85 protein-coding genes are annotated in these 85,974 nt (G+C 69.5%); 33 read left to right on the top strand and 52 right to left on the bottom strand.

Going from position 1 to position 85,974, the window contains the following annotated elements; translation table 11 throughout:
- On the bottom strand, positions 1-401 hold a 401-nt coding region (locus tag AC3WLN_RS05950), incomplete at its 3' end, for a helix-turn-helix domain-containing protein (protein ID WP_492480132.1).
- 468 nt (positions 402-869) lie between these two features.
- Here AC3WLN_RS05950 and hmuQ point away from each other — a divergent pair.
- On the top strand, positions 870-1,205 hold the full coding sequence (gene hmuQ, locus AC3WLN_RS05945; protein ID WP_463780746.1) for a heme-degrading protein HmuQ: 336 nt from the start codon (positions 870-872) through the stop codon (positions 1,203-1,205).
- 451 nt (positions 1,206-1,656) lie between these two features.
- Positions 1,657-3,159, top strand: a complete 1,503-nt coding sequence (locus tag AC3WLN_RS05940; protein ID WP_492480131.1) for an exopolysaccharide biosynthesis polyprenyl glycosylphosphotransferase — start codon at positions 1,657-1,659, stop codon at positions 3,157-3,159.
- A 25-nt stretch (positions 3,160-3,184) separates the two neighbouring features.
- Here the strand turns inward: AC3WLN_RS05940 and AC3WLN_RS05935 are convergent, their stop codons facing one another.
- Complete coding sequence (locus AC3WLN_RS05935) at positions 3,185-3,673, bottom strand: Fur family transcriptional regulator (RefSeq protein ID WP_492480141.1); 489 nt, start codon at positions 3,671-3,673, stop codon at positions 3,185-3,187.
- A gap of 116 nt (positions 3,674-3,789) precedes the next feature.
- Between AC3WLN_RS05935 and AC3WLN_RS05930 the strand changes: the two genes are divergently transcribed.
- Genes AC3WLN_RS05930 through AC3WLN_RS05920 form a run of 3 tightly spaced genes read left to right on the top strand, consistent with a single transcriptional unit; the run spans position 3,790 to position 5,659 of the window.
- Positions 3,790-3,921, top strand: a complete 132-nt coding sequence (locus AC3WLN_RS05930; RefSeq protein ID WP_492480130.1) for a hypothetical protein — start codon at positions 3,790-3,792, stop codon at positions 3,919-3,921.
- Complete coding sequence (locus AC3WLN_RS05925; protein ID WP_492480129.1) at positions 3,918-4,796, top strand: metal ABC transporter ATP-binding protein; 879 nt, start codon at positions 3,918-3,920, stop codon at positions 4,794-4,796. The genes AC3WLN_RS05930 and AC3WLN_RS05925 overlap by 4 nt, the downstream gene beginning before the upstream one ends.
- A 38-nt stretch (positions 4,797-4,834) precedes the next feature.
- Positions 4,835-5,659: a metal ABC transporter permease gene (locus AC3WLN_RS05920; protein ID WP_492480140.1), complete on the top strand. Its 825-nt coding sequence runs from the start codon at positions 4,835-4,837 to the stop codon at positions 5,657-5,659.
- A gap of 46 nt (positions 5,660-5,705) precedes the next feature.
- Here the strand turns inward: AC3WLN_RS05920 and AC3WLN_RS05915 are convergent, their stop codons facing one another.
- Positions 5,706-6,308, bottom strand: a complete 603-nt coding sequence (locus tag AC3WLN_RS05915) for an exopolysaccharide biosynthesis protein (protein WP_463771313.1) — start codon at positions 6,306-6,308, stop codon at positions 5,706-5,708.
- Positions 6,309-6,645: 337 nt separating this feature from the next.
- Between AC3WLN_RS05915 and bcsS the strand changes: the two genes are divergently transcribed.
- The gene (bcsS, locus tag AC3WLN_RS05910) at positions 6,646-7,365 is read left to right on the top strand and encodes a cellulose biosynthesis protein BcsS (RefSeq protein ID WP_492480128.1); all 720 of its coding nucleotides are present in this window, start codon (positions 6,646-6,648) and stop codon (positions 7,363-7,365) included.
- On the opposite strand, the gene AC3WLN_RS05905 is transcribed toward bcsS, so the two are convergent.
- A complete protein-coding gene (locus AC3WLN_RS05905) occupies positions 7,343-9,100 on the bottom strand; it encodes a cryptochrome/photolyase family protein (RefSeq protein ID WP_492480139.1) in 1,758 nt (585 codons plus the stop codon). The genes bcsS and AC3WLN_RS05905 overlap by 23 nt on opposite strands.
- A 204-nt stretch (positions 9,101-9,304) precedes the next feature.
- Here AC3WLN_RS05905 and AC3WLN_RS05900 point away from each other — a divergent pair, with 204 nt between their 5' ends.
- Both AC3WLN_RS05900 and AC3WLN_RS05895 read left to right on the top strand, forming a co-directional pair.
- A complete protein-coding gene (locus AC3WLN_RS05900; protein ID WP_492480127.1) occupies positions 9,305-10,171 on the top strand; it encodes a formyltransferase family protein in 867 nt (288 codons plus the stop codon).
- A 50-nt stretch (positions 10,172-10,221) separates the two neighbouring features.
- Positions 10,222-10,395 (top strand): DUF2256 domain-containing protein, encoded by a 174-nt coding sequence (locus AC3WLN_RS05895; protein ID WP_492480126.1) that lies wholly within the window; start codon positions 10,222-10,224, stop codon positions 10,393-10,395.
- 6 nt (positions 10,396-10,401) lie between these two features.
- On the opposite strand, the gene AC3WLN_RS05890 is transcribed toward AC3WLN_RS05895, so the two are convergent.
- From AC3WLN_RS05890 to AC3WLN_RS05875, 4 genes are read right to left on the bottom strand one after another with little or no spacing between them, the layout of a single operon-like run.
- Positions 10,402-10,989 (bottom strand): nucleotidyltransferase family protein, encoded by a 588-nt coding sequence (locus tag AC3WLN_RS05890; protein WP_492480125.1) that lies wholly within the window; start codon positions 10,987-10,989, stop codon positions 10,402-10,404.
- Between the two features lie 5 nt (positions 10,990-10,994).
- Entirely contained in the window at positions 10,995-12,020 is a 1,026-nt protein-coding gene (locus AC3WLN_RS05885; RefSeq protein ID WP_492480124.1) for a molybdopterin-binding protein, read from the bottom strand.
- Entirely contained in the window at positions 12,017-12,718 is a 702-nt protein-coding gene (locus AC3WLN_RS05880; RefSeq protein WP_492480123.1) for an XdhC family protein, read from the bottom strand. The genes AC3WLN_RS05885 and AC3WLN_RS05880 overlap by 4 nt, the downstream gene beginning before the upstream one ends.
- Positions 12,719-12,727: 9 nt before the next feature.
- Positions 12,728-13,051, bottom strand: a complete 324-nt coding sequence (locus tag AC3WLN_RS05875) for an XdhC family protein (RefSeq protein ID WP_492480122.1) — start codon at positions 13,049-13,051, stop codon at positions 12,728-12,730.
- 207 nt (positions 13,052-13,258) lie between these two features.
- On the opposite strand from AC3WLN_RS05875, the gene AC3WLN_RS05870 reads away from it, so the two are divergent.
- Both AC3WLN_RS05870 and infA read left to right on the top strand, forming a co-directional pair.
- Positions 13,259-14,431 carry a branched-chain amino acid ABC transporter substrate-binding protein gene (locus tag AC3WLN_RS05870; RefSeq protein ID WP_492480121.1) on the top strand — a complete coding sequence of 391 codons (1,173 nt, stop codon included), beginning with the start codon at positions 13,259-13,261 and terminating at the stop codon, positions 14,429-14,431.
- Positions 14,432-14,737: 306 nt separating this feature from the next.
- The gene (infA, locus tag AC3WLN_RS05865) at positions 14,738-15,010 is read left to right on the top strand and encodes a translation initiation factor IF-1 (protein WP_055947419.1); all 273 of its coding nucleotides are present in this window, start codon (positions 14,738-14,740) and stop codon (positions 15,008-15,010) included.
- Between the two features lie 131 nt (positions 15,011-15,141).
- On the opposite strand, the gene AC3WLN_RS05860 is transcribed toward infA, so the two are convergent.
- The 3 genes from AC3WLN_RS05860 to recO form a co-directional block, all read right to left on the bottom strand.
- Positions 15,142-15,378, bottom strand: coding sequence for a hypothetical protein (locus tag AC3WLN_RS05860; protein WP_492480120.1), 237 nt, complete (start codon positions 15,376-15,378; stop codon positions 15,142-15,144).
- Between the two features lie 149 nt (positions 15,379-15,527).
- Entirely contained in the window at positions 15,528-17,777 is a 2,250-nt protein-coding gene (parC, locus tag AC3WLN_RS05855; protein ID WP_492480119.1) for a DNA topoisomerase IV subunit A, read from the bottom strand.
- A gap of 53 nt (positions 17,778-17,830) precedes the next feature.
- On the bottom strand, positions 17,831-18,571 hold the full coding sequence (gene recO / locus AC3WLN_RS05850) for a DNA repair protein RecO (RefSeq protein WP_492480118.1): 741 nt from the start codon (positions 18,569-18,571) through the stop codon (positions 17,831-17,833).
- Between the two features lie 128 nt (positions 18,572-18,699).
- On the opposite strand from recO, the gene AC3WLN_RS05845 reads away from it, so the two are divergent.
- The 3 genes from AC3WLN_RS05845 (at position 18,700) to AC3WLN_RS05835 (ending at position 22,159) form a co-directional block, all read left to right on the top strand.
- Positions 18,700-19,110: a hypothetical protein gene (locus tag AC3WLN_RS05845; RefSeq protein ID WP_492480117.1), complete on the top strand. Its 411-nt coding sequence runs from the start codon at positions 18,700-18,702 to the stop codon at positions 19,108-19,110.
- A gap of 74 nt (positions 19,111-19,184) precedes the next feature.
- A complete protein-coding gene (locus AC3WLN_RS05840) occupies positions 19,185-19,898 on the top strand; it encodes a gamma-glutamylcyclotransferase (protein ID WP_492480116.1) in 714 nt (237 codons plus the stop codon).
- 263 nt (positions 19,899-20,161) lie between these two features.
- Positions 20,162-22,159 carry a methyl-accepting chemotaxis protein gene (locus AC3WLN_RS05835; RefSeq protein WP_492480115.1) on the top strand — a complete coding sequence of 666 codons (1,998 nt, stop codon included), beginning with the start codon at positions 20,162-20,164 and terminating at the stop codon, positions 22,157-22,159.
- 74 nt (positions 22,160-22,233) lie between these two features.
- Here AC3WLN_RS05835 and dnaE read toward each other — a convergent pair whose 3' ends face one another.
- The 24 genes from dnaE to AC3WLN_RS05715 all read right to left on the bottom strand — a co-directional run bounded on the left by dnaE (position 22,234) and on the right by AC3WLN_RS05715 (position 49,673).
- Positions 22,234-25,731 (bottom strand): DNA polymerase III subunit alpha, encoded by a 3,498-nt coding sequence (gene dnaE / locus AC3WLN_RS05830; protein WP_492480138.1) that lies wholly within the window; start codon positions 25,729-25,731, stop codon positions 22,234-22,236.
- 324 nt (positions 25,732-26,055) lie between these two features.
- On the bottom strand, positions 26,056-26,328 hold the full coding sequence (locus AC3WLN_RS05825) for a Txe/YoeB family addiction module toxin (protein WP_492480114.1): 273 nt from the start codon (positions 26,326-26,328) through the stop codon (positions 26,056-26,058).
- The gene (locus tag AC3WLN_RS05820; RefSeq protein WP_492480113.1) at positions 26,325-26,579 is read right to left on the bottom strand and encodes a type II toxin-antitoxin system Phd/YefM family antitoxin; all 255 of its coding nucleotides are present in this window, start codon (positions 26,577-26,579) and stop codon (positions 26,325-26,327) included. Before AC3WLN_RS05820 ends, AC3WLN_RS05825 begins: the two co-directional genes overlap by 4 nt.
- 71 nt (positions 26,580-26,650) lie before the next feature.
- Positions 26,651-27,376: an ABC transporter ATP-binding protein gene (locus AC3WLN_RS05815; protein WP_492480112.1), complete on the bottom strand. Its 726-nt coding sequence runs from the start codon at positions 27,374-27,376 to the stop codon at positions 26,651-26,653.
- Between the two features lie 13 nt (positions 27,377-27,389).
- Positions 27,390-28,694: a lipoprotein-releasing ABC transporter permease subunit gene (locus AC3WLN_RS05810; protein ID WP_492480111.1), complete on the bottom strand. Its 1,305-nt coding sequence runs from the start codon at positions 28,692-28,694 to the stop codon at positions 27,390-27,392.
- 8 nt (positions 28,695-28,702) lie between these two features.
- On the bottom strand, positions 28,703-30,028 hold the full coding sequence (gene proS, locus AC3WLN_RS05805) for a proline--tRNA ligase (protein WP_492480110.1): 1,326 nt from the start codon (positions 30,026-30,028) through the stop codon (positions 28,703-28,705).
- A 717-nt stretch (positions 30,029-30,745) separates the two neighbouring features.
- Positions 30,746-31,081 carry a DUF1467 family protein gene (locus AC3WLN_RS05800; RefSeq protein ID WP_181259620.1) on the bottom strand — a complete coding sequence of 112 codons (336 nt, stop codon included), beginning with the start codon at positions 31,079-31,081 and terminating at the stop codon, positions 30,746-30,748.
- 5 nt (positions 31,082-31,086) lie between these two features.
- Positions 31,087-31,491, bottom strand: a complete 405-nt coding sequence (mce, locus tag AC3WLN_RS05795) for a methylmalonyl-CoA epimerase (protein ID WP_018042032.1) — start codon at positions 31,489-31,491, stop codon at positions 31,087-31,089.
- 298 nt (positions 31,492-31,789) lie between these two features.
- On the bottom strand, positions 31,790-33,463 hold the full coding sequence (locus AC3WLN_RS05790; RefSeq protein ID WP_492480109.1) for a ribonuclease J: 1,674 nt from the start codon (positions 33,461-33,463) through the stop codon (positions 31,790-31,792).
- A gap of 14 nt (positions 33,464-33,477) precedes the next feature.
- Positions 33,478-34,257: a biotin--[acetyl-CoA-carboxylase] ligase gene (locus tag AC3WLN_RS05785; RefSeq protein ID WP_492480108.1), complete on the bottom strand. Its 780-nt coding sequence runs from the start codon at positions 34,255-34,257 to the stop codon at positions 33,478-33,480.
- 4 nt (positions 34,258-34,261) lie between these two features.
- Complete coding sequence (nuoN, locus tag AC3WLN_RS05780; protein WP_492480107.1) at positions 34,262-35,704, bottom strand: NADH-quinone oxidoreductase subunit NuoN; 1,443 nt, start codon at positions 35,702-35,704, stop codon at positions 34,262-34,264.
- Between the two features lie 12 nt (positions 35,705-35,716).
- Positions 35,717-37,240: an NADH-quinone oxidoreductase subunit M gene (locus AC3WLN_RS05775; RefSeq protein WP_492480106.1), complete on the bottom strand. Its 1,524-nt coding sequence runs from the start codon at positions 37,238-37,240 to the stop codon at positions 35,717-35,719.
- Positions 37,241-37,271: 31 nt separating this feature from the next.
- Complete coding sequence (gene nuoL, locus AC3WLN_RS05770; protein ID WP_492480105.1) at positions 37,272-39,368, bottom strand: NADH-quinone oxidoreductase subunit L; 2,097 nt, start codon at positions 39,366-39,368, stop codon at positions 37,272-37,274.
- Between the two features lie 149 nt (positions 39,369-39,517).
- Positions 39,518-39,823 (bottom strand): NADH-quinone oxidoreductase subunit NuoK, encoded by a 306-nt coding sequence (nuoK, locus tag AC3WLN_RS05765; RefSeq protein ID WP_463773071.1) that lies wholly within the window; start codon positions 39,821-39,823, stop codon positions 39,518-39,520.
- A 61-nt stretch (positions 39,824-39,884) separates the two neighbouring features.
- On the bottom strand, positions 39,885-40,505 hold the full coding sequence (locus AC3WLN_RS05760; RefSeq protein WP_492480104.1) for an NADH-quinone oxidoreductase subunit J: 621 nt from the start codon (positions 40,503-40,505) through the stop codon (positions 39,885-39,887).
- Positions 40,506-40,688: 183 nt separating this feature from the next.
- The gene (gene nuoI, locus AC3WLN_RS05755) at positions 40,689-41,177 is read right to left on the bottom strand and encodes an NADH-quinone oxidoreductase subunit NuoI (protein ID WP_055947361.1); all 489 of its coding nucleotides are present in this window, start codon (positions 41,175-41,177) and stop codon (positions 40,689-40,691) included.
- Between the two features lie 24 nt (positions 41,178-41,201).
- Positions 41,202-42,224, bottom strand: a complete 1,023-nt coding sequence (nuoH, locus tag AC3WLN_RS05750) for an NADH-quinone oxidoreductase subunit NuoH (protein ID WP_463773066.1) — start codon at positions 42,222-42,224, stop codon at positions 41,202-41,204.
- Between the two features lie 12 nt (positions 42,225-42,236).
- Positions 42,237-44,318, bottom strand: coding sequence for an NADH-quinone oxidoreductase subunit NuoG (gene nuoG / locus AC3WLN_RS05745; RefSeq protein ID WP_492480103.1), 2,082 nt, complete (start codon positions 44,316-44,318; stop codon positions 42,237-42,239).
- A gap of 45 nt (positions 44,319-44,363) precedes the next feature.
- Positions 44,364-45,665 (bottom strand): NADH-quinone oxidoreductase subunit NuoF, encoded by a 1,302-nt coding sequence (gene nuoF / locus AC3WLN_RS05740; RefSeq protein ID WP_463773060.1) that lies wholly within the window; start codon positions 45,663-45,665, stop codon positions 44,364-44,366.
- A 1-nt stretch (position 45,666) separates the two neighbouring features.
- Entirely contained in the window at positions 45,667-46,770 is a 1,104-nt protein-coding gene (gene nuoE / locus AC3WLN_RS05735; protein ID WP_492480102.1) for an NADH-quinone oxidoreductase subunit NuoE, read from the bottom strand.
- Between the two features lie 19 nt (positions 46,771-46,789).
- A complete protein-coding gene (locus tag AC3WLN_RS05730) occupies positions 46,790-47,980 on the bottom strand; it encodes an NADH-quinone oxidoreductase subunit D (protein ID WP_492480101.1) in 1,191 nt (396 codons plus the stop codon).
- A gap of 16 nt (positions 47,981-47,996) precedes the next feature.
- A complete protein-coding gene (locus AC3WLN_RS05725; RefSeq protein WP_463773054.1) occupies positions 47,997-48,644 on the bottom strand; it encodes an NADH-quinone oxidoreductase subunit C in 648 nt (215 codons plus the stop codon).
- Between the two features lie 15 nt (positions 48,645-48,659).
- Positions 48,660-49,247, bottom strand: a complete 588-nt coding sequence (locus AC3WLN_RS05720; protein ID WP_492480100.1) for a NuoB/complex I 20 kDa subunit family protein — start codon at positions 49,245-49,247, stop codon at positions 48,660-48,662.
- A gap of 60 nt (positions 49,248-49,307) precedes the next feature.
- Complete coding sequence (locus AC3WLN_RS05715) at positions 49,308-49,673, bottom strand: NADH-quinone oxidoreductase subunit A (protein ID WP_056465990.1); 366 nt, start codon at positions 49,671-49,673, stop codon at positions 49,308-49,310.
- Positions 49,674-50,098: 425 nt separating this feature from the next.
- Between AC3WLN_RS05715 and AC3WLN_RS05710 the strand changes: the two genes are divergently transcribed.
- Together AC3WLN_RS05710 and AC3WLN_RS05705 are read left to right on the top strand one after the other, a co-directional pair.
- On the top strand, positions 50,099-51,232 hold the full coding sequence (locus AC3WLN_RS05710; protein ID WP_463773048.1) for a glycosyltransferase family 4 protein: 1,134 nt from the start codon (positions 50,099-50,101) through the stop codon (positions 51,230-51,232).
- Positions 51,233-51,391: 159 nt separating this feature from the next.
- Positions 51,392-53,722, top strand: coding sequence for an amylo-alpha-1,6-glucosidase (locus AC3WLN_RS05705; RefSeq protein ID WP_492480099.1), 2,331 nt, complete (start codon positions 51,392-51,394; stop codon positions 53,720-53,722).
- A gap of 162 nt (positions 53,723-53,884) precedes the next feature.
- On the opposite strand, the gene infC is transcribed toward AC3WLN_RS05705, so the two are convergent.
- Complete coding sequence (infC, locus tag AC3WLN_RS05700) at positions 53,885-54,406, bottom strand: translation initiation factor IF-3 (RefSeq protein ID WP_238280755.1); 522 nt, start codon at positions 54,404-54,406, stop codon at positions 53,885-53,887.
- A 186-nt stretch (positions 54,407-54,592) separates the two neighbouring features.
- On the bottom strand, positions 54,593-55,825 hold the full coding sequence (locus AC3WLN_RS05695) for a glycosyltransferase family 4 protein (RefSeq protein ID WP_492480137.1): 1,233 nt from the start codon (positions 55,823-55,825) through the stop codon (positions 54,593-54,595).
- A 183-nt stretch (positions 55,826-56,008) separates the two neighbouring features.
- On the opposite strand from AC3WLN_RS05695, the gene AC3WLN_RS05690 reads away from it, so the two are divergent.
- Positions 56,009-56,800: an alpha/beta hydrolase gene (locus tag AC3WLN_RS05690; protein ID WP_492480098.1), complete on the top strand. Its 792-nt coding sequence runs from the start codon at positions 56,009-56,011 to the stop codon at positions 56,798-56,800.
- On the opposite strand, the gene AC3WLN_RS05685 is transcribed toward AC3WLN_RS05690, so the two are convergent.
- A complete protein-coding gene (locus AC3WLN_RS05685; protein ID WP_055947330.1) occupies positions 56,787-57,071 on the bottom strand; it encodes a BQ00720 family protein in 285 nt (94 codons plus the stop codon). The two genes, AC3WLN_RS05690 and AC3WLN_RS05685, sit on opposite strands and share 14 nt — an antisense overlap.
- Positions 57,072-57,146: 75 nt before the next feature.
- Positions 57,147-57,584, bottom strand: coding sequence for an Hsp20 family protein (locus AC3WLN_RS05680; protein WP_056214570.1), 438 nt, complete (start codon positions 57,582-57,584; stop codon positions 57,147-57,149).
- Positions 57,585-58,154: 570 nt separating this feature from the next.
- Between AC3WLN_RS05680 and AC3WLN_RS05675 the strand changes: the two genes are divergently transcribed.
- From AC3WLN_RS05675 to AC3WLN_RS05645, 7 genes are all read left to right on the top strand, one after another.
- Positions 58,155-58,556 (top strand): Tat pathway signal protein, encoded by a 402-nt coding sequence (locus tag AC3WLN_RS05675; protein WP_492480136.1) that lies wholly within the window; start codon positions 58,155-58,157, stop codon positions 58,554-58,556.
- 67 nt (positions 58,557-58,623) lie between these two features.
- Positions 58,624-59,316, top strand: a complete 693-nt coding sequence (locus AC3WLN_RS05670; RefSeq protein WP_492480097.1) for a MotA/TolQ/ExbB proton channel family protein — start codon at positions 58,624-58,626, stop codon at positions 59,314-59,316.
- Between the two features lie 117 nt (positions 59,317-59,433).
- A complete protein-coding gene (gene tolR, locus AC3WLN_RS05665) occupies positions 59,434-59,916 on the top strand; it encodes a protein TolR (RefSeq protein WP_492480096.1) in 483 nt (160 codons plus the stop codon).
- Between the two features lie 3 nt (positions 59,917-59,919).
- Positions 59,920-61,020 carry a TonB family protein gene (locus AC3WLN_RS05660; RefSeq protein ID WP_492480095.1) on the top strand — a complete coding sequence of 367 codons (1,101 nt, stop codon included), beginning with the start codon at positions 59,920-59,922 and terminating at the stop codon, positions 61,018-61,020.
- Positions 61,021-61,041: 21 nt separating this feature from the next.
- Positions 61,042-61,572, top strand: coding sequence for a metallophosphoesterase family protein (locus AC3WLN_RS05655; RefSeq protein ID WP_492480094.1), 531 nt, complete (start codon positions 61,042-61,044; stop codon positions 61,570-61,572).
- Positions 61,573-61,728: 156 nt separating this feature from the next.
- Positions 61,729-62,040, top strand: coding sequence for a hypothetical protein (locus tag AC3WLN_RS05650; RefSeq protein ID WP_492480093.1), 312 nt, complete (start codon positions 61,729-61,731; stop codon positions 62,038-62,040).
- Between the two features lie 89 nt (positions 62,041-62,129).
- Entirely contained in the window at positions 62,130-62,270 is a 141-nt protein-coding gene (locus AC3WLN_RS05645; RefSeq protein ID WP_492480092.1) for a hypothetical protein, read from the top strand.
- 19 nt (positions 62,271-62,289) lie between these two features.
- On the opposite strand, the gene AC3WLN_RS05640 is transcribed toward AC3WLN_RS05645, so the two are convergent.
- Positions 62,290-62,535, bottom strand: a complete 246-nt coding sequence (locus tag AC3WLN_RS05640) for a hypothetical protein (RefSeq protein WP_492480091.1) — start codon at positions 62,533-62,535, stop codon at positions 62,290-62,292.
- 173 nt (positions 62,536-62,708) lie between these two features.
- Between AC3WLN_RS05640 and flaF the strand changes: the two genes are divergently transcribed.
- A complete protein-coding gene (flaF, locus tag AC3WLN_RS05635) occupies positions 62,709-63,068 on the top strand; it encodes a flagellar biosynthesis regulator FlaF (protein WP_055947312.1) in 360 nt (119 codons plus the stop codon).
- 82 nt (positions 63,069-63,150) lie between these two features.
- Here flaF and AC3WLN_RS05630 read toward each other — a convergent pair whose 3' ends face one another.
- On the bottom strand, positions 63,151-63,558 hold the full coding sequence (locus tag AC3WLN_RS05630; RefSeq protein ID WP_492480090.1) for a flagellar biosynthesis repressor FlbT: 408 nt from the start codon (positions 63,556-63,558) through the stop codon (positions 63,151-63,153).
- Positions 63,559-63,801: 243 nt separating this feature from the next.
- Between AC3WLN_RS05630 and AC3WLN_RS05625 the strand changes: the two genes are divergently transcribed.
- Complete coding sequence (locus AC3WLN_RS05625) at positions 63,802-65,904, top strand: flagellin N-terminal helical domain-containing protein (protein ID WP_492480089.1); 2,103 nt, start codon at positions 63,802-63,804, stop codon at positions 65,902-65,904.
- A 71-nt stretch (positions 65,905-65,975) separates the two neighbouring features.
- Here AC3WLN_RS05625 and AC3WLN_RS05620 read toward each other — a convergent pair whose 3' ends face one another.
- From AC3WLN_RS05620 to AC3WLN_RS05600, 5 genes are all read right to left on the bottom strand, one after another.
- Positions 65,976-66,371 (bottom strand): hypothetical protein, encoded by a 396-nt coding sequence (locus tag AC3WLN_RS05620; protein WP_492480088.1) that lies wholly within the window; start codon positions 66,369-66,371, stop codon positions 65,976-65,978.
- Positions 66,372-66,519: 148 nt separating this feature from the next.
- Positions 66,520-67,632: a molybdenum ABC transporter ATP-binding protein gene (gene modC, locus AC3WLN_RS05615; protein WP_492480087.1), complete on the bottom strand. Its 1,113-nt coding sequence runs from the start codon at positions 67,630-67,632 to the stop codon at positions 66,520-66,522.
- A gap of 4 nt (positions 67,633-67,636) precedes the next feature.
- Positions 67,637-68,350, bottom strand: coding sequence for a molybdate ABC transporter permease subunit (modB, locus tag AC3WLN_RS05610; protein WP_492480086.1), 714 nt, complete (start codon positions 68,348-68,350; stop codon positions 67,637-67,639).
- Between the two features lie 10 nt (positions 68,351-68,360).
- Positions 68,361-69,152, bottom strand: coding sequence for a molybdate ABC transporter substrate-binding protein (gene modA, locus AC3WLN_RS05605; RefSeq protein WP_492480085.1), 792 nt, complete (start codon positions 69,150-69,152; stop codon positions 68,361-68,363).
- Between the two features lie 70 nt (positions 69,153-69,222).
- Positions 69,223-69,426 (bottom strand): hypothetical protein, encoded by a 204-nt coding sequence (locus tag AC3WLN_RS05600; protein ID WP_492480084.1) that lies wholly within the window; start codon positions 69,424-69,426, stop codon positions 69,223-69,225.
- Positions 69,427-69,557: 131 nt separating this feature from the next.
- On the opposite strand from AC3WLN_RS05600, the gene AC3WLN_RS05595 reads away from it, so the two are divergent.
- The 6 genes from AC3WLN_RS05595 to AC3WLN_RS05570 all read left to right on the top strand — a co-directional run bounded on the left by AC3WLN_RS05595 (position 69,558) and on the right by AC3WLN_RS05570 (position 77,767).
- A complete protein-coding gene (locus AC3WLN_RS05595) occupies positions 69,558-70,496 on the top strand; it encodes a 50S ribosomal protein L11 methyltransferase (protein WP_492480083.1) in 939 nt (312 codons plus the stop codon).
- Positions 70,497-70,519: 23 nt separating this feature from the next.
- Complete coding sequence (locus AC3WLN_RS05590; RefSeq protein WP_492480135.1) at positions 70,520-72,346, top strand: aminopeptidase P family protein; 1,827 nt, start codon at positions 70,520-70,522, stop codon at positions 72,344-72,346.
- A gap of 167 nt (positions 72,347-72,513) precedes the next feature.
- Positions 72,514-74,685 (top strand): protein-disulfide reductase DsbD family protein, encoded by a 2,172-nt coding sequence (locus AC3WLN_RS05585; protein ID WP_492480134.1) that lies wholly within the window; start codon positions 72,514-72,516, stop codon positions 74,683-74,685.
- Positions 74,686-74,688: 3 nt separating this feature from the next.
- Positions 74,689-75,306, top strand: a complete 618-nt coding sequence (locus AC3WLN_RS05580) for a redoxin domain-containing protein (protein WP_492480082.1) — start codon at positions 74,689-74,691, stop codon at positions 75,304-75,306.
- A gap of 44 nt (positions 75,307-75,350) precedes the next feature.
- Positions 75,351-76,583 carry an MFS transporter gene (locus tag AC3WLN_RS05575; protein WP_492480081.1) on the top strand — a complete coding sequence of 411 codons (1,233 nt, stop codon included), beginning with the start codon at positions 75,351-75,353 and terminating at the stop codon, positions 76,581-76,583.
- 122 nt (positions 76,584-76,705) lie between these two features.
- Complete coding sequence (locus tag AC3WLN_RS05570) at positions 76,706-77,767, top strand: GSU2403 family nucleotidyltransferase fold protein (protein WP_492480080.1); 1,062 nt, start codon at positions 76,706-76,708, stop codon at positions 77,765-77,767.
- Positions 77,768-77,776: 9 nt separating this feature from the next.
- Here AC3WLN_RS05570 and tolB read toward each other — a convergent pair whose 3' ends face one another.
- The 4 genes from tolB to tolQ all read right to left on the bottom strand — a co-directional run bounded on the left by tolB (position 77,777) and on the right by tolQ (position 81,873).
- A complete protein-coding gene (gene tolB, locus AC3WLN_RS05565; RefSeq protein ID WP_492480079.1) occupies positions 77,777-79,111 on the bottom strand; it encodes a Tol-Pal system beta propeller repeat protein TolB in 1,335 nt (444 codons plus the stop codon).
- Positions 79,112-79,254: 143 nt separating this feature from the next.
- On the bottom strand, positions 79,255-80,670 hold the full coding sequence (gene tolA / locus AC3WLN_RS05560; protein WP_492480078.1) for a cell envelope integrity protein TolA: 1,416 nt from the start codon (positions 80,668-80,670) through the stop codon (positions 79,255-79,257).
- A 12-nt stretch (positions 80,671-80,682) separates the two neighbouring features.
- On the bottom strand, positions 80,683-81,129 hold the full coding sequence (locus tag AC3WLN_RS05555) for an ExbD/TolR family protein (RefSeq protein ID WP_492480077.1): 447 nt from the start codon (positions 81,127-81,129) through the stop codon (positions 80,683-80,685).
- Between the two features lie 27 nt (positions 81,130-81,156).
- Positions 81,157-81,873: a protein TolQ gene (tolQ, locus tag AC3WLN_RS05550; protein ID WP_056465906.1), complete on the bottom strand. Its 717-nt coding sequence runs from the start codon at positions 81,871-81,873 to the stop codon at positions 81,157-81,159.
- Between the two features lie 448 nt (positions 81,874-82,321).
- Between tolQ and AC3WLN_RS05545 the strand changes: the two genes are divergently transcribed.
- A complete protein-coding gene (locus tag AC3WLN_RS05545) occupies positions 82,322-83,575 on the top strand; it encodes a methyl-accepting chemotaxis protein (protein WP_492480076.1) in 1,254 nt (417 codons plus the stop codon).
- Positions 83,576-83,630: 55 nt separating this feature from the next.
- Here the strand turns inward: AC3WLN_RS05545 and ybgC are convergent, their stop codons facing one another.
- Positions 83,631-84,077, bottom strand: a complete 447-nt coding sequence (gene ybgC, locus AC3WLN_RS05540) for a tol-pal system-associated acyl-CoA thioesterase (protein ID WP_492480075.1) — start codon at positions 84,075-84,077, stop codon at positions 83,631-83,633.
- Positions 84,078-84,114: 37 nt separating this feature from the next.
- Positions 84,115-85,122: a Holliday junction branch migration DNA helicase RuvB gene (gene ruvB, locus AC3WLN_RS05535; protein ID WP_492480133.1), complete on the bottom strand. Its 1,008-nt coding sequence runs from the start codon at positions 85,120-85,122 to the stop codon at positions 84,115-84,117.
- Positions 85,123-85,398: 276 nt separating this feature from the next.
- Here ruvB and AC3WLN_RS05530 point away from each other — a divergent pair, with 276 nt between their 5' ends.
- Positions 85,399-85,953, top strand: a complete 555-nt coding sequence (locus AC3WLN_RS05530) for a Uma2 family endonuclease (protein WP_492480074.1) — start codon at positions 85,399-85,401, stop codon at positions 85,951-85,953.
- Positions 85,954-85,974 lie beyond the last annotated feature (21 nt).

Below are 85,974 nucleotides of genomic sequence, written 5' to 3'. Positions count from 1 at the left end.
GGAGCGGCGGCGGCGGGCTCGGGCGCCTGCTTGCCCATCTTCGCGGCCGTCCGCACGATGGCGAGCACGTCGCGTCGCAGCTGATCGTCCTCGATCAGCGCATAGGCGCGCAGGAGTTCGATCGCCCCCTGCGCACTGAGGAAGCCGAACACGTCGGACTGCGTGCCGCCGACCTCGTCCTCCTCGAAGAAGGCCGAGACCGGCACCTCCAGGAGGCGGGCGATTTCGCGCAGGCGCCCGGCGCCGACGCGGTTCTGACCCTTCTCGTATTTCTGGACCTGCTGGAAGGTCACGCCGACGGCGGTCCCGAGCGCGGTCTGGCTCAGGCCGCGCGCCTTGCGCAGGGCGGTGATCCTCAATCCGACGAGGCGATCGACGTCGGTAGTCTGCTTCGGCATCATCTCTCGTTTCAGTCCCTAAAGAATTTTCTCAGCCCTCGCCCGGACCAGCCCCGAGGCGATGAGGTTCGAACGCTTTCGTACGCAGGCGTACAGGATTCCTTAAGTTCATTTCCTACGAAACCAGGGCAGTCGACCGTCGATAGAACCAGACGGGAGAGACTATCCTTGTCTGCAGTCAAATGCCACTGGATGTTTACTCCGCGTCAGCATCGGACGTGACCGTTCTGAGAGCTTGACCACAAAGCCGGCATAAATTGCAAGCCTAACGTTGTAACCGTCCCTCGCCAGTTTTCGCTGCGCCGCACGGGGCGGAGCCTGCGGACGGCGCGCGGAGCGGACGCGTTCCGGGCCACACCGCATCGGACGAAGCGCGACGCATGCGCCGGGGCAATGGCTTTCGTGCAGCGCCGCCCCAGGTCTAGACTGTCGGACCGGATTGTTCGCGACGCCGAAAAACCCAGGTGGATCATGTATATCGCTATGAATCGCTTCAAAGTGGTCAAAGACGCCACGGAAGATTTCGAGCAAGTCTGGCTCGGACGCGACAGTCATCTCGGCGAGATGCCGGGCTTCGTCGAGTTCCATCTGCTGCGCGGTCCCGAAGCCGAGGATCACGTCCTCTACGCCTCGCACACGATCTGGTCGTCGAAGGCCGATTTCGAGGCCTGGACCCGTTCTGAGCAGTTTCGAAAGGCCCATGGCCGGGTGCCGTCGACCAAGCCCCTCTATCTGGGCCATCCGCAATTCGAGGGATTCGAGACGATTCAGACCGTCGCGCGGGCTGATTCGGAAACGGCCGCCTGATTCGCGGCCCGGCCCGGCGCCGGGCGGCGATTCGAAACGACCCGCCCGGCGCACCGCGCCGGGCCGGGCCGTGGCCTGCGGGTTCGGTCGCATCGGGCACGTGACAGTCCTGGCGCAGTCGCGCGTGAAATTTCCTGCGCAACCCTCTTTGCCGGATCGACGTTGTGAGGCCGTATGCGAGATCAGGCGGTTGCGTGACCGTCGATCCGTGCGCGCAATCCATGCGTGACGCCGAAGCGGACATCTCTGGCCGCGCGAAGCCTTGTCGAAACCGCGGCTCCGTCGCGGCTCGCGAACCCGTACGCGAAACGAGGACTGAGTCCGGGCCGGTCGAACGGTCCGAGGCCTTCAGGCCCGTGTCTTGCACGGCTATTCTCGGTCACCATGACTGATTCGGGATTCGGCTCAATCCTGCACAGTCATCGCATCAGGACGGGACACGGCGCTCCAGATGTTTCATGATCGGATCCCAGCCGCCCTCGAGAAATTCCCGGTCCTCCGTCCGCGCCGCGACGTCTGGGCGGCCCTTCTCCCCCGCCGCAGCCGCGCCGCCTTCCGCCTCGGCCTGTCGGCCGCGACCGCCGTCGCGGATGTCCTCGTCATCTTCTGCATCGCGGCCGGGATCGATCTCGCCTATCACGCCGCCTTCGACGCCACCGAGCCGGTGGTGGTCCACAGCGGCAGCTTCGAACTCGCCGCCCTGGTGGCGATCTTCGTCCTGCTGACGAATCTCGTCCGCGAGGATTACGACATCGAGACGCTGCTCGCGCGGCGTCCCCACCTGCGGCGCGCGGCCATGGTCTGGACCGGCGCCTGGGCCGTCGTCCTGCTGATCGGCTTCGCCACGAAGACGACCCACGAGTATTCGCGCCTCGTCTCGGTGGGGTTCTTCCTGGCGGGCCTGCCCGCGATCCTGCTGACCCGGGGGGTGATGCTGCGCCTGGTGCGCAGCGCGGCGACCTCCACCTCCGGCCAGACCAACCGGGTCCATCTCGTCGGCTACGAGGAGGACATCGCCCGCTTCTACGGCCACAACGACCCCGAGGCCCTCGGCCTGCGCGTCATCGGCACCAGCTATCTGCGCCCGCTCGACCCCGCGGGCGACGCCGAAGCCCGCCGCGCCCAGATGTCGGAGGATCTCGATCTCGCGGTCTCCGTGGTGCGCTTCCTGCGCCCGGACGACGTGTTCATCCTGGTACCGTGGTCGGAGGCCTCCGACATCGAGCGCTGCATCGACGCCTTCCTGCGGGTGCCGGCGGCCCTGCACCTGCGCCCGGGCTCGGTGATGGACCGCTTCCCCGATCTCACCCTCGCCCGGGTCGGCCGACTCTCGGGCATCAATATCGGGCGCCGGCCGCTCCAGGCGGGCGAGCGCTTCCTGAAGCGCAGCCTCGATCTCGCCCTCGCCCTGACGGCCCTGGTGCTGCTCGGGCCGCTCTTCCTCGTGGTCGCAGCCCTGATCAAGATCGACAGCCCGGGCCCGGTGTTCTTCCGCCAGAAGCGCTACGGCTTCAACCAGCAGCCCTTCGGCGTCTTCAAGTTCCGCAGCATGAGGGCCGAGCCGGAGACGGTCTTCCGGCAGGCCACCCGCAACGACAGCCGCATCACGCGGATCGGCCGGGTACTGCGCCGTTCGAACATCGACGAACTGCCCCAGCTCATCAACGTCCTGCTGGGCGAGATGTCCCTCGTCGGGCCGCGCCCCCACGCCCTGGCGCATGACCGCAGCTTCGAGAACCGCATCGCCCTCTACGCCCGCCGCCACAACGTGATGCCGGGCATCACCGGCTGGGCGCAGGTGAACGGCCTGCGCGGCGAGACCCTCACCGACCTCGACATGGAGCGGCGGGTCCAGCACGACCTGCACTACATCGACAACTGGTCGATCTGGCTCGACCTGCGGATCCTGTTCATGACCGTGTTCTCGCCGCGCGCCTACAGGAACGCCGGCTGAGCCGGAGGCGCGCCCGGCCTGGACGCTAGTCCGCGGCGGACCGGCCGAGGCAGGCGCCGCACTCGCCCTCGACCTCGAGGATGCGGCTCGTGGGCTTGAAGCCGGCCTTGGCCAGGGTGCGTCCGAGCTGGTCTTCCACCTCCGGCGAGGTGGTCTCGTCGATCGAGCCGCAATTGCGGCAGATCAGGAAGACGAGGCCGGCGCCGTCGGTGTGCGCGTGACCGCAGGACACGAAGGCGTTGCGGCTCGCGATCCGATGGACGAGCCCATGCTCGGTGAGGAAGTCGAGGGCGCGGTAGACCGAGACCGCCGCGACGCGGCGTCCCGGTTCGCTCAGGGCCTCGGCGATGTCGTAGGCGCCCATCGGCCGCGTCTGCCCGGCCACCGCCGCCAGCACGTCGCGGCGCAGGCGTGTGAACTGCAGGTCGCGTTCGCGGCACAGGCGTTCCGCCCGGGCGATCGCTTCCGGCGCCCCGCCGCAACCGTGGTCATGCGCCGCCGCATGGTCGTGCATGGTCTGCCCCATGAGCCCGGGATGTTGGATCGAGCCGGCCCGTTGAACTGCCCGAGTGTTACAGTGTATCACCGCCAACATAAGCCGGCGCTCCCGTTCGGGCAAATGATCCATCCGTGACCCGAAACCCGCGTCCCCCCGTTTTCCTCCGCCGCTCGCTGTTCCAGGCCGGCGCGTCCCTGCGCTTCGCGGTGGCGTCGGCGCTGACCCTGCTGCTCTGGGTCGCGATCCTGTGGGCCTCCCGATGAGCTGCGACCTGCCCGGCGCCATCGCGCTCCAGGGGCTGACCCTCGGCTACGACCGCCATCCGGCCGTCCATCACCTCGACGGGATCATCGCCCCCGGCGCCCTCCTGGCCCTGGTCGGGCCGAACGGCGCCGGCAAGTCGACCCTCCTGAAGGGCATCGTCGGCGAGATCCCGTGCCTCGAGGGCCGGATCGCGCGGCCCGGGCTCGACGACGCCATCGCCTACCTGCCCCAGGCGGCGGAGATCGACCGCAGCTTTCCCCTCAGCGTCCTCGACCTCGTGGCGATGGGCCTGTGGCGCCGCCTCGGTCCCTGGCGGAGCGCGCGCCGCCACCGAGCGACCTTGCTGGAAGCCTTGGCCGCCGTCGGCCTCGCCGGGTTCGAGACGCGCCTGATCGGCACCCTGTCGGGCGGCCAGTTCCAGCGCGCCCTGTTCGCCCGCCTGATCGTGCAGGATGCCCGCGTGCTGCTCCTGGACGAGCCGTTCACCGGCGTCGACGGGCGCACCACCGCCGACCTCCTAGCTCTGGTCGGCGCCTGGCATGGGCAGGGACGCACCATCGTGGCCGCCCTGCACGATCTCGGACAGGTCCGGAGCCACTTCCCGCACACCCTCCTCCTGGCACGGGAGGCGGTGGCCTGGGGACCGACCGAGCGGGTGCTCACGCCGCGAAACCTCGCCCGCGCCCAGAGCCTGTCGGAGGCCTGGGACGAGGATGCGGCGGTCTGCGGCCGCCACGCGGAGACCGGGCCGTCCCACGGCCATGATCACGAGCACGGCCACGAGCACGGCCATGGTCATGGTCATGCGCACCCGCATGAGCCCGCGCATCCCCGCGATCACGGGCCTACGCATGACCGGGGGCACGCCGCGTGATCGATCTCCTCTTCGGCCCCTTCGTCGAGTTCGGCTTCATGCGCCGGGCGCTGGTGGGCTGCCTCGCCCTGTCGCTCTCGGCCCCGCCCGTGGGCGTGTTCCTGATGCTGCGGCGCATGAGCCTGATGAGTGACGCCATGAGCCACGCGATCCTGCCCGGGGCGGCCGTCGGCTTCCTGGTGGCGGGGCTGTCGCTGCCGGCCATGACGCTGGGCGGCCTTGCGGCCGGTCTCGCGGTGGCGCTGATGGCAGGGCTCGTCACCCGCTCCACCGTGATCAAGGAGGATGCGAGCCTTGCGGCCTTCTACCTGATCTCGCTCGCCGGCGGCGTCCTCCTGGTGTCCCTGCGCGGATCGCAGATCGACCTGCTGCACATCCTGTTCGGCAGCGTGCTCGCCCTCGACGATCCGGCCCTCTGGCTGCTCGGGGGCATCGCCACCGTGACCCTGTTCGGCCTGGCGGCGATCTACCGGCCCCTGGTGATGGAATGCGTCGACCCGCTGTTCCTGCGCACGGTCAGCCGCGCCGGCGGCCCGGTGCACTACGCCTTCCTCGGCCTCGTGGTGATGAACCTGGTCGGCGGGTTCCAGGCCCTGGGCACCCTGCTGGCGGTGGGGCTGATGCTGCTCCCGGCCATCGCGGCGCGCTTCTGGGCGGCGGACCTGTCGGGCATGATCCCGGTCTCGGTGCTGATCGCGATGCTGTCGAGCGTGGTCGGCCTCAGCGTGTCCTACCAGGCCGATCTGCCGACCGGACCCGCGATCGTGCTCGCGGCCGGATGCTTCTACCTCGTCTCGATGCTGGTGGGACGCCGGGGCGGGCTGGTCTACCGGCTCGTCCGGGCCCGCCACCTGGAAGCGTGATCGACGGGAGGCCGAAGCCTCGAATCAGAGGCTCGGAGCAGGCGCCTCACAGATTGAACAGGCTCATCAGGCCCGAGATGATGGCATAGACGAAGCCGGCATTGAGCAGGACGCCCACCGTCCCGATCGCGAGGCCGCCCAGCACCACGACGCCGTCGCGCTCGACGAGGCCGAGGCCGACGAGGCAGATGGCGAGGCCGAGGGGAATCTGCCCGACGATCGGCGCGGCCACGATCAGGGCCAGCGACAGGGTGAGCAGGATGAGGCCGACGCCGCGCATGCCGAGGGCGGTCTCGAACAGGCTCATGCGCGGGCGCGACCAATGCTCGAGGCGGCGCAGGAGCGGGACGGCCCGGTTCGCCGCCCGCTCGACGTCGCTGCGAGCGACGGACCGGCGCAGCAGCGCCCGCGGCAGCCAGGGCGAGGCCATACCGGCGGTGATCTGGATCGCCACCAGCAACAGCAGCAGCCCGCAGACCAGCGGGATCGGCGGCGGCATCGGCAGGCAGTTGGGCAACCCGAGGATCACGATGAGAAGCGCGAAGGCGCGGTCCTTCAGGACGGCGACGATGTCACCGACGGTCAGCCGTTCCCCTTCCTGCTCGGCGAGCACGGTGAGAACCTCGGAAGTTCTGGCAGCAGGTGACAAGAAAGCTCGGCCATTGGCGACGGTCCTGGGCCGGGCTGTAGCCGAGATGGGGGCCCAGGCCAAGCGGCGCATCCGCACGCCCGGACGGCGTCGAATCACACGGGCAGTGCGGACAGCATCCTCGACGCGAAGAACGTCGACTGATACCGCGTCAATCTAGAGATGCCATTCGACGGAATAGTTTCGTTGAGGTCGTCCAAGCTTAGGAATATCGAGACATCCGAACGATGATGAACACCTAAACTTGTATCGTGGTCGGCTTCTACGCACCAAAGATTGATTTCTGCCCGCGCCGCCGGAAGACTGGGGCTCCGATCGGCGTCGAGGCAAGGAGCCCATGCTATCGAGGGCCGGGAGCGATCGCAGCGGATTTCGAAGATCGGCGAGCCTCGCCCGTGCGGCGGCCTGGTCCACGGCGCTCTTCGCGGCACCCGCATCGGCATCCTCGCCCGCCTCGCTCCTCCTGTTCGGAAGCCTGGAGGCCAGCCCCTCCGTCTTCGTGACCACCGGCGCCAAGGTGGCGCTGGACCGGATCGACCGGGAAGGATTCGTCGCTCTCGCGAGCCTCGGGGGTCAGCGGCGCCGGGAGGGACCGGTCATCCGTGACTCCGCGGTCGCCGCGGTCGTGCTCGGCTATCAATGGTTTCGCGACTGGGGCGTCGTCGCGGCCCATGCGGGTCCCGAAGTCTCGATGGAGGTGGTGTCGGGCTGCGGCTGCGTGCAGGCCCTGCCGCCCCGCTTCGGCCTGCGCCTGCACGGGGAGGTCTGGGCCCGGCCCACCGACGACACCCTCCTCACCGCGACGCTGGTCACCGGCACGCTCCGCATGAGCGCCTGGGGCCGCCTCGCCTGGGGCTACCGGGCCGCGGGGGCCTATCTCGGACCCGAGGCCGCCCTCTATCTGGACGAGACCGGGTACCGGAAGTGGAACTTCGGGCTGCACGCGACCGATTTCGCCCTCGGCCGGTTCGGGCTGCGGCTCTCGGCCGGGCTGCAGCTCGTCGGCGACGGGGAGCCCGGCCCCTATCTCGGCCTCACCGTCTGGACGCCCTGGTAGGCTTTTCCCTCGGGGCCTTGTCCTCGACGACCCTGTCCTCGACGACCTTGTCCTTGGAGCGCCTACCCTTGGCGCGCCTGTCCGCGGCGACCTCGTCCTCGGCGATCTTGTCCTCTGCGACCTCGCGCCGCCGGGCCGGACGGCGGCTCTCGCCCGCGGCGGGCGACGTCAGGTCCAGGCTGCCCTGTTCGACCCCGGGGATGGCGGGCGCGGCGTCGAGCCCATCGAGGAAGCGGGCCGCGTCGTCGACGATGGCGGCCCGCTTGGCCGGGTCCATGCGCGCCAGGGTCCGGTACGGCATGGCGAGGCGCGGATTGTCCGCCAGGCGCTCCGCGTGCCGGATGAGGAAGTCCCAGTAGAGGTAGTTGAAGGGGCAGGCCGTGGCGCCGGTCTTCTTCGCCACGTCGTAGCTGCAGCCACGGCAGTAATCCGACATCCGGTTGATGTAGGCGCCCGAGGCCGCGTAGGGCTTCGAGCCCATCACGCCGCCATCGGCCCAGAGCACCATACCGTGGACGTTGGGCAGTTCGACCCACTCGTAGGCGTCGGCATAGACGACGAGGTACCATTCCTCCACCTGCGCCGGGGCGAGGCCCGCGAGCAGCGCGAAGTTGCCTGTCACCATCAGGCGCTGGATGTGGTGGGCGTAGGCGTGGGTCCGGGTCGCGCCGATGCACTGCGCCAGGCAGTTCATCTGGGTCTCGCCGGACCAGTAGAACCAGGGCAGGTCGCGCCCGGCCTCGAGGGCGTTCGAGGCCGCGTAGTCCGGCATCCGCGCCCAGTACAGCCCGCGCACGTATTCCCGCCAGCCGAGGACCTGGCGGATGAAGCCCTCGGCGCAGTGGAGCGGGGCGTCGCCGGCGCGGTAGGCCCGCTCCGCCGCCCGGCAGACCTCCTCCGGCGTCAGGAGCCCGGCGTTCAGGGCCGGCCCGATCAGGGCGTGGTACAGGAACGGCGCATCCGTGCGCATCGCGTCCTGGTAGTCGCCGAAGGTCGGCAGGCCGACGGCGAGGAAGTGCTTGAAGGCGGCGACGGCCTCGGTCCGCGTCACCGGCCAGGCGAAGGCCGCGGTCTCGCCGAAATGGTCGCCGAACGCGGCCTCCACCAGGGCGATGACCTCCCGGGTCACGGCATCGGGCGGAAAGCCGATGCGCTCGGGCACGACGTGGCCCTTCGGCAGGCCCCTGCGGTTCTCGGCGTCGAAGTTCCAGCGGCCGCCGACCGGCTCGCCCCCCTCCATCAGCAGACCGGTGCGACGGCGCATGCCGCGGTAGAAGGTCTCCATGCGCAGGCTGCGGCGGTCGCCGGCCCAGGCGGCGAACTCCGCCCGCGGGCAGAGGAAACGGTTGTCGTCGCGGATCTCCACGGGCGGCCCGAGATCGTCGCGCCAGCCCTGCATCATCTCCCAGACCCGCCACTCGCCGGGCTCGGTGACCACGACCCGCTCGACCGCGTGGCGCGCGACCGCGCGTTCCAGCTCGCCGGTGAAGCTGCCTGTGTTGCCCGGGGCATCGAGGCGGACGTAGTCGACCGTGATGCCCTCCGCCTCCAGCTCGGCCGCGAAGTGGCGCATCGCCGAGAACAGGAACGCGATCTTCTGCTTGTGGTGGCGGACATAGGTCGCCTCCGCCCGGACCTCGACCATCAGCACCACGTCGTGCTCGGGATCGAGATCGGTCAGGGTGGCGATGCGGCGGGTGAGCTGGTCGCCGAGGAGGAAGCGGAGCGTGCGGATGGGACTCAGCCCCCGGCCCGCAGGCGTGCGCCGGCCGGTTTCCGGCCCGGCAGTCCGCCTTCCGTTCCCCCGGCGCCTGTGTCCCGCCTCATGCGTGCTCCCAATTCGCTCCCAATCGGATAGGTATGGCGAAAGCGGGAGACGGGGAGCCGTCGTCGCGCGGGATCGACCGATCCGTGACGTCGCAGGACCGTCGGGAGCCTCATGAAGTTCGCTTTTGCCGGCATCGATTTCCTCGGCGGCGTGTTCGAGGCCCTGCTCGGAGCGGGCTGGACGCCGATCAAGCTGTTCACCCGGCCCTGCGACGGGCTCTACGACCACAACGAGGCGGTGGTGGCCCAGGCCCGCCGCCACCGCGTGCCCATGCAGATCTCGCGGATGCGGCCGGAGGACCTCGCCGGGCTGGCGGAGGCGCACGGCCGGGACTGGGCCCTGGTGGTGGCCGGCTATCCCTGGCTGATCCGGGGCTGGCGGGGCCAAGCCGCCTACGGGCTCAACTTCCACCCCTCCCCGCTGCCCCTCGGCCGCGGCCCCTACCCGCTCTTCAAGGCGATCAGCGACGCGCAGCCGGACTGGGGCGTCACCGCGCACGTCCTCGCCGAGGACGGCTTCGACACCGGCGACATCCTGGCCCAGGAGCGCTTCCCGCTCTCGCCCCTGGAATCGCACGAGACCCTGCTCGCCAAGTGCCAGATGGCGGCGCGCCGCATCGCCGCCGGCCCCATCGCCCGGGACCTGCCCGGCCTCTGGCGGACGCCGACGCCCCAGGGCACCGGCTCCTACTGGCCGCGGGTGACGGATGCGGACCGCACCCTCGACTTCCGCTCCGAGGTCGAGGCGATCCTGCGCCGGGTCCGCGCCTTCGGCACGATCGAGACGATCGCCCGGGTCGGCGAATCCCGGGTCTATGTGGCGGCGGCCGAGGGCTGGCGCGAGGCGCATCGCCACACGCCCGGGACGGTGGTGCAGCGCTACCGCCGCCACGTCGTCATCGCCGCCCGCGACGGCTACATCCAGCTCAACCGGTGGAGCCCCGTCCCGGCCAGCGAGGCCGGTCAACTCGGGCGGTAGGCCGCCCTATATCAGGGCGATCTCGTCACCCGAGCGATCGAGCAGATCCCATGGCGCGGATGCGCAAGAAGGCCGATCTCCCCACCAAGATCTGCGTCCAGTGCGGCAAGCCGTTCGCGTGGCGCAAGAAGTGGGAGCGGGTCTGGGACGAGGTCCGCTACTGCTCGGACCGCTGCCGGGCGGAGGCCAAGCGGGCTCCGGCACGGGCGGCGGGGCAGGAATGAGCCGCCTCAGGCCAGGGCGGCGAGGCCGTCCGGCGTGTCGACGTCCTGGGTGACGCCGGCGTCCATCGCGCAGTCCAGCACGTCGTCGCGTCCGGCGAGCAGGCGTCCCGCCCCCTGGTCGCCGGAGAGGCCGGCAAGCGCCGGTCCCAAGCGCCGCAGGTTCAGCAGGACCGGGTTGCCGCGCATGCCCGCATGGACCGGCACCACGGCGGAGGGGGAAGGGTCCGCCGCACGGAAGGCGTCGGCCAGGGCCGTCAGGTGGCGGGCGCTCACCCGGGGCATGTCGCCGAGGAGCACGATCGCACCGCCGATGCCCCTCGGCAGGGCCGCGAGCCCGGCCTGGAGCGAGGTGGCGAGGCCGTCGGCATAGGCCGGGTTCACGACCCGGACGAGGTCGAGCCCGTCGAGGGCGGCGCCGACCCGGTCGGCATGGGCGCCGAGCACCGCCACCACCGGGCCGAGCCCGGAGCCGACGGCGGCCTCCGCCGCGTGGCGCACCAGGGGCCGCCCGGCCAGGGCCTGCAGCAGCTTCGGCTCCGCGCCGAAGCGGGTCCCGCGCCCCGCCGCGAGCAGGATGAGTCCGAGTTCGGGCATCGGCCTCAGGCCTCCTCCTCGGCGGGGTCGCCGCCGGAGCGGGGCTGGGGCCGCGACACGATCTCCATCAGGAGGCCGCCGACGCCGAGGGCGACGATGTCGGCCCGGGTCACGGCGAGCCCGGCGAGCAGCCGGTGCAGCACCCAGTCGAAGCCGTTCTCCTTGGGCGAGCGCGCGCAGCCCGGTGCGCCGATGACCGGCACCGCGGCGACCCGTCCGACGAGGAGGAGGTTGCCCGGGTCCACCGGCATGCCGAGATGCTCCACGTGCCCGTCCGCCGCCTCGATCGCGGCGGGAATCACGTCGCGCCGGTCGGCGATGGCCGAGGCGCCGAACACCACCACCAGCTCGGCGCGATCCTCCGCGACCGCCGCCCGGATCGCATCGGCCACGGCCTCGCGCCGGTGGGGCACCCGGGCGTCGGTGACGAGTTCGGCGCCCGTGGGGGCGAGGCGGTGGCGCAGGTTGGCCAGCGTCTTGTCGATGGTCGCGGGCTTGAGGCCGGGCAGCAGGGTCGAGACGACGGCGACCCGGGTCAGGCGATAGGGCGCGACGGCGAGCGCCCCGGCGGGCGCGGCGCCGCAGGCCCGGTCGAGGGCAGTGCCCGGGACCGCGTAGGGGATGATCTTCACCGTGGCGACCATCTCGCCGGCCACCACCGGCTTGTAGGGCGCGAGCGTCGCCACCGTGATCGACTCGTCGATGCCGTTGACGGCGTCGACGGCGGCCCGGTCGATCTGCAGCAGCCCGGCGGTCGCCGCATGCAGGTTGCAGCGGCCGGTGAAGGGCGGCTCGCGGCGCAGGTGCGGGCCGGCGAGATGCGCGGCGAGGCGTTCGGCCGCCGCGTCCTCGGCCACGTCGCCCGGCTCCAGGGCGACGGCCACGAGTTCGGACAGCCCGGCGGCGGCGAGGCGCGCGGCGTCCTTGGCCGGGATCACCCGGCCCTTGCGCAGGGTCACGTCGTGGGACCGCACCGTATGGGCGGCGATGAGCCCGGCGGCCTCGCGCGTCGGGACGGCGCCGAACTTCACGCGCCGGCTCCGGCACGGGGGGTGCGCTGCGCGGCGACGATCTGCGCCAGGATCGAGACCGCGATCTCGGCCGGGCTGACGGCCTGGATGGGAAGGCCGATCGGCGCCGCGATCCGGCCGATCTCGGCCTCCGAGAACCCGGCCTGGGCGAGGCGGGCGACGCGGGCCGCGTGGGTTTTGCGCGAGCCGAGGGCCCCGACATAGAAGCACCCGGCCCGGAGCGCGGCCGCCAGGGCCGGATCGTCGATCTTCGGGTCGTGGGTCAGGGCCGCCACGGCGCAGTAGCGGTCGAGCGGCGGGACCGGCCCGGCCAGCGCGTCGTCCGGCCATTCGGCCACGAGGTCGATGCCGGGAAAGCGCTCCGGCGTCGCGAAGGCGGTGCGCGGATCGATGACGGTGACGGCGAGGTCGAGGGCCAGGGCCATCGGGCACAGGGCCTGGCTGATGTGCACGGCGCCGATCACCACCAGACGCACCGGCGGCGCCTGCACGGTGAGGAAGACCGAGCGGCCCTCGGCCTCCGCGAGGCCGCTCTTGCCGGAGGCGAGGTGGCGGGCGAGGAGGTCGGCGAGGGGGTCGCCGGCGATCTCGGCCTCGCGCACCACCCGCTGGGCACCGCCGTCGAGGTCGGTGACCAGGATGGCGGCACGGCGCGCGGCGCGCTCGGCGTTGAGGATCGCGAGGGTTTCGAGCTGCATACCGGCGCCTCAGGCCACGGGCTCGACGAAGACGCGGATGCGCCCGCCGCAGGACAGGCCGACCCGCCAGGCGGTCTCGTCGGCCACGCCGAATTCGATCACTCGCGCGCGCCCGTCGGCAATCGCCTCCAGGCCCTCGGTGATCACCGCGCCCTCGACGCAGCCGCCCGAGACCGAGCCGAGGAAGTTGCCCTCGCCGTCCACGACGAGATGGCTGCCCACCGGCCGCGGCGCCGAGCCCCAGGTCTCGATGACGGTGGCGAGGGCCACCGCGCGGCCCGCCCGGCGCCAGGCCTCAGCAGCCCCGAGGATGTCGTTGTCGGTGGAGAGCATGGCCCTGACGAACTCCGGCGCGGGATCGAACCCGCGAATGGGGAACCCGAGAGCACGAGGTAAGGTCCCGGGCGGCCGTGGCAATGCGATCCGGCGGACGCCGATGCCGGGCCGTGACGTGCCGCACCGACCGGCGTGACTTTCCGCACCGACCGGGTCGCCCTATCGTGCGGCCTCGCTCACCCGCCCCGATGGATTCGCGCCTCGATGCCCAGCCTCCGCGCCGCCGCCTGCGCCCTCACCTTCGCCGGCCTGCTGGCCGGGCCGGCGTCCGGCCGCGCCGAGGCGCAGGTCCGGATCGGGCTGTCGGCGCCGCTGACCGGCCCGGACGCCGCCTTCGGGCAGGGCCTGCGCCTCGGGGCCGAGCAGGCGGTGGCCGACCTCAACCGGGCCGGCGGCGTCAACGGGCAGCGCCTCGTCCTGGTGGTCGCGGACGATGCGGGCGAGGGCAAGCAGGGCCTCGCCGTCGCCCGGCGGTTCGCCGCCGAGCGTATCGGCCTCGTGGTCGGTCCCTTCCATGCCGGCGTCGCGGGGCTGGCGCTGCCGGTCTACGAGGAGGCCGGCATCGTCGCCGTGACGCCGGGCAGCGGCTATCCCGGGCTGACGGCCCGGGGCTGGTGGAACGTGTTCCGCACCGTGCCGAACGAGGCCGAGCAGGGAACACTCGCCGGGGCCTACCTCCTCGGCCGTCACGGCGGCCAGCGCGTCGGCCTCGTGCACGACAAGAGTCCGTTCGGCCGCGGGCTCGCGGAGGGCGTGAGCCGCACCCTGAAGGCCGCGGGCCAGCCGGAGGCGGCCTTCGAGACCCTGACCCGCGGCGAGCGCGACCTCTCCGGACTGGTCGCGCGCCTGAAGCGGGCCCGCGTCGAGGTCGTGTATTTCGGCGGCCTCGCGGCGGATGCGGCCGTGCTCCTGCGCGGCCTGCGCGAGGCCGGGCTGAACGCGCCCCTGGTGGGCAGCGACGGCCTCCTCGATCCGGCCTTTCCGCAGGCGGCCGGCGCCGCGGCCGAGGGCACGGTGATGACCCTGACCCCCGATCCGCCCCGGCTGCCCGAGGCCAAGGGGCCAGAGACGAAGGGTCCGGAGGCGAAAACCGCGAGGCTGCCGCGCAGCCCGGAGGCGAACGCGGTGGCCGCCCAGGCCTATGCAGCCGTCGAAGTCCTGCGCCAGGGCATCCTGGGGGCCGGCGCGGCGGATGGTCGGGCGGTCGCCGCCTACCTGCACCAGGGCCGCGCCCTGCGGACGGTTCTCGGCGAGCTCGCCTACGATGCCCGGGGCGACCTCAGGCCCGATCCCCGACGGCCGGGCACCATCCTGCAGGCCTGGAGGCGGACCCCGGACGGACGGATCGACTATGCCGGCAACGACGTCACGCCCTGAAGGCGGCCCTCGGGCGCCGTCGCGCGGCAGGGTGGGACGCGCCGCGCGACGACGTCGCGGGCCGAACGGTGTGCATCGCGCGCCGAATCTTGATCTTTCCGAATCTTCGTGCGGCCTGTGCCCGGCTCATCACCGGTCTGCATCGGGAAAAGCTTGCTTCCGGCCGGTCCGGACATTATGTCGGGGCAACGCTCGCCGGTGTTGCGCATCCGATGGGATCGGACCCGCCGCCCGCCGCGTTTTGCCGAACGGCTTCGTTTTGTGTCCCGGGTCGCCCCTTTCAGGCCGTCCGGCTGGAGAGTGTGGATGGCGAAAGAAGAGTTGATGCAGTTCGACGGTCTCGTGATCGAGATCCTGCCGGACGCGCGCTACCGCGTGCAGCTCGATCAGGGCCACGAGATCGTGGCCTACACGGCCGGCAAGATGAAGAAGAACCGCATCAAGACTCTGGCCGGCGACCGCGTCACCGTCGAGATGTCCCCCTACGACCTGGAGAAGGGCCGCCTCGTGTTCCGACACAAGGACGAGCGTTCCGCCGGCCCGCGCCCGCCGATGCGCGGCCAGTTCCGCCGCCGCTGAGCCTTCTGCGCCGGGAAGTCCGCATCCTGATCCATGCCTCCCTTGACTGAGAGGCATGGGCACGAAGAGGGTCGCGCCCGAGCGTGGCCCGGCCAAAACCATCCGACCATTCGCGTGCAGGTGATCCCGCGTCACCCACCGATGATCTTGATGAACGCCGCCCCCGCCCCGAAGAGGGCTGCACCGGCTGCCATACCGGATAGGGCGACCTGCCAGGGTGCGAGCATCCGGTCGCGCTCGAGCTTCATGGCCTCAGCCATCAGCTTCCGCTGCTCGGCGACGAATTTTTCGCTTTCCTCGCGCGCACGACGGATGCGGCCGATCTGCTCCTCGAGGTCGGGCGTCAGCGGTATTGCACCCTCGGCCATCGGAGTCGTCTCTCGTCGCGCTGAATCACGCCCCTGAGATATTGCAACCCTGGCGGCAGGGATCAAGCGGCAAGGATCGAGCGGCAAGGATCGAGCGGACTGCGCGGCCTTCGCCCTCCGCTCGACCCGGCCCTACTTCCCGCACTACCCTACTTCCCGAACCGCTCGAATTTCGGGAAGCTCCGGGTCATCAGCGTGCCCGCGTCCGAACGATGGCCCATCCACTTCTCCAGGATGCTCGCCTGGGCGAGCCGCGCCTCGCCGCCGGCCTCGCGCCAGGGCAGGCCCTCGGCCAGGGTGAAGACGTGGGCGTCGGTGAGCGTGGTCTGGCGGCAGCGCTGCAGGCGCACGCCCTTGCCGCGCACCATCTCGGGCAGCTCGCTCAAGGGGAAGACCAGCATCAGCCGGTCGGCGCTGCACACCGCGATGTGGTCGCCGGCCGCCGGGACCAGCACGGCGGCCGTCGCCGGCGCGTCGAGGCCCATGATCCCCTTGCCCTTGCGGGTGTTGGCGACCAGCGCGTCGGCGGGCGCCAGGAAGCCGCGCCCGTCGGTGGCCGCGACCAGGACCTTCGCGCCGGGCTGGTAGGGGATGGCCGCGACGATCTCGGTGCCGTCGTCGAAATCCACCATCAGGCGGATCGGGTCGCCGAAGCCGCGCCCGCCCGGCAGCTTGGCGGCCTCCAGGGTGAACACCTTGCCGTTCGAGGCCAGCACCAGGAGCTTGGCCGTGGTCTCGCTCGGGAAGGCGAGCTTGAGGCCGTCGTCGCCCTTGAAGGCCACGCCCGACAGGTCGGCGACGTGGCCCTTGAGCGCCCGGATCCAGCCCTTGTTCGAGACGATCACGGTGATGGGCTCGCGCTCCACCATGGCGGCGGCGAAGTCGATGCCGGCGGTGTCGGGCGGGTTCTCCAGGGTGGTGCGCCGGGCGCCGATCTTGGTCTCGGGTCCGAAGGTCTTCTTCACCGCGCGGATCTGCTTGGTGATGTCGGCCCATTGCAGTTTGTCGGAGCCGAGCAGGCCCTCGATGCCGTCCTTCTCCAGCGTCAGCGCGTCGAGCTCGCGCTTCATCTCCATCTCCTCGAGCTTGCGCAAGGAGCGCAGGCGCGTGTCGAGGATGGCGTTGGCCTGGATCTCGGTGAGCTCGAAGCGCTTCATCAGGGCGGGCTTCGGCTCGTCCTCCTCGCGGATGATGCGGATCACCTCGTCGAGGTCGAGATAGACGATGAGCAGGCCGCCGAGGATCTCCAGGCGGCGGTCGATCTGGGCGAGGCGGTGGCGCGAGCGGCGCTGGAGCACGACGCGGCGGTGGTCGAGCCACTCGCGCAGCGCCTCGGCGAGGCCAATGACGCGGGGCACGAGCCCGCCCACCAGCACGTTCATGTTGAGCGAGATGCGCGATTCGAGCTCGGTCAGCCGGAACAGCGATTCCATCAGGATGACGGGGTCGACGTTGCGGGCCCGCGGCTCCAGCACGATGCGCACGTCCTCGGCCGATTCGTCGCGCACGTCGGCCAGCAGCGGCAGCTTGCGCTCCTGCAGGAGCTCGGCGAGCTTCTCGATCAGGCGGGCCTTCTGCACGCCGTAGGGGATTTCCGTGACCACGATGGTCCAGGTCCCGCGCCCGAGATCCTCCTTGGCCCAGCGGGCGCGCACGCGGAAGCCGCCGCGCCCGGTGCGGTAGGCCTCGGTGATCGAGTCGGCGCTGTCGATCAGGATGCCGCCGGTGGGGAAGTCCGGCCCCTTCACGAAGGTGAGGAGCTGGGCGGAGGTCGCCTCCGGGTGGGTGATGAGGTAGAGCGCCGCGTCGCAGAGCTCGGCCGCGTTGTGGGGCGGGATCGAGGTCGCCATGCCGACCGCGATGCCCTGCGAGCCGTTGGCGAGCAGGTTCGGGAAGGCGGCGGGGAGCACCACCGGCTCCTCCTCCTGCCCGTCGTAGTTCGGGCGGAAATCCACCGCATCGTCGTCGAGGCCTTCGAGGAGGAGGCGCGCCACCTCCGTCATCCGGGCCTCGGTGTAGCGCTGGGCGGCGGCGTTATCGCCGTCGATGTTGCCGAAATTGCCCTGCCCGTCGACGAGCGGATAGCGCTGCGCGAAGTCCTGCGCCATGCGCACCAGGGCGTCGTAGGCCGCCGTGTCGCCGTGCGGGTGATACTTGCCGATGACGTCGCCGACGATGCGGGCGCATTTCTTGAAGGCCGAGGTCGGGTCGAGCTTCAGGAGCCGCATGGCGAACAGGATGCGGCGATGGACGGGCTTGAGCCCGTCGCGGGCGTCGGGAAGCGCCCGGTGCATGATCGTCGAGAGCGCATAGGCGAGGTAGCGGTCCTCCAGCGCGGTCTTCAGTTCGACGGTCTCGATGCCATCGGGACCCGATGGCGGCTCGAAGGGCTGGCCCATCACGAACTCCCGGGCCGCAGGGGACCCAAATCAGAACAAAACACGAACGGAATTTAGGCGTTCCGCGTGCCCAATGCAACGAAGCGCGCGCGCTCCTCGGGCACGGGGATCGCGCGCGGCCCCCAGATGTGCTGGTCGAGGAAATACCCCGTCAAGGTAAACCCCTCGGTAACGTCCCGGGCGTCCGGCGTCATCGGCAGAGCAGCGTCGGGCAGGCGTTCGCGCAGGAAGTCCGGCAGCGCCAGCAGCCGATCGCGAAACGGCTCGCCGGCCGAGGCGCTCACCGCCCGCCCGCTGCGGGGCGAGACGTAGATCAGGGCGTCGTTGCCCCCCGTGGCGGCGCAGGCCGCCAGATCGAGCCCGAAGCCGAGTTCGGCCAGGATGGCGAGTTCGAAGCGCACCATCAGGGGCGGGGCGATGTCCGGGTCGTGCAGGTGGGCGACGAGCAGCCCGGCCGCCGCGAACAGCTCGGGATGGGGATCGCGCTCGGGCAGCAGGCGCAGCAGGCCGGCGAGGTGGCTCATGCCGTAGAGGGCGAGCCCGGAGCCCATCAGCCGGGCGGCCACGGATTCGACGGGCTCGACCGCGAAGGCGCCCAGGCTCTCGTCGAGGCGCGCCCGCCAGGTGGCCTGGACCCGGTTGCCGGCCTGCAGCACCGGCTGCATCCGGCGCGAGCGGCCGCCATGCACGAGCCCGAGATGGCGGCCGTGGTGCCGGGTCATGAGTTCGAGGATGACGCTGGTCTCGCCCTGTCGGCGCAGGCCGAGCACCAGGGCCTCGTCGGTCCATTGCATGCCTTGTCTTAGGGCGATGCCCGTCCCTTGCAAATGCCGCCGCACGAGACAGGTTGCATCACCAAATCGACTCTCGCCTCACGAGAATCATGATAGGCCCGATCCGATCCGAATCGAGGCCATCCGCCATGCTCCACCCCTGTCGCCCGCTGCGCCGCGGCGTCCTTCTCGCGAGCCTTGCGGCCCTCGCCGGCTGCGGCACCCGCGCGTCGATCCCGACGCCGTCCGCCACCGCGCCCATGCACGAGCGCCTCGCCGCCCTTGCGCTGAGCCGGCCGGAATTCGGAGCGCTCTCGCTGATCCCGGTCCGGTTCGTCCAGAGTCGGGTCTCCGGGCCCTTCCTCGACGAGGGACGCACCCTCTACTGCGTGTCGAGCCGGATGCGGGGGCGCACCTTCGGCAAGGCGGAGCGGGCCAAGATCGTCATCCAGGAGAAGGCCGGGGTCCTGAGCGTCATCGACGAGGACAAGGAGGCCTGCGACTACCACCGCACCGAGCCGCTGCCCGAACTCGAGACGATGGCCGGCGCCAAGCCCTGACGGCCAGGCCGTTTCGGGTTTCGTCTCAGAGGGCGACGCTTGCACCCCGGCCGCCGGGATGGTTCGCTGGAGCCATGCCGGACCAGCCCCTCGACCTGACCCTCGACCTGATCGCCCGCGCCCATCCGACACCGGTGGCGGACGACGCCACCGCCCTGGCCCTGATGACCGATGCCGAGCTGGCGCCGGGCCTCGCGGCCGCCTTCGCCGCCCGGCCGCTGCCGGCGGAGGGACTCTGGGTGTTCGGCTACGGCTCGCTGATCTGGCGGCCGGAATTCGCCTATTCGGAGCGCCGGGTCGGCACGGTCCACGGCTACCACCGGCGCTTCTGCCTCCTGCAGCGACGCTTCCGCGGCAGCGCCGACAATCCCGGCCTGGTCCTGGCCCTCGACGCCGGCGGGTCCTGCGAGGGCGTCGCCTTCCGGCTCACCGGTGACGAGGCCGCCGAGACCCTGCTGCCGGTCTGGCGCCGCGAGATGCGGGGCAACGGGTATATCGGGCGCTGGGTGACGGTGGAGACGGCGGGGGGTCCGATCCAGGCGCTCACCTTCGTGGTGAACGCGGACAGCGACCGCTACACCGGCCCGATCTCGGACGCCGCGATCGCCGACCGGATCGCCGCCGGGGCCGGACATCTCGGCCCCAGCGCCGAATACCTGTTCCGCACCGTGTCCGCCTGCCTCGCGGACGGCATTCGCTGCCCGCACCTGATGACCCTGCAGGCGATGGTGGCGCAGCGGCTGCGGGCGCGGGTCGCCGCCGGAATCCCGGTTCCGCCCGGCGCCTGAGGTCACGGTCCGGCCAACCGAGGGATCGGGCCGGCCCGGCGCCCGTCGCGGGCCCATCGCCCGAGCCTTGCCGAAGAGACGACAACCTGTGGCTCCCGTACCGGACGAAATCCAATCCCGTCTCCAACAGAGGCGAAGAGTGCGTTGAACGAAAACAGCTCAAAGCACGCCTGTGACAGCGGCTCAACTCGGGTTTAATGTTTATTTATAGCCCACTGCATACAGCTAGGAGGCACAGCTTTCCCCTCGATCGGACCACGTCGATGAAATTCGGTATTCGCGCGCGCCTCTATGCCGGCTTCGGCAGTCTGATCGTCATCACCGCCGGAATCGGGGCCACCGCACAGTATCAACTTGGGTCTGTCGCCAGCGACTACGCTCGGCTTGCCCGCCTCGAGGAGGGCGCCCGGAACGTCTTCTCGGTGAACGGTCTCGGCGAACGCCTGTTCGGCCAAGCCCTGGACTATCAGGCGAACCAGAAGCCCGAGCAGGTCGACCAGATGGAGCAGACGCGCCAGGGCATCGCGACCCTGCTCCAGCGCCAGGTCGACATCGCCGTCTCCGAGGAGCGCCGGACGATGTACGTCGCCATGCGCGACGACTCCGCCGTGCTGAAGGAGGACATCCAGCGCCTCGGCCAGGCCGGTGCGACGCTGGCGGAGAGCAAGGGCAAGCTGTTCCGCACCGGCGACGAGCTGACCCGTGTGACCGGCGCCCTGACGACCGACATCCGCCAGAACGGATCGGCGGCCCAGGTCGGCCAGGCCGCGCAGGTCGAGAGCGCGGTGCTGCTGATGCGTGTGGCGAACTGGCGGTTCCTCGCCACCCGCGATCCCCAGGGTCCGGCGACCTTCGCCACCTACAGCCAGAAGGCCGAGGCCGCCTTGAAGACCCTGCGGGACCTCGATACCGGCGCCGAATTCACGCGGCCGATCAAGGAGCTGCAGGAGACGGTCGGCGCCTATATCGGCGCCTTCCATGCCGCCGCCGCCGCCCTCGACGGCACCCGGGTCGCCTATGACGACAGGCTCAAGCCGCACGTGACGGCCCTGATGCAGGCGGGCCTGACGATGCGCACGAAGATCGAGGCGGCGGTCGCCGAGATCAGCGCCGCCACCGAGGCCACCGTCGGCCGCGCCCGCACCCTGCTGATGGCCTTCGTCGCCCTGGCGCTGGCCCTCGGCGGCGCCCTCGCCTTCCTGATCGCGCGCAGCATCATCGGCCCGGTCACCGGCATGACGGGCGCGATGAGCCGCCTGGCCGCCGGCGAGACGGCGGTCACGGTGCCGTCGCAGGATGCGGTGGACGAGATGGGCGAGATGGCCAAGGCCGTCGACGTGTTCCGCCAGAACGCGATCGCGCGCCTCGAACTGGAGGCGCAGCAGGTCGCGGCGCAGTCGGCGCGCCAGCGCCGGGCCGACCGGGTCGACGGGCTCGTGCAGAGTTTCGAGCAGTCCATCTCCGGCGCGATCGGCATCGTCACCTCCGCGGCGACCGAACTCGACGCGACCGCGCGCTCGATGAGCCAGGTGGCCGAGAGCACCAACGGCCGGGCGGTCGCCTCCAGCGCCGCCGCCGAGGAGACCTCCGCGAACGTGCAGACCGTGGCGGCCGCCGCCGAGGAGATGGTCGCCTCCCTGCACGAGATCGAGCGCCAGGTTCAGCAATCCAACGCCGCCGCCGGGGCCGCCGCCCGCGAGGCGCAGGCGACGGACGTCGCCATGGGCAGCCTGATGCAGGCCGCCGACCGCATCGGCGAGGCCGTGACGATGATCTCCAGCATCGCCGGGCAGACCAACCTGCTGGCCTTGAACGCCACCATCGAGGCGGCCCGCGCGGGCGAAGCCGGACGCGGCTTCGCGGTGGTCGCCGCCGAGGTCAAGGAACTCGCCGGCCAGACGGCCCGCGCCACCGACCAGATCGGCGGCCAGATCACGGCGATCCAGCAGGCCACGGCCCAGGCCGTCGCGGCGATCCGGCAGATCGGCCAGACCATCGTCTCGGTGAACGCGATCACGGAGAGCATCGCCGCGACAGTGGTGGAGCAGACCGCGGCGACCGGCGAGATCTCGCGCAACGCCGCCGAGGCCGCGCGCGGGACGCAGGACGTCTCGATGAACGTCGCCGGGGTCCTGGCTTCCACGAGCGAGACCGGCTCGGCGGCCCATCAGGTGCTGATGGCGGCGGGCGAACTCTCGGTCCAGTCGGTCAACGTGCGCCAGGAGGTCGAAGGCTTCCTCGCCGCCATCCGCGCCGCGTGAGACGGGGCCTCGGTCGGGCCCTATCAGGCTCGGCCGAGGCTTAAAGCGCCCATCCCGGAAGCCCGGCCGGCGCCTCAGTTCACCTCGACCTGCACCACCCCCGGCACGGCCCGGAGCGCCCCGGCGATCTGGGGCGTCGCCTGGTATTTGCCCGGCAGCTTGACCTCGACCTCGCGGGCGCCGTCGAGGAGGAGGATGAGGGAGACCTCGCCCTCCCCGCGCACCTGCAGGCGCTGCTGCACGCTGGGGATCGGGCGCTCGTCGCGCAGGTAGACCCGCATGCCCTTCTGGTGGCGGGCCACCGCCACGTCGAGGGGCTCGGCGGTCATGATGCGGGCGCGCACGTCCTCGCCCTCGAGATTGGCCTGGAGCTGGAGCACCAGGGGGCGTCCGGGCTCCAGGATCTCGCGGTACTGGCCGAGGCCTTCCGAGAAGATGATCGCCTCGAAATGCCCGGTCTGGTCCGAGAGGATGACGATGCCGAGCTTGTTGCCGGTCTTGGTCCGGCGCTCCGAGCGGTCGAGGACGGAGGCCGCCACGCGGCCCACGCTGGTGGTGCCGGCGCGCACCGCCCGGCAGAACTCGGCCCAGGTCTGGACCCGGAGCTTGCCGAGGAGGTCGCCGTACTCGTCCAGCGGATGGCCCGACAGGAAGAAGCCGATCGCGTCGTATTCCTTCTTCAGCTTGTCGGCCATCGGCCAGGGATCGTAGGGCGGCACCCGCAGGGTGACGTCGGCGGCGGTGATGCCGCCGAACATGTCCTCAATGCCGGTGCTGGCCGCCTCGGCCGCCCCTTGCGCGAGCTTCATCATCGGTTCGATGGCGGCGCAGGCCCGGGCGCGATCCGGCTCGATGGTGTCCATGGCGCCGGCGGCCACGAGGTTCTCGAGGGTGCGCTTGTTGAGCATGCGCGGGTTGAGCCGGCGCGCGAGGCAGGCGAGGTCCTTGAAGGGCCTGTCGCCCCGGGCCTCGATCAGCGCCTCGACCGCGCCCCGGCCCACGCCCTTGATCGCCGCGAGCGCGTAGTGAATGCGGCCCTCGCGCACCTCGAAGCCGACGCCCGAGGTGTTGATCGAGGGCGGCTCCACGGTGATCTTCAGGCGCTGGGCGTCCTGGCGGAACTCCGCGAGCTTGTCGGTGACGTCGATGTCGAGCTGCATCGCGGCGGCCAGGAACTCCACCGGGTGGTTCGCCTTCAGGTAGGCGGTCTGGTAGGTCAGCAGGGCGTAGGCGGCGGCGTGCGACTTGTTGAAGCCGTAATCGGCGAACTTGGCGAGCAGGTCGAAGATCTCGTTGGCCTTGGCCTTGGTCAGGTCGCGCTCGACGCAGCCCTTCACGAAGCGGTCGCGCTGGGCGTCCATCTCGGCCTTGATCTTCTTGCCCATGGCGCGGCGGAGCATGTCGGCCTCGCCGAGCGAGTAGCCGGCCAGCACCTTGGCCACCTCCATCACCTGTTCCTGGTAGACGATGATGCCGAAGGTCTCCTTGAGGATCGGCTCCAGCTTCTCGTGCGGGTACCAGCTCGCCTCGTTGCCGGCGTCGCGCCCGAGCTTGCGCTCGCAATAGACCGGGATGTTGGCCATCGGGCCCGGGCGGTAGAGCGCCACCAGGGCGATGATGTCCTCGAAGCGGTCGGCCTGCATCTCGACCAGCGCCTTGCGCATGCCGGCCGATTCCACCTGGAACACGCCCACCGTCTCGCCGCGCTTCATCGGCGCGTAGGTCGCCGGGTCGTCGAGGGGCAGCGAGGCGAGGTCGACGATGATGCCGCGCTTGGCCAGGAAGTCGGTGCAGCAGCGCAGCAGCGTCAGCGTCTTCAGGCCGAGGAAGTCGAACTTCACCAGGCCCGCGGCCTCGACCCACTTCATGTTGAACTGGGTCACCCGCATGCCGGTCTTCGGATCGCGGTAGAGCGGCACCAGCTGTTCGAGGGGACGGTCGCCGATGACGACGCCGGCGGCGTGGGTCGAGGCGTGCCGGTGCAGGCCCTCGAGCTTCTTCGAGATCTCCATGAGCCGGGCGACGATCGGCTCCTCCTCGATCGCCTGCTGGAGCTTCGGCTCGCCCTCGATGGCCTGGACCAGGGTGACGGGGTTGGCCGGGTTCTGCGGCACGAGCTTGGTCAGCTTGTCGACCTGCCCGTAGGGCATCTCCAGCACGCGGCCGACGTCGCGCAGCACGCCGCGGGCCAGCAGCGTCCCGAAGGTGATGATCTGCGCCACCTGCCGCTCGCCGTAGCGCTGCTGCACGTACTGGATCACGCGCTCGCGGCCCTCGACGCAGAAGTCGATGTCGAAATCCGGCATCGAGACGCGCTCGGGGTTGAGGAAGCGCTCGAAGAGCAGGCCGAAGCGCAAGGGGTCGAGGTCGGTGATGAGCAGCGACCAGGCCACCAGGGAGCCGGCGCCGGAGCCGCGGCCCGGCCCCACCGGGATGTCGTGGTCCTTGGCCCACTTGATGAAGTCCGACACGATCAGGAAGTAGCCGGGAAACTTCATGCCCACGATGACGTCGAGCTCGAAGGCCAGGCGGTCGCGGTAGACCTGCTCGGTCATGCCCGGCGCGGTGCCGTGCTGGGCCAGACGCAGTTCGAGGCCGGCTTCCGCCTGCCGGCGCAGCTCCGCCGGCTCGTCGAGGGGCGGCGCCGCCGCGACCTCGGGGGCGGCGGCGTCGCGGGCGGCGACGACGCCGAAATTCGGCAGGATCGGCTTGCGGGTGCGCACGCGGTGGGCGCAGCGCATGGCGATCTCGACGGTGGCGTCGAGGGCGTCGGGCAGGTCGGCGAAGAGCGCGGCCATCTCGGCCCGGGTCTTGAAGCCGTGGCGCGGGGTCAGCCGGCGGCGGCGGTCGTCCGAGACGAGGCGGCCATCCGCGATGGCCAGCAGGGCGTCGTGGGCGTCGTAATCGCCCTCGCGGGCGAAGAACGGCTCGTTGGCCGCCACCACCGAGAGGCCGTGGCCGTCGGCGAGCCGCAGCAATTCCCGCTCGATCATGCGCTCGTCGGGCAGGCCGTGGCGCAGGAGCTCGACGTAGAGGTTGTCCTCGCCGAAGGCCGCGCGCAGCTGCGCCAGGCGGCCGGCGGCGAGCTCGGCCCGGCCCATCCGCAGGGCGCCGTCGAGGGGGCCCGTGGAGCCGCCCGTCAGGGCGATCAGGCCGGCGCTCGACTCGGCCAGCGCCTCGACGCCGACGCGGGGCGCGTCGCCGAGCGCACCGTCGAAATAGGCCCGGCTCGCCAGCCGCAGCAGGTTGCCGTAGCCGGTCTCGTCCTGGGCCAGCACGACGATGTTGGCGCAGCCGGCCTGGGCCTGCCCGACGCGCGCCATCGGGTCGGGCGCCTCGAAGGCCACGGTGAGCTGGAGGCCGGGGATGGGCTGGATGCCGGCGCCGGCGGCCTTCTCGGAGAATTCCAGCGCGCCGAAGAGGTTGTTGGTGTCGGTGAGGGCCAGGGCCGGCTGCCGGTCGGCCAGCGCCGCCTTGACGATGTCGCCGACCTTCAGGGCGCCCTCCAGCAGGGAGAACGAGGAATGGACGTGGAGGTGGACGTAAGCCGGGTCTTTGAGGATTCGCGCCATGCCCGCACCAGAGCGCCTCAGGGTGAACGAATCCATGGCCGAGCGCCCCGCACCCACGGTTTGCTGTGGAGAGTTGCCGCCTGTGCCCGGGCCGCAACGCTATCGCAAGGGCGCCAGTGCGACAGCCCAGGCGGCGACGGAGACCGCCAGGAGCCCGAAGGCCATGAACTCGACCGCACCCGTCAGGATCATCCGCTTGAACATGGGCCTCGCCTTTCGTTGACGCCCCGAGTTTTGTTCTTGTTTTGTTCTGTGTAAAGGTCTGTCTGAAAAGGGTGAAGAACAGGGTGAACCGATCGTAAATCCGCGCGGTACAAGGCCGGGTTAGCCGTTGTAATGCCACCGGCACTGGAGGATCTCGAGGGCCTGCTCCGCTCCCTGCCCGGCGACCCGGTAGACCAGGCGATGCTCCCCGGTGATCCGGCGCGACCACCAGCCCTTGAGATTGCCCTTCAGGGGCTCGGGCTTGCCGATGCCCTGGAACGGGTTTCGCCGCGCCTGTCCGATCAGTTCGTTGATGCGCTGGAGGGTCGTGCGGTCGGTCGCCTGCCAGTGGCAGTAATCGTCCCAGGCCTGGTCCGACCAGACCAGCTTCACGGCTGGATCAGGTCCCGCTCCGTCCCGCCGCCCGCGTCGAGCTGCGCCATGGCCTCCGTCAGGCGGCGGGCATTCGCGGGCGTGCCCAGGAGGTGCAGGGTCTCCCGCAGGCTTTCGAACTCGGCCAGGGGCAGGATCACCAGATCCTCGTGGTTCTGCCGCGTCACCACCAGTTCGGTGCGGTCCGCCTCGACGCGGTCGAAATGGGTTGCGAGGTTCTTCCGCAAGTCGCTGAAGCCGACATGGGTCATGGACCGCGCCCCCTCTTGTACAGATTTCTGTACATACGCCCACGGCGCCGAGGGTGCAAGACCACGCCCCCTCAGGGCATCTGCTCGATCAGCCCGTCCCGGATCGTCACGCGCCGGTCCATGCGGGCGGCGAGATCCATGTTGTGGGTGGCCACCAGGGCGGCGAGGCCGGAGGCGCGCACCAGCGAGACCAGGATGCCGAAGACATGGGCCGCGGTGTGCGGGTCGAGGTTGCCGGTGGGCTCGTCGGCGAGCAGCAGGCGGGGGCCGTTGGCCACCGCCCGGGCGATGGCGACGCGCTGCTGCTCGCCGCCCGAGAGTTCGGCGGGCCGGTGCTGCAGGCGCTCCTTCAGGCCGAGGAAGCTCAGGAGCTCGCTCGCCCGCGCCCGCGCCTCGCGCTGGGACAGCCCGCGGATGAGCTGGGGCATGACCACGTTCTCCAGGGCCGAGAACTCGGGCAGGAGGTGGTGGAACTGGTAGACGAAGCCCATCTCCTCGCGGCGCAGGCGGGTGCGCTCGGCATCCGCCATCGCGGCGGTGGGGTTGCCGCCCACGTAGATCTCGCCGCCGTCCGGGCGCTCCAGGAGGCCGGCGAGGTGCAGGAGCGTGCTCTTGCCGGCCCCCGAGGGCGCCACCAGGGCGACGAGCTCGCCCGGCCAGATCGCGAAATCCGCCTGCCGCAGGATCTCGAGGGCGCCCGCCCCTGCGCCCGCCCCTTGGGCGTAGCGCCGCTCCACCTTGGCGAAGAACAGGGCCGGGACCGGCTGCGCGCCGGGCGCCTCGGCTGTCGTGGTCATGGATGTTCGGGCCTCAGCCGTAGCGCAGGGCCTGCACCGGATCGAGCCGGGCGGCACGCCACGAGGGATACAGCGTCGCGATCAGCGACAGGGCGATGGAGGTGACGACCACCACGGTGATCTCGTTGGCGTTCATCTCGGCCGGGATCTCGGCGAGGAAGCGCACGGTCGGGTCCCAGGCGGAGGGGAACAGTACCCGCTGGATGCCCTTGATGTTCATCGTGATCAGGACGCCGAGGCCCAGGCCGCTCAGGGTGCCGACCACGCCGATCAGCGCGCCGTTGATGAGGAACACCCGCATGATGGTGCCCGGCGTCGCCCCCATGGTGCGCAGGATGGCGATGTCGCTCGACTTGTCGCGCACCAGCAGGATCAGCCCCGAGATGATGTTCAGGGTCGCCACCACGACGATCAGGCTGAGGATGAGGAACATCACGTTCCGCTCCACCTCCAGGGCGCCGAAGAAGGTCCGGTTGCGCTGGCGCCAGTCGGTGAGCAGCACCGGGCGCTCGGCCGCCATCTCGAGGTCGGGCCGCATGGCCGCCACCGTCTCGGCGTTGTCGAGGTAGATCTCGATCAGGCTGACGTCGGCGTCCCGGTTGAAGAAGGCCTGGGATTCGGCGAGCGGCATGAACACGAAGGTCGAGTCGAACTCGGTCATGCCGATCTCGAAGATCGCCCGGATGGTGTAGCCCTTGGTGCGCGGCGCCGTGCCGAAGGGCGTCGAGGCGCCCTTCGGGGTCAAGAGGTTGATCTGGTCGCCGGCCTGGACGCCGAGGGATTCGGCCAGGCGCCGGCCGATGGCGACGCCCGAGCCGTCGTCGAAGCCCTCCAGGCTGCCGCCCTTGATGTTGCTCGCGATGGCGCCGATCTTGCCGAGGTCCTCGCCCCGGATGCCGCGCACCAGCACGCCGCTGCCGGCGCCGCCATAGGGCGAGGAGGCGAAGGCCTGTCCCTCGACCAGGGGGATGGCCGCCCGCACCCCGGCGACCTTGGACAGGCGGTCGGAGAGGTCGGCATAGTCGGTGAAGAGCTTGTCGATCGGCGCGACGAAGACGTGGCCGTTGATGCCGACGATCTTCGACAGGAGTTCGGTGCGGAAGCCGTTCATCACCGAGAGCACGATGATCAGCGTGGCGACGCCGAGGGCGATGCCGAGCAGCGAGAAGAACGCCACCACGGAGACGCCGCCGCCCCGGCGCCGGGCCCGCAGGTAGCGCCCGGCGATGATCCACTCGAACCCGGCGAAGGGCGGCGTGCTCCCGCGCCGGAACCGGGCGCGAAGGCCCGCAAGCCTGTCCGTCAGGGTCGCCGCCATGGGGGGCCTCAGAGCCGCTTCAGGCGCGCGAGGAGATCGATCGGCGCGATGGTCTCCCGCTCGCCGCCGGCCCGACGCTTCAGCTCGACCTTGCCCTCGGCGAGGCCGCGGGGCCCGACGATGACCTGCCAGGGCAGGCCGATGAGGTCGGCGGTGGCGAACTTGGCGCCCGGGCGCTCGTCGCGGTCGTCGTAGAGCACGCTGAGGCCGGCGGCCTCCAGGGTGGCCTGGATCTCGCCGCAGGCGGCGTCGGTGGCGGCGTCCCCGGTCTTGAGGTTGATCAGCGCCACGTCGAAGGGCGCCACCGCGTCGGGCCAGATGATCCCGGCCTCGTCGTGGCTCGCCTCGATGATCGCCGCCACGAGGCGGCTCGGGCCGATGCCGTAGGAGCCCATGTGGACCGGGCGCTCGACGCCGTCGGGGCCGGTGACCTTGGCGCCCATCGGCTCGGAATACTTGGTGCCGAAGTAGAAGATGTGCCCGACCTCGATGCCGCGCGCGGCCATCTGCTTGTCGGCCTGCACCTCGGCGAAGGCGGCCGGCTCGTGCATCTCGGAGGTGGCGGCGTAGAGCGAGGTCCAGCGGTCGACGGTGCCCTGCAGGGCGGCCACGTCCTCGAAGTCGGTGGTGACCGGGGGGATCTCGAAGTCAAGATACTGGCTGTCGCAGTAGACCTCGCTCTCGCCGGTCTGGGCCAGGATGATGAACTCGTGGCTGAGGTCGCCGCCGATCGGGCCGGTATCGGCCCGCATCGGGATCGCCTTCAGGCCGAGGCCCGCGAAGGTGCGCAGGTAGGCCACGAACATCCGGTTGTAGGCGTGCCGGGCGGCAGCCTGGTCGATATCGAAGGAATAGGCGTCCTTCATCAGGAATTCGCGCGAGCGCATGGTGCCGAAGCGCGGCCGGACCTCGTCGCGGAACTTCCAGGAGATCTGGTAGAGGTTCTTGGGCAGGTCCTTGTAGGAGCGCACGCTGCCGCGGAAGATCTCGGTCACGACCTCCTCGGCGGTGGGGCCGAACAGCATCTCGCGGTCGTGGCGGTCGGCGATGCGGAGCATCTCCTTGCCGTAGGCCTCGTAGCGGCCGGATTCGCGCCAGAGCTCGGCCGACTGGATGGCCGGCATCAGGATCTCGATGGCGCCCGCCCGGTCCTGCTCCTCGCGGATCACCGCGCAGACCTTGTTCAGGACGCGCAGGCCCAGCGGCAGCCAGGCATAGATGCCGGCCGCCTCCTGGCGCACCAGCCCGGCGCGCAGCATGAGGCGGTGGGAGACGATCTCGGCCTCCTTGGGCGTCTCGCGCAAGGTCGGCAGGAAGTAGCGGGAGAGACGCATGGAAGACCTTGGAAACAGCGCGCCAGCGGGTCGGCGGCACGCCCGGGCACACAACACATTGCATCGGGAAAACACAAGCGCGGCGGGGCGACACCGCCCCGCAGCGTGGCGTTTCGCCCCTCCCGGGGTGGATCGTCCCCGCCCGGCGCCGGCGCGCATTCCTGTAGGAAAGCGCAGGAATGTTTCATCAAGCAGGTGACAATGGGAATTGTTATTCCTATAAGCGCGTCCGTGATGATCGCGCTGCCAAGCAGCAGCGCCGCACGGTCCGAGTCTCGGGAGGAATTTCAGCCGCCACGCCGTCAGCAATGCGTGAGACAATCGAGGCTGAACCGACTACCATCTTCACAAAAGCAAGGCTTAGGCCTTGCTTTTTTTATGTCTCGCCGCTTGCGCGAGACTGGCGCCGCTGCGGCGTGATCCGCGCGCCATCGCACGCCGACGCGCCGTCATCCCGGGGCCGCGCAGCGGAACCCGGGATCCAGAAACACAGGTTGCGCAAGCCCTTGCACCATCGGCGGTTCTGGATTCCGGGCTCGCCTGCGGCGCCCCGGAATGACCCGGTGCTGTCACTGCGGCCATGGTTCGATGTCCCGCGTGCGCGATGTCCGTTCTTCGCGGGTGCAGCGACGCGCCCGGTCTGGAAGACGACGGCGGCGTGACCTTACGTCCGCGCGCGGTCTCACATCCGGTTCGACCGCACCGCCCCGGACGCGCTCAGAGGCCGGCCAGCTCGAAGACCTGGATCGCCGCCAGGAAGACGACGCTCGCCAGGACCGAGGTGAGGATCGCCTTCTCGCGCAGGCGCGGGGCGGCGGGCGCGCCCGGGTCCTGGCCCGGCACGATCCGCTCCGGATCGGTCTCCACCTGGTTGCGGAGCGGCAGGATGACGAAGAGCAGGGTCCACCAGACCACGAAATAGAGGGCGAGCGCCCCGAACACGGTGAGCTTGAACAGGCCCACCGCGAGGACGACCACCGCGGCGAGCACCACCACCATCACCGCCACGGTGCGCAGGGTGGAGGCCGCCAGGGTCTGGAGGATGGCGCCCATCCGGCTCAGACCTGCTCCAGCTCGACCAGGGTGCCGAGGAAGTCCTTCGGGTGGAGGAACAGCACGGGCTTGCCGTGGGCGCCGATCTTCGGCTCGCCGGTGCCGAGGACGCGGGCGCCCTGGGCCTTCAGCTTGTCACGGGCGGCGATGATGTCGTCGACCTCGTAGCAGACGTGATGCACGCCGCCGTTGGGGTTGCGCTCCACGAAGCTCTCGATCGGCGAGCCCTCGCCGAGCGGCGACATCAGCTCGACCTTGCTGTTGGGCAGGTTGACGAACACCACGGTGACGCCGTGCTCGGGCTGCGGCAGCGGCTCCGTCACGGTGGCCCCGAGCGTGTCCCGGTAGATGGCGCAGGCGGCGTCGAGATCGCGCACCGCGATGGCGACATGGTTCAGGCGTCCGATCATGATGTCTTCCCCTTCCTTCCCTAAAACCCGACGCCACCCCTCCCCCGTCGAACCGGGCGATATCGATGGCACCGCGGCGTCATTCCGGGGCGCCGCAGGCGAGCCCGGACCCGAAGGAGCGCGCCAGCGGCGTGCAATCCAGAGCCGCCGACGGTGCCGGACGCGGCGAGAGCTGTGGTTCTGGATCCCGGGCTCCGCTGCGCGGCCCCGGGATGACGGTGTGCTGCGCGCCGGCGTCCCGCGCAACCCACCCGCATCGGCGACACCCCTCCCCTGCAGAGGGGGGAGGGTTCGCTCGCTACACCTCGACCACCTGCACGTGGCAGGCGGGCTTCTTGCCCCAGACCTCGTTCACCGCCGAGCGGATCGCGCGGTCGACGGCCTTCTCGGTGCCCTCGGCATCCTTGCGCTTCTGCTTCGACAGGCCCGAGAGCGTGCGCGAGACCGATTCGACGACGACGTCGAGCATCGCCTGGCCGTTCCGGCCGCGATTGGGCAGGCCGATGATGTCGATGGCGGGCTCGCCCAGGACCTCGCCCTGGACGTCGATGGCGATGGCCACCGAGACGAGGCCGGCCTGCGCCAGCTTGCGGCGCTCGGGGATGGCCCGGTCCTTGGCGTCGATCAGGACGTTGCCGTCCTTGAACAGGCGCCCGGCCTTGACGTGATCGACGATCTCCGGCGTGCCGGGCGCGAGGCGCACGACGCTGCCGTTGCGGGCCTTGACGATGTTCGGCACGCCCTGGGCCCGGGCGAAGCGCGCATGCTCGTCGAGGTGGAGGGCCTCGCCGTGGACGGGGATCGCCGTCTGCGGCCGGGTCCAGGCATACATCTCCGCCATCTCGTCGCGCCGGGGGTGGCCCGAGACGTGGACGAGCTTCGTGCGGTCGGTGACCACCTCGATGCCGGCATTGATGAGGTCGTTGATGATCGCGCCCACCGCCCGCTCGTTGCCGGGGATCGCCCGCGAGGAGAAGATGACGCGGTCGCCCGCCGCCAGGGTGATGTCGGGATGGTCGTCGCGCGAGACCCGGGCGAGCGCGGCGCGCTCCTCGCCCTGGGAGCCGGTGAGCAGGGCCACGACCTTGTCGCGGGGCAGGTAGCCGTAGCTGTCCGACGAGCGGAACTCCGGCAGGCCGTCGAGGAAGCCGCATTCGCGGGCGACCGCGATGACCCGGTCCATGGCGCGGCCGACCGCGATCACCTCGCGGCCGCAGGCCTGGGCGGCCTCCGCGACCGCGCGCATGCGGGCGACGTTGGAGGCGAAGGTGGTCACCGCGACCCGGTGAGGGGCCTCGGAGATCAGCTCGCGCAGGGTGGCGGCGACCTCGGCCTCGCTCGGGGACCGCCCCTCGCGCACGACGTTGGTCGAATCGCTGATCATCGCCAGGATGCCCTCGTCGCCGAGCGCCCGGAAGGCGGCCTCCGAGGTCACGTCGCCGAGGATCGGGGTCGGGTCGAGCTTCCAGTCGCCGGTGTGGAGCAGGAGGCCGTGCGGCGTCCGGATCGCGACCGCGTTCGACTCGGGGATCGAGTGCGAGACGGGCACGTACTCGATCTCGAACGGGCCGATCTGGACCCGGCGGCCGGCCTGGATCTCCTTGAGGACGACCTTGGGCGCGCCCGGCTCGCTCAGGCGGCGGGCCTCGAGCAGGTTCTTGGCGAAGCGCGTCGCGTAGACGGGGGCCTTCAGCTTGGGCCAGAGCTCGCCGATCGCGCCGATATGGTCCTCGTGCGCGTGGGTGATGAAGATGGCCAGGAGGTCGTCCTTGCGCTCCTCGATGAAGCTGAGATCCGGGAACATCAGGTCGATGCCGGGGAATCCCTCCTCGCCGGCGAAGCCCATGCCGCAATCGACCATGATCCATTTGCGCCGCTTCGGGGGGCCGAAGCCGTAGAGCGCCGCGTTCATGCCGATCTCGCCCACGCCGCCGAGCGGCACGAAGACGAGTTCGTCTTGCCCTGTCGTCATTGTCCGTCCAAACCTCAAGCCGCCGTCGCGGCCGTTCCCAGATGCACCTCGCCCGCCGTCACGGTCCGTCGCGTCCCATCCTCCGATCGGACCACGAGCCGTCCTGCCTCGTCGATCGTCTCGAAAATTCCGTGCACGAGGGTGTCGCCTGTCCGCACCGAAACCGGCGCGCCGATCCCGGCCGCGTCAGCGATCCAGCGCTCGCGGATCTGCCAGAATCCGCGGCCACACTCCCAGAGTCGCGCGGCGTCGACGAGTCCGTCCGTCAGGTGGACGAACAGATCCTCGGCGCGCGTGTCGTACCGCATCTGCCTGAGGCACGTGGCGCGATAAGGCAAGCCCTGCGGCGTCGCAGCGACATTGACACCGAAGCCCATCACCACCGCGCGGCGCCCGCCGGGCCGGCTCTCGGCCTCCAGCAGCAGCCCCGCGAGCTTGGCGCCCGCGGCCAGGACGTCGTTGGGCCATTTCAGCCGGCACCCGGCGATTCCGCAGGCCGCGAGGGCGGAGGCCAGGGCGAGGCCGGCGACGAAGCCGAGGGTCGGCACCTGGCCGGGCTCGACGTCGTCCACGGGCCAGAGCAGGCTGGCGGCGAGGTTTCCGGGCTCGGAGACCCAGGCGTTGCCGCGCCGGCCGCGGCCCGCCTCCTGCCGATGCGCCACCACCCAGAGGGGCCCGGCCTCCCCGTCGCGAAACCGCTCCAGCGCCTCGGTGTTGGTGGAGCCGAGGCGGTCGTGCACGTGGAGGCGGTGCCCCTCCGCCCGCGCCCGGATGCCGAGGGCGTAGCCGCTCAACGCCCTAGAACAGCGACTTGGCGGCGGCGCCCGCGGCCCCGACCAGGGGACCCGGGACGATGCCGAGCAGCACCACGACCAGGCTCGCGAGCGCGAGGACGATGCGGGGCCCCGGCGCCATCGGCTCGTAGGCGGCCACCGGCTCGTCGAAATACATCACCTTGACGACGCGCAGGTAGTAGAACGCCCCGACCACGCTGGTGACGACGCCGATGACCGCCAGGGCCACGAGCCCCGACTGGATGGCGGCGAGGAAGACGTAGTACTTGGCGAAGAACCCGGCCAGCGGCGGGATGCCGGCCAGCGAGAACATCATCGCGGCCAGGCAGAAGGCCATGACCGGATGGGTGCGCGACAGGCCGGCGAGGTCGTCCACGGTCTCGAACATCTGGCCGCCGCGGCGCAGCGACAGCAGCACCGCGAAGGCGCCGAGCGTCATCGCCAGGTAGATGATCATGTAGACCACCACGCCGCTGATGCCCGCCTGCGAGCCGGCCGCGAGGCCGACCAGGGCGTAGCCGACATTGCCGATGGAGGAATAGGCCATCAGGCGCTTGAGCGAGCGCTGGCCGATCGCCGCGAAGGAGCCCAGCGCCATCGAGGCGATGGCCACGAAGACGATGATCTGCTGCCAGACCGCGGTCACGTCCGGGAAGGCGCCGATGAAGAGCCGCACCGTCATCGCCATGGCGGCCATCTTGGGCGCCGAGGCGAAGAAGGCGGTCACGGGCGTCGGCGAGCCCTCGTAGACGTCGGGGGTCCACATGTGGAACGGCACGGCGGCGAGCTTGAAGGCGACGCCGGCCGCCACGAAGACGATGCCGAGCACGATGCCGAAGCTCGCCGTGCCGTCCAGCGCCGCGACGATGCCGGGGAACGAGACGGTGCCGGTGAAGCCGTAGACCAGGGAGGCGCCGTAGAGGAGCATGCCCGAGGAGAGCGCCCCGAGGACGAAGTACTTCAGCCCGGCCTCCGTGGATTTCAGGTTGTCCCGGTGGAAGGCCGCGATCACGTAGGCGGCGAGCGACTGCAGCTCGAGGCCGAGATAGAGCGAGATCAGGTCGTTGGCCGAGGCCATCACCATCATGCCGATGGTGCAGAGGATCAGGAGGATCGGGAACTCGAACCGGTCGATGCGCTCGCGCTGGAAGTAGTCGCGCGAGAGCAGGATCGAGGCCGCCGAGCCGAGCAGGATCAGGGCCTTCATCACCTTCGAGAAGTTGTCGACGATGAAGGAGCCGTTCAGGGTCGTGATCTTGGCGCCCGACTGGGACATGACCGCGAACAGCGCGACCACCAGCAGGATCAGCGCGCCGACGTTGACGCCCTCGGCGGAGCGCTCGCCCCGGAACGCGCCGTAGAGGATCAGCACCAGCACGCCGAGGCTGAGGATCAGCTCCGGCAGGGCGGGCCCGAGCGCGGGCATGACGATCTGAGCGGCGTTCATCGGGTCAAGCCTTCAGCGCGACGCGGGCGGCAGGGTGGCCGCGGCGGTCTGCGTGTTCGAGAGCGCGGTCCGCATGCTCTGCATCAACGCTTCCGTCGAGGGCGCGAAGGTGTCGAGCACGGGGGCCGGGTGGACGCCGTAATAGATCGTCAGGGCGACGAGCGGCGCGATGATGATCTTTTCGCGCAGATCCAGGTCGAGGATGCCCTGCAGGTTGGGCTTCTCGAGCTTGCCGTAGATCACCCGGGCGTAGAGCCAGAGGGCGTAGCCGGCAGACAGGATGATGCCGAAGACCGAGAAGAACGCCACCGTCGGGTTGGCCCGGAAGGCGCCCATCATGGCGAGGAACTCGCCGACGAAGCCGGAGGTGCCCGGCAGGCCGACATTGGCCATGGTGAACACCATCATGGCCGCCGCGTAGAGGGGCATCCGCTTCACGAGGCCGCCATAGGCGGCGATCTCGCGGGTGTGCATCCGGTCGTAGACCACGCCGACGCAGAGGAAGAGCGCGCCCGAGACGATGCCGTGGGAGATCATCAGGAACAGCGCGCCCTGGATGCCCTGCTCGTTCATCGTGAAGAGGCCGAGGGTCACGAAGCCCATATGCGCCACCGAGGAATAGGCGATGAGCTTCTTGATGTCGGTCTGCATCAGCGCGATCAGCGAGGTGAAGATGATCGCGATCACCGAGAGGGCGAACACCATCGGGGCGAAGGCATGGGAGGCGTCCGGGAACATCGGCAGCGAGATCCGGATGAAGCCGTAGCCGCCCATCTTGAGCAGGATGCCCGCCAGGATCACCGAGCCGGCGGTGGGCGCCTCCACGTGCGCGTCCGGCAGCCAGGTATGGACCGGCCACATCGGCATCTTCACCGCGAAGGAGGCGAAGAAGGCCAGCCAGAGCCAGGTCTGCATCTCAACGGGGAAGCGGGTGTGCAGCAGGGTCGGGATGTCGGTGGTGCCGGCCTGCCAGTACATCGCCATGATGGCGAGCAGCATCAGCACCGAGCCGAGCAGGGTGTAGAGGAAGAACTTGAAGCTGGCGTAGATGCGCCGCTTGCCGCCCCAGATGCCGATGATGAGGAACATCGGGATCAGGCCGGCCTCGAAGAACAGGTAGAACAGGACCAGGTCGAGGGCGCAGAACACGCCGATCATCGTCGTCTCGAGGACGAGGAAGGCGACGAAGTACTCCTTCACCCGGGTGTTCACCGAGAGCCACGAGGCGCCGATGCAGAACGGCATCAGGAAGGTGGTCAGCAGGATCAGCGGCATCGAGAAGCCGTCGACGCCGAGCTTGAACCGGGTGGCCTCGCTCAGCCAGGCATGGGTCTCCACGAGCTGGAAGCTCGCGGTGGTCGCGTCGTAGCGGCCCCAGGCCACCAGCGAGAGCAGGAAGGTGGCCAGCGTGGTGATGAGCGCGGCCCAGCGGGCGTTGCGCTTCGAGGCCTCGGTCTCCTCACCCAGGGTGAGGATGAAGGCCGCGCCGCAGAGCGGGACGATGAGGAGGCCGGAGAGGATGCCGAGGCCGAACATCAGCGGGGGCTCCGGTTCGTGACAGCGGCCATCAATGGGCGACCTTGGGCAAGCCGGTCAGCATGTACCAGCTGATGAGGGCGGCGACGCCGACGAGCATGACGAAGGCGTAGTGGTAGACGTAGCCGGTCTGGAGCCGGACCACGCCGCGGGTCACGTCGAGGACGCGGGTGGCGATGCCGTCCGGGCCCATGCCGTCGATGACCCGGCCGTCGGCCTCCTTCCAGAGGAACTTGCCGAAATCCTTGGCCGGACGGACGAAGATCCGGTCGTAGAGCTCGTCGAAGTACCACTTGTTGAGCAGGAACCGGTACAGGCTCGGCTGCTGCGCGGCGAGCTGGCCCGGCAGCTCGGGCCGGCGGATATACATCCAGTAGGCCAGCACGAAGCCGATCAGCATCATGATGAAGGGCGAATAGGCCACCAGCGCCGGCACCGCATGGATGTCGTGCATGATGTGGTTGTCGGGACCGTGGCCGAGGGAATGCCCCCAGAACGTGTCCATGCCCTCGCCGATGAAGCGGTTCTTGAAGATCAGGCCGGCGAAGAGCGCGCCGAAGGCCAGGATGCCGAGCGGGATCGTCATGACGAGCGGGCTCTCATGCGGGGTGTGCGCATGGTCGTGGTGCTCGATGGCGCTGTGCGAGGCCGGCTCGACGTCGTGGCCGTGATCGTCGTGGGCCACCCCCTCGTGGTGGCCCGGCGCGCCGTCGGCCTGTGCCGAGGCGCCCGCATGGGCCACCGCGTGATGGTCGTCGTGGTGATGCGCCCCATGGCCGGCCCAGCGGGCGGGCCCCTCGAAGGTCATGAAGAACAGGCGCCAGGAATAGAACGAGGTCATCAGCGCGGCGACCACGGTGCACAGGAAGGCCAGCGTGTGCCCGGGCCGGGTCGAGGCGTAGGCGGCCTCGATGATGGCGTCCTTCGAGTAGTAGCCGGCGGTGAAGGGGAAGCCGATCAGCGCCAGGGTGCCGATGGTCATCATCGCCGAGGTGAAGGGGATGTAGCGGCGCAGATTCCCCATGTTCCGCATGTCCTGCTCGTGGTGCATCGCGTGGATGACCGAGCCGGCCCCGAGGAACAGCAGCGCCTTGAAGAAGGCGTGGGTGAAGAGGTGGAACACCGCGGCCGAGTAGGCGCCGACGCCGAGGGCCACGAACATGTAGCCGAGCTGCGAGCAGGTCGAGTAGGCGATCACGCGCTTGATGTCGTTCTGCACGAGGCCGACCGTGGCCGCGAAGAACGCCGTGATGCCGCCGATGACCGTGACCACGACGAGGGCGTTGGGGGCGAGCTCGAAGACCGGCGACAGGCGCGCCACCATGAACACGCCGGCCGTCACCATGGTGGCGGCGTGGATCAGCGCCGAGACGGGGGTCGGGCCCTCCATGGCGTCCGGGAGCCAGGTGTGCAGCAGGAACTGGGCCGACTTGCCCATGGCGCCCATGAACAGCAGCAGGCAGGCGAGCGTCCAGGCGCTCCAGTCGTAGCCGAGGAAGTGGAAGGTCGCGTCCTTGATCTCGGGCGCCCGGGCGAAGATGCCGTCGAAGGCGATCGAGCCGGTGAGCACGAAGACCAGGAAGATGCCCAGCGAGAAGCCGAAATCGCCGACGCGGTTGACGATGAAGGCCTTCATGGCCGCGGCGTTGGCCGAGGGCTTCTCGTACCAGAACCCGATCAGCAGGTAGGAGGCGAGGCCGACGCCCTCCCAGCCGAAGAACATCTGCACGAGGTTGTCGGAGGTCACCAGCATCAGCATGGCGAAGGTGAAAAGCGACAGGTAGGCGAAGAAGCGCGGCCGGTGCGGGTCCTCCTCCATGTAGCCGATGGAGTAGAGGTGCACGAGGGTCGAGACCGAGGTCACGACCACCAGCATGATCACCGTCAGGGTGTCGATGCGGAAGGCCCAGTCGACCACGAGGTCGCCGGCGGTGAACCAGGTCGCGACCTGCACGCGGGTGGCGTGCTCGGTGCCGGGCACCTCGAGGAAGGCGCCCCAGGACAGCAGGGCCGAGAAGGCGAGGAGGCCGGTGGTGATGCCCTCGCTGAGCTTCGGGCCGAGCTGACGGCCGAACAGGCCGGCGAGCAGCGCACCGACGAGCGGGAGGAAGACGATCGCGTGATACATCGCTGGCTTGTCCGGCCTCCTGGGGCGTGCCCGGACCCCGCGCGACCTGCGCGGGGGCCAGGGCGGCACCCTGTGGGGTTCGTGTCACCGCCCTGGCGGCGCGAGGACCGCGCCGCCGGACGTCGAGGAAGTTCCGCCTCGGGTTCTGCTCAGCCCTTCATCATGCTGACGTCCTCGACCGCGATGGAGCCGCGGTTTCGGAAGAACACGACGAGGATGGCGAGGCCGATGGCCGCCTCCGCCGCCGCCACCGTCAGCACGAACAGGGCGAAGATCTGTCCGGTGATGTCGTTGAGGTGGGTGGAGAAGGCCACGAGGTTGATGTTCACCGCGAGCAGGATCAGCTCGATGGACATCAGGATGACGATGACGTTCTTGCGGTTCACGAAGATGCCGAGCACGCCGAGCGTGAACAGGATCGCGGCGACCGTCAGGTAGTGGCTCAGGCCGATCATCGGATGTGGCTCCTGGTCTCTGCCGTTCGAGGTCCGCCGGCGCGTGTGGCTCCGCCGGCCATCAGACTTCGACGCCCTGGCGCGAGGGCACCTTGCGGGTCTCCACCGCCATGGTCTGCGTGCGCGCGTTCTGGACGGCGATGTTCTGGCGCTTGACGCCGGGGCGGTCGCGCAGGGTCAGCACGATGGCGCCGATCATCGCCACCAGCAGGATCAGTCCGGCGAGCTGGAAGAAGAAGACGTAGTCCGTGTAGAGCACCCGGCCGAGCGCCTGGGTGTTGGTGACCGAATCGGCGCTGGCCACGGGGCCGAGGGGCGCTTGCACGAGGCCCGGATCGATGGTCCAGGAGCCGACCACGAGCAGCAGCTCGATCAGGAACACCGCCCCGATCAGCGCGCCGATGGGCAGGTATTGCTGGAAGCCCTGGCGCAGCTGCGCGAAATCCACGTCGAGCATCATCACGACGAACAGGAACAGCACCGCGACCGCGCCCACGTAGACGACCACGAGGATCATCGCCAGGAACTCGGCGCCCATCATCACGAACAGGCCGGCGGCGTTCACGAAGGCGAGGATGAGGAAGAGCACCGAGGCCACGGGATTGCGCGAGGCGATCACCATGAAGCCCGAGGCGATGGTCACACCTGCGAACAGGTAGAAGAAGGCAGCGGCTGCGCTCATGCGGTTCTTGAGATCAGCCGTCCCGAGGACGGCCCCTTCTGCCGAAAATGTGCCACGGCCCACCGGCCGCCCGTCTATAGAACCCGCCCCTGCGGTGCACAACCGCCTCGGCGGGCCCGGGCCGGCTCCGTGGGCACGGAACCGGTCCCCTGTCTCAGTCCGCCGACCGGCGGAGGGGCCGCCTCAGCGGTAGGGCGCGTCCACGGCGAGGTTGCGCGCGATCTCGCGCTCCCAGCGGTCGCCGTTCAGGAGGAGCTTCTCCTTGTCGTAGAGCAGCTCCTCGCGGGTCTCGACCGAGAACTCGAAGTTCGGCCCCTCGACGATCGCGTCCACCGGGCAGGCCTCCTGGCACATGCCGCAATAGATGCACTTGACCATGTCGAGGTCGTAGCGGGTCGTGCGGCGGGTGCCGTCGTTGCGGCGCGGGCCCGCCTCGATGGTGATGGCCTGGGCAGGGCAGATGGCCTCGCACAGCTTGCAGGCGATGCAGCGCTCCTCGCCGTTGGGATAGCGGCGCAGGGCGTGCTCCCCCCGGAAGCGCGGGCCGCGATGGCCCATCTCGAAGGGGTAGTTGATCGTGGCCTTCGGCTTGAAGAAGTACTTCATCGCCAGGACGAACCCGGACGCGAACTCCTTGAGCAGCAGACCCTTAGCGACCTGATCGAGCTTCATGGCTCGGATCTCCGTGAGGGGTTGTCAGGCGCCCGGCGCGAGGCCGGTGAGCTTGAGGACGAAGGCGACGACGACGACCGAGACGAGCGAGAGCGGCAGGAACACCTTCCAGCCGAGGCGCATGAGCTGGTCGTAGCGGTAGCGCGGCACCATGGCCTTCACCATGGCGATCATGAAGAACAGGAAGCTCGCCTTCAGGGCGAACCAGATCAGGCCCGGCACCCAGGTGAAGGGCGCGAACGGGATCGGGGAGAGCCAGCCGCCCAGGAACAGCACCGTGCCCAGCGCGCACATGGTCATGATAGCCACGTACTCGCCCAGCATGAAGAGCAGGTACGGCGTCGAGGAATACTCGACCATGTAGCCCGCGACCAACTCCGATTCGGCCTCCGGCAGGTCGAAGGGCGGGCGGTTCGTCTCGGCCAGCGCCGAGATGAAGAACACCACGAACATCGGGAACAGCCAGAGCCAGTACCAGCCCAGGATGCCGAGGCTGGTGTCCTGCGCCATGACGATGCGGGAGAGGTTGAGGGAGCCGGCGCAGAGCAGGACGCAGATGATGACGAAGCCGAGGGAGACCTCGTAGGAGATCATCTGCGCGGCCGAGCGCAGCGCGCCCAGGAAGGCGTATTTCGAGTTCGAGGCCCAGCCGCCCATCAGGACGCCGTACACGCCCAGCGACGAGATCGCGAAGATGTAGGTGATGCCGACGTTCAGGTCGGCGATGGCCCAGCCCTCGGCGAGCGGGATCACCGCCCAGGCGGCGAGCGCCAGGGTGGCGAAGACCAGGGGCGCCAGTAGGAACAGCGCCTTGTTGGCGCCGGCCGGGATGACCGGCTCCTTCAGAACGAACTTCAGCAGGTCGGCGAAGGACTGGAACAGGCCCCAGGGCCCGACCACGTTCGGACCCCGCCGGAGCTGCACCGCCGCCCAGATCTTGCGGTCGGCCAGCAGTGCGTAGGCGATGAAGACCAGCAGCAGCGCCAGGAGCACGAAGCTCTTGAGCGCCAGCAGCAGGACGGTGCCGAGGATTTCCCAGAAGGTCATCGCAGGAGATCCTTATTCGGCCGCTTCGAGGCCGCGCACCCGGGCGAGGCTCGAACACTCGGCGAGCACCCGCGAGGCGCGGGCGATCGCGTTGCTGAGGTAGAAGTCCGGGACCGCCGCCGCGAAGGCGGTGCGGGTCGGCTCGCCGCCCAAGGCCGACAGCGTCTCCACCGCGGCCACCGCATCGCTCGGCGCGATGGCGTCGAGGGCGGCGAAGTGCGGATGCTCCGCATAGAGCGCCCGGCGCAGGGCTCCCAGCGAATCGAACGGCAGGCGCTTACCCAGCACGTCGGACAGGGCGCGCAGGATCGCCCAATCCTCGCGGGCATCGCCCGGCGGGAAGCCGGCGCGATTCGTGGTCTGGACCCGGCCCTCGAGATTGACGTAGGTCGCGCTCTTTTCCGTGTAGGCGGCCCCCGGCAGCACGACGTCGGCGCGGGTGGCGCCGCGGTCTCCGTGGGTGCCCTGGTAGATCACGAACGCACCCGGTCCCACCGCGACCTCGTCGGCACCCAGGTTGTATACCACGTCGAGATTCGCCCCGTCCGCGATGCCCGCGAAGTCGAGCCCGCCCTCCCCCGGCACGAAGCCGAGATCGAGCGCCCCGACCCGGGCGGCCGCCGTCTGCAGCACGCCGAAGCCGCTCCATTCGGGCGTGACCGCGCCGATCTCCCGGGCGAGCTTCGCCGCGGCGGCGAGGATCGCGGCGCCGTCGGGCCGGGCGAGCGCGCCGGTGCCGACGATGATCAGGGGCCGGCTCGCCGCCTTCAGCGCCTCGGAAAAGCTGTGCTGGCCGGAGGCGATGTCGGCCAGGGTCTCGGGTCCGGCGCCCAGATAGGTATGGGGGTAGGTCAGGTCGACGGGCTCACCGATCAGGCCAACGGCGAGCGGCCCCATCCGCCAGCGCTTGCGGATGCGCACGTTGAGGAGGGAGGCCTCCAGGCGCGGATTGCTGCCGATGAGGAGGATCGCATCCGCCTCCTCGATCCCGGCGATACCGGTGCCGAGGGTGTAGGCGGACCGGCCCCAGGCCGGGTCGATCGCCTCGCCGGCCTGCCGGCAATCGAGGTTCGTCACCCCGAGGGAGGTCATCAAGGCCTTGAGCGCATAGGTTTCTTCGACACCCGCGAGGTCGCCGACCACCGCGCCGATGCGCTTCGGGTCGGTGCCCTTCACCTTGGCGGCGATTGCCGAGAACGCCTCACCCCATGATGCAGGCCGCAGGCGGCCGTTCTCGCGCAGGTAGGGCCGGTCGAGCCGCTGGCTGCGCAGGCCGTCCACGGCGTGGCGGGTCTTGTCGGAGATCCACTCCTCGTTAATCCCCTCATGCACGCGCGGCTCGATCTGCATGACCTCGCGACCGCGGGCATCGACCCGGATGGCGCATCCGACAGCGTCCATCACGTCGACGGATTCGGTCTTCGACAGCTCCCAGGGCCGGACCTCGTAGCTCTGCGGCTTGTGGACGAGGGCGCCCACGGGGCAGAGATCCGCGACGTTGCCCTGCAGTTCGGAGCCCATGGCGGATTCGAGGTAGCTCGTGATCTCCATGTCCTCGCCGCGCCCGATGGCGCCGAGATCCGGCACGCCGGCCACCTCCGCCAGGAAACGGACGCAGCGGGTGCAGTGGATGCAGCGGTTCATGGCGGTCCGCACCAGCGGGCCGATGTACTTCTCTTCCACCGCGCGCTTGTTCTCGCCGTAGCGGGTCGAGTCGACCCCGTAGGCCATCGCCTGGTCCTGCAGGTCGCAATGCCCGCCCTGGTCGCAGATCGGGCAATCGAGGGGGTGGTTGATGAGGAGGAATTCCATCACCCCCTCGCGGGCCTTCTTCGTGATTCCCGAACGCGTCAGCACTTCCGGCGGCTCGCCGTTCGGGCCCGGACGGCAATCCTTCACCGCATAGGCGCAGGAGGCCACGGGCTTCGGGGCGCCCTTCAGCTCGACCAGACACATCCGGCAATTGCCCGCGATGGACAGCCGCTCGTGGAAGCAGAAGCGCGGGATTTCCGCGCCTGCCGCCTCGCAGGCCTGGAGCAGCGTGTACTCCGCCGGAACATCGACCTCGGTGCCGTCGACGACGATCTTGGTCATGCGTGGGTCTCGGTCTCGAAACTTAAGGGCGGCGCGAGGGGCGGATCACTCCGCCGCCATCGGCACCGGATCGGAATGCGGGTTGGCGCTGTAGCGGTCGATGCGCTTCTCGATCTCGGGGCGGAAGTGCCGGATCAGCCCCTGGATCGGCCAGGCCGCCGCATCCCCGAGCGCGCAGATGGTGTGGCCCTCGATCTGCTTCGTCACGTCGAGGAGCATGTCGATCTCCCGGCGCTGGGCCCGGCCCTCCGCCATACGCAGCATCACGCGCCACATCCAGCCGGTGCCCTCCCGGCAGGGCGTGCACTGGCCGCAGGACTCGTGCTTGTAGAAATAGGCGATGCGGGCGATGGCCGAGACGATGTCCGTGGACCGGTCGAGCACGATCACCGCCGCCGTCCCGAGGCCGGAGCCGAGGTTCTTCAGGGTGTCGAAATCCATCTTGGCGTCGATGATCTGCTCGGCCGGGACCAGGGGCACCGAGGAGCCACCGGGGATGGAGCAGAGCAGATTGTCCCAGCCGCCGCGCATGCCGCCACAATGCTTGTCGACGAGTTCGCGGAACGTGATCCCGAGTTCCTCCTCGACGTTGCACGGCTTGTTCACGTGGCCCGAGACGCAGAAGAGCTTGGTGCCGGTGTTGTTCTTGCCGCCGAGGCCGGCGAACCAGGCGCCACCGCGGCGCAGGATGGTGCCCGCCACCGCGATCGACTCGACGTTGTTCACTGTCGTCGGGCAACCGTAGAGGCCCATATTCGCGGGGAATGGGGGCTTCAGGCGCGGCATGCCTTTTTTGCCTTCGAGGCTTTCCAGCAGCGCTGTCTCTTCGCCGCAGATATAGGCGCCGGCGCCGTGATGGACGTAGATGTCGAAGGGGTAGCCGTGAACGTTGTCCTTGCCCACGAGGCGGGCTTCGTAGGCCTCGTCCACCGCCCGCTGGAGCGCGTGCTTCTCAGCGACGTACTCGCCGCGGATGTAGATGTAGCAGGCATGCGCGGCCATCGCGAAGGAGGCCAGCAGGCAGCCCTCGATCAGGAGATGCGGATCGTGTCGCATGATCTCCCGGTCCTTGCAGGTCCCCGGCTCGGACTCGTCGGCGTTGACGACGAGGTAGTGCGGGCGCCCGTCGGACTTCTTGGGCATGAACGACCATTTGAGGCCGGTTGGAAAGCCGGCTCCGCCACGGCCGCGCAGACCGGACTGCTTCATCTCGTCGATGATCCAGTCCCGTCCCATTTCCAAGAGGAACTTGGTCCCGTCCCAGGCGCCCCGCTGCTTGGCGGCTTCCAGCCCCGGGGAGTGCAGGCCGTAGAGGTTCGTGAAGATGCGATCCTGATCGGCGAGCATGTCAGTTCCCCTTCTTTGGGGCGGGAGACCGGGGCGTCGACGGCTTCGTCGTCGAGGCCTTCGTCGTCGGTACCTTCGCACCGTCCGGCTTCGCGCTGGCGGCTTCTGGGCTGGCGCCCGATGCGGCGGGCTGCGGCGGCGGCTCGTTGCGGGGCAGATCGGACTGCGTACCGGCCTCAGCGCCGGCCGCCTCCGCCCTGGCGATCGTCTCCGGTGCGGCAGCGGGCTGCGCAGATGGCTGGACCATCGACTCCGTTCCGTCGGCGGCATCCGCCTTGTCGCCGGACTTCACCGGGGTTTCGCCGGCCGCACTCCGCTGAGCGGGGCCATCGGTCGCTGGCGTCCCCACCGCCCGACCGGCATCGGGACGAGCCGGCTTCGGCTCGGCGGCGGCGCGTTGCACGGACGATGCCGCCTCGGCCTTGCCCTGCTCGGTGGCTCCCTCGGCCTCCTTCTCCTCGAAGCGCTTGCGCCACGCGCCGACGCGAGATCCATCGAACAGGGTTGCGTCGGTGAGCGTATCGGCGCCGCCCAGTGGCTCGGACGAGGTTCGTCCGGCCTGCGATCCGACCTTCACGGGCCGGCCGGCGGCGAGGTCGTCCATCAGCTTTCCGAGGAGATCGGGCGTCAGGTCTTCGTAATAATCCTGGTTGATCTGTGCCATCGGCGCATTGCAGCAGGCGCCCAGACACTCGACCTCGAGCCAGGAGAAATTCCCGTCCGCACTGACATGGCCCGGGGCGCCGAGGCGGTGGTGCAGGTAATCCTTCAGTTCGCGGGCGCCGCAGGAATCGCACGGCACGGTCCCGCAGAGCTGGATCCAAAACTTGCCGACCGGCTCCAGGGCGAACATCGTGTAGAAGGTCGCGACCTCGAGCACACGGATATGCGGCATGCCGAGCTCGTCGGCCACGGCCTCGATCGCCTTCTGCGGCAGCCAGCCGCCATTCTGCTCCTGGGCCTTCCAGAGCAGCGGGATCACCGCGGACGCCTGACGGCCCTCGGGATACTTCTCGATCTGGCCCTTCGCCCACTCGGCGTTCTCGGACGAGAACGCGAAGGAGGCAGGCTGCTCGGCGGCGGGGGCGAGTCTGCGGTTGGCCATCAGTTTCGAACCTTGATCCTCACCGGTCCACTTCGCCGAACACGATATCCAGCGTGCCGAGCACGCAGGACACGTCGGCCAGCATGTGGCCGCGGCACATCCAGTCCATCGCCTGCAGGTGGGCGAAACCCGGAGCGCGGATCTTGCAGCGGTAGGGTTTGTTGGTACCGTCGGCGACGAGATAGACGCCGAACTCGCCCTTGGGTGCCTCGACGGCGGCATAGACTTCACCGGCCGGGACGTGGAAGCCCTCTGTGTAAAGCTTGAAGTGGTGGATCAGCGCTTCCATCGAACGCTTCATCTCACGGCGCGGCGGCGGGGCAATCTTGCCGTCGGTCGCCGCGATCGGCCCCTGGCCGACAGGCTCGCGCAGCTTGATGCAGCACTGCTTCATGATCTTGGCCGATTCGCGCATTTCTTCCATGCGGATGACCTGGCGATCGTAGGTGTCGCCGTTCTTCCCCACGGGGATGTCGAATTCCATCTCCTCGTAGGCTTCGTAGGGCTGCGACTTGCGCAGGTCCCACGGGATGCCCGAGCCGCGCACCATCACGCCGGAGAAGCCCCAGGCCATGGCCTCGTCCACGGTGACGATGCCGATGTCGACGTTGCGTTGCTTGAAGATGCGGTTCCCCATGACGAGGTTGTCGAGGTCGTCGACCACCTGCAGGAACGGATCGATGAAGGCCTCGATGTCGTCGATCAGCGCAGGCGGCAGGTCCTGGTGGACGCCACCGGGCCGGAAGTAATTGGCGTGGAGCCGGGCGCCGGATGCGCGCTCGTAGAAGATCATCAGCTTCTCGCGCTCCTCGAACCCCCAGAGCGGCGGCGTCAGCGCGCCGACATCCATGGCCTGCGTGGTGACGTTGAGAAGGTGGGAGAGGATGCGGCCGATCTCGCAGAACAGCGTGCGGATCAACTGCGCCCGCCGTGGCACTTCGAGTCCGAGCAGCTTCTCGATGCCGAGACAGAAGGCATGCTCCTGGTTCATCGGCGAAACGTAGTCGAGCCGGTCGAAATAGGGCGTCGCCTGGAGGTAGGTCTTGTGCTCGATCAGCTTCTCGGTGCCGCGGTGCAGGAGGCCGATATGCGGATCGACGCGCTCGACGATCTCGCCGTCGAGTTCCAGCACGAGGCGCAGGACGCCGTGCGCCGCCGGGTGCTGGGGGCCGAAGTTGATCGCGAAATTGCGGATGTTGTGCTCGGTCATGGCATCGCTCCGCCGCTCAAGCCGACGTCTTCTCGTCGCCCGGGAGCACGTACTCGGTGCCCTCCCATGGCGAGAGGAAGTCGAAGTTCCGGAATTCCTGGGTGAGCTTCACCGGCTCGTAGACGACGCGGGCCTCGTCCTGATCGTAGCGGACCTCCACGAAGCCCGTGAGCGGGAAGTCCTTACGCAGGGGATGCCCCTCGAAGCCGTAATCGGTGAGCAGGCGGCGAAGATCCGGGTGGCCCGAGAACAGGATGCCGTAGAGATCGTAGGTCTCGCGCTCGAACCAGTTCGCCGCGGGAAAGACTTCGATCACCGATGGCACAGGCGTCTGGTCGTCGGTCTGAACCTTCACGCGAATACGCGTGTTGTGGCGCAGGGAGAGCAGGTGGTAGACCACGTCGAAGCGCTTCTCGCGGGCCGGATAGTCGGCGCCGCAGATGTCGATGAAGCAGCGGAACGCGCAAGCCGGGTCGTCGCGCAGGTAGGTCAGCGCGTAGACGATGTCGCTGGCCTGCACCACGAGGGTGAGCTCTCCGAACGCGATCGCGCGGGAGACGATCGCGGGGCCCAGCGCGCCGGCGACATGGTCGCTGATCCGCTGCAGGGCGCCGATGCCGGAATCCGGTGCTGTATGGGCGAGGATGCTGATGCCGTTGGTCATGCCGGGCGTCCTTCCTCAGCGCTCGATCGTGCCGGTGCGGCGGATCTTCTTCTGGAGCAGGAGCACACCATAAAGCAGCGCCTCGGCCGTGGGCGGGCAGCCCGGGACGTAGATGTCCACCGGCACCACCCGGTCGCAGCCGCGGACCACCGAGTAGGAGTAGTGGTAGTAGCCGCCGCCATTGGCGCAGGAGCCCATGGAGATGACGTAGCGGGGCTCCGGCATCTGGTCGTAGACCTTGCGCAGGGCGGGAGCCATCTTGTTGGTCAGCGTGCCGGCGACGATCATCACGTCGGACTGCCGCGGGCTTCCTCGCGGTGCGAACCCGAAGCGCTCGCAATCGTAGCGCGGCATCGACATCTGCATCATCTCGACGGCGCAGCAGGCGAGACCGAAGGTCATCCACATCAGCGAGCCCGTACGAGCCCAGTTGATCAGGTCGTCCGTGGAAGTGACGAGAAAGCCGCGGTCGGCGAGCTCGTGGTTGATCGACAGGAACGTCGGATCGTCAGCGCCGATCGGCAGCCCCGTATTGGGATCGATGATCCCCTTGGGGGCCGGCGCGATCGCCGGGGCGCGGGAGAGGTCGGGGCTGAAGGCCATCGGTTTCTCGGGATCAGGCTTCGGACAGGTAGGCTTCGTGAGCAGCGCGATTCGGGGGCGCTAGTCCCATTCGAGCGCGCCCTTGCGCCACTCGTAGACGAAGCCGACGGTCAGAACGCCGAGGAAGGCCATCATCGACCACATGCCGAACCATCCGAGCTCACCGAACGTGATCGCCCACGGGAACAGGAATGCGACCTCGAGGTCGAAGATGATGAACAGGATCGCGACCAGATAGAAGCGCACATCGAATTTCATGCGCGCGTCGTCGAAAGCATTGAAGCCGCACTCGTAAGCCGACAGCTTCTCCGGATCTGGGCTGTTGTAGGCGACGAGAAAGGGCGCAACCAACAAGGCCGCGGCAATGAACACCGAGACGCCGATAAAAACGATGAGGGGCAGATAGTCTGCCATCAGGCCGGACATGCGGGACCTCTCGTGTTCGCGGACGATTGCGACGCCTTCGGCGCCGTCGGCCACGTGGAATTGCTCCAATGCCAGACTGCGCAGGCGCGAGGCTTAGACGACCCCCCGGAGTGAAACAAGGGCATCGTGCGTCGCACAAAATCGGCCATGCGCCTCAAGTAATTCTCCGCCCCTTCCGCACAACACGACCGATGCGCGCAGGGCCCTTCGCGGCAGGGTTCCTGCCAGTCCTGCCATAGGCTTGGCTGGTATGCCAGACAGCACCGAGCACGGGGATATCGGGGACATCCCGGACGATTTGTCAGAGAGCCCTGGCGATGATGCGGGGCCGGGAACCATAACCTTGGCCGTCCGTTTCGTTCATGTCCCACTCAGGCCGGATCGCGTTAGGTCGGCGCAACATTCGACCTCATAGGAGACGCTTCGTGCGCATTGCCCAGATTGCTCCGCTTTCGGAGGCCGTACCCCCGAAGTTCTATGGTGGGACCGAGCGCGTCGTGTCGTGGATCACCGAGGAACTGGTTCGCCAGGGCCACGATGTGACCCTGTTTGCCAGCGGCGATTCGGAGACCTCGGCCAAGCTGGCTGCCTGCACACCCGAGGGCCTGCGTCTCCTGGGTTATCGGGATCATACCGCAAGCCACCTCGCGATGCTGCACCACGTGCACAAGCGGGCGCACGAGTTCGACATCCTGCACTTCCACATCGATCTGCTTCAGTATCCGATGTTCGAGGATCTGAACCACAAGTGCCTCACCACGATGCATGGTCGCCTGGACGTACCGGACTTCATGCCGGTCTACCGAACCTTCACGGGCATGCCCCTGGTGTCGATCTCCGACAACCAGCGCGATCCGATGCCCGAGAACGTGAACTGGCTCTCGACCATCCACCATGGCCTGCCGGCCCAGAACTGCCCGTTCTACCCGGAGTCGAAAGGCGGCTATCTCGCCTTCCTCGGCCGCATCTCCCCGGAGAAGCGCCCCGACCGCGCCATCGAAATGGCGATCCGCTCCGGCGTGCCGCTGAAGATCGCCGCAAAGGTCGACAAGGCCGACCAGGATTATTGGGACGAGGTCATCGAGCCGATGATCCACCATCCGCTCGTCGAGTTCATCGGCGAGATCAACGAGGAGCAGAAGAAGGACTTCCTCGGCAACGCCCTCGCCCTCGCCTTCCCGATCGATTGGCCGGAGCCCTTCGGCCTAGTGATGATCGAGGCGATGTCGGCCGGCACGCCGGTGATCGCCTTCCGCAACGGCTCCGTGCCGGAAGTCATCGCCGACGGCGTCTCAGGCGTCCTGTGCGACTCCATGGATGATGCGGTGGCGGCCGTTCACACCGTGAAGACGATGAGCCGGGCCGGCGTGCGCAAGCACTTCGAGGGCAATTTCACCGCGGAGTGCATGGTGCGCAAGTACGTGGCCGCCTACGAGCAACTGCTCGCCGGAGCGAACTCGGTGATCAAGCTGCCGCATGCGGGTGCCTTTTCCTCGCATTACGGCGAGATGAACGGCTCCGCCCTGCCCCAGATCTCCGTCGCCGCCATGCCTGCCTGAAGCAGGCCGAGCCGGGTCCGCCCGGCATCGGTTTTGCTCGCCGCCGGGCAGGCTGGCGCCGCAAGATTGCCGCACTACCTTTGCCACTGAGGGCCGCCGCGCCGCATCATGCGACCGGCGGCCCTTTCGATTCGACCCCCATTTCGGAGACGCTCAGGCATGGCAGCGGATACACTGAAGGCGACCTCCGAGCCCGCGACCGAGACGCGGATCCCCCGTGGCTTCCAGGATGCCGATGAAGTCCTGCCGCAGTACCACATCGAGGCGCAGACCTCCCTGGTCGAGCGCCCGCTGCGCTCGCTGAAGTATGGCGAGGCCTTCGCGGTGCTCGACAGCTACGGTGACATCGGCGTGCTTCCCGGTCCCGAGGGCCTCTACTTCCAGGACACCCGCTATCTCTCACGTCTGCACGTGACCATCGAAGACCAGAGACCGTTGCTGCTGTCCTCCGTGATGCAGGATGACAACGGCGCCCTCAGCGTCGACATGACGACGCCCGACATCCGCATCGATGCGCATGACGAGACCACGATTCCCCGCGAACTGATCGCGATCGAACGTACCAAGTTCCTGTTCAAGGGCGCCTGCTACGACCGGATCGGCCTTCGCAATTACGACTCGCGGCACTGGCACCTGAAGGTCGCCGTCACCTTCGATGCCGATTTCCGTGATCTCTTCGAGGTTCGCGGCATGGATCGCCCCGTGCGCGGCAAGCGCAGCGTCCAGGTGGCGAGCGAGTCCGAGGTCCAGTTCCGCTATGCCGGCCTCGACGAGGTCGTGCGCACCACGAGCCTTCATTTCGGGCCGAAGCCGAAGCACATCGAGCCGGGCCGCGCCGAGTTCGTCGTCTCCCTGCCGCCGGGCGGACGGGCTTCGCTGTTCCTGAGAGCGGTCTTCGAATCGCATCGCGCCTTCACGAGCGCCCCAGCGGCCGAGCGCGTCGGCGAGGATGCCGCCGCCGGCCTGTCGCGCGCCGCCGGCAGTTCCGCCGCTCCGCGCCATCCCAAGGGTCTGGCCGAGGGTGTCATCTTCGCCCGGGCCTACCGCGACTCTCGCCGCGACCTGCGCCAACTCACGGCAGGCATCACCACGATTATCTCGTCGAACGATCAGTTCAACGAGGCTGCCTGCCGCGCCACCGCCGATCTCTACATGCTCGCGAGCCGCACACCGGAGGGTATCTATCCCTTCGCCGGCATCCCCTGGTACTCCACGGTGTTCGGGCGCGACGGCATCATCACCGCCATGATGGCGCTCTGGATCGACCCGAATTTCGGGAAGGGTGTCCTTCGCTACCTCGCCTCGACCCAGGCCAAGGCCGTCGATCCGGCCGCCGACGCACAGCCCGGCAAGGTGCTGCACGAGACCCGGCGGGGCGAGATGGCCATGCTCGGCGAGGTGCCGTTCCGCCACTATTACGGGACCATCGACGGCACGCCGCTCTTCGTGATGTTGGCCTGGGAATACTACGCCGTCACCGGCGATCTCGAGACGATTTCGGCGATCTGGCCCGCTTTGGAACTCGCCCTCACCTGGATGGACGAGTACGGCGACCGGGACGGCGACGGCTTCGTCGAATACGCTCGCGATACCGACAAAGGCCTGGAGAATCAGGGCTGGAAAGACAGCCACGACTCGATCTTCCATACCGACGGCAATCTCGCGAAGGGGCCCATCGCGCTCTGCGAGGTCCAGGGTTACGTCTATGCCGCCAAGAACGGGGCTGCCAAGCTCGCCGCTCTCCTGGGCCATGACGATCTGGCGCAGCGTCTCGGCGACGAGGCGATGGTCCTGCGCGAAAACTTCGACAAGGCGTTCTGGTGCGAGGCGATCGGCACCTATGCCCTCGCCCTCGACGGTGAGAAGCGGCAATGCGCCGTTCGCTCGTCCAATGCCGGCCATGCGCTCTTCACCGGCATCGCCCTGCCGGAGCGAGCAGCGAGCGTCGCGGCCAACCTTCTGTCGAAGGACGGCTTCAACGGCTGGGGTGTGCGCACCATCGCCCGCGGTGAAGCGCGCTACAATCCAATGTCGTACCACAACGGCTCGATCTGGCCGCACGACAACGCGCTCATCGCCCTCGGATTGGCGCGCTACGACCTGAAGCAGGAAGCCTCGCGCATCTTCGAGGGCATGTTCGACACGGCTCTGTATCAGGATCAGAAGCGCCTGCCGGAGCTATTCTGCGGCTTCATGCGGCGGCACCAGCGCGGGCCCGTCTCCTACCCCGTGGCCTGCTCGCCGCAGGCCTGGGCAGCGGCCGCCCCCTTCGCATTCCTGGCGGCCTGCCTCGGGCTGGAGATCGACCACGATCGCAACCGGGTGCGCTTCCGCAATCCGACTCTGCCACCCTTCCTCGACGGCGTCTCGATCTTCAACCTGAAGATCGGCACCTCGCGCGTGGACCTGCGCCTGCAGCGCTACGGAGAGGACGTAACGGTCAACGTCCTGCGGCGGACGGGCGACGCGCAGATCTCTCTGCTGAAATAGCGACCCCTAGGATGGGCAGCATCCTCGTGCGGGATGCTGCCCATGAGCTAAGGACCCGTCCACCTCAATGGCGCCGGACGGGGCGATTTCGAAAAACGAAAACACCGCCTTTCCGGAGAAAGGCGGTGAATTGTCGAGGACGAGCGGTAAGCCTAGCGCAACTCAGCGTGGCGCCAGGATCATGATCATCTGACGGCCTTCGAGCATCGGCTCGCTTTCGACCTTCGCGATCTCCTGGGTCTCGTTCTTCACCCGCTCGAGCAGACGCAGGCCGATATCCTGGTGTGCCATCTCACGGCCGCGGAAGCGCAAGGTCACCTTGACCTTGTCGCCTTCCTCGAAGAACCGGATCACGGCTTTCATCTTGGTGTCGTAGTCGTGCTTGTCGATGCCGGGGCGGAGCTTGATCTCCTTGACCTCGACCGTCTTCTGCTTCTTGCGGGCCTCGTTCTGCTTCTTCTGCTCGTTGAAGCGGAAGCGGCCGTAATCGAGAAGCTTGCAGACGGGAGGGACGGAGTTCGGTGCGATCTCGACCAAGTCGAGACCTGCTTCCTCAGCCATCGCGATGGCGTCGAAGAAGGCGACGACGCCACGGTTCTGTCCAGTGTCGTCGATGAGCTGCACTTCGCGAACGCCGCGGATATCCCGGTTGGCGCGCGGCCCGTCCTTCTGCGGGGCCGGCATAGCTCTCATAGGTCTACGAATGGCTTTGGTCTCCTAATGAAACGACGAAACGGCAGCCTACGAACCCGAACCCCGGTTGGGGTCGATCCTGGCCACCCATCGCTCGCGAAATTCGATGCGACACCTTGGCTGAACTCTCGTGCAAGTCAACTCGGTCGTCGCGGTTTGGTTCATTGGACGCAGCGATCACGCCCGCGCGGCCATCGCCCGGTTCGCGATGAGGTCGGCATAGACGGCGAGCGTGTCGCCGACCATGCCTTCCAGTGAGAAATGCGCTTCGACATGCGCCCGGCCGCGCCGGGTCATGGCATCGCGTGCACTCGCCCCAAGGGAGAGAGCCTCCGACAGGGCATCGGCAAGAGCCCCGGCGTCGCCGGGCGGTACCCGCCACCCCGTCCGCTGCGCGGACGGGACCTCTGGGGGTGCCAGCACCGTCTCGGGCACGGCACCGAGATCCGAGACCACGACCGGCGTACCCAGCGCCTGCGCCTCTACCGCGGAGCGCCCGAAAGCCTCGGGTTCCACGGACGGAACTGCCACCACGGAAGCAGCCCGGAAAGCCGCCGGCATGTCGGTGCAATGCCCGACCCGGTGCACGATCGACTGAAGGCCGCGTGCCGCGATCAATGCGTCGAGTTCGCGCTCGTAGCCGACGCGCCCCTGCGGATCGCCCGCGAGCACGACCGCGACATCGGTGACGCCGCGGTCGCGCATCAGCGCCGCCGCCTCGATCAGGACGCGCTGGCCTTTCCAGCCCGTGAGGCGCGCGGCAAGCAACACCACCCGTTCGTGCGGGGCGACGCCCCAGGCGCGGCGCAGCGTCTCGACCCGTGCGGGAAGGACCGCCGCAGGTGTGAACTGCGCGAGATCGGTACCGCGATGGATCACCCGGACCCGGTCACCCGCCTGTTCGGGATGCAGGGTCCGGATCAGGTCTGCCGTGTAGTGCGAGTTGGCGATCACCACGTCGCCCCGGGCCATCACGGAATTGTACAGGACCTTCACGCCCGTCCGGCCGGAATAGCTGCCGTGATAGGTGGTCACGAAGGGCAGCTTCAGCCGCCGCGCGGCGCCGAGCGCGACCCAGGCCGGGGCCCGCGACCGCGCATGAACGATCTGCACCCCTTCGCGCCGACACAGCCGCGCGAGGCGACCGACGTTCAGAGCCATGGCGAGCGGGTTCTTCGAAGCCGCCGGAAACGGCAGCCAGATCCCGCCCTTGGCCTGTAATTCGCCGATCAAACGTCCCCCTTCCGTTGCGACCAGCGCACGAGCACCAGCCGCCGCGAGAGCGGCAGCGACGTCGACGGTCGTGCGCTCTGCGCCCCCCGCGTCGAGTTCCGGGATGATCTGCAGGATGGTTGCCCCGGCGAGGGGCACCCGCTCGCTGGGGAAACTGCCGCGCACGTCGCCATTCATGACGAGCAAGCCGAGTTGGCCCAGGGCCCGTAGAAGAAACCCGGGCTGCTCACCCAAGGCCAGCAGAATCCGTCTTGCGTATCGGTCATGGCCGTGAGCTTGAACGCCGCGCTTTACGGCCCGGTAAACGAAATGCGAAGGCGATGCATTCAGTTCGATGCATCCCAGGGCGAGGGTTAACGAATGACGTCTGCGCAGGGCGAGGCTCCGGACTTCATCCAAGTCGGGACCGGAGACGCGGCACGCCAGATCGCCGTGCGGCGGCGGCCCGGGAACGGTCCACCGTTGGTCTGGCTCGGCGGCTTCCGCTCCGACATGGGGGCTACGAAGGCGATGGCCCTCGATGCCTGGGCCGCGCAGACCGGCCGCGACTTGCTCCGCTTCGACTATACGGGCCACGGTGAATCGGGTGGCGTGTTCGCCGAGGCCACGATCTCCACCTGGCTCGCCGATGCGCAGGCGGTGATTGCCGCGCATGCGCTGGAACGCCCGATCCTGGTGGGATCGTCGATGGGCGGCTGGATCGCGTGCCTGGTGGCACAGGCTCTCGCGCGACACGGCCGACCGGCCCCCTCGGGTCTCGTGCTCATCGCTCCCGCTCTGGACTTCACCCAGAGCCTGCTATGGGACCGATTCCCGCCGGAGGTCCGTGCCCAGATCGAACGGGACGGGGCCTGGTTCCGGCCGAGCGCTTACGATCCGACCCCCGTTCCGATCACCCGCACGCTCATCGAGGATGGGCGAAGCCACTGCCTCCTGGGAAGCCCCTTCGATCCCGGCTGCCCGGTCCACATCCTGCAGGGCATGGACGACCCGGATGTACCCTATACGCACGCCCTCCGGGTCGTGGAGAGACTGCCGAAAGCCGGCACCCTCCTCACGCTCATCGCCGATGGCGACCACCGCCTCTCGCGCCCGCAGGACCTCGCGCGACTCCTGGCGGCGGTGGCCGATATGCCGCCTAGTGCAAGCTGACCGTGTAGAGGTCGTTCGCAGCCGCGTTGGCCACCACGGCGTCACGGGAATCAGCGAGCAGGATCGGCGCGCCGCTGGCGGAAAGGAGCGCGAACAGGTCGAGACCGGGGGTCAGGTCCGGCGCCTGCGGGAAGATGCGCTTCACCTCGTCCGAACGGATGGCCCGCACGTAGGCGATATGTCCCTCGCCGAGCGCCGCGAGATCGGCCACGTTGAACTCCGCCGGGTCGAGATCGGCCTGGGTGAGCGGATTGGTGTTGAACTCGGTCATGGACTGCCCTCCTTCTTGGCAGAGCGGTACACCGGGATCATGCCCGGCGGTCTATGTGGTGCCGAGGCCCCGATGTCAGGCCTCGTCACGGGATGCGATGGCGATCTTGCGCACGATCCGGTCCGGCTCGGGCCGGGTCAGATCGATGGAGAGCAGACCGTTCGAGAGGTCGGCGCCCATCACCTCCATGCCGTCCGCGAGCAGGAAAGCCCGCTGGAACTGACGCGCGGCGATGCCGCGATGCAGGAACTGCCGGGTCTTGTCGTCGACCTGCCGGCCTCGCACGACGAGTTGGCTCTCCTCCAGCATCACGTCGAGCTGATCGCGGGTGAATCCTGCGACTGCGAGCGTGATGCGGAGGCGCTCGGGCTGATGCTCGGTGCGCGCAAGACGCTCGATATTGTAGGGCGGGTACCCATCGTTGGCAGCCTTCGACACCCGGTCGAGGGCCTGCTCGATCTCATCGAACCCGAGGAGAAAGGGATGTCCGAACGGTGAGGGCCGAGTCGTCACGAACGCATGTCCTTCCAGCGAAGCCCGAAACAGAGTTTCATGAGGCACTTCGGTGATCGGGGCCCGCCTGGGCAGCACCCCTCCCGGCGATGTCTCCCCGGTCCTCGCGATATGGAGGCCGCCCCGGAGCGCATCAAGGGCCGCCCTATCGGACGCAGTGCCCCGTTAATCTCTGGGCGTTCGGGTGTTTTCGGCAAACCGACACGGGACGCTCCGGCACACCACAAGCTTGACCGCATATGGGCCACGAGTAACAGTTTGGAATTCCTCTGATATTCGGCCCTGCGCTTGATCTGCGGTCCGGTCCTCGGATATGCCCACCCGGCATCAGGCAGCGCAGGGATCGTGGTTTTCGGACCGCGCGACTCGGCGTTGGCGAACCCGAATCGGGACCGGGCAGGGCCATCGCGACATCACGTCGGGACGGGCATCGTGCGGGGACCGTGAAAAGCGTCGCATTGGGCGGCGGAGGCCTTTGACGGAGTACGCGGCGTGATCGGAGAACGGCCCTTGCGGAGGAATCGGATCATCGTGGCGCGGCGTGCCCTCTCTGGTCTCGCGTCCCTGACGATGCTCGCGGGCCTCGCCGTGCCCGCGCGTGCTCAGGACGGCAAGGGAGCGGCCGCTCCCCTGAAGCTCGAACTCAACCGCCTGGAGCCGGCGGGCGACGCTTGCCGGACCTACCTCCTCGTGGACAACAGCCGCGGCCCGGCCCTGAAATCCCTGAAGGTCGACCTTTTCGCGTTCGATCCCGAGGGCATCGCCCAGAAGCGCCTCTCCGTGGAACTCGGGCCGGTACAGGACCGCAAGACCATGGTCCGCCTGTTCGACTTCCCCGGCATCGCCTGCGCGAAGATCAGCCGCCTGCTCCTCAACGACGTCCTCGCCTGCGAGGGCGGCGAGGCCAGCCGCGAGACCTGCCTCGATCGCATCGAGACCGAGAGCAAGACGCCGGCCGCCTTCGTGCGCTGATCGGCGCACCCGAAACCCGACGACGCAGTCCGCACGCCGACCGCCGCCCCCATCGAGAGAGACCGCCATGGATCCGACCGCCGCACCGGCCGAAGTCGCCCACGACTTTTCCTTCATCGGACTGTTCCTGCAGGCCGATCCGATCGTGAAGGGCGTGATGATCCTGCTCGTGGTCGCCTCGATCGCGTGCTGGACCGTGGTGTTCGAGAAGATCGTGCGGATCGCCGCCGCCAAGCGTCAGGCCAAGGCCTTCGACGTGTTGGTGCGCTCCGGCGGGGCACTCGAATCCTCGGGCGGCGGCATCGACGCCCAGATCACGGGCGCGGCCGTCGAGGCCTGGCGCGATCAGGATGCCAGCGAGACCCGGGCCGAGCGGCGCGATCGCATCGAGCGTGCGATGCGCGCCACGCTCACCACCCGGATCAAGCGTCTCCAGACCGGCCTGCCGCTTCTCGCCACCGCCGGCTCGACCGCGCCGTTCATCGGCCTGTTCGGCACGGTCTGGGGCATCATGAACTCGTTCTCGTCGATCGCGAAGAGCCAGGACACTTCGCTGGCCGTGGTGGCGCCGGGCATCGCCGAGGCGTTGTTCGCCACCGCCATCGGCCTCATCGTCGCGATCCCGGCGGTGATGGCCTACAACAAACTCATCAACGACGTCGGCCGGGTCCAGTCGAGCTTCGTCTCCACCATCGGCATCCTGGGCAACCGCCTCGCCCGTGACCGCACGGTGCACGGGCGCGCTGCCGCGGCCGAGTGACCGTTCCACTCTGACCGAGACCTCCTCGGCGCCGAGCGAGCGCCGATTCCCGACACCAACCTGTGCGGTGGACCGGCCTGATCGCCGGCCGCCCTGGCCCCGGAGGGCCGCTCCACTATGGCAATGGGTTCGATCCGCGCCGGCGGCGGCGACGACGAAGATGGCCTCGACGCGGCGCCGATGTCGGAGATCAACGTCACCCCGATGGTCGACGTGATGCTCGTGCTGCTGATCATCTTCATGGTCGCCGCCCCCCTGATGACCACGGGCGTGCCGGTGCAGTTGCCGAAGACCACGGCCCAGAAGGTCGCCCAGGCCAAGAAGCCCCTGGAGATCTCTATCGACAAGGACGGCAAGCCCTACCTCGCCAAGGAAGAACTGACGCCGGACGCGATCGTGCCGCGCCTGCGTGCCCTCGCTGCCCAGGACCCGAGCCAGGTGATGCTGGTGCGCGGCGACCGCGACGTGCCTTATGGCAAGATCATGGAAGTGATGGGGCTCGTCGGGCAGGCCGGCTTCACCAAGGTCTCGCTGATCGCCCAGTCGCCCGGCGGCGCGCTGCCGTCGGCGCCGGCTCCCGCCAGCGGAACGCCGCAGTAATCCATGAACGCCCTGCATCCCAACAGCGCCTTCGTGACGAATGCCGAGCCGGAGCAGCGCGGCCCGTCCGGTCTGACAGCCGCCTTCCTGGTCGCCCTCGCCCTGCACGTCGCGGCTCTGGTCGGCATGGCGCTGTTCGGCACGGCACCGTCGGCGCCCCCGGGCGAGAACATCGTCACGATCGATCTCGCGCCGCAGATGACGGAGGCGAACACTCAGGCCCCGGCCGAACAGGCGGCTCAGGCGCCCGCCCCCCCGGAGGCGAATCCGGTGGAGACGCCGGAGGCCGTCCCGGTGACGAAGCCCCTGGAGACCACCGAGGTGGCGCCCCCCGAGGCCACGGTTCCGCCGCCTCCCGACGCGACGCCGGTCGCACCCGAAGCCACCACCATGGCCGAGCCGCCGGAAGCGCCCGTCACGCCGCCGGTGGAAGCAATGACGGAGCCGCCGCCTGAGGATCAGGTCATCACCTCGACCGGAGAGGCGGCACCGGCCCTCGCGCCCCCGCCGCCGACGATCGCGGAGGCACCGAAGCCCGTGGAGGTGGAGAAGCCGAAGCCTGACATGGCCAAGATTCTCGAAGCCAAGCGGGAGGCCAAGCGGAAGGCCGATCGCGAGGCACGCCTGAAGGCCGAGCAGGAGGAGCGCCGCGAGGCGATCGCCGAAGCCCGGCGCGAGGCCGCCAAGGAAGCCAAGGCGAAGGCCGCCAAGGAAGCCGCCCGTCGAGCCGCGGCCGCGGCGAGCGAGGGCCGCGCGCAGCAGAATTCCGCCTCCGCCTCCCGCCAGAGCAGTGCCGGCGCCGCCGCCGGAGGGAACGATCCCAACGCTCTTCGGGCGTGGCAGGGCATGCTGAGTTCGGCAATTCGTGGCCGAATGAACGCCAATGCGGCGGCCGGTACCAGCGGGGGCGTCGCTGTGGTCCGGTTCACTGTGTCCCGCTCCGGTCAGGTCCTGAGTTCCGGTTTGGCCAGCAGCAGCGGCGTCGGCGCCATCGACAGCGCTGCCCTGGCGACGGTCCGCGGCTCCCTGCCGGCGGCCCCGGCCGGAATCTCGCTCAGCAGCCTCGCCGTCACCGTGCCGCTGCGCTTCAGCCCTGGCCGCTGACGGCGACAGGCGGAATCAGCCGTGGCCGTGTGGTTCACCAGCGATACGCATTTCGGCGATCCGCGCATTCTGCGGATCGACAAGCGGCCCTATCCGAACCTCGCCGCACACGATGCCGCCTTGATGGCCGCCTGGAACGCCGTGGTGGGTAGCGAAGACGAGGTCTGGCACCTCGGCGACTTCGCTCTCGGTCCCTCCGACGCTCGGATTGCCGAAATCCTCGCGGCTCTGCCGGGGATCAAACACCTGATCGTCGGCAACAACGATGGACCCGGGACGCTCCGGGCGGCCGGCTGGGACTCGGTCTCGCACTATGCCGAGGTGACCGTGGATTCACGCCGCCTGGTGCTTTGCCACTATGCGTTCCGGACCTGGAACGGGATCGGGCGTGGGGCCATCAACCTGCACGGTCATTCTCATAACAAGCTGAAGCCTATCCCCCGGCAGTACGACGTCGGTGTCGACGCGCAGGGACCGAGTCCCGTTTCGCTGGCCACGATCCTGGTGTCGCGCCGGCGGCCGACGGCACCGCACAAAACCGTGGAACCTTAGCGACGGGTTTGCCGTTTCCGGAACCTGAACGCGAGGTGAGCGGCGGCGATCCAAGGCAATATTGGAGAAGCCCCATTATCTTGCGGACACTTTCGAACGCTCGATGAATTCTATTCACCGTCCGAACGCCCAGGTGTCCTCATCTCAGGTGTCTCCATGCTTCAATCGCTTCGATTTACCCTCTCCGCCGGTCTCATCCTGAGCTTTGCAGGCTCGGCTCTCGCGGCACCGGCCTGCCTCGATGCCCAGCGCAAGGTCGATGAAGCCAACGCGCTGCGCTACCAGTTCCGCCAGGAGGCCCGGATCGGTAACCACGACCGCGCTTGCGAAACTCTCGATGAGATCGGCGACCGCTACGCCGACGCACGCGACGCCTTCGAGGATTGCGGCGCGGGTGTCATCGCGATCGACCTTCGCAGTGAATCACGGGCTCTGCGTGCGGCCAAGCGCGTAAACCGCTGCGACTGATCGAGTGTGGGCTCGCACCTCCACGCTCGACGCGTCGTTCCAATGTGAACTCACACGCGGCCGATGATTCGCCGCCAAGGTCAGCCATCATGAATACCATTGCAGCCCTCGATCTGAAGACCACCGACCGCACCCTGTCCACCGGTCCGTCCTTCGCAGCCGCCCTCTGCGGTTTCCTCAGCACCACGGTAGCGACCACGATGGTGATGTTTCTGATCAGCAGCATCTGAGAAGCATCGCGGCACCAGCTCAGGGAGCGACGAACCAGAACCGGCGCTTCGAGAACAGCATGTCGGGCTGCCCGACGGTTTTACCGGGTCGACAGGCTGTATCCAGGCGCGGCGCATCCGGCGCCTTCGCTGCCGGCATCATGAGGGCACTGGAGACGGGAAACAGACCCAGCTTGGCCTGGACGGCCGGTTGGCGAACGGCGGAGATCGTGACGAGCCCGACCAGGAGCCCACCCGCGATCGTACCCAGAATGAAGTTCATCATGGTGGCGGAATCCGGCACCCCTCGCGTGGTCCGCGTGGCTGCGCGCCCTCCCTCGTCGCATATCCCGGCATGATTACGGCACGGATTCGTCTTACGATCCCTTAACGATCGAATGTCTAAGGTTCCTTCCGCGCCCCGAATCGGGTCCGCGTCCCTTGAAGAAGGATCCTTCGATGTCGTACGGCGCCAGCGCCTATGCCCGGGTTGCACAGACCGCACTGTCGCCCCGCGAAGCGGAAGCCGCCGTCCTGATCAAGGCCGCGACCCGCCTTCAGGCGATCCAGACCGACTGGACCAACCAGGCCCCTGCTCTGAACGAGGCACTGAACTTCAACCAGAAGGTCTGGACGATCATCGCCGGGGCAGCCACCGCACCCGAGAGTCCGCTTCCCATTGAGATCAAGAACAACATCGCCGAGTTGTCGACCTTCGTCTTCAAGCGGATGATCGATACGCTGATCGAGCCGAGCGCCGAGAAACTCTCCGCCCTCATCAGCATCAATCAGAACATCGCCGCCGGCTTGCGCATGTAGGTTCGAGACAGGCCGCGCGAAACAAAGGAGCCCGCCGCTGAGAAGCGGCGGGCTCCTTTGTTTCATTCCCGGTCTCGGCGTCTCAGTTCTCCGACGCTGCGGGCGGCGCCAGCCGCTCGGCCAGCGACTGCTCGTATTGGATCAGTTCCTTGCAGCGCTTCAGGGCGCGGTAGAGATCGCGCTCTGCGATAAGATCGTGGATGTCGCGCAGGTAGGGCGCCATGCTGGGCGCCGCCGCGATGAGCGCATTGGCTTGGGTGATGAAGAGGTCCTCCGCCTCCGGCGTGACCTCGGCGAGGTACATCACCGTCAGGGTCACGTAGAGGCGCTTGCAGGCGGTATCGGCCTCGCTCTCCAGGATGATGTCGCTCTCCCGCAGGAACTTCGTCACGGTCTCGATGACGAAGCTGGAGCGGCGGGACCCGTTACGAATCGCCGTGCCCCCGATCAGCAGGCGCTCGAACGGCTTGAGCTCGATCTTCAGGGGCATGGCGATACTCGTTCCGGGATTGAAGCCGACATTCGCCGATCTTGGTTAACACAATCACAACGGCGCAGCGGCACCGGGCGGTCAACATCCTGAAGAACAACAGCCTTTTTCAGATCAGCCGCAATCGAGCGATCCCCGTAAGCTTTCGTTCGGCGCGTCGATTAAGCCGATCGCAAGGGATGGGTGGTCATGTGCACGGGCCTCCAAAAACGGAGGCGCACCGATCAGAATGGATCGAACACCATGTCCTCAGGCATCACCCTTACCGCCGCCACCCGCCAGAACCTTCTCTCGCTGCAGGGCACGGCCGACCTCCTGACCCAGACCCAGAACCGCCTCTCCACGGGCAAGAAGGTCAACTCGGCCCTCGACGACCCGACGAGCTTCTTCACCTCGCAGTCGCTGACCGGCCGCTCGGGCGATCTCGGCTCGCTCCTCAACGGCATCTCGAACGGCGTCCAGACCATCCAGGCCGCCAACCAGGGCATCACCTCGATCCAGAAGCTGGTCGACTCGGCCAAGTCCACCGCCAACCAGGCGCTGGCCGACAAGAGCGCCGTCACCAGCGGCCTCGCCGCCACCGCCGCCACTGTCAGCGGCAGCAAGAGCTTCCAGGGTCTCGCCGGCACCGCCGACGGCACGCAGGATTTCTCGTCCCTGTCGAAGGACGGTTCGATCGATATTTCGCTCGACGGCGGCACGACGAAGACGACCATCCGTCTCGATGCTTCGACCCTCGGAAACAACAGCTCCGACCTGACCAAGATTTCCGCCAGCCAGGTTGCATCGGCCATCAATAGTCAGATCTCGAATAGCGCCGCCCTGAAAGGCAAGGTTGCGGCTTCTGTCGGAAACGATGGTCGCCTGAGCTTTACCACGACGTCTGCGGGTGCCAGCCAGAAGCTTTCGGTGAATGGTTCCGCAAGCTCCACGCTCGATATCGGCTTCGGCGCAGGGTCCAGCGTTACGGCCGCAAAGGTGGTTGCGAACACCGCCCTTGGAGCCACAACCGACTTTTCCGCCAGTGCGACTGAAGCGTCTTTCAAGGTGAATGACGGCAACAAAGAAATCACGATCACCCTGGGCAATGCAACGGCCATCGACAACAACGGTACGAAGCTGGGTGCTACCAGCTCGCGCGCCGATGTTCTCGCTGCCATCAATAAGCAGCTCGCAGACGGTGGGTCGACCATCACCGCATCCCTCGACGGTGCCAATAAGCTGAACTTCACCTCTCAGGAAGTTGGCCCCAACGCCCAAGTCATCACCACCGGTATCGTCGGAAACAAGGATGTCGGTTTTGGTACGACGACGGCCACCAACGGCGTTTTGACCGCTGGTACGGGAACGGCTGCGACGGGCCTGTCCGCAACGGGCTCGGACGCCACCGACGGATCGGCCAAGGCGGTCATCAACGGCAACGTCGCGCTGACCAACGTCACCGACCTGAGCGGATCGAATACGGCGAGCTTCACCCTCCAACTCGGAACCGGGCCGGCGAAGACGATCAAGCTCGACAACACGACTGGCGCGACGGCCGCCTCGACGACGAAGACCGAGATTCTGGCTTCGATCAACAAGCAGATCGCAGCCGATACCGGCCTTGCTGGCAACGTCACGGCCAGCCTCGACGCGAACGACAAGCTCGTGATCAGCACGACAGCTGCGGGTGCCGGCCAGAAGCTGACCATCCAGGCAGCCCAGGGCACCACAGCGGCCAACAACAAAGACGTCGGTTTCGGTCTTCAAACCTCCAGCGTTGCTGGTCAGGGTCCCGCAACGGCGCTGACTTCGACGGGCAAGGACAGCACCGGCTCGACCAATTCGACCCGAACCTCGCTTTCCAAGCAGTTCAACGAGATCCTGAACCAGATCACCCAGCAGGCCAAGGACTCGAGCTACAACGGCATCAACCTTCTCTACCGGACCAGTGACGATCCGACCGAGAACTCTCTGAAGGTGACCTTCAACGAGACGGGCACCTCCAGCCTCAGCATCTCGGGCGCCAAGCTTGACTCCGATGGTCTGGGCCTCACGGCCGTGACCGGCGGCTTCCAGACCGATGACGAGATCAACAAGACGCTGACGGCCATCACCACCGCCACCAGCCAGCTTCGGGCCCAGGCTTCGACCTTCGGCTCGAACCTGTCGATCGTGCAGAACCGTCAGGACTTCTCGAAGAACCTGATCAACATCCTCGACACCGGTGCGGCCAACCTGACGAACGCGGACCTCAACGAGGAAGCCGCCAACTCGCAGGCCCTGTCGACCCGCCAGTCGATCGGCATCTCGGCCCTCTCGCTCGCCAACACGGCGCAGCAGGGCATCCTGCAGCTCCTCCGCTAAGGACGAGCCCGCCGCCGGCCCTCGGGCTCAGCGCCCCGCCCTTCTCTTCGTTTCGGGATCGGCTCCGCGCTTCAGGCGGTGCGGTCGAGGGGCCGGGCGGCGGGCTTGGCGCGGGCCTCGGCGGCCTCCGCATAGGCGCGGGCCTTGAGCACCACCGGGTCGGGCAATTGGACGACGACATCCCCCGAATTCAGGTCGACCTCCTGGTAGACCACGGCCTTCGTATCCCGGTCGATGCGGATACGCGGCTCCATCGCAGCCGGCGCCGCCTTCGCGTCCTCACCGGACGTCGGCGCCCGGGGCATTCCAGCCCGGGGATCGGTCCCCTGATCCTGACCGCGGATATCGACCCGCACCGCTGGCGCGAGGGGGGCCGGCGCCTGAACGGGCTGGACCGGTGGTATCGGGGCCGGCGTGGCGCCGGTGACGCGGGCCGGCAGCACGGCGCCGAGACTTGTGATCGACATGGCACGCTCCTGCTCGCGGCTTTTGCGCTGTCCCCCCAGACAAGACCCGCGCCGTGAATGGGATCTTAAGGAATTGGTTTTGCAGGCCCTTTCTTGGGTTGCATGCTTAAAGCCATGCAGAGGGGATGCATCGAATTTTAACGACCCCTCAGATCTCGACGGCGGCGGCCGCGCGTCCCATGCCGTGGGGATCGAAGGCGACGCTCTTCACGATGGCGAAGACCGGACGTCCGGGCACGAGACCGAGCTCGTGCACGGAGGCTCGCGTCAGGCGGGCGGAGAGCACCGCCCCGCCGCAATCCACCTCTACCAGCACCGTGCCGTCGGCCTGGGCATGGAGGGCAAGTACCTGGCCGCTCAGGCGATTTCGGGCACTCAGCCCAACAGGCTCTTCGAGGGAGAGCAGGACGTCGCGGGCGGGGATGTGGACGCGGATGCCGGTGCCGACGGCCTGGGCCAGGCGGGGCACCAGCAGCCGCCCGGCGCGCCCGGAAAGGAGAGTCAGACCCGAATTCGGCGCATCGGCCTCCACCACCATGTCGAGGAGTGCACCGGCCTCCGCCGCGTGGAAGGCGCCGAGATCGCCCCGGCGCAGGATGCCCTCGGCGGGTCCTGCCGCGGCGACCCGGCCCCCTTCGAGCACCACGATGGTGTCGGCGAGGCGGGCCACCTCGGGCACCGCGTGGCTGACGTATACCAAGGGGATCGCGGCCACGTCGCGCAGGCGCTCGATCAGCGGCAGGATCTCGGCCTTGCGCTCGGCATCGAGGGCGGCGAGCGGCTCGTCCAGGAGGAGCAGGCGGGGTCGGGACAGCAGCGCCCGGCCGATCGCCACGCGCTGGCCCTCGCCGCCGGAGAGGCCGGCCGGTCGCCGGTCGAGAAGATGGCCGATGCCGAGGAGCGCGATGACGGCGTCCGGGTCCAGGCCGGCCTTGTCCCGGCGGCCGCGGGCGAACCAGCGCCCGTAGGCGAGGTTCTGGCGGACCGAGAGATGGGGCATCAGCCGCGCCTCCTGGAAGACGGTGCCGATGCGGCGGCGATGGGCGGCCACCGCGTGGCCCCGCCCGGTGTCGAGCAGGGTCTCGCCGTCGAGGACGATCCGGCCCCGGTCGGGCCGGGCCAGCCCGGCGAGGCAGGCGATCACCGTGCTCTTGCCCGAGCCCGAGCGGCCGAACAGGGCGGTGAGGCCCGGCGGGGCGGTGAAGGCCACGTCGAGGCGGAAGGCGCCGTGCGCCAGGGCGAGATCGACCGCCAGCGTCATGGCCTCAGCCCGCCCCGATCCGGCGCCCGACCCGGCGCGCGAGGAACTCCGAGACGAGCAGGGCCGCCATCGAGATCGCCACCGAGATCAGGGTGAGGCGCAGGGCGCCGGCCTCGCCGCCGGGCACCTGGGTCAGGGTGTAGATCGCCGAGGGCAGGGTCTGGGTCTCGCCGGGGATGTTCGACACGAAGGTGATGGTGGCGCCGAACTCGCCCATCGCCTTGGCGAACGCCAGCACGGCGCCGGCGAGCACCCCCGGCAGGGCGAGGGGCAGCGTCACGGTGAGGAAGACCGCGAGGGGGCCGGCGCCGAGGGTCGCGGCGGCCTGCTCGACCCGGGCGTCGACGGCCTCCAGGGAGAGGCGCATCGCCCGCACCATCAGGGGGAAGCCCATCACCGCGCAGGCGAGCGCCGCCCCGGTCCAGCGGAACGAGAACACGATGCCGAGATCGGCGAGGGGCGCCCCGAGGGCGCCGCGCCGTCCGAAGGCGAGGAGCAGGAGGTAGCCGGTCACCACCGGCGGCAGGATGAGCGGGAGATGGACCAGCCCGTCGAGGAGCGCCCGGCCGGGAAAGCGCCGCCGTGCCAGGACCCAGGCGACGGCCAGACCCGGCACGAGGCTCGCCAGGGTGGCGACCCCGGCCACGCGCAGGCTGAGGGCGATGGCGGACCATTCCTCCGGCGTCAGGCCGAGCCGGTCCAGGAGCGGCGGAGCCAAGACCGGACGATCAGGTCCGGTTCTCGGCGCCGATCACCGAGAAGCCCTGGCGCTCGAAGAACGCCCGCGCGGCGGGGCTGCGCAGGTAGGCCAGCAGCGCGGCCGCGTCCGGGTTGGTCGAATCCTTCGTGAGCGCCACCGGATAGATCACCGGCGGGTGGCTGGCGGCCGGGAAGGTGGCCACCACCCGGACGCTCGGGTCCGAGACCGCGTCGGTGGCGTAGACGATGCCCAGCGGCGCCTCGCCGCGGGCCACGAGGAGCAGCGCCGCCCGCACGTTCTCCGCCTGGGCGACCCGGCTCTTCACGCCCTCCCAGGCACCGAGATGCTCCAGGGCCGCCTTGCCGTACTTGCCGGCCGGCACCGCCTCGACGTTGCCCATGGCGATGCGCCCGTCGCCGAGCGCCTTACCGAGGTCGAGGCCGGGCTTGAGGTCCACGGCCACGCCCGACTCCCTCGGCGCGATCAGCACGAGGGCGTTGCGCAGGAGGTTCGCGCGGGTGCCCGGCTTGAGACCGTCCCGGGCCGCCACGTAGTCCATCCAGGCGAGGTCGGCGGAGAGGAACAGGTCGGCCGGCGCCCCGGCCTCGATCTGCTTGGCCAGCGCGCTGGAGGCCGCATAGGAGATCCGGGCGGTCTTGCCCGTCTCCTTGGTCCAGGCGGCGGCGGCCTCGTCGAGGGCGTTCTTCAGGCTGGCGGCCGCGAACACCACCACGGGCGCCTCGGCCCGCGCCGGCGTCCCGCCGGCCCAGATCGCCAAGCCGAGCACCGCCCCGAGCCACGTCCGCCGCGTCTGGATCATCGATCTGTCTCCCGTCGCCTGCCGGAGCCGCCCGGCGGGTGTGCCATAGCACGAATCGGGGCGGGACTCGTCAGGCGCCGCGCTCCTCCTCCTCGGCGGGCACGCGCTCCGACCGGTGCAGGCGGCTCAGGAGCACCAGCATCCGTCCGGGCAGGGGACCGGTGAGGGTCTCGGCATCGGCGAAGACCCCGCGCTCGCGCGCGAGGCGACGGCGGGCCTTGGACTTTTCCGCGAGGACGACCGGCGTTCGTCCGCCGGTTCTTCTGATTTTCATACGCACAACGCACGCTCCGACATCGACGTGAGCCTGGAGAAGCGACAACAAACGCGGACCGGCGCGTTCCGTTCCGGCCAAGCTTGCGCGCGAGGTGGCGGCGGGACGTCGCGGATGGTAGAGCCCCGACCATGCTCGAAGGCCTGCCTCCCCACCGCCCGACCCACGTGCTGCGCCTCCTCACCGACGAGGGCTCGGCGCGCGCGATGACCGACCTCCTCGGCGAGATGTTCGACCCGACGCAGACGGCGGTGGCCGCCTTCGAGGCGGAGGACGGCCGAACCTGGCGGCTCGAGGCCTATTTCGCCGACGCGCCCGACGAGGACATGATCCGCGACCTGATCCGCCCCGTGGTCGGCGCGCAGGCGGACGTCGCCACCTTCGAGACCATCGACCAGCAGGATTGGGTGCGCGCCTCGCTCGAGGGCCTGAAGCCGGTGCGGGCCGGCCGCTTCCTCGTCCATGGCAGCCACGACCGCGACACCGTCCGCGCCAACGACCTCGCCATCGAGATCGAGGCCGCGCTCGCCTTCGGCACGGGCCATCACGGCACCACCCTGGGCTGCCTCAAGGCCTTCGCGGACATCCTCAAGCGCGGGCGCCCGGCCCACGTGCTCGACGTCGGCACCGGCACCGGCATCCTGGCCTTCGCGGCGGCGAAATACCTGCACACGCCCGTCATCGCCGGCGACCTCGACCCGGAGGCGGTGACCACCGCGATCGGCAATGCCCGCCTGAACGGCCTCGGTCCGGTGCTCCGGCTCTACCAGGGGCCGGGGGTGCGCCACGCCCTCGCCGACCGGCCGCGCCGCTTCGACGTGGTCTTCGCCAACATCCTGGCGCGCCCCCTGAAGGGCCTGGCGCCCTCGCTGACGGCGGTGGTCGCCGACCACGGCGTGCTGATCCTGTCCGGCCTGATCGAGCGCGACGTGCCGGGCGTGCTCGCCACCTACCGGCACCGCGGCTTCCACCTCGCCCGGCACGGGCTGATCGAGGGCTGGGCGACGCTGGTTCTGAAGCGCGGCGGCGCGGCGCCGCGCCCGCGCCGGACGCGGTTGCGGCCCCTCTGAGCCCGGCGTAACCCTTGAGCGCCATGACCCGCGCCCGCTTCCAGACCTTCGACGATCCGAGCCACCGCCAGGGGGCCGCCCGCATCCGGGCCCTGCGCGAAGCCCTGCGCGCCGCCGGGCTCGACGGCTTCGTGGTGCCCCGCGCCGACGAGCACCAGTCCGAATACGTGCCGCCCCAGGCCGAGCGCCTGGCCTGGCTCACGGGCTTCACCGGCTCGGCCGGCACCGCCGTGATCCTGGCCGAGGCGGCCGCCCTCGTGGTCGACGGGCGCTACACCCTCCAGGCCCCGGCCCAGGTCGACACCGCGATCATCACCCCGGTGCCTCTGGCCGAGACCAGCGTGGCGGCCTGGATCGGCGCCCATCTCGGGCCCGGCCAGGTGCTGGCCTACGATCCCTGGCTGCACACCCCCGACGGCGTGGCGCGGATGGAGCGGGCGGCGGCCAAGGCCGGCGCGCGCCTGCAGGCGGTGGAGGCGAACCCCGTCGACGCGGTCTGGCCCGACCGGCCGGAGCCGCCGGCGGGAGCCGTCGTGGCCCATCCGCCGGAACTCGCCGGGGAATCCGCCGGGGACAAGCTCGCCCGCATCCGGGCGGCCCTGGCCGAGGCGGACGACGCCGCCCTGGTGATCTCCGATCCGCACAACCTCGCCTGGGCCTTCAACCTGCGCGGCGGCGACGTGGCCCACACGCCCCTGGCGCTGGGCTACGCGCTGGTGCCGCGCGCGGGCCGGGCCGCCCTCTACCTGACCTCGCCCAACCTGAGCCCGGAGTTGCGCGAGGCCCTGGCGCCGCTCGCCGACCTGCACCCGCGCGCCGCCTTCGCGGACGGCCTCGCGGCCCTGGCGGCGAACGGCGCGCGCCTGCGCCTCGACGCCGCCACCGCCGCCTACGCCCTCAAGCAGCGCGTCGAGGCCGCCGGCGGCGTCGCCGATCTCGGACCCGATCCGATCACCGCCATGAAGGCGGTCAAGAACCCGGCCGAGATCGCCGGCACCCGCGCCGCCCATTTTCGCGATGGCCTCGCGGTCACCCGCTTCCTCGCCTGGCTCGATGCCCAGGGCGAGACGCTGACCGAGATCGCCGCCGTGGAAGCCCTGGAGGATTTCCGGGCCGAGGGCGGCCTGCTGCGCGACGTGTCGTTCCCGACGATCTCGGGCAGCGGCGCCAACGGCGCCATCGTCCACTACCGGGTCAGCCGGGACACCGACCGGCGGATTCTTCCCGGCGAGCTGTTCCTGGTGGATTCCGGGGCGCAATACGCCGACGGCACCACCGACATCACCCGCACGGTGGCGATCGGCACGCCCTCCGAGGCGATGCGCGACCATTTCACCCGCGTGCTCCGGGGCCATATCGGCATCGCCCGGGCGGTGTTCCCGAAGGGCACCACGGGGGCGCAGATCGATGCCTTCGCCCGCCTGCCGCTCTGGGAGGCCGGCCTCGACTTCGACCACGGCACCGGCCACGGCGTCGGCTCCTTCCTGTCGGTGCACGAGGGGCCGCAGCGCATCGCCAAGACCGGGACGGTCGCCCTCGAGCCCGGCATGATCCTCTCGAACGAGCCGGGCTACTACAGGCCCGGCGCCTACGGCATCCGCCTGGAGAACCTCGTCCTCGTCGAGGCCCGCGCGGTGCCCGGCGGCGAGCGCCCGATGCTCGGCTTCGAGACCCTGACCCTCGCCCCCTTCGACCGCCGCCTGATCCGCCCCGACCTCCTGAGCCCGGAGGAGATGGCCTGGATCGACGCCTACCATGCCCGCGTGCGGGAGGCCCTGGGGCCGGACCTCGACGCCGCGACGCGGGCCTGGCTCGAGGAGGCGACCCGGCCGATGGTGGCGGCGGTCTGACCCGGCGGCCGGAGCGCCGCACGGCTCTTGCGACCATCCTGCGCCTACCGGAGACGGGCAAAGGCGGGGACAAGGGATCTCGCGGCCAAGGGATCTCGCGGCATCGGGATTTTGCCCGTGTGCCGAACGGACGTAATCTCGCCGCCTCCGTCACCGAACAGGTCCCGATGATCCGGCTTCTCGCCCTGGCGCTCGCGCTGCTCGGCCTCGCCCTGACGCCCGCCTCCGCCCAGGGGCTCAAGATGCCGGCCGACCTCGTCAAGGCGAGCCTCGTCGGGGAGCCCTCCGCGATCCGGCCCGGCGAGCCCTTCACGGTCGCCATCCGCCTGGTGATGCGGCCGCACTGGCACGTCTACTGGCGCAATCCCGGCGATTCCGGCCTCGCCCCGGAGGTCGCCTGGACGCTGCCGGCCGGATTCACGGCGGGGCCGATCCAGTGGCCGGTCCCGAGCCGCATCCCCGTCTCGCACCTGATGAATTTCGGCTACGAGGGCGAGGCCGTCCTCCTCGCCGAGGTGACCCCGCCGGACACGCTCGCGGCGGCCAGGCCGGTGATGCTCCAGGCCAAGCTGACCTACCTCGTCTGCGAGCGCGAATGCGTGCCGGGCTCGGCCGAGCTGCGCCTGACCCTGCCGGTGGCGCAGGGCGGCACCAGCCCGGGGGTCGCGCCCGGCGCGCTGATGCTGTTCGAGGCCGCCCGCGCGGCCCTGCCGGTGCCCGCCCCCTGGCCTGTGCGCTACGGCGCCGAGAACGGGCGCCTGCAGGTGCATCTCGCCACGCCCCCGGGGCTCGCGGCCTCCTCCGTCGCCTACTTCCCCTATGCGGAGACCGCCATCGAGAACGCCGCGGCCCAGGAGGCGCGCAGCGACGCGGACGGGCTGCACCTCGACCTCGCCCGGGGCGACACCACCGAGGCGGCGCCCGCGACCCTGCCGGGGGTGCTCGCCTTCGACGAGGCGACGCCGGACGGACCCGTGCGCCGCGCCTACGCGGTCGGCGAGGCCCCGGTCCCGGGCAGCTCCGCCAGCGCCGCCCTGGCCTCCGCCGCCGCGCCGACCCCGGGACCGGTCCGGGCTCCGGACGAGAGCCTGACCCTGTGGAGCGCGGCCGGCCTCGCCTTCCTGGGCGGCCTCCTCCTCAACCTGATGCCCTGCGTCTTTCCCGTCCTGTCGATCAAGGTGCTCGGCCTGGTGTCGCATTCCGGCGAGCCGGCGGGGCGCGTCCGGCTGCACGGGCTCGCCTACACGGCCGGCGTGCTCGCGTCCTTCCTGGCCCTCGCCGGCCTGCTCATCGCCCTGAAGGGGGCGGGCGCCGGCATCGGCTGGGGCTTCCAGCTGCAATCGCCCCTCGTGGTGGCGGGCCTCGCCTATCTGCTGTTCGCCATGGGGCTCAGCCTGTCGGGCGTCGTGCATCTGGGCGCCGGCATCGCGGGACTCGGCGACGGGCTGACCCGGCGGGCGGGCCTGGAGGGCTCGTTCTTCACCGGCGTGCTCGCCACCGTGGTGGCCACCCCCTGCACCGCCCCCTTCATGGGCTCGGCGGTGGGCTTCGCCCTGACGCAGGATGCGGCCGTGAGCCTCGCCGTCTTCGCGAGCCTCGGCCTCGGCCTCGCCCTGCCCTTCCTCGTGCTGACCGTCTGGCCCGCGGCCCTGCGGCGCCTGCCCCGGCCCGGCGCCTGGATGGACACCCTCAAGGGCGCGCTGGCCTTCCCGATCTACGCCACCGTGGCCTGGCTGGTCTGGGTCCTGTCGCAGCAGGTCGGCTCGGCCGGGCTCCTCGCCGCCCTGGTCGGCCTCGTGCTGGTCGGCCTCGCCGCCTGGGCCTGGGAACGCGGGCACGGGGCCGGTCCGGCCGGCACCTGGATCGCGCGCGGCACCGCCGCGGCGGCCCTCGCGGCGCTCGCCGTCCTCACCCTCGGCCTCGACCGGGACCGGGCCGGGGCCGAGACCGCACAGGCCGGGGCCGGCGCCTTCACCCAGGCGCGCCTCGACGGGCTCCTGGCCGAGGGCAAGCCGGTCTTCGTGAACATGACGGCGGCCTGGTGCATCACCTGCCAGGTCAACGAGCGCGCGGCCCTGCGCTCCGAGGCGGTCCAGGCCGGCCTGAAGGCCCGCGGCATCACCTATCTCAAGGGCGACTGGACCAACCAGAACCCCGAGATTACCCGCCTGCTGGAGCGCCATGGCCGCAGCGGCGTGCCGCTCTACCTCCTCTATACCGGGTCCGGCGAACCGGCGGTCCTGCCCCAGATCCTCACCCCCGGCCTCGTGCTGGAGGCCCTGCAGGCGGTGCCCCTGGCGGCCACGGACCGGAGTGCAGCCCTGACCACGGAGCGATAGCCGATGCCCCGGACCCGCCGTCTCCTCCTCGCCGCCGGCCTCGCGGCGCTCCTCGCGGGCCCCGCCCTGGCCGCCGGCCCGCAGGTGGGCCAGCCCGCGCCGGCCTTCAGCGCCCAGGCCTCCGACGGCCGCACGGTCCGGCTCTCGGACTATGCCGGCAAAACGGTGGTCCTCGAATGGACCAACCACGACTGCCCCTTCGTGATGAAGCATTACGGCGCGCACGCCATGCAGGCGCTGCAGAAGAAGTGGACCGGCCAGGGCGTGGTCTGGCTCAGCGTGATCTCCTCGGCGCCGGGCGAGCAGGGCGCCGTCGACGGGGCGGAGGCCGACCGCCTGACGAAGACCCGCGACGCCGCGCCCAGCGCCGTGCTCCTCGACCCGACCGGGACCCTCGGCCGGGCCTACGACGCCAAGACCACCCCGCACATGTTCGTCGTCACCCCGGACGGCACCCTCGCCTACCAGGGCGGCATCGACGACAAGCCCTCGGCCGATCCGGCCGACCTCAAGACGGCCCGCAACCACGTCGACGCGGCCCTGACCGAGCTCGCCGCCGGCAAGCCGGTCTCGGTGCGCTCGGCCAGACCCTATGGCTGCACGGTCAAGTACGCCTCGTAATCCTTTTCCTTGACAGGAAAACATCCCTGCCGCAGCACGGCGCGATGAGCACCGATGCCGCGCCGCGCTGGACCGTCTTCCGCAACGGCGATTTCCGCCTGTTCGGCACGGCCCGCTTCCTGACCGGCCTCGCCTTCCAGATGCAGGCGGTGGCGGTGGGGTGGTTCGTCTACGACATCACCCGTTCGGCCCTCGCCCTCGGCCTCGTGGGCCTGGCGAGCTTCCTGCCGGCCCTGCTCTCGGCCCTGGTGACGGGCCACGTCGCCGACACCTACGACCGGCGCCTCGTGGCGGCCCTGGCCTACGCGATCCTGGCGCTGGCGGATTTCGGGCTGCTCCTCGCGGCCCATTTCGGCACCACGACCCTGTGGCCGATCTACGGGCTCGTCGTCGTGATCGGCACCGGCCGCGCCTTCGCCAACCCGGCCCTGCAGGCCCTGCTGCCGACCCTGGTGCCGCGCTCCCTGTTCGGCTCGGCCATCGCCTGGAACGCCTCGCTCTGGCAGAGCGCCTCGATCCTGGGCCCGGCCACCGGCGGCTTCCTCTACGCCCTCGGGCCGGCGGTGGTCTTCGGCGCGGCCGCCGCGAGCTTCGCGCTGGCCAGCGCCCTCATCCTGGCGATCCGGTTCCGGCCCGCCCTCCTCGCCGAGCGGCCGCCCGTGACCTGGGAGACCCTCTCGGCCGGCCTGACCTATATCCGCACGCATCCGGTGGTGCTCGGCGCCATCAGCCTCGACCTCGTGGCAGTGCTGCTCGGCGGGGCCACCGCCCTGCTGCCGATCTTCGCCGCGGAGGTGCTGCATGTCGGCCCCCTCGGCCTCGGCATCCTGCGCAGCATGCCAGCGGCCGGGGCGGTCCTCACCGCCATCGCGCTGGCCTACCGGCCGCTGCAGCGCCATGCGGGCCTGCGCATGCTCCAGGCCGTGGGCCTCTTCGGCCTCGCCACGGTGGGCTTCGGGCTCTCGACCTCCCTGCCCCTCTCCATGGCCTGCCTGTTCGTCACGGGAGCGGCCGACATGATCAGCGTGTTCGTGCGCCAGACCTTCGTGCAGGGCGAGACGCCCGACGCCATGCGCGGCCGGGTCTCGGCGGTGAACTCGGTCTTCATCGGCGCCTCGAACGAGCTCGGCGAGTTCGAATCCGGCACCCTCGCGGCCCTGATCGGCGCCGTCCCGGCCGTGGTGGCCGGCGGCCTCGCCACCCTGCTGGTCGCGGCCCTGTGGGGCCGGGTGTTTCCCGCGCTGCGGGCACGGGACCGGCTCGTCCCGGCGGAGTGAAGCCCTCCGCCGACCGACCGACCCGGCGACCGGGATAAACCGAGTGATCTCAATCGCTTCATCGGCCGAAACGTGCCATTATCCCTCGGCGGGCAGATCCCGGTCTCCTGAGGGATAAAACGATGTTCTTCAGTGATTTGAGCGAAGACCAAGCGCGTCAGACGATCGATGTCGAGCAGGTCTTCGCGGGCTACGACGACGCGCGGGAGGTGCTGGAGCGCCGCTTCTCGGGCGCCATGTCCTGGAAGACGGTCGCGGGCCGCGACTACCTCTATCGCAAGCGCGGAGAGATCTGGAAGTCGCTCGGACCGCGGACGCCCGAGACGGAGGCGGTCGCCCGCCAGTTCCACGAGGGACGGGCGGATCTCGAGCGACGGGTGGCGGCCCTGGCCGGGCGCCTCGACGCGATGGCCCCCGTCAACCGCGCCCTGAAGCTCGGTCGCCTGCCGGTGATCGCCGGCCGCATCCTGCGCGCGCTGCGCGGCGCGAAGCTGATCGGGAGCGGCGTCGAGGTGGTCGGCACGAACGCCCTCTATGCCTACGAGCGTCTGGCGGCGGTGCAGATCGCCGGCGCCCATCTGGCGACCGCCGATGTCGACCTGCTGTTCGATGCGCGCCGCTCGCTCCGGCTCCTGACGCAGGAGGTCTCGGCGACGGGCCTCGTGGGCCTGCTGCGCAGGGTCGACCGCTCGTTCACGGTGATGGGAAAGGGCGGCTTCCGGGCCGTCAACCGCGACGGCTACATGGTGGACCTGATCATGCCGGCCGCGAAGGACCGGATGACCCGACCGCCGAGGAGCCGCATCGGCTCGGACGGCACGGATCTCGAAGCCGTGGAGATCGAGGGGCTGGCCTGGCTGGTGAACAGCCCGAAGGTGCATGCGACCGTCCTCGACGCACGCGGCTATCCGCTCACGATGGTCGCCCCGGACCCGCGCGCCTTCGCCCTGCACAAGCTGTGGCTCGCGGCGCGCGCGGATCGCGATCCCCTCAAGCAGAGGCGCGACCGGGCGCAGGCCGACCTCGTCGCCGCCCTGGTCGCCGGCCGCCTACCGCATCTGCGGTTCGACGATCCGGCCCTGGGCGCCCTGCCCCGGGGGGGGGGGGGCGCGCTTCGCGCCCAGGCCGGGTCGCTGGTCCCGCCCCCCGCCGAGCCGGCGGCCCGGCTGGAGCCGGACTGGTAGCCGTCCGCGCTACTTCCCCGACAGCAGCGGCGACCAGGTCGGGTCCGAGGCGTAGGAGGGGGTCGGCACCGGCTGCTCGACCTTGCCGGTGATGTCGACCATGTAGAGCTTGCCGCCGCCCTGGCCGCCCGGATCGCGGAAGAACAGCACGTACTGGCCGTTCGGCGCGAAGGTCGGGCCCTCGTTGTGGAAGCCTTCCGTGAGCACGCGCTCGCCCGAGCCGTCCGGCTTCATCACGCAGATGGCAAAGCCCCCCTTGCGCTGGCGGGTGAAGGCGATGAGGTCGCCGCGCGGCGACCAGGCCGGCTGCGAGGCCGAGCCCTCGCCGAAGGAGAGGCGGGTGGGCGTGCCCCCCGAGGCGCTCATCACGTAGATCTGCTGCGAGCCGCCGCGGTCGGATTCGAACACGATCTGGCTGCCGTCCGGCGAGTAGGTCGGCGAGGTGTCGATGGCGTTGCCGTTGGTGATCGGGGTCTGGGCCTTCGAGGCCAGGTCCATGACCACGATGTCGGCGTTGCCGCCCTGCTGCACGCTCATCACGAGGCGGCGGCCGTCCGGCGAGAAGCGCGGGCTGGTGCTCATCGAATCGGCCTTGCCGAGCGCCTGCCGGCTGCCGGTCTCCAGGTTGATGACCTGGATGCGCGGCTGCTGGCCGGTGGTCTGGGTCATGAAGGCGATGTCCTGGGTCGCCGGGGAGTAGCGCGGCGCCACGACGGCGTTCTCGCCGTTCGTGAGCGCCCGCACGTTGGCGCCGTCCTGGTCCATCACCATCAGGCGCTTGCGCCGGTTCTCCTTGGAGCCGGACTCGTCCACGAAGGCGATGCGGCTGTCGAACCAGGGCCCGAGGCCGGTGATCTTGGTGTAGACCGCGTCCGAGATCAGGTGGCCGGTGCGGCGCGCATTGGCCGGGTCAGTGCCGTATTGCTGGCCCGTCATCTGCTGGCCCGAGGTCACGTCCCAGAGGCGGAACTCGACCTTGAGCTTGCCCGAGGCGTCGCGCGCGACGCGGCCGGTGATCAGGGCCTGGACGCCGGCCGCCCGCCACTTCTCGAAGCCCGGCACCGAATCGAAGCCCGGCGCCTCGGGAAACTTCGCCTTCTCCACGGGGGTGAAGTAGCCCGAGCGCCGTAGGTTGTTCGTCACCACGCTGGAGACGAGGAGCCCCAGGCTCGGATCGCCGGAGAAATCCGTGACCGCGATCGGCATCGGCTGGAACGAGCCGCCGCCGATGCGCAGGTTGAGCTGCGCCGCCGCCGGCGTCAGCCCGAACAGGACGAGGGCCAGGAGCGCGAGGAGCGACGTCAGGCCCTTGGACACGGGGCTCTCGGGAAGACTGCGATGCATGATCGATTCCGTGGTCGTGGGCATGCGAGGATCGGGGATGGGTCCGCAAGGTACGCGCGGGCGGGACGGCCCCGCCGCACGCCGCGGGAGCCGGGTCGCCGCCCCGGGCCGCAGGCAGGTGCTGCCGGGACGGGGCCGCCGCATCACGCCCGCGAGAACTCGAACTCCGCGTTGATGGCTTTCCAGTCGTTGTAATACGGCGCGTACTGGGCCGGGATCTTGTAGGGCGCGCAGCGGCGCACCGCCCGCTGGGCCGCCTCGGCGATGGAGCGATCCACCGCGTTCGCACCGCCGCGCATGATCCGGGGCTCGGAGGTGAGCGTGCCGTCCGGGTTCAGTCGGATGTCGAGCATCGGCAGGACCACGCCCTGGGTCGCGCCCGGAGGCGCCACGTAGCAGCGCTCGATCTGCTGCTGCAGCATCCCCACCAGGGCATCCCGCAGGGAGGGCGAGAGGCGCTGGGCATTGCCGGAGGCCGCCCCCAGGGAGGCGGTGCGCTGGACCTCGCGCCCGGTGGCGCCGGTGGATTGCGACGGCGCCTTCGAGGCGAGCAGCGAGCGGATGTCGCCCGCGCTGAACTTGTCGGCGAGCTCGGCCTGCTTCTTGGCCTTGGCCTCCGCGTCGGCCTTCGCCTTGGCATCCGCCATCGCCTTAGCCTTCGCCTTGGCGGCCGCGTCGGCCTTGGCCTTGGCCGCGGCTTCCGCCTTGGCTTCGGCCTCCGCCTCGGCCTTCGCCTCGGCCAGCTCCTTCTGACGCTCCGCGTCCGCCTTGGCCTTCGCCTCCGCCACGGCCTTCGCCTTGGCTTCCGCCTCCTTCTCCGCCTTGGCTTCCGCTTCCTTCTCGGCCTTGGCCTGCGCGTCGGCCTTCGCCTTGGCCTCCGCCTTCGCCCTGGCGGCGGCAGCGGCCTTCGCGGCCTCCGCCTTGGCGGCGGCCTCGGCCTTGGCCTCCGCCTCGGCTTCCTGCTTCTCGATCAATTCGGCGAGCTGCTCGCGCTTGACCGCCTCGGCCTTCGCCTTGGCGGCGGCCGCGGCCTTGGCTTCCGCGGCGGCGGCCTTCGCCTCGGCCGCAGCGGCGGCCTTCGCCTCGGCGGCGGCAGCGGCCTTGGCAGCCTCGGCCTTGGCCGCCTTGGCCGCTTCCGCCTTTGCGGCCTCCCTGGCAGCCTCCTTGGCGGCTTCCTTGGCCGCCTCGGCCTTGGCGTCCTGCGGGTCGGGCTCGCTGGAGCGCAGCGGCATCTCCTCGGCGCTCGCCACCTTCATGTCGGCCGGGCGCTTCGGGGGCGCCGGGGCATCCACCTTGGCGTTCTCGGGCTCGCGCTCCTCGAACTTCTCGGCGACGCGGTCGGCGCGCGGCTTGGCGTTGGGCTGCGGCGCGTCGGCGTTGCGCTCGCCCTTGGTCAACTCCGAATATTGCTGCTCGGTCATCACCTCGACGGGCACGCCCTCCTGCGCGTCCGGCAGGGCGGGGGCCGCCACCGAGAGCAGGGCGACCGTCAGCAGGCCGACATGCGTCGCCGCCGAGACCCAGACGCCCGGTTCACTGCGCTTGAAGGGAATTCGCACCGCCGGGGCCCGCTACTTCTGGTCCGGCTCGGTGACCAGGGCGACCTTCTTGAAGCCGCCGCCGGTCACGATCGCCATCACCTGGGCGACGCGGCCGTAATCGACCCGCTTGTCGCCGCGCACGAACACCCGCTCCTCGAAGCCGGCCTTCGCGCTCTCGGTGAGCTTCGGCACGATGGTGTCGTCGGACAGTTCGCTCTCGCCGAGGAAGACCTGGCCCGACTGGCGGATCGACAGGGTCACGGGCTTGGTGTCGGAGTTCAGCGGGCTCGCCTTCGATTGCGGCAGGTCGAGGGGCACGCCCACCGTCATCATCGGCGCCGCGACCATGAAGACGATCAGCAGCACGAGCACGACGTCGATGAACGGCGTCATGTTGATCTCGTTGATGGCCGCGTGCCGGCGTCCCCGCCGGCGCCGTCCGCCACCACCCTGCGCTGCTCCGTGGGCCATGCCCATGATCGTTCCTCGGGTGTGGGAGTGGGGTCAGGCGACGAGCGAGAGACGCTCGTCGATCTGCCGCGACAGGATGGCGGAGAACTCGTCGGCGAAACCCTCGAGGCGCGACTGGTTCTTGGCCACGGTCGATTGCAGCTTGTTGTAGGCGAGCACGGCGGGAATCGCCGCGAACAACCCGATGGCGGTGGCGAACAGCGCCTCGGCGATGCCCGGGGCCACCACCGCCAGCGAGGTGTTCTTGGAGGCCGCGATCGAGGTGAAGGCGGTCATGATGCCCCAGACCGTACCGAACAGGCCGATATAGGGGCCGGCCGAGCCGATGGAGGCGAGGAAGAGCAGGCGGGATTCGAGGCGCTCGACCTCGCGCTGGATCGTCACGTCCAGCACCTTGTCGATGCGCTGGGACAGGCTCTGGATCTGGCGGCCCGAGCCCTCGAAGGAGCGCTTCCACTCCCGCATGGCGGCCACGAACAGGGCGCCCTGCCCCACCGGCTGCCGGTCGTTGAACGAGCGGTAGAGTTCCTCCAGCGAGCGGCCGGACCAGAAGGCCTCCTCGAAGGCGTCCATCTCGGCCTTGGTGCGGCGGAACAGCAGGGTCTTGTCGACGATGATCGACCAGCACCAGATCGAGGCGCCGATCAGCCCGAGCATCACGACCTTGACGACGAAGTGGGCCTGCAGGAACAGCCCGAGCAGCGTCATGTCGGGGGCCGGCATCGCCTGCATGGCATCGGCTGGGTTCATGACGTGATCCTCGAAAAACCCCGCGCGGAGCCGTCACGGAACCGGTGGTCCGTCTTGCGCGCTTCAACCGGAACCTTGAGCGATTTCAAGGCTCAATGGCCCGCGAATCTGTCGAAAGTATGGGCCGGCCTTGTGCATCGCACGCATCCGTCTCCCGCGCAGTTAAGCGCGCGGCAGGGTTAACATTCCCTTGCGGATTCCGTCCTGGCCCCCCGCCGATCCGGCTTCGGGCGATCCGCACCGGCTTCCCAGAGCCCGGCGCCCGGCGCCCGGCGCCCGGCGCCCCCGCATCCGTCCGGGCAGTACCGGTGTCGAGCCCCCCGTGTGACCAAGTGCAGCCAAACTAAGCGCAGATGGTCCAATTTCTCTTTAACGATTCTTTAATCATAAATGATGATCATCATACACGTCTGTAATGGCCTTTGTCGCCACACGAAAGACAAACCCGATGAAAAGTCACCTCTCCATGTTGTCGGCCCTGCGCCGGGCACCTGACGAGATTCAACCCGGGATCGTGCCGCAGACCGACATGGAGGCCGTGATCAATGCGTTGCCGGTCAACGTTCTCGTCCTCGATCCCGTCAGCGCCAACATCACGTATGCCAACGCGCGCAGCATCGAGACCATGCACGCACTCCGGCAGTACCTGCCGCGGGAGGTGAACCCGGATCGGATGGTGGGGACATCGATGGATGTCTTCCACAAGAACCCCCATCACCAGCGCAGTATCGTGGCCGATCCGTCGCGCCTGCCCTGGCGCACCAAGATCCGGCTCGGCCCCAAGACCCTCGACCTGCATGTCTCGGCCGTGATGTCCGAGGGCCGCTACATCGCCGCCGTGCTGTCCTGGGCGGACGTCACGCCCTTCACCGACGCGATCTCGGCCTTCGACACGGCCATCCAAACAGCCCTCGACGCGGCCGGCGGCGCGACGAACACCATGCGCGACTCGGCCAACCTCGTTCTGGAGAAAACCGGCGAGACCTCGGAGGCCGCCGCGACCGCATCGACCGGCGCCATCGGCACCTCCGCCAACGTCCGGGCGGTGGCCCGGGCCGTCGAGGAATTGAATTCCGCCAACGCGGAGATCACGCAGCAGATGAACCGCTCCCGCGCGGTCACCGGCGAGGCGGTGGAGGAAGCCCGCCAGGCGGTCGCGAGCGTGCGGGCCCTCAGCGAGATTTCGAACCATATCGGCCAGGTGGTGGGGATGATCGGCCAGATCGCCAGCCAGACCAACCTGCTGGCGCTGAACGCCACCATCGAGGCGGCCCGGGCCGGCCCGGCCGGGCGCGGCTTCGCCGTGGTCGCGAGCGAGGTCAAGGAACTCGCGGCCCAGACCGCGCGGGCGACGGACGACGTCTCGCGCCAGGTCGCGACGATCCAGACCGCGACGACCGCCACGGCCTCCACCATCGAACGCATCGCCGGCATCATCGCCCGCATCGACGAGGGCGCGATCTCGGTGGGCTCCGCTGTCGAGGAGCAATCGGCGACCTCCACGGAGATTCGCCGCAGCGTCGACGAGGCCTCGGGCCGGACCGAGACGGTCAGTTCCAGCGTGGCGGCGGTGGCGATGAGCGCCACGGATTCCGCCTCCTCGGCTCAGAGCATGCTGCGCGCCACCGCCGACCTCAATCGCGAGATCGACGCCGTGGCGGCGGCGGTGAAGCTCTTCCTCGGGGAAGTCCGCAAGATCTGAGGATCCGATGACGCGCGGGTCCCCGCGGTGCCCCGCCTCGGCATCGCGCGGGCCGTCAGGGGCCCGGGTCGGGCGGGGCATCGCGCCGGTCCGGCGCGAGGGCGAGGCGCAGGCTGTCGGGCAGGCGGATCGCGCGGCCGTCGCGCACGCAGGCCACCACGACCTCGGCCTTGACCAGGAGGTCAGCCCCGCGCCGGACCTCCTGAGCGAGGTTCATCGAGGCCCCCTTCATGGCGGCGGTCCAGGTCCGGATGTCGAGGAGGTCGTCCATCCGCGCCGGCCGGACGTAGTCGATCACCATCCGGCGCACGACGAAGTGCAGTCCGGCCGCGTCGCGGTGCAGGTCCGACTGGTCGCCGGCCAGCCCCCGCAGCAGCTCGGTGCGCCCGCGCTCCATGAACCGCAGGTAGCTGGCGTGGTAGACGAACCCCGAAAAGTCCGTGTCCTCGTAATAGACGCGCACCGGCAGGGTGTGGATGCCGGCGGGTTCGGTTTCGCTCACGGTGAACCTCCCTTGGGCGGGATGGCGGCGGGGCGCGTCATGCCTCCGGATCGTCCTGGCCGCCGAACAGGCCGAACTGCCCCCCGCCCGACTCGCGCCGGGGCTCGGGAAAGCCCATGTGGCGGAAGGCGTGGGGGGTGAGCATGCGCCCGCGCGGGGTGCGCTGCACGAAGCCCTTCTGGATCAGGAACGGCTCGATGATGTCCTCGATGGCGTCGCGGGGCTCCGAGAGCGCCGCCGCGATGGTCTCGATCCCGACCGGGCCGCCGTTGAAGGAACTCGCGATCATCGTCAGGTACTTGCGGTCCATCACGTCGAGGCCGGCCGGATCGACGTCGAGGAGCTGCAGCGCCCGGTCGGCGATGGCGCGGGTCACGGTCGGCGCGTCGGCCACGATGGCGAAGTCGCGCACCCGGCGCAGCAGGCGCCCGGCGATGCGGGGCGTGCCGCGGGCGCGCTTGGCGATCTCGTTGGCGCCCTCCGGCGACATGCCGAGGCCGAGGACGCGCGCGCCGCGGCTGACGATGAGCTCGAGCTCGTCGACGTCGTAGAATTCGAGCCGGATCGGGATGCCGAAGCGGTCGCGCAGGGGCGTGGTCAGCAGGCCGGCGCGGGTGGTGGCGCCCACCAGGGTGAACTTCGGCAGTTCGATCTTGACCGAGCGGGCGGCCGGCCCCTCGCCGATGATGAGGTCGAGCTGGTAATCCTCCATGGCCGGATAGAGGATCTCCTCCACCGCCGGGTTGAGCCGATGGATCTCGTCGATGAAGAGCACGTCGCGCTCTTCCAGGTTCGTCAGCTGAGCGGCGAGGTCGCCCGCCTTGGCGATGACCGGGCCGGAGGTGGAGCGGAAGTTCACCCCGAGCTCGCGGGCGACGATCTGCGCCAGGGTCGTCTTGCCGAGGCCGGGGGGCCCGACGAACAGCACGTGGTCGAGGGCCGAGCCGGTCTTCCTGGCCGATTCGATGAAGATGCTCATGTTGGCGCGCGCCGCCCGCTGCCCGATGAACTCGGACAGGCTCAAGGGCCGGATCGACTGCTCCAGGTCGTCCTCGCGCCGCTCGGGCGTGAGGAGCGATTCGGGAAGCGGCTGGAGGGTCGGCGATTTGGGCGCCGATGCCTTCGAGGCGGGTCTCGCAGGTTTGCTCACACGGATTCTCGGTGGGGGCCGGGGCCAGCGTCCATCATCTGTTCTCGTGGCGGATGTCGCACAACGGCGCCGTTCGCGCTACATTCCCCTCGCGGCGCAGGGCGTGTGGGGCGCTGGTTCGTCGCAGCCGGAGAGCTTCCCGTGGGCGGTGCATCGCACGAATTCGAATGGATGGCTCTCGACGATTTCGAGGAGTTGCTGGCCGACAAGCCCCGGAACGAGCGCTGGGAACTGATCGGCGGGCGCGTGGTCCGGATGATGGTCGGCGCGCGCTGGGAGCATGCGCGGATCGTCCAGAACATCGCGCGGCGCCTGGGAAACCAGTTCGACGCGGCGGGCGGCACCTGCCAGGTCTTCACGGAAACCTTCTTCATGAAGAGCCGCGCCCTGGAGGCGGCCATGCTGCCGGACGTGTTCGTGGTCTGCGGCGACATCGAGCCGGGGGCGACCTCGGTCGACAACCCCCGCGTGCTGTTCGAGGTCCTTTCCCCGGGCACGGAAGCCCGGGACCGCTTCGAAAAGTGGCAGGTCTATCAGCGGCTGCCCGCGCTTCAGCATTACGTGCTGGTCGCCCGGGATCGCGCGCACCTGGAAGTCTACGATCGGGTGGACGGCGTCTGGCGGGGCTTCCGGGTGATCGAGGGGCTCGACGCCACGCTCGACCTGCCGGCGATCGGCGTCACCCTGCCCCTGCGCGAGATCTATCAGCGGGTCCTGGCGGACTGAGCGCCCGGCGCGCGCGCCCGG

This window comes from Methylobacterium sp. FW306-05-D (assembly GCF_058782155.1).
The sequence above is the reverse complement of the archived record's forward strand: the minus strand, read 5'-3'. Positions and strand labels throughout refer to the sequence as shown.

Excerpts from the sequence above, each read along its gene's own strand:
- hmuQ (WP_463780746.1), top strand. The coding sequence starts at position 870 with ATGTATATCGCTATGAATCGCTTCAAAGTGGTCAAAGACGCCACGGAA.
- AC3WLN_RS05940 (WP_492480131.1), top strand. The coding sequence starts at position 1,657 with ATGTTTCATGATCGGATCCCAGCCGCCCTCGAGAAATTCCCGGTCCTC.
- AC3WLN_RS05935 (WP_492480141.1), bottom strand. The coding sequence starts at position 3,673 with ATGCACGACCATGCGGCGGCGCATGACCACGGTTGCGGCGGGGCGCCG.
- AC3WLN_RS05925 (WP_492480129.1), top strand. The coding sequence starts at position 3,918 with ATGAGCTGCGACCTGCCCGGCGCCATCGCGCTCCAGGGGCTGACCCTC.
- AC3WLN_RS05920 (WP_492480140.1), top strand. The coding sequence starts at position 4,835 with ATGCGCCGGGCGCTGGTGGGCTGCCTCGCCCTGTCGCTCTCGGCCCCG.
- bcsS (WP_492480128.1), top strand. The coding sequence starts at position 6,646 with ATGCTATCGAGGGCCGGGAGCGATCGCAGCGGATTTCGAAGATCGGCG.
- AC3WLN_RS05900 (WP_492480127.1), top strand. The coding sequence starts at position 9,305 with ATGAAGTTCGCTTTTGCCGGCATCGATTTCCTCGGCGGCGTGTTCGAG.
- AC3WLN_RS05895 (WP_492480126.1), top strand. The coding sequence starts at position 10,222 with ATGGCGCGGATGCGCAAGAAGGCCGATCTCCCCACCAAGATCTGCGTC.
- AC3WLN_RS05890 (WP_492480125.1), bottom strand. The coding sequence starts at position 10,989 with ATGCCCGAACTCGGACTCATCCTGCTCGCGGCGGGGCGCGGGACCCGC.
- AC3WLN_RS05880 (WP_492480123.1), bottom strand. The coding sequence starts at position 12,718 with ATGCAGCTCGAAACCCTCGCGATCCTCAACGCCGAGCGCGCCGCGCGC.
- AC3WLN_RS05875 (WP_492480122.1), bottom strand. The coding sequence starts at position 13,051 with ATGCTCTCCACCGACAACGACATCCTCGGGGCTGCTGAGGCCTGGCGC.
- AC3WLN_RS05870 (WP_492480121.1), top strand. The coding sequence starts at position 13,259 with ATGCCCAGCCTCCGCGCCGCCGCCTGCGCCCTCACCTTCGCCGGCCTG.
- infA (WP_055947419.1), top strand. The coding sequence starts at position 14,738 with ATGGCGAAAGAAGAGTTGATGCAGTTCGACGGTCTCGTGATCGAGATC.
- AC3WLN_RS05860 (WP_492480120.1), bottom strand. The coding sequence starts at position 15,378 with ATGGCCGAGGGTGCAATACCGCTGACGCCCGACCTCGAGGAGCAGATC.
- parC (WP_492480119.1), bottom strand. The coding sequence starts at position 17,777 with ATGGGCCAGCCCTTCGAGCCGCCATCGGGTCCCGATGGCATCGAGACC.
- recO (WP_492480118.1), bottom strand. The coding sequence starts at position 18,571 with ATGCAATGGACCGACGAGGCCCTGGTGCTCGGCCTGCGCCGACAGGGC.
- AC3WLN_RS05845 (WP_492480117.1), top strand. The coding sequence starts at position 18,700 with ATGCTCCACCCCTGTCGCCCGCTGCGCCGCGGCGTCCTTCTCGCGAGC.
- AC3WLN_RS05840 (WP_492480116.1), top strand. The coding sequence starts at position 19,185 with ATGCCGGACCAGCCCCTCGACCTGACCCTCGACCTGATCGCCCGCGCC.
- AC3WLN_RS05835 (WP_492480115.1), top strand. The coding sequence starts at position 20,162 with ATGAAATTCGGTATTCGCGCGCGCCTCTATGCCGGCTTCGGCAGTCTG.
- dnaE (WP_492480138.1), bottom strand. The coding sequence starts at position 25,731 with ATGGCGCGAATCCTCAAAGACCCGGCTTACGTCCACCTCCACGTCCAT.
- AC3WLN_RS05820 (WP_492480113.1), bottom strand. The coding sequence starts at position 26,579 with ATGACCCATGTCGGCTTCAGCGACTTGCGGAAGAACCTCGCAACCCAT.
- AC3WLN_RS05815 (WP_492480112.1), bottom strand. The coding sequence starts at position 27,376 with ATGACCACGACAGCCGAGGCGCCCGGCGCGCAGCCGGTCCCGGCCCTG.
- AC3WLN_RS05810 (WP_492480111.1), bottom strand. The coding sequence starts at position 28,694 with ATGGCGGCGACCCTGACGGACAGGCTTGCGGGCCTTCGCGCCCGGTTC.
- proS (WP_492480110.1), bottom strand. The coding sequence starts at position 30,028 with ATGCGTCTCTCCCGCTACTTCCTGCCGACCTTGCGCGAGACGCCCAAG.
- AC3WLN_RS05800 (WP_181259620.1), bottom strand. The coding sequence starts at position 31,081 with ATGGGCGCCATCCTCCAGACCCTGGCGGCCTCCACCCTGCGCACCGTG.
- mce (WP_018042032.1), bottom strand. The coding sequence starts at position 31,491 with ATGATCGGACGCCTGAACCATGTCGCCATCGCGGTGCGCGATCTCGAC.
- AC3WLN_RS05790 (WP_492480109.1), bottom strand. The coding sequence starts at position 33,463 with ATGACGACAGGGCAAGACGAACTCGTCTTCGTGCCGCTCGGCGGCGTG.
- nuoN (WP_492480107.1), bottom strand. The coding sequence starts at position 35,704 with ATGAACGCCGCTCAGATCGTCATGCCCGCGCTCGGGCCCGCCCTGCCG.
- AC3WLN_RS05775 (WP_492480106.1), bottom strand. The coding sequence starts at position 37,240 with ATGTTCGGCCTCGGCATCCTCTCCGGCCTCCTCATCGTCCCGCTCTGC.
- nuoL (WP_492480105.1), bottom strand. The coding sequence starts at position 39,368 with ATGTATCACGCGATCGTCTTCCTCCCGCTCGTCGGTGCGCTGCTCGCC.
- nuoK (WP_463773071.1), bottom strand. The coding sequence starts at position 39,823 with ATGATCGGCCTGAGCCACTACCTGACGGTCGCCGCGATCCTGTTCACG.
- AC3WLN_RS05760 (WP_492480104.1), bottom strand. The coding sequence starts at position 40,505 with ATGAGCGCAGCCGCTGCCTTCTTCTACCTGTTCGCAGGTGTGACCATC.
- nuoI (WP_055947361.1), bottom strand. The coding sequence starts at position 41,177 with ATGAAGCTCGATCAGGTCGCTAAGGGTCTGCTGCTCAAGGAGTTCGCG.
- nuoH (WP_463773066.1), bottom strand. The coding sequence starts at position 42,224 with ATGACCTTCTGGGAAATCCTCGGCACCGTCCTGCTGCTGGCGCTCAAG.
- nuoG (WP_492480103.1), bottom strand. The coding sequence starts at position 44,318 with ATGACCAAGATCGTCGTCGACGGCACCGAGGTCGATGTTCCGGCGGAG.
- nuoF (WP_463773060.1), bottom strand. The coding sequence starts at position 45,665 with ATGCTCGCCGATCAGGATCGCATCTTCACGAACCTCTACGGCCTGCAC.
- nuoE (WP_492480102.1), bottom strand. The coding sequence starts at position 46,770 with ATGGCCAACCGCAGACTCGCCCCCGCCGCCGAGCAGCCTGCCTCCTTC.
- AC3WLN_RS05730 (WP_492480101.1), bottom strand. The coding sequence starts at position 47,980 with ATGACCGAGCACAACATCCGCAATTTCGCGATCAACTTCGGCCCCCAG.
- AC3WLN_RS05725 (WP_463773054.1), bottom strand. The coding sequence starts at position 48,644 with ATGACCAACGGCATCAGCATCCTCGCCCATACAGCACCGGATTCCGGC.
- AC3WLN_RS05720 (WP_492480100.1), bottom strand. The coding sequence starts at position 49,247 with ATGGCCTTCAGCCCCGACCTCTCCCGCGCCCCGGCGATCGCGCCGGCC.
- AC3WLN_RS05715 (WP_056465990.1), bottom strand. The coding sequence starts at position 49,673 with ATGTCCGGCCTGATGGCAGACTATCTGCCCCTCATCGTTTTTATCGGC.
- AC3WLN_RS05705 (WP_492480099.1), top strand. The coding sequence starts at position 51,392 with ATGGCAGCGGATACACTGAAGGCGACCTCCGAGCCCGCGACCGAGACG.
- infC (WP_238280755.1), bottom strand. The coding sequence starts at position 54,406 with ATGCCGGCCCCGCAGAAGGACGGGCCGCGCGCCAACCGGGATATCCGC.
- AC3WLN_RS05695 (WP_492480137.1), bottom strand. The coding sequence starts at position 55,825 with ATGAATGGCGACGTGCGCGGCAGTTTCCCCAGCGAGCGGGTGCCCCTC.
- AC3WLN_RS05690 (WP_492480098.1), top strand. The coding sequence starts at position 56,009 with ATGACGTCTGCGCAGGGCGAGGCTCCGGACTTCATCCAAGTCGGGACC.
- AC3WLN_RS05685 (WP_055947330.1), bottom strand. The coding sequence starts at position 57,071 with ATGACCGAGTTCAACACCAATCCGCTCACCCAGGCCGATCTCGACCCG.
- AC3WLN_RS05675 (WP_492480136.1), top strand. The coding sequence starts at position 58,155 with ATGCTCGCGGGCCTCGCCGTGCCCGCGCGTGCTCAGGACGGCAAGGGA.
- AC3WLN_RS05670 (WP_492480097.1), top strand. The coding sequence starts at position 58,624 with ATGGATCCGACCGCCGCACCGGCCGAAGTCGCCCACGACTTTTCCTTC.
- tolR (WP_492480096.1), top strand. The coding sequence starts at position 59,434 with ATGGCAATGGGTTCGATCCGCGCCGGCGGCGGCGACGACGAAGATGGC.
- AC3WLN_RS05660 (WP_492480095.1), top strand. The coding sequence starts at position 59,920 with ATGAACGCCCTGCATCCCAACAGCGCCTTCGTGACGAATGCCGAGCCG.
- AC3WLN_RS05650 (WP_492480093.1), top strand. The coding sequence starts at position 61,729 with ATGCTTCAATCGCTTCGATTTACCCTCTCCGCCGGTCTCATCCTGAGC.
- AC3WLN_RS05645 (WP_492480092.1), top strand. The coding sequence starts at position 62,130 with ATGAATACCATTGCAGCCCTCGATCTGAAGACCACCGACCGCACCCTG.
- AC3WLN_RS05640 (WP_492480091.1), bottom strand. The coding sequence starts at position 62,535 with ATGATGAACTTCATTCTGGGTACGATCGCGGGTGGGCTCCTGGTCGGG.
- flaF (WP_055947312.1), top strand. The coding sequence starts at position 62,709 with ATGTCGTACGGCGCCAGCGCCTATGCCCGGGTTGCACAGACCGCACTG.
- AC3WLN_RS05630 (WP_492480090.1), bottom strand. The coding sequence starts at position 63,558 with ATGCCCCTGAAGATCGAGCTCAAGCCGTTCGAGCGCCTGCTGATCGGG.
- AC3WLN_RS05625 (WP_492480089.1), top strand. The coding sequence starts at position 63,802 with ATGTCCTCAGGCATCACCCTTACCGCCGCCACCCGCCAGAACCTTCTC.
- AC3WLN_RS05620 (WP_492480088.1), bottom strand. The coding sequence starts at position 66,371 with ATGTCGATCACAAGTCTCGGCGCCGTGCTGCCGGCCCGCGTCACCGGC.
- modC (WP_492480087.1), bottom strand. The coding sequence starts at position 67,632 with ATGACGCTGGCGGTCGATCTCGCCCTGGCGCACGGCGCCTTCCGCCTC.
- modA (WP_492480085.1), bottom strand. The coding sequence starts at position 69,152 with ATGATCCAGACGCGGCGGACGTGGCTCGGGGCGGTGCTCGGCTTGGCG.
- AC3WLN_RS05600 (WP_492480084.1), bottom strand. The coding sequence starts at position 69,426 with ATGAAAATCAGAAGAACCGGCGGACGAACGCCGGTCGTCCTCGCGGAA.
- AC3WLN_RS05595 (WP_492480083.1), top strand. The coding sequence starts at position 69,558 with ATGCTCGAAGGCCTGCCTCCCCACCGCCCGACCCACGTGCTGCGCCTC.
- AC3WLN_RS05590 (WP_492480135.1), top strand. The coding sequence starts at position 70,520 with ATGACCCGCGCCCGCTTCCAGACCTTCGACGATCCGAGCCACCGCCAG.
- AC3WLN_RS05585 (WP_492480134.1), top strand. The coding sequence starts at position 72,514 with ATGATCCGGCTTCTCGCCCTGGCGCTCGCGCTGCTCGGCCTCGCCCTG.
- AC3WLN_RS05580 (WP_492480082.1), top strand. The coding sequence starts at position 74,689 with ATGCCCCGGACCCGCCGTCTCCTCCTCGCCGCCGGCCTCGCGGCGCTC.
- AC3WLN_RS05575 (WP_492480081.1), top strand. The coding sequence starts at position 75,351 with ATGAGCACCGATGCCGCGCCGCGCTGGACCGTCTTCCGCAACGGCGAT.
- AC3WLN_RS05570 (WP_492480080.1), top strand. The coding sequence starts at position 76,706 with ATGTTCTTCAGTGATTTGAGCGAAGACCAAGCGCGTCAGACGATCGAT.
- tolB (WP_492480079.1), bottom strand. The coding sequence starts at position 79,111 with ATGCATCGCAGTCTTCCCGAGAGCCCCGTGTCCAAGGGCCTGACGTCG.
- AC3WLN_RS05555 (WP_492480077.1), bottom strand. The coding sequence starts at position 81,129 with ATGGGCATGGCCCACGGAGCAGCGCAGGGTGGTGGCGGACGGCGCCGG.
- tolQ (WP_056465906.1), bottom strand. The coding sequence starts at position 81,873 with ATGAACCCAGCCGATGCCATGCAGGCGATGCCGGCCCCCGACATGACG.
- AC3WLN_RS05545 (WP_492480076.1), top strand. The coding sequence starts at position 82,322 with ATGAAAAGTCACCTCTCCATGTTGTCGGCCCTGCGCCGGGCACCTGAC.
- AC3WLN_RS05530 (WP_492480074.1), top strand. The coding sequence starts at position 85,399 with ATGGCTCTCGACGATTTCGAGGAGTTGCTGGCCGACAAGCCCCGGAAC.